We start from the raw sequence: 115,343 nt of genomic DNA, 5'->3' as shown, positions 1-115,343 counted from the left end.
GCTCCCGCCTCCGTCGGCGATCCGTCCGCGCAGTCCGTTTCCTGGGAGGAGGTGCTCGTCGTGGCCGGAAAGGAATGGTGAGGTGAATCCGCAACACGTTCGGACCGGTTCCCGCGCCTTCGCCGGGAGCCGGTCCAGTTCCACATACCGAGGAGTGCCAACGCCAGAACAGCGGCGATCAGCCCCGCACCCGCGACTGCGCGGAAGGAGCCAATCGACTCCGCAGCGAGCCCCGCAAGAACCACGGCGATGCCCTGCGAGCAGTACATACAGGTGGCCATCCGGCCCATCACCCGACCGAGGTGCCGATCCGGAACCACCCCGACGACCATCGTCTGCGTCTGGATGAGGTAGGCAGTGGAGAGTGCCCCCGAGAGTGCCCAGAGTGCTACGGATACTGGAAGCCCAGGCCCGAGGCCGCAGACCACGAGGGCGAGGCCGGCCACAGCCGCGAGCACGATAGCGGCGAACGGTGAAGTCGGAATCCGTATGCGAGTCGTGAGCCAGGCACCGATCGCACTTCCGGCAGGATCGGCCGCCAGGAGAAGACCCACACCCCAAGCGGCGATACCCAGCTCGCTCGCGTACGGAACGGCCAGCCCCTCCGGCACGATGTACAGGCCAAGGAGGCATGCCAGCCCGAAAAGGACGGCGAGTTCGCCACGGTGACCAAGGTCGCCCGAACGATGTTCACCGGCCGCCGATTGCCCCCGAGCGGCCGGCCGCGCACGAACTCCTGCGAGGACCAGGACTGCGCTGCACAGGAACGTCGCCGAGTTCAGAAGCATGCCAACGTGTGGCTCAACGACGACCAACAGCAACCCGCCACCTGCGAAACCAGCGAGCTGAGCAGCCTGGGTAGTGAACTGCCGAAGAGCCACGCCCGCCGCGTACTCGTCATCGCGCGCGAGGATCTGCGGTATCAGCGACATGTGAGCTGCCTTGAATGGGCCTGCCACGACACTCAGCAAACCCACGCATACCCACAACGCGGGCAGCGACATGGTCGGAATCGCCATCAGCGAAGCCAAAACCGCGCGCACGATATCGGCGACAACGATCACTGTCCGACGGGGAAAGCGGTCGGCCAGACCGGAGAGGAGAAACCCGCCCGCGACTGAAGGCACAAAGGTCAGGCCGTACGTCAAAGCGGTCAAAACCGCGGAAGAGGTCTGGGCGAACACCATCAGCGACAGCGCCACGCGAGCGACCTGGTCGCCGACGATCGACACCAACTCGGCTATCCACAGCGAGCGGAACTCACGCACGCGTAGCGGCATTGAAAAGCCAGACTTGCCCTGCTCAGCCATTCCCTCCCCCGCAACCCTCAAAGCAGCGGCCCCCTTACCGCTACCACAGCGAGTATCCCGACAGCTACGGTAGGTGGGAACCGGGAAGAGATCGCTCTTCGCAAGTTAGGTTCACTCGGAAGTACCATGCAGACTACACATGGTTACCGCGACGGCTTGTGGTCGCTAGTTGCGGCCCAGAGTTCTGGGCCGCCGCGGCCGACCAACCCATGCTGCTTCGACGGCGATCCGCCGTAGGATCTGTCCACGTGGCTACCGAACCCAACGGGCACGAACTTACACGCTGGAAGATCCACGGGGAGCGACTCGTCGACGACACGCGTCGCCTACGACTGAGTATCGCTTCCGTCGAACTGCCCGACGGTGTGACGTTCGAGCAGTACGTGTTACGCATTCCCAAGGCGGCCATGATGGCCGTCCTCGACGATCAAGACCGCGTGCTCATGATGTGGCGTCATCGGTTCATCATCGACCGATGGGTGTGGGAGCTGCCCGGCGGCTACGCCGACCCTAACGAAGATCCCGCGAAGACCGCGGCCCGTGAAGTCGAGGAGGAAACGGGCTGGCGGCCACTCGACGTCGAGCCTCTCGGCTCATTGCAACCCATGGTCGGTAGCGCCGACGCCGAGAACCTCCTGTACGTCGCTCGAGGAGCCGAATATGTCGGTGAGCCCGAAGACATCAACGAGGCTGAGCGCGTAGCTTGGATCGAACTCGACTCCATACGCGACCGCATCGCCAAGGGCGAGATCGTCGGCGCGGCGTCCCAGGTCGCGTTACTTCACGTTCTCGCGTTCCATCGTTGACCCTTCATACTGGAGTAGGGACACCTGCCGCGGTCATCTGGGTGTACAGCGATCGCACGCGTCGGTCGCCGCGATGCACTGCAAGGCGACGTCCAACATCGGCGAGATAGGCGCCACCGCGAACCGACCGGACGTCCTCACTCATCTTCACCGCCGTCGCGGCGACCTTGCAGGCTTCGTCAAGACGCCCTTGATCGGCCAACGTTGACGCGAGAAGCGCGGTGTTGAAGAGCCTTCCGCGCTCGTATCCATCGCTCATGCCCAATGACTGCCGGGCAAATCGCTCGGCTTCGACCGGACGCCCGAGGTCACGGAACGTGTGCGCGAACTTGGCCGCTAGGTAGGCGTTGTCGAAATAGGTCAACCACGTCGGTCCCGAGCCCGGCACGAACCGCTCGAAGGCACTTTCCGCATCGCGAAGCGCTGCGAAGCAAGCAGAAGTGTTCGCCTGCAGCGCGTGACCGTGTGCTTCCAGTACCGCGGCCTCGGCTTGCAAGGCCACGAGGCCGGATCGTTTCGCCGTCCTCCTAGCGGCCAACGCCATATCGACGGCGACCCCATGGGCCTGGTTGAACGCAGCGTGATGACTCATCGCCGCCAGCATTTCGGCTTCAAGCGCATCGTCGCCGGCGTCCTGCGCCAACTTCAACGCTTCACGCAGGTATCGCTGGCCTTCTCCTGCGTTGCCGATGTCGTATGCGATCCAGCCGACAACCTGGTGCAGCTCGGCAGCTGCTCCGAACAGTACTTCACGCTCTGCCGCACTCTTACTCGTGTCGTTCAGCATCGGCGTGACGGTGGAAGTCAAGTACCTGGTGGTTGTCGACGTCGCTTTGCTGTGACCGCCGCCGTACCGATTGTCGAGTCGCCGGAACGTCGCCGTCATGTCCCGAACAAGGTCGACGTCGCTACTTCTGGGTTTCGGCGAAACTGACGCCGACGCGGGGGTCACACCGAGAAGGGACGCACCAACGGCTGTCGCGCCTGCGCCCGCAGCCTTGAAGAATTGTCTCCGTTGCACGTCGTCGAGATTAGCTTTCCGCTCCACGTCTGCCGATGCTTCGTGTGTATAGGAAACCTTGAACCACAAGAGCGCGGGTGGGACACGAAGTGCCTCCGCCCACCGTTCGAGGCTATGCAGATTGCCAGGCGGCCGAGCATCTGGCGCCTCGAGCCGGCTCACATGTGCTTGCGCAAGCCCAAGCCATCGGCCGAGCGCCGCTTGCGAGACATGCGGCGTGCACTCCTTGCGATATGCAGCAATGAGCCGACCAAAATGACGCGCCTCAAATGCAGCGCGGATGCCCTCAGCCTGCCAGAAGGACTCCGGCCGCGTCGGCGCTTCGTGAGAGACCAGCCGACGAATGCATGGTCCGCAGTGCTTGCTCACGCGATCGCGAGCCAGGCGCGCACCGCACGCCTCACACTTGCGCACTCCCTCTTGCACGATGGTCACCCCCGTCGATTCTCAACCTCAGTGTATGCGACCCGACACTCAGTGTCATCGGATTCCATACCTTCCATGTATGGAATCCGACGACCATGGCCGTCTACCAGCAGATTCCATACATCTTTGTCGTTTCGCCCCGAAGACCACGGGCAGACACTCAGTACATGCATCGAGTTACTTACGGTAGCAACACTGCTCCGGGCGTCGACCGCCCGATCGACGACCAAGCAGCCGAGAACCGAAGCTACGAGCGGGCACCCTGACCGTCATGACCGCCCTCTCGCGGCACGCCAACCATGTGCGCGTGCGGCAGGCTGAGAGGGACCCCGGCGCCTGCCCCCTCGCCGGGCTTCCTCTCAGCCTGCCGCCCGAAGCCAGGCGGCGGGAGTACGTGCTCATTCCGTTCACTCCTGCCGCCGTTCCACGTCGAATACCAAAGCTTTCCAGCGCCCAGTGATTTCGAAGGCGAAACAGCGATGCTTGAAACCGACTTTCATAACTCGATTACCATGAACTCCGGATTTACTGCCGATGCCGACCTCGTAGCCGCGGTCCGCGCAGGCGACGCCACCGCCTACAGTGCACTCTATACGCGCCACTGGCTCACCGCCCTGCGCTACGCTCGACGTCTCACCAGGTGCGACGCTACCGCGGAAGACGTTGCCGCCGATGCGTTTATCAACATCTACCTAATGTTGCTCGAATGCCGGGGGCCGCGTAACGACTTCGGAAATTATCTGATGGCCACAGTCCGAAACATAGCTATTCATGACTACCGCAATAGCCATCACTTGAAGTTTGTCGACAATATCGACAAATTCACGCAAGACACAGATTTGTCGCCGGCCACGATAATCCAGGAGCGAATCCAGTCACACTTGGAACGCAGTCGAGCGACCCATGCCTTTCTCCGTCTTCCTGAATCCTGGCGCCAGGTCCTCAAACTCACCGTAATCGATGAGCGGCCCATAGCCGACGTGGCCGCGATCATCGGACGGACGCCCAACGCTACCCACGCACTTGCCCTCCGCGCTCGCCGCGGCCTGAGAGCCAGCTACGCCGAGTTACCCGACGCCGCTTGACGTCCGGCGGGTGTGCCGCAGGCCCTGCATCACCAAGGAAGGCAATCGAGACCTAGCCTCCAACAGCTCGGCTGCCACCAACGATCCATTGATCTCCTCTCACCCCGCCCTTTCACCGCACCGAACACCACCCTCAGCCTGAGGAGGGCTGCCGATGCCCACGGGACGTCACGCACACGTTACCTCTCGACTCCTTTCAACCAGTTCAAAACATGGCCACGTCAGCTATCTCGGCTTTTTTCTCTTACTGGTTGGCGGCGGCGTCATCATCGGCAGCGCGTTCGTCCTCGCCTACCTCGCGGGGAGACTCTACTTCGGACTTCCGCTGACGTTGTAAGGCTCACGCCGCCCAACCCCGGTCTCCTGTCCTGATTCACCCTGCATCTACCGCGGCGCAAGATGAGGAATCAAGATGTCCTTTCCTGCACACCAATCGCGTACTGCAAAGTCAGTGCTCGGTTCGAGATGGCCGACGATCGGTCGCCAGATCGCCACATGCCACCACGAGTTGAGCAGCCATGCCGTGGATCCAGACTGGACGAAGAACTCCTCTTTGCTTGGGGATCTCCGGATGTCGACGCACCGAGACGGGCGGCGACCTCACCAAGTCTGGGAAGCCATCGAGCGGCGCGCTCAAGGCTTGCCGATCCGCTTGATCGCCATCCAGCTTGGGCGGTCTCGGAGCACGATCACCCGCTGGCTGCAGCAACGCGAGCATTTCTAACGAAGCCCTGAGGCCAACACTGCCGCGCTTGACCATGCCTGATTGTCGAACCGCCACTCATCCTGAAAAGAGCATGCGATGGATGCCCATCGAAGGCCTGAGTTGCCGCCTATTTCCGATCAAGACCGGCTTCCACACAAAGAGGCCGCGGGCCCTGCCATGAGCCCAGGCGATGACGCACCAGGACCGCGGGTGAGCGCCTACGCCTTGATCGGCCGCCACGAGCAAATCCTGCTCATTGCAAACGACAGCGGAAGCCACGTCCTTCCTGGAGGCCCCGTCCGCAGCGGCGAGCCGATCGAGCACGCACTTCAGCGCCTCATGTTCGATCAACTCGGGACAACCGTGGCCAGCATGGAGTTCTGTTCAGTGATAGAGCACGAGGTCGACAGGAAATCGTCGCAGGACTCGGCATCCGAAGCCGCCTTCCTGTTCGACGTCATACTTCCTGACCTCAGCACCATCTCCGACCGCTTTCCCTGTATGCACTGGTGGGCCAACGAGCCAGATCTCATCCTATTGCGACCAACCGCGATCAGAGATGCGATTCTGACCGGAAACCTGTCGTCGAATATTCCATGGTGGGCATGGTCACCCTGACACATCAGCACACACAGCCAACAAGGCGATCCGTCGCCCTAACCTGAATTCAGAGAGCGTGATACCAACGAACCGAATGCCGACCTGACTAGCATCGCCGTCGCCACGCGGACAGGCAAGGAAACCGATGAATCCGACTAATAGCCAGCACATTTCCCCTGCGGAACCGAGGACCTTCGGACGCCAAACGTTGGCGAATCCAAGGACGAGCCAGACATCTCGGAAGCAACCTAAACTTCATGTTTCCTTCGTCTACCTCATCGGTAAGCCTCCGGCAGGATCACTCGAACTGGGTGACGCTGCACCGAAGGCCTGCCTGCGTATCACTTTCCGGAAGACGGGCGCGCGTTCAATTCACACCTGGGTGGAGCGATGACTAAGGGGTTTGATCAGGATGCGTTCGCTGCCTTCGCCGTGTTCTTCTTCCCCGCACTTGGTGCGCTTGTTTCACTTGCCGGCGCCGGGTTCATTGCACACAGGGCATTGCGCAGGGTTCAAGACGTTCACGAAGACGCCAAGTATTGGCGGGACGAGGCTTTCGAGATGTGGCAGGAGATGTGCGCGCTGGGAACAGAGACCACGCAGCAGATGCCAAGAGTCAGGGGCGACCTCGGGAAGCCATTGGAGATCGCAGATCAGTTCCCTGATCGGACGCAGCCCAAGCCGCAGAAGGTAGTCAGCACCGGCCGTCATCGCCTTCACTCTAGAGCACAAGGCCTTTTTCACGGCCAACTTCCTCACCACAGGACTGACCGGGTCTCACCCCGGTCATCAAGGCCTCCGGCATAGCCAGACAGCCGGAGTTCTGTTAACACACAAGGAAAAGAGAACTGTTGAGAATCAAACTCCTAGCCGCCGCAACCGGTCTCGCGTTCGCCGCTACGGCAGGTGCGGGCGTGGCGAGCGCGGACGTCCAGCCGTACATCGTGGGCGGGCACCCCGCCACGGTTTCCACGCCGTGGATGGCGTCGCTCCAGTACACCGCCCCGGACTACGGAATCGCCGAAGCGCGGCACACGTGCGGAGGCGCCCTGGTCTTCCGGGACTGGGTCGCCACGAACGCGCACTGCGTCACCGACCCGCCCGAAGAAGCGGAGAAGACCAGCAGCAGCCTGCATTTCCGTAACGGCGGCCTACCTATCCCGACCAAGGCCAAGCGCTTCTCCGTGCGCATTGGCTCCCACGACCGTACCCAGGGCGGCGAGACCGCCGTGGTCAAGCGGATCGTGGTGAACCCGGGCTGGGACTGGAACTCTCCGGGCGGACACAAGTGCAAGGTCGCGCTCCCGCAGCCGGATGAACCCGTCACGTGCGACATGGCCATGGTGCAGCTCGACCACGTCGTGAACCTCCAGCCGATCCAGCTCGCACCGCGTGCGGCAAAGCCGGGCGACCGCGTGGAGCTCTTCGGCTGGGGCGACGACACACCGGACCCCACGCCCACCATTCCGACGCAGTTGCAGCAGCTCTCCACCAGGGTGATCCCGCCCTCCCGCTGCGCGGACGCCGGGCAGTCCGCCGGGGAGACCTGCACCGGTAACCCGAATGGCACGGACGGCCCTGGTGCCGGCGATTCCGGCGGCCCCGCTGTGAAGTACGTCGGTGGCGTGCCTCAGCTGGTCGGCGGCGCCAGCCGCGCGGGCTCGCCCTATCCGGGTGCGGCTCCGACCGTCTACACGAGTTCGCCGTACTTCCGTGGCTTCATCTACGACACGGCTCGCGGTCTTCCCATGGGCGCGTAGTTCAACTTGCGCCGCACCCGGCTGGCGGCCGGGTGCGGCGCACCCCGACTGACTGACCGACGAACGGAGGACGAGATGAACGAAAGACCTGCGCTGGAGATGGTCTCCGATGGTACCGACGCGACGACCGCCGAAGCCGAACCTCTGTTCCTCGGCAACTCGATTGCCGTGACCCTCAGCGGAGTCTCGGCTGACCTCCTTGACCGCCACCTACGCGGAAGCGACCAGCCCGACGAGATCGTCGGCGCACTCTACGACGTCCTCGACGCCGTGAAACCGGCCGCGCTGAACGGGGAGCGTCAGAGACAGGCGTTCGTCCACCGGCTGGCCGGGACAACCACCGTGATCGTCAGCGTGGCTCTCCCACCGGCCCTCCACCCGACCTCGTCACCGCACGAGTGAGAAAAGTTCCGCGCCGACTCGCTACAGCAGTCGGCCGGTTGTAATGAGTAATCAATCCACAGAACTGGAGATGATCATCGTGACCGCAACGCTGGACGTCACAGGCTTCTCGGACGATCCGTTGGCGTCGCACAGCCCACGGTTCCCCCTGTCCCGGGGCTCGGTCGCCTCGGAACCCGGCGAGGCTCCGTCCCCGGCGGGTGTCCGCCCGTGGAACCTCCGCCGGATGGCCGAGATCGCCTTCGACGGAACACCCAGCCCTGTCGGCAGCTACGACCCTCTGCGTCAGATCCGTGTCGATGGGGAAGGCCGACCGCTGATCGAGATGGGACCGCCGACCGCGCCCACCACGGGCAGCCAGGACGGTTCCGAAGGGGATCAGTCCGAGGACTACCACAACGACTGACATGTCCATACTCATCTTGGCCGAAGAGCGGGATCCGAGCGCCGACTCGATGGTGCTCGCCCTCCACGACCGCGGAGCCAAGGTGTACAGGCTGAACACCGCCTGGTTCCCCGCGCAGCTGAGCATCACCGCTCAGCTGCGCGGGGGCCGCTGGACCGGCTGCCTGCGCACCGAACACCATGTGGTCGACCTCGAGGAAATCCAGGCGGTCTGGTACCGCTCGCCGAAGGCATACCGTTTCCCGGCCGCGCTCAACACCGCCGAGCGCGAACACGCGAACATCGAAGCCAAGTACGGGATCGGCGGCGTGCTGATGTCCCTGGACGCGTTGTGGGTCAACCACCCGGCGCGGCTGGCGGACTCCGGCTACAAGCCGTATCAGCTCGCGGTCGCAGCCCGGTGCGGCTTGCAGGTTGCCGACACCCTGATCACCAACGACCCGGAGCCCGTCCTCCGCTTCGCAGGGGACGGGAAGACGGTCACCAAGATGCTCGGCGCGGTCTCGATCGTGGAGGGCGGCGTGCGAAGGTTCGCTCACACCCACGTCCTGGACGCAGACGACCTGCCCGATTTGGCCGGTGTCGAGGTCACCGCGCACCAATTCCAGCGGTGGATACCGAAGGCGTACGAGGCGCGCATGTTCGTCATCGGCGAGCACGTCACCACCGCCGCGATCCACTCGCACACCGAGTCAGCCCACGTCGACTGGCGCACCGGATACGGCAGCAACACCTACGAGCTGGTCACGCCACCAGCCGAGGTCATCGACGGCGTCCGCCGCCTGATGACGGAGCTGGGCTTGGTCTACGGCGCTCTCGACTTCGTGATCGGCCCGGACGGCACGTGGACGTTCCTGGAGATCAACGCGGGCGGACAGTACGGGTGGATCGAGCATGAGACCGGCGCACCGCTGACCGACCACCTCGCCGAACTGCTCATGAAAGGGCCTCGATGACAACCGCAGCGAACTGGACCACACACGCCCGAAAGCTCGCTGACCTGATGCGGGAACGCGGCGATATCACGACGCCGGCGTGGCACGCCGCCGTCGCGGACGTTCCTCGCCACGTGTTCGTGCCACACGCGTACGAGCAGGACAACACGGGCCAGTGGACGGGCTGGGACACCGCCGACCGCTGGGACCGTGTCTACGCAACCCGAACGCTGGTCACCGCGCTGGACGATCGCCGCGGCTTTCCCGATCCCGTTTCGTCGAGCACGAATCCCGAGCTGATGGTCCGGATGCTCGAACTACTCGACTTCCACGACGGTCACCGCGTCCTGGAGATCGGCACCGGCACGGGATACAACGCCGCTCTGCTGTCCCATCGCCTCGGTGATGACCGGGTCTTCTCCGTCGACATAGACCCGGACCTGGTCGCGCTGGCGGGCGAGCGGCTGAACAGCATCCGCTTCCGGCCCACCCTCATCGCCGCCGACGGACAGGGCGGCCTACCGCAGCACGCGCCCTACGACCGGATCATCGCCACCTGCGCGGTCCCGGCGGTCCCCGTCTCCTGGGCCGAACAACTAGCGCCCGGTGGCGCGGTCCTCGTTGACCTAAAACTCGCGATCAGCGCCGGGAACCTCGTGCACCTCCACCTCAAAGACGGTGGAACCCTGGAGGGCCGTTTCGCACCCAGGTTTGCCTCGTTCATGGCGATGCGGCACGAAAACGACGAAATCGTCTCAGTGCCCCCGGTCGAGGACGTCGACGGCGAACGGACCTTCACCGCCGCCGCTCCAGTCCCTCCCTGGAACTCGCCGGTCGTCTGGTTCCTCGCGCAACTCAGCGGTCTCCCCCGTGGTGTGCGGTTCGGCATGGTGCTCGATCGCGAAACCCGACAACCCTACGAAGCCACGCTGGCCGCACCGGACGGCTCGTGGACCCGAATCAACCTCGCTGAGCGCACCGTCACCGAAAGCGGGAGAACCGCACTGTGGCGGCCAATCGAGCAGGCGCATCGGCTTTGGCTCGACTCAGGCCGCCCGAACTGGCAACGGCTTGGGTTGACCGTCGACAAGTACGGCCACAACACGGTGTGGCTGGACGAACCCGATAGCGAGCACCGTTGGACTATTACCGACAACTGACTTCGCACTCGGCGGCAAATAGCAACTGCTACATGGCTAGACCCGCCGCCCAGCCGTCGTCTTCCTGTGCACGACATAGCCGGCTTGGATTCGGTGCGGGTTCGAGCGGGCACAACTGCACCCCAGCAGCACCAAGGAATTCACCTTTCACTTTACCGGGCTCAGCTACATCCGGCCCGGCCGACAGCGGGATCATCGTGAGTTCATCCAGGATGGGTCAAAGGCAGTCCGCTCAGGACAGTAGCCGTCCGCTACGGGCGCATCGGCGTCTACACAGTAAGCCCGTCGCGACAATCGCACGTGAAGCCGACGCCAGCAACGCCGAGATACACCGTGCGCTCGGCAGTCATCAAAGGGTCGGGGGTGACCAGTGACGACGGCGAAAGATCCCGACAACGACCCGTCCGACGCAGCGGCGACCGAGCGCAAGCGGCGTGAGGCGTTCACCGAAGCGTGGTTCGACCTAGAGATCAGCGTCTCGGATCTTAAGACGATGTTCGATATGGGCACGGCCAGTCTCTATCGCCACGTCTATGTCTTCGGCCTCCCGAAGCGTCAGCTCTTGCAGGAAACCGGGCGACGGCAGCTCCGCGACATGTTCTGCGGGAAAAGGCTGACGGTAGACGAGATTGCGGATTCTCTTGGCCACAGGAAGATCGCGATCGCCCGGGCGTTGGAGTTTCACGATCTTCTGCGCGAGCGGCAGGGAACGGAATACAGCGAAGAGGCACAGATGAACTCGCTGGCGTCAGCAGATGACTTCCTCAGCGTCCAGAGGGTCCTGGGGCGCGAGCTAAAGAAGCAAAGGCAACAGCGCCGGTGGACCAGGAATGATCTGCTGGAGCGCCTGGACTCCGACGTCTCGGGACAGATGATTGCCACGTACGAGCTTGGCACGCGCAAGATATCAGTGACGCGACTTTTCGAACTATGCCTGGCGATGGACGAGAGTCCATCCGAGATCGTCGCAAGGGTTCAGCGACAGGTACTCGGGGACAGTCCTCGGCGAATCCGCTTAAATCTCCGAAAGGTCGTCGAGAACGAACGTCCAGAGCTGGAGCCTCTTCGCCGCTGGGCCGCAACCCTACTGAACCAGGACAAGCCTGTCACAACGTACTCGTTGGATAAACCGGCGTTGAACTGGCTCGCAGACGTATGCTCGATGTCAGTTCTGGATCTGGAGACCACCCTCAAAGCGATGGCTACCCGCTATGTCTTGTGAAAGGCCCGTACTGACGGGATCGCCATCCTTGGGCCCGCTCGGTGGCGTCCCGGCAAACCTCTTCGCGCCCGCCGGGACGCCACCATCCCTCTACCGCAATTCGATCAGAACACGCTAACGACTTGGCCGTATCAGCAGAGAGAATAGTGCACTGAAGACAATGCCCTGAGCGAAATGGAATCCATCGGCGAAATCAGCACCGCCGCCACACTGACCTGACAGCGGCACGTGACACGTGCCCGGTTCACCACTGCTTCCGCAGCACGACAACGAGGCCCCGATGAAACCAGCCAACAGTCAATACGTTTCCAGCGCGAAAAGGAGGGAGATCGGCGCCGAGTTGCAACGCATCCGAACTCGTGCCGGGTACCTCGTAAAAGACATGAGCCACATGCTGGACTGGCCCACTTCGTCAGTGTCGCGTTTGGAGCACGGCAAGTGGAAGGCACCTGACGGCAAGATCGCGCTCTACCTCGCGCGAGCGAGAGCCACTACTGCGGAGTTCGATCGCCTGCTGACGCTGGACCGCGCCGCCGACGACGGCTATCAGGCGAGGCCACACCCCCGGGAGGTTCCTGACGGCCTTATCCTCGTCTCCTTGCTCGACGCCGAGAGCATGTCCTGCACAACTTACGACCCCCGCGACATTCCCCGTCAGATCCAAACCGAAGCGCACATCCGCCTCACCCTTCGCCGCCACGGCCACCAGGACGGGCCAGAGTTCGAGGCCGGTGTCCAGAACCGCCTTCGATGGCAGCCCCATAACAGCCTTCAACGAGGCCCGTTCACGTTCTATATCCCCGAAAAGGTTCTTCTCGCCCACCCCGGAGGTCTTGCGGTCGCGCGCGACCAGCTGGCGCATTTGGCGGTCCTGGCCGCAGCGCCCCGCTGCCGCATCCACCTCGTACCCGCCGACGCGCCCGTGGATGACATCTCCATCGCGTTCACCGTGTATCAGCACGACGAACACCCGCCCGTTCTCCACCTTCAGCACCCCACGTTCAGTACCTTCCTCGAACAACCACACGACCTCGCCTACTACGAGACACAGACAGCACGTCTGGCGAAATTGTCACTCAGCCACTGGGAAACCACGGAATGGCTCATCCGAACGGTGGCCGACATCGAGCATCGTCTGGAACCCGACCAGGCTCGCATCCCAGACCACCGCGATTCTGCAGCGAGGTTCGGGGCATGAATCTCCCCTACGCACTCGACGACGACCGTGCAGCCATCACCGCCGTCGGCCACGAGATCAACCGGCCGAACCCGGCACGCTGGCGAGCGATGACCACCGACGACGAGCGACTCCGGCAGACCCACCGCGCACTCGGACTGCTGATCAAACAAGTCGAAGTCTCCTTCCTTCAACGCAAAGCCAGCCTGCGCGCTGTCGAAGGCACGTATAAGGACCGCCGGCGAGCAAAAGTCGAGTATGAGGAATGGAAGTCACGCACGATCCATTTCCTGAACCGCGCGTGTGAGCGCCGCGGGAGCATCGCACCCCGCGTCCGCCTGCTCGACGAAACCAACGTCATCGATGACCTGCGAACCGCGCTGGAAACACTCGCCCGGGCCGTCACCGACCACCGCGACGCGATCCGCGCCGGTACCCGGAACGAGACGACCGCGGACCGGATGCTGTGGCTGCAGCTCGACCTCTCGCGCCACACCGTCCTGCGCGCTCGCGCACGCTAGCCCGAACGAACCGGGGTTGGGGTCCGTCGAGTGGCGGGTGTGGACTAGTTGACGGGGCTGCGGCGTTCGAGGAAGACGGTGTCGTGCCAGATGCCGTCGCGTTGGGCGATGCGTTCGCGGATGCCGACGGTGCGGTAGCCGGCGCTGTGGTGCAGGGCGATGCTGGCTCGGTTGTCGGTGAAGATCGAGGTCTGCAGCGTCCAGATTCCGGCGGCGTCGGCTTCGGTGACTTGCTTGAAGAGTAGGGCTTTCCCGACGCCGCGGCCGCGGTGGCTTTCGGCGACGTAGACCGATGTTTCGGCCACTCCCTGGTAGCACTCGCGTTCTGAGACAGGAGTGATGGCGGTCCAGCCGGCGACCTCGCCGTCAGCCTCGGCGACCCACCGATGCCCGGGCAGCCATTTCGCGTCGAGCGCTTTACGGCTGGGGACTTCGGTCTCGAAGGTGGCGACGCCGGTCGCGATGCCCTCAGCGTAGATCCTGCGCACCGCGTTCCAGTCACTGGCGGCCATCGACCTGACGGTGACGTCCTCGGGCAGGTTGTCCGGGCAGCAGGGCCGCGGCGCGAGCAGGCCCATGACGGCGTCGGCTGCGTGCGGCAGGCCGCTGCAGCACGCCTGATTGATCGTCACGACCGTGGCCGTGCCCTCTTTCCGCAGGTGCACGAAACCGACATCGGCCAGTTTCCGCACATGGTGGGAGCACGTGGATTGGCTGGTCCCGAGGATCTCCGTCAGCGCGCCCACGGTCAGACCGCGAGGCGAGGTCGCGACCGCGTGCAGCAGCTTCACCCGCATCGGCTCGGCCAGGCAGGCGAACCAGCCGGCGTAGGTCGCGGCCTCGGTTTCGGGCAGGAGGCCGGCGAGCGGAACAGGCACCACGGTGGTCATGCCGCCCAGTATCGACCAGAATCGATGGTTGCGTCAATCGACACTGGTCGATACAGTCCCCCGCATCGACTCAATCGAGTTGGATCGATGAAAGGTGCATGGGGATGAACGAGCTTCCTGTCGTGGTGATCGGAGCGGGCCCGGTGGGGCTGGCGGCGGCCGCCGAGCTGGTGGAGCGGGGTTTCGAGCCGCTGGTGCTGGAGCGCGGCGCGCACGCCGGCGCCGACGTGGCGGCGTGGAACCACGTGCGGCTGTTCTCGCCGTGGTCCGAACTCGTCGCCCCGGCGGCCGGGCGGCTGCTGGAGACGACCGGCTGGACACGGCCCGACGGCGAGGCGTACCCGACCGGTTCGGACTGGGCCGCGCTGTATCTGCGTCCGCAGGCGGCGGCGCTCGGTGACCGGGTGCGCTTCGGCGCCGAAGTGGTCGGGGTGGCGCGCCGGGGACGGGACCGGGTCGTGGACAGCGGCCGCGAGGACGAGCCGTTCACCGTGCACGTCCGCGCCGCCGACGGGACGGAGGAGCGGATCGCGGCGCGGGCGGTGATCGACGCGTCCGGCACGTGGTCGACCCCGAATCCGCTCGGCGGCGAAGGACTTCCCGCCGTCGGTGAGCGTGCGGCGACCGACCGGATCACGTACCGAGTCCCGGATCTGGGCGACGACACGGTGCGGGCTCGGTACGCGGGCAAGCACGTGGTGGTCGCGGGCAGCGGACATTCGGCGCTGACCGCGCTGGTCGCCTTGTCCGGCCTCGCGAAAGACGCGCCCGGCACGCGGATCAGCTGGGTGCTGCGCCGTGGCGCGGTCGGCAACACCTTCGGCGGCGGCGACGCCGACCAGCTCCCCGCCCGCGGCGCCCTCGGCCTGCGCGCCCGAGCCGCGGTGGAGTCCGGCCTGATCACGGTGGTGACCGGGTTCCGCACCGAGGCGGTCGACCGCGACATCGACGGACGGTTGGCCCTGGTCTCCTCGGGCGGGCAGCGGATCGAGCAGGTCGATGAGGTCGTGACCTTGTCCGGTTTCCGGCCCGATCTGACCTGGCTGTCGGAGATCCGGCTGGAGCTGGATCCGACGTTGCAGGCACCGGTCGCGCTCGCGCCGCTGATCGACCCGAACGTCCACTCGTGCGGAACCGTGTATCCGCACGGTGCGAAGGAACTCGCGCATCCGGAGAAGGACTTCTTCCTTGCCGGGATGAAGAGCTACGGCCGGGCACCGACCTTTCTGGCGATGACCGGTTACGAGCAGGTGCGCAGCATCGCTGCCCAGCTCGCCGGGGACCACGAGGCGGCCGCGCGGGTCGAGCTGCGGATGGCCGAGACCGGAGTCTGCGGCGGCGCCGGCCTGTTCGACGAACCCGACGACGCACCGGCCGCCGGCGGTTGCTGCGCGACCGCGGAGCCGGAAGTCCTCACGTTGTCCGCACCGTCGGCCGCGGCACGCTGACCGCTATGCCGATCGCGACCGCCGCGGCGTCGCCCGGGTTGACCACGTCCGGGCTGCGCCGCGTGCTGGCCGTTCTCTGCGTCACCGAGATCACCAGCTGGGGCATCCTCTTCTACGCCTTCCCTGTGCTGGCACCGGAAATCAGCCAGACCACGGGCTGGTCGACCACCTGGGTGATCGCGGCGTTCTCGGCCGGGCAGATCGTCGCCGCGCTGGCCGGGATCCCTGTCGGGCGGTGGCTCGACCGCAGAGGTCCCCGCTCGGTGATGACGGCCGGATCGGTGCTGGCGGTGCCCGCGGTGGTGGCCGTCGCGCTGGCGCGGAACCTGGTGTGGTTCACCGTGGCGTGGCTGCTGGCCGGGGTCGCGATGGGCGCGGTGCTGTATCCGCCCGCGTTCGCCGCCCTGACCCGCTGGTACGGGCAACGGCGCGTGTTCGCGCTGACCGTGCTCACCCTGGCCGCGGGCTTGGCGAGCACCGTGTTCGCGCCACTGACCGCATTGCTCACCACGCGCCTCGATTGGCGGGACACCTATCTGATCCTCGCCGGAGTGCTGGCCGTCGTCACCATCCCGGCGCACCTGTGGGGTTTACGCGGGCCGTGGCCGCCCCCCGAGCCGCCGCTCAGCGCCCACCTGGAGCAGAGGAACCCGGCACGGATCGCGAGGAGCATCTCGTTCCGGGCCTTGGTGATCGCGTTCAGCCTGGCCGCGTTCGCCGTCTACGCCGGAGTGATCAACCTCGTGCCACTGCTCACCGAACGCGGCGCCAACGGCACCACAGCGGCGATCGCACTCGGTCTCGGCGGCGCCGGGCAGGTGCTGGGACGCCTCGGGTACACCACGCTCACCCGGCTGACGACGGTCCGGACCCGGACGGCGATCGTGTTCGGCGCCGCCGCCGCGACCACGGCCGTACTCGGGCTGCTCACCACCACGGCCGGGCTCATCGTCGCCGCGATCGTGGCCGGGATGGCGCGCGGGGTGTTCACGCTCCTGCAGGCCACCGCGGTGGCCGACCGTGGGGCGCCACCCACTACGGGCGCCTCAACGCGCTGCTGCAAGCGCCACTGACCATCACCGTCGCCCTCGCCCCCTGGGCCGGGGCAGCGATCGCGAGCGGCATCGGCGGCTACTCGCCGACCTTCCTCGCGCTCGCCGCGGTCACCGTGGCCGCCGCGGTCCTCACGCTCGCGAGCACACGCCGACTTCTTCCTGGGAGGACTTCATGAACGACCACGACGCGATCATCGTCGGCGGCGGCCAGGCCGGTCTCGCCGCCGCTCACGCCCTGCGCACCCGGGGCCTGCGCCCGGTGATCCTCGAAGCCGGGGCCGAACCGGTCGGGTCCTGGCCCCGCTACTACGACTCGCTGACCCTCTTCTCCCCCGCCCGCTACAGCAGCCTCCCCGGCCTGCCGTTTTCCGGCGATTCCGAGCGCTACCCGCGCCGCGACGAGGTCGTGGACTATCTCCGCCGCTACGCCTCGTGCCTGGACACCGACATCCGGACCGGCCACCACGTCGAGACCGTCACCCACGACGACGGCGCCTTCGCCGTGTACGCCACCGGCGAGCGCGCTCTCACCGCGCCGATCCTCATCGCCGCGTCCGGTGGATTCTCCCGGCCATACCTTCCAGCACTGTCCGGAATGGACACCTTCACCGGCACCCTCCTGCACAGCAGCGAGTACCGCAGCCCGGAATCCTTCGCCGGGCAGCGCGTGGTCGTCGTCGGCGCAGGCAACTCCGCCGTCCAGATCGCCACCGAACTCGCCACCCACGCCCGCGTCACCCTCGCCACCCGGGCACCGGTGAAGTTCGCGCCGCAGCGTCCGTTCGGGAAGGACGTGCATTTCTGGTCCGCCGCCGTCGGGTTCGACCACCTGCCGATCGGGCACCTGCTGACGAAGCCCCTCACCTCACCGGTCAACGATCCCGGCATCTACACAACCGCGATCCGCCAAGGACGACCGGACCAGCGCCGCATGTTCACCACCATCGACGGCGACACCGTGGCCTGGCCGGACGGAACACGCGAACACGTCGACACCATCCTGCTCGCCACCGGCTTCCGCCCCGGACTGTCCTACCTGGACGGACTCGGCGCACTCGCACCGGATGACCGGCCGCTGCACGACCGCGGCCTGTCCACCACCCACCCCGGGCTGGCCTACGTCGGCCTGGAATGGCAACGCAGCTTCGCCTCCGCCACCCTGCGCGGCGTCGGCCGCGACGCCCACTACGTGAGCGCCCGCCTGACCGGAAGCAGGACACGCACGGGAAAGCGCTGCTGCCAGCCCGTCGGCTGACCGTGCCGGAACACCGCGCGGAGTCAGTCGTGGCGCCAGACCTTGACCGCCGACAGCAGGAGCAACGCGATCAGGACGGGAATCAGCACGACAGCCGGCACGACACCGAGCAGCAGCCCGCCGAGCACCGTGCCGATCACCGAACCCGCAGCCATGACGACCACGAAGGAGGTGTTGGCGCGCAGGACCTGAAAGCTCTGATCGCGGCTGTACCGGGTGAACGCGACGATCATCGTCGGCAGGGAAACAGCCAGCGAGAGCGTTCCGGCGAGTTTGATGTCCACTCCGTACAACAGGACGATGGTCGGGATGAGCAGCTCGCCACCGGCGACACCCATGAGCGCCGCGACGATCCCGAGCGCGACACCGGCTCCAACACCCGCCACCACCCGGATAACGGGTGAGAGCGACACGGCGCTCATCCCACCGATGTGGCTCCACGCCAGCGCGGCGGCGATGAGGACGAGGAGCACGGCGAGGACCCGGTAGAGGGTCGCCGACCGCATCCGGGTCGCCCAGGTCGCACCGATCCACGCCCCCGCCAGGCTGCCGCACAACAGGTTCACCACGATCGGCCACTGCGGCGCGGCCTCGGCATAAGGCACCACGATCAGGCGGGCCGGCAACGCGGTGATCACCACGATCAGGCTCATCGCCTTGTTCAGGATCACCGCCTGCAACGCGACGAACCCGAACACACTGATCAACAGCGGCAGCCGGAACTCGGCACCGCCGAGCCCGATCATCCCGCCCAGCACCCCGATCGCCGCGCCCCACCACAACGCACCCGGCCATGAGCTCCGCGTGACTTGCCCGACCGATGATTCAACCTGACCATCGCCGTGCTTCGGCTGCTGCCGCGAGGAAGACACACGGCACGGTAACGCGTTCCCGCTGCCGCACGGGCACCCAACCGTCGCCGCGCACCGCGACACCTCACCCCTCACGGTCAGGGTTCTGACGCGAAGCCCGGCGTCGCCAGCAAGCCAGACAGCTGCCCCAGCGTCTCGGAGCGCGGCCAGTAGTACACCCAAGTCCCTCGGCGTTCGCTGCCGACCAGTCCCGCCTCGCGCAGGACCTTCAGGTGATGAGAGATCGTCGGCCCGGTCAGGTCGAACGCCGCGGTCAGATCGCACACGCAGCTCTCCCCCTGCGCGGAGGTGATCAGCGACAGCAGCCGCAGCCGCACGGGGTCGCCGAGTGCTTTGAACGCCTTCGCCAGGTCCACCGACTGCTCCGCCGTCAGTGGCTCGGCCACCAGCGGCGCGCAGCAGCCTTGCTCCACCACCGGCAGCAGCTTCACACTCGATTCTGACTTCGACACCTGTCTATATTGACATCCATCTAAGCCGGGAGCAAACTGACTCCACTGTTTCGATAAGCGTCTAGATAGAGGTTCTGATGATCACGCTTCTCCGTCGCCTGTTCACCAGCGCGCCGACCGTCGACTACTGCGACGCGTGCGTGCAGGTGTGCACCGGCCAGTGCCGCGCCGACACCCTGCTCGACGCCGCCCGCGACCGGGCCCTGCAGCTGCCCTCGCGCTTCTGAATCCCTCTAACCACAAGGAGTTCCGTGATGAGCACCAACACGACCGGCGGTTTCACCGGTGACCCGGCCGAGGCGTTCACCCCGCCGGCTTCGAGCGGCTGTTGCGGCACCACCCCGGCCACCACGACCGCCTCGCCGACGGCCACCAGCACTTGCTGCGGAACCGCCGAGGCCGCGGCCGACGCGGGCTCGTGCTGCGCTCCGGCCGCGAAAGCGGACGCGGTCGCCGCCGGTGCGACCTGCTGCTCGTGACCACGACATCCACCGGGCCCAGCGCAGCGGTGTCGGCCGCTCGCCTGGAGCGCGTGATCTCCGCACTGACCGAGAACCGCTTCGCAGGCCGCCGGGTGGGCACACCCGGCGGCCACGCCGCCGGTCTCTGGCTCGCCGCGCGGCTGCGGGAGATCGGCGCGTCGGTCACCACCGACGAGTTCGACGTTCACGATGTCCGCGAGCTGTACCGGACACCGCAGCTGGCGTGGAGGCACGGCTCGGCAGTGCAGGAATTCGTGCACCGCCGGGACTTCGCCGAACATCTCGTCTCCGCGGACCTGCCCCTGCAGCGCGAAGGCGCTGTCGTGACCACCGCGGCCGAGGAGTGGCGTGACCGCTGGGTGCTCGCGCCGGACCTGGGGGTCTCGGCGCGAGCACTGGCCGACAGTGCGGCCGGGCTGCTGCTGCCGCGCAGGGCCGACGCCGAGGGCTGGATGCCGAAGATGATCGCCGGGCCACCCGCGGGCAAGCTGCCGGTCCTCGCCGTTCGCACCGACCTCCACGAGCAGATGTCCACGACCGGCGGGGGCACGGTCAGCGCGTCGATGCCGCTGCGCAGTGTCGACGTGACCGGGTCGAACGTGCACGGCCTTTTCCGGACACCCGGCCCCGGAGGCATCAGCGTGCTGCTGACCGCGCATTTCGACGGGGTGGGCGACGATCCCGGGCAGCGACTTCCCGCAGCAGCGGACAACGCCTCCGGTGTCGCCGTCGTGCTGGAAGCGGCCCGCGTGCTGGTACGGCTGCTGCCCGCATCCGCCGGATTGCGGGTGACGTTCCTGGACGCCGAGGAAGCCGGTGCCCGGGGTTCGGCGCACCACGCGCCGGAGGTCGATCCGGGCACCGTGGTGATCAACATCGACGGCGCCGCCCAGCTCGGCGAGGCAGCCGCGGTCGAAGCGGCCGGGCCCGCGCACGATCTGCTGGCGGCGCTCGACCACGCGGGCCGGGAGACGGGGGTGCCGTTGCGGGCGGGCGCGATGGCGTCGGACAACCGCCGCTACGCCGCCGCCGGGCTCGCCGCTGTCGGAATCGGCATGGGAATGCCCGGGTACCAGACCCCGGCCGAGACCGCGGACCGCGTGGAGAAGGACACGCTCGTCGCGGCGACCCGCCTCGTCGTGGCGACCGTGCGGCGGCTCGCGAGTTAGCGCTTAGCCGGCATCCAGGTAGGCCGTGATGTCGGCGACGGCGGCACGGGAGGTCATGCCGACACCGATGAGCGTGGCCGAGGCCGGGCCGGTCCAGTCTCCGTAGCCGAGCACGTGCAAGCCGGGCTCGGCGACCGCGCGGGTGCCTTCGGTGAAGATCCGGCCGCGAGTGGTCCGCAGCCGCAGCGGCGCGAGATGGCCCAGTGCGGGGCGGAAACCGGTACACCAGATGACCGCGTCCGCATGCCGACGGGTGCCGTCCGTCCACACAGGACCGTCGCCGTCGAGCCGCGCGAACATCTCGCGCGGCCGCAGCAGCCCCGCATCGCGGGCCTCGCGGACCGGTGGAACGGCGACGATGTCGCCCAGCCCGGCGACTCCCGCGGTGTCGGGTTGCCCGGTCTGCAGCGCTTGACGGCGGTGGGTGGCGACGTCGAAGAGGGCTTTGCCGTCGATGTGGTCGGGAAGGTAGCGGGGTGGGCGGCGAGTGGCCCAGGTCAGGTTCGCCGAGCCGGCGAGGTCGGCGGCGATCTGAGCGCCGGAGTTGCCGCCGCCGACCACCACGACGTCCTGGCCCGCGAACTCCTCCGGGCCGCGGTAGTCGACGGTGTGCAGCTGCCGCCCGGTGAACCCGCCGGGCATGAACGGCAGGAAGGGACGCCACCAGGTTCCAGTGGCACTGATCACCGCCTCGGCGAACCAGTTCCCGGTATCGGTGCTCACCTGGAACCGGTCGCCGTCACGGGACACGGCGGTCACCGTCTCGGATCGGCGGATCGGGAGCTCGTAACGTTTCTCGTACGCCGTGAGGTACTCGACGACATGCTCGGCGGTGGGATAGCCGGGGCCCGGGAACGGTGGCATCGGCCAGCCGGGCAGGGAACTGTGCCGCGCCGGAGAGAACAACCGCAGCGAATCCCAGCCGTGAAGCCAGGCACCGCCCGGCTCGGTCTGGGCGTCGAGGACGACGAAGTCCAGCCCGGCGCGGCGCAGGTAGTAGCCCGCGGCCAGACCAGCCTGGCCACCGCCGACGACCACTACCCGCGCGGCTCCCGTCACTCCGCGGGAGCTTTCGCGGTCCAGCGCTTGCGCAGCCAGAGGCTGACGTAGACCAGGGCGACCAGCACGGGCACTTCGATGAGCGGTCCGACGACCCCGGCGAGCGCCTGCCCCGACGTCACGCCGAAGACGCCGATGGCCACGGCGATCGCGAGTTCGAAGTTGTTGCCCGCCGCGGTGAACGCCAGCGTCGTGGTGCGCTCGTAGGACAGCCCGGAGGCCTTGCCCAGGAGATAACCGCCGATCCACATGATCGCGAAGTACACCAGCAGCGGCAACGCGATCCGGGCGACGTCCAGCGGCCGGGAGGTGATGGTGTCGCCCTGCAGAGCGAACAGGATCACGATGGTGAACAACAGACCGTAGAGCGCGACCGGACCGATCTTGGGCAGGAACTTCCCCTCGTACCAGTCCCGTCCCTTGGCCCGTTCCCCGATTCGACGCGAGAGGTAGCCTGCGGCGAGCGGGATGCCGAGGAAGATGATGACGCTGAGCGCGATCTCCCACGGCGAGAAGTCGATGCTCGTGGTGTCGAGACCCAGCCAGCCGGGCAGCAGATCGAGGTAGAACCAGCCGAGTACACCGAACATGATCACCTGGAACACCGAGTTCAGCGCGACCAGCACCGCGGCGGCCTCGCGATCACCGCAGGCGAGGTCGTTCCAGATGATCACCATCGCGATGCACCGGGCGAGACCGACGATGATCAGGCCGGTCCGGTATTCGGGAAGGTCCGGCAGCATCAGCCAGGCGAGCGCGAACATCAGCGCGGGACCGAGAATCCAGTTGAGGACCAGGGACAGCACCATGGTGCGCTTGTCCTTGGTGACGGTGTCGAGCTTGTCGTAGCGGACCTTCGCCAGCACCGGGTACATCATCAGCAGCAGACCGAGCGCGATCGGCAGCGACACCTGCCCGATCTTCACCGCGTCCAGCACACCCTGCAGACCGGGGATCACGCTGCCCAGCAGCAGCCCGGCGCCCATCGCGACGATGATCCAGACCGGAAGGAACCTGTCCAAAAAGGACAGCTTGTGCAGGACGTCGGTGTCGGCCGGGGTACCGGCCTTGTCGGCGGTTTGAGTCACGGGCTGGCTCCAGAAGTACGGGAAGGCGGGAGGTGAAGGGTCAGGCGTCGAGGATTTCGGCGACCAGGCCACGGACGCGGCGGTCGATCTCGTCGCGGATGGGGCGCACGGCGTCCACGCCCTGCCCGGCAGGGTCCTCCAGCGGCCAGTCGAGGTACCGCTTGCCGGGGAACACCGGGCACGTGTCACCACAGCCCATGGTGATCACCACATCGGAGGCCTCGACGTCCTCGGTGGACAGCTTGCTCGGCACCTCGGCGGTGATGTCCAGGCCCCATTCGGCGAGCGCGGCCGCGGCGGCCGGGTTGACCTTCTCGGCGGGCTCCGATCCCGCCGAGCGGACGGCGATCCGGCCGAGCGAGTAGTGCCGCAACAACGCGGCGGCCATCTGGGAGCGGCCAGCGTTGTGGACACAGACGAACAGCACTTCCGGCGTGCGGGCCATGACCCGGTTTCCTTTCCTTGCAGGGATGTCAGTCGATGAGTTCGTCGAGCAGGTGCCGCACGCGGCGGCCGATGTCGTCGCGGATGCCGCGGACCACGCTCAGCGGCTGTCCCATCGGGTCGGCCACGTCCCAGTCCAGGTACCGCTTGCCGGGAAAGATCGGGCAGGCGTCTCCGCAGCCCATCGTGACCACGACGTCCGCGGCGCGGACGACCTCGTCGGTCAGCGGCTTCGGGAAGGCCCCCGCGAGCTGAATGTCCAGCTCCCCCAGCGCCTCGGTGATCACCGGCGGGATCTCGCCCTGGGGCTGTGATCCGGCGGAGCGGACCATCACATGCCCGAAGGCGTGGTGGTTGAGCAGCGCCGCGGCCAGCTGGGAACGGCCGACGTTGTGCACGCACACGAACAGCACCTGCGGCGCGGTCACCAGCGTGAGCCCGTCGACCTTGGCAAGGTCGACCAGCCGCTCCCGGGCGAAATGAGCGGTCAGCGTCGGCAGGTAGATCTTGACCGTCGCCGAGCGATCCAGCAGCCGGAAGGTCTCCTCGACGAAGTGCTCGACCGTCTCCCGGCCGAACGTTCCATGGAACCGGTCGGTCAGCTCGTCGGTGATCCGGTCGAGCTGGTCCAGCACCTCACGGCCGGGCAGGCCATCCGTGGCGTGGGTCATGGCATCTCCTCTGGACAGGACGGCTGGATCGAAGTCTGCCGATGCAATTGAATAGCGTGGATCGAGGTTTGTCAATTCAGCGGTATGCTCGGCCCCGCAGCCACCCGGCGCGAAGGAGGGACACATGGCGAACGAGAACGGCCGCACCCGAAAGCCGGTCCCGGTGACCCTGCTGATGGCCGAGCCTGCCGCGGTCGTCGACCCCGCCGACGCCGAGACGGCCGCGAAGCTGTTCAAGGCCCTCTCAGATCCGGTGCGGATCCGCCTGTTGTCGCTGGTGCGGTACTCCCCCGGCGGCGAGGCGTGCTTCTGCGACCTGGCCGAAGAGTTCGACATGCCGCAACCGTCGCTGAGCCATCACCTGCGCGTCCTGGTGTCTGCGGGCATCCTCGAGCGGGAACGGCGCGGCACCTGGAGCTGGTACACCGTCGTCCCCGAACCGCTCGAGACCTTGGAAACCCTGCTGCGTCCCGGCGGGCCGCTCGCCGACCGGTCCGCCCGTTTGTCCAAGGCAGACAACACGTCGCGGTGCTGAACACCTAGCGGAACGGAATCCGCCGGGCGCACACTGGGACCATGGACCGGCAGGCGGTTCACCAGGACTGGGAACGCGTTCGCCTCACCTTCGAGCGGCTTCTCGCCGAGGCGAGCGACGACGATCTGCGCCGCCAGTCGAACGGCACCCGCTGGACCAACCGGCAACTGCTGTTCCACATGCTTCTCGGCTTTCTCATCATGCGCGCCCTGCTGAATCTCGTCGGCCTGCTTGGCCGCCTCCCACCAGCAATCAGCCACGGTTACGCCCGCCTGCTCAACGCCGGTACCCGGCCCTTCGACGCCGTCAACTACCTCAGCTCTCGGTTCGCCGGGAACACGCTCAGCCGCCGAGCCATGAAACATCTCTGCGACCGGACCGTCGCCCGGCTCCACCTGCGCCTCGACACCGAAACCGAGGCCGCTCTGGCCCGGGGCATGTACTACCCCGAACGCTGGGATCCCTTTTTCACCGAGTACATGACCCTCGCCGATGTCTACCGCTTCCCGGCACAGCATTTCGAGTTTCACCTCACCCAACTCACTATGGCCAACCGGAATGGCGAGATCGAGCCGATCTAGGCGGTTAGCAAGAGGCGGTGGGAACCCGCTCGACGCCGCCCGCCGCTCCGGCACGCACGCCCTTGCAACGTGGCTTGAACAACGCGGCGGGTCGCCGTCACGGCTGGCCTGACCCGGTTCTTCCTGGATTCTCAGCGGGTGAAGATGCCGCAGACGGTGGTGCTGGTGCAGGAGGCGGATCTGTAGGTGCTGGCTCGTGCTTTGAGCTGGTGCAGGTCCTGCTCGGTCGTGCGCAGGTCGGCGATGCGGCGGCGGACGTTGCTGAGGTGGCGGTCGATGAGTTCGCCGACGTGGTCGCACGGGGCTTGACCGGTGTCTCGGATAGCGAGGATGTCCCGGATCTCGGTCAGGGAGAGTCCTGCGGCCTGGGCGGTGCGGATGAACTCGAGCCGGTGCGCGGTATCGGGGTCGTAGTCGCGATAGCCGCTGGAGGTGCGAGGCGGTTCAGGCAGCAGGCCGGCCTGCTCGTAATACCGGATCGTCTTGGTGCTGACCGCTGCGGTCCGGGCGAGTTCGCCGATGCGCATGGTGCCGACTCTACGCCTTGACCTTCCAGTCGAGGGGAAGGTTTACGGTCGTCATCGAGTTCACCGCACGTGCAGGGCAACAGAGGACGGGTGTCATGGAATTGGTCGTACTGTCGGTTCCGGGCTGCCCAAATGTTGCACTCATGGACGACTTGCTGCGGATCGTGCTCGCCGATCGCCAAGGCGTCAGGGTGATTCACCGCGAGGTCCTCGACCTGGGGCAGGCCGAACGTGAGGGAATGCGTGGGTCGCCGACCCTGCTGGTGAACGGGATCGACCCGTTCGCCGAGCAGGGTTCACAGCCGAGTGTGTCGTGTCGGCTGTTCCGTGGCGAGGACGGCCAGGCGCGGCCTGCGCCATCGAAGGCAGCCTTGGTCGCCGCGCTCGTCCAGGCGGGTGCGAGCCTGTCACCGCGGCTGCGCGAGGTCTTGGGTGTCGACGGGCAGCGACGCCTAGCCCCTGAAGAACGGGGACAGCGGGCGATTCAGCAGGCGGTTATGCGTTCCTTCGCCGCGACGGGGCGTCCGCCGACGACGGACGAGTTGGCTCGGGTGGCCGCGGAGTCCTCGACCACCGTCTCGCAGGTGCTGGCCGCGTTGCATAGCGGCGACTTTCTCCGGTTGGACGAGGCCGGGTGCATCATGGCCGCTTATCCGTTTTCGGCACTCCCGACCCGGCATCGGGTCACACCGGCGGGTGGTGTGCCGGTGTTCGCGATGTGCGCGGTCGACGCTCTCGGGATCCCGGCGATGCTGGCCACGGACGCGGAAATCGTCTCGACCACACCCGACGGCGCCGAAGTCGTCGTCACGGTACGCGGCGGATGTCCCGGGGCCGAGCCGTCGACGGCGGTGGTCTTCGTCGGCGCTGGCTGTGACGCGGGGCCGGCCGCGGAGGTGTGCTGCGACCACCTGAACTTCTTCACCAGTCACGCTGACGCCGCGAACTGGGCCGCGGCACATCCCGACGTTCAGGGGTCGATTCTCGGCGTGGTCGAGGCGGGCCGGCTGGGGCGTGCGATCTTCGGCTCGCTGCTGGCCTGAACCGGGCTCGGTCAGCGGTGCGAACGGGTTTCGCGGCAAGATGCGTACTGCGCCTGTTCGCGCGGGCGTGAGATGGGTGTGGTGAGCGGACCAGGGTAAGACTGGTCCGCTCACCACACGTTCATCCGTCCGCGGTCATCGCGGACGCCAGCGTCTATTCGGGCTTGCAGATGCAGTCACCGTCCACGCTGCTCGCGCATACCTGCGCGCCCTGGCCGCCCTGGATCTCGTCGAGTTCGGTCTCGGTGAGTTCCTGCGGCGGGGCAGTCGTGATCTCCATGTGTGTCACCTCCTGTCGCGTGCTGATGCGGTCTCAGCGCCGGGTGTGGCGTGAGCGTCGAGAACCCGCGACAGGCCGGTGGCCCCCCGCTCGTGCGCCGGGCATCCGGCGTACAACGGTTACGCGGCCGATCGGGTTTCACGGCAGGATGACTGTTGCGCCCGCTGTGGTGGCGGGCGTGAGATGGCCGGGTGGTGGGCGGGCCAGGGTACGACTGGCCCGCCCACCACCCGGTTCTCCTCAACGGGTCAGCAGCCGCAGCCGCCGTCCGCGGTCAGGACGCAGCACGGGCCGCCGTTGTGGCCGCCCTGAATCTCCTCGAGTTCGGCTTCGGTGAGTTCGGGCGTGACGATGGTGTCTTCCATGGTGGTTCACCTCCTTCCGGTATCTGGTGGTGTGTGGTTCTCGCCGCCAGCAGGAGCGGTGAGCTGGGAAACCGGAGTGACCGGTTCGACGGTGACGCCGGTGCCACGGCCGTTGGGTGCCTGGTCGATCTGGGCGGCGACAAGCCGGGCGTAGTGCTCGCCGTGAGCGAGCAAGTCGGTGTGGGTGCCGTGTTCGGCGATGCGGCCGTGGTGCAGGACGAGGATCTGATCGGCGTCGCGGACGGTGCTGAGCCGATGGGCGATGACGATCTGCACGCAGCGCAGTCCGGCGAGGTTGTGGTGGATGCTTGCTTCGGTGGCCGCGTCGAGATGGCTGGTGGCCTCGTCCAGCAGCAGGATCCGCGGTTCGCGCACGAGGGCGCGGGCGAGAGCGAGTCGTTGCCGTTGTCCGCCCGAGAGTCCGCTGCCGCGTTGGGCGAGCTGGGTGCGGTAGCCCATCGGCATCGCGGCGATCTCCTCGTGCAGGCACGCCAGCCGTGCCGCGCGTTCGATCTCCTCGGTGGGAACGGTGGTGTCGCGCAAGGTGATGTTGTCGGCGATGGTGCCGGCGAACACGAACGGTTCCTGCGGCACGACACCGATCTGCGCGCGCAGCGCGCGGGGATCGAGATCAGCGGCGCCGATGCCGTCGAAGCTGATGTGGCCGCTGGTGGGGCTGTAGAGGCCGAGCAGCACCATGCCGAGGGTGGTCTTGCCCGAGCCGGTGGCACCGACGACGGCGACCTTCTCACCGGGCTGGACACGGACGCTGATGTCGTGCAGGACGGGCGGGCTGTAGAGGTCGTAGCGGAAGCCGACCTGTTCGAGGTCGATCCGGCCGTCGAGCCGGTGGCCCGCGGCGGCGGGGTCGCTGCGCTCGGGTGGGCTGTCCAGGACGTCGGCGAGTCGTTGCAGCTGGGCACCGGCCAGTTGCAGGCGTTGCCCGTTGGCCACCACGGTCGCCAGCGGGGACACGATGGCCGAGGCGAGCCAGGCGACCGCCAGCATGGTGCCGGGTGTCATGGTGCCGGCGAGAACGCGGGTCGCGCACAGCCACAGCACCAGCAGCGGTGTCAGCACCCGCAGCGCCGTGGTGACGGCGTCGACGACCGCGGCGAGGTAGGTCCGGCCCAAGGTGGCGCTCATCCAGCCGGACAGCAGGTGTCCCAGGCGGCCCAGCGCGCGGTCTTCGGCCGCCGCGGCCTTGTAGGTGGCGATCCCTTCCAGGGACTCGACGAGATACCCCTGGGTCTCGGCTTGGGTGGCCAGGTCCGCGGCCATCCGTTCCCGGACCGAGCGGGTCGTGGCGATCAGCAGCACCACCACGGCGGCCAGCACCCCGAGCACCGCTAGCGCGACCGGCAGGTCGAGGGCGGCCAGCACACCGAGGTAGCCCAGAACCAGCACGGCGTCCAGCAAGGATCCGAGGGTCTGGCCGGTCATCAGGTCGCGCAGCATCGCGATGCTGCCGAAGCGGGTGACCAGGTCGCCGGTGCTGCGCTGTTCGAAGAACCGCAGCGGCAACCGGAACAGGTGCGCGCTGAACCCGAGCAGCGCGGCGGTGTCGAGGCGGCCTTGCAGATGAACCAGCAGCGACGATCTGAGCAAGGTGGTGATCAGCTGCGCCACGGCGACCACCGCGATACCGATGCCCATCAGCGGTAACAGCTCGGTGGACCGCAACGCCGGCAGATCGTCGACGACGGTGCGGGTGGCCAGCGGCATCGCCACCACCAGCGCCTGAGCGACGATGCTGACCGCGAGCACCTGCAACAGCAGCGCCACCGTGCCGGGCAGTTGCCACAGCGACCGCGCGTAGGTGCGCCAGAACGGCTCCCCGGGCGCCGATCGCGGTGCGAACTCGTCGCCGGGCCCAGCGCTGAGCACCGCCCGTCCCAGCCCGTTACGGAACTCCTCAGACGTCAGGCGCCGACGTCCGCGGCGAGGGTCCACGATGTCGACCCGTCGTGGTGACAACCGTTCCACGACAACGAAATGGTTGCCCTCCCAGTGCGCGATCGCGGGCAGCCCGACGGTCCCGAATGCCTCGGGTGAGGCGGCGTACCCCTTCATCCGCAGCCCGCAGGCTCGGCCGGCGCGCAGCAGCCCGCCCGCACTGACTCCGTCTCTCCCCGGGGCGCTCAGCTCGCGCAGTTCCCGCACCGGAGTGGGCCGCCGGTGATAGCCCAGGATCATCGACAAGCACGCGAGACCGCATTCGGCGTTGCTGGACTGCAGCACCAGCGGTACCCGGCTGCGCGGCCGGGTAAGGGATCCCGTGCGTGTCACAGCAGCCGCCCGATCAGGATCGCCAGAACTCCGAGGCAGGCCGCGGCGACCATCAGCAACACCCACAGCGACCGCAGCGCCCTCGTCCGCACGGCGGGCGGGAGGATGTCGCGTTCACGACCCGTGAGCACCCGGGCGCCTTCATCGGTGAACACGGTGCGTTTCTTGTTCTCCCCCAACGGTTCCCTCCCCAGCACTGCCAAGATCGTTCAGGCTCTTGGGGCGGCCGTATCCGCCGTGTCGAGTTCGTTCCGCTGCGGTGCGACATCCAGGTCGATCACCGCGGACAAGTGCGCCGTGGCTGCGTGGTCGACCGAGTAGTAGGCCCAGATCCCGCGTTGCTCCCGGCGCAGCAGCCCGGCCGAGACGAGTTGCTTGAGGTGGTGGCTCACGGTGGATTGCGCGAGGTCCATCGCGATGGTGATGTCGTAGACGCATACTGGAGTGCTTTGGCGGGCCAGCAGGTTTATCAGCTGCACCCGATGCGGGTGCCCGAGGGCCTTGAACAGCACGGAGATCTGCTTGGCCTCATCGACGGGCAGCCGCGGCGTCGTCAAGGGAACGCTGCACAGCGGCACTCCCGACGGTGGGATCGGGGCACACTCGGCCTCGGACGGGGTGACCACCACGGTCCGCTCCCTTTGAGTCACATCAGCCCCCTACATCGAGTGACCTCGATGTACTAGATCCAGGTTCTTCGATGTGTTCGACCGTACGAGGCCCGTGGTTCAGCACACAACCCCTGCCACCGGAATGGTCCAACCACCGGCGGCAGGGGCTGTCGCGACGCACATCACCAAGGAACGGTCAGGCTCACAGGAAGCTGGCCTTCGCGGTCTCGTAGAACTTCTTCATCTCGGCGTTGGCGGTCACCGTGGTCTCCAGCGCCACCACGAACTCCTCCGCCTTGCCGCCGGGCAGCACGGCGAGGATGCGGTCATCGGCGATGTCGGTGAACGTCCGCATGCCGATACAGCCCAGAGCCATCCGCGGTGTCTGGTTCTTCAGCGCCAGCGGCAGCGCCGCACAACCGGGCCGGCCCGAGACGTCCATCGGGGACGCGGTCCACTTGGCGTTTCCTGCGGCCTCGTTGTAGATCATCGCCTGCGCCGGCGTCAGCCACAGCAGGATCAGGTCGGGTTCGACGGGAAACTCCGCCAGCGGGCCGTACACGATCCCCGTGCTCTTCTTTCCCACCGAGGGGATGTTGGCCGCCTCGTCAGGATCCAGATACCGGGCGTCGCACATCGACTGCACGAGGCCGCCGAGCTGCTCCCCTGTTGCCTCGGGCAGCTCGAAACCCATCACCATCGCCCCGACCGGGCAGTTGAAGTGCCGCTCGGCGGAGGCGTAAAATACCCCCTTCTCCGCGACCCGCCAGAAGTTACAACTCGAGGGAACGGCTTCCGCCGACACCGCGACACCGTCTGGTGGACCGTCGGTGAACGTCAACGCCACCGGCGGCAGATCCGCCGAAAGCAGTTCCGTAATTCGTGCAGCAGCGTGAGCATGCTCCATTATGGGCCTTTCACTGGTCATCTGATGGTGGCGGAACCCGACCACCAGGCCGACGTCTCTCCTTCTGCGCGATATGACGGCAGCCCAGCAATACAGTGTTCCCAGATTTCCTTCGTGCCGGCCGAGAAATAGTGCGCAGACTCGCCTTCGACGAGACGAGAAAAGGAGCGTTCGACATACGTCGTTGCGGTACGAGCCACGACTTAGTCACCCCACCCCTCGAACTGTGCACTACCAACCCCGGACCTCGGGCCGCGATGATCAAGAAAAGAATCCACGGACCGGGTAGCCGATAAATGGTGCCCCCCGTTGAGCCGACACCGCGTCGTCCACTCGGGTGCAACGTTGATCCAGTCGACCAGCCCGCTCGATACCGCCTGATTAAGGCGACTCCGGCGGATCTCTACGAATACTGCGCCCTTTACCCTCGCATACTGCGGATGTTTGAGGCAGATTGAATCATGACAACCGGAAGCACACACCCACTCGCCGCGAACGCCTGCCTGCTCGGACCGTCATACCGGACGTTCAACCACTTACTCAAGGTCGCGGCCTTGCCGCCCTCGCCCCGTCTAGGCGGTGACCAGTGATCCGGTGAGGAACATCGTCGGAAGACCTACTGCGACGCCGCCGACAGTGGCGGGTTCGAGCAGACGCCCGTCCTTGTCGCGCAGGGAGGGCACGATCTGGATGACGACCTGGGCGATAGCGCCGACACCGACGGCAAGCAAGAAGGCCGACAATTCGGTGTTGGTACGCAGGCCGAACGCGGTCAGCGGGCACAGCAGTGACAAACCCAGCGCGAGCGGCCATGTTCGCGGATCCCTACTCGTCTCAGGGATCGTGTTCGGGTCGGGGTGCCGTCAGGTGTCGCGCCGGGCGGGTGGTCGTAGGTCGAGCAGGTTGGGGCGTCTTGCGGGGACGATCGGCGGTTCGGCGCAGCAGGAGCAGCCGTCTTCCCCCGCTTGCGGGACAGCGGGGATTCGTTGCACGACAACGGGTTCCGGTGCGGGCGCGCCGCGCAGTGCGCGCAGGCGGCCGGCGCGGACGCCGTTGCCGATGACGAAGACTTCGGCGACTTCGTGGATGAACACGACGGTGGCGAGGCCGAGGATCCCGAACGCGGCGAGCGGAACGAGGGTGAGGACGATCAGCGCGGAGAGCCCGATGTTCTGCAGCATGATCGTCCGCGCGCGGCGGGCGTGACGCAGGGCCTGAGGCAGGTGCCGCAGGTCGGTGCCCATGAACGCGACGTCGGCGGTCTCGATGGCGACGTCGCTTCCCATGGCGCCCATGGCGATGCCGACGTCGGCAGTGGCGAGCGCGGGGGCGTCGTTGACGCCGTCGCCGATCATCGCCACCCCACCACGGTTGCTTGCTTGGAGGCGGGTGATGAGGGCGGCTTTGTCTGTGGGTTTGAGTTCGGCGTGGACATCCGCGATCCCGGCCTGAGCGGCCAGTGCGGCGGCGGTCCGGGTGTTGTCGCCGGTGAGCATCGCGACCTCGATGCCCGCGTCGCGCAGCTCGGCGACGATCTCCGGGGCCTCTGGGCGGAGTTCGTCGCGGATGCCGATCAGACCGAGGACAACGCCGTCGTGCTCGATGACGGCCACGGTGGTGCCGTTCTCCTGCAGCCGCGTGATGTCGGCGTCGAGGGCGGGCGCGGTGATCCAGCCGGGTTTGCCGAGCCGGGCCGGGGTGCCGTTGACGAGGCCTTCCACCCCGGCGCCGGGGACGGTGGTGACCGCGTCGGCCGGGACGGGTGCGGGGGCGGCGGCGAGGATCGCGGCGGCGAGCGGGTGTTCGCTGTGTGCTTCCAGCGCGGCCGCGACCCGCAACACCCGCTCGGAGGTGACGCCGTCGACGGGGATGATCTCGGTGACGGCCGGGTTGTTGCGGGTGAGGGTGCCGGTCTTGTCGAGCGCGACGACGCGGACCGCGCCGAGGGTTTCCAGCGCGGCACCGCCCTTGACCAAAAGCCCGAGGCGGCTGGCGGCGCCGACCGCGGAGATCACGGTGACCGGTACGGAGATCGCGAGCGCGCACGGTGCGGCGGCGACGAGCACCACGAGCGCGCGCTCGATCCAGGTCGCGGGCTCGTCGAGCAGGGCGCCGAGACCGGCGATCGCGGTGGCGAGCACCATGACCGCGGGCACCAGCGGCCGGGCTATCCGGTCGGCGAGCCGCTGCCGGGCGCCCTTGCGCTGCTGGGCGTCCTCGACGACCCGCACGACCTTGGCCAGCGAGTTGTCCGCGACCGTGGCCGTGGCCTCGACGGTGAGGACACCGGTGCCGTTGATCGCGCCGGCGAACACCTCGCCGCCGGGTCCGACCTCGACCGGCACGGATTCGCCGGTGATGGCCGAGGTGTCCACACTGGACCGGCCGTCACGGACCACGCCGTCGCTGGGGATCCGTTCCCCTGCGCGCACCAGCATCCGGTCCCCGACGCGCAAATTCTCCGGGCTGATCGCGGACTGGATCCCGGCCCGGACCACGGTGACGGTGTCCGGAACGAGGGCCAGCAGCGCACGCAGTCCGCGGCGGGTGCGGGCCAGGGAGTGGTCCTCCAGCGCCTCGCTGATGGAGAACAGGAACGCCAGCATCGCCGCCTCGGCGAACTGGCCCAGGATCAACGCCCCGGCCAGGGCGATGGTCATCAGGGTCCCGACCCCGATCCGCCTGCGCCACAGCGCTTTCAGCGTTCCGGGGACGAACGTCCAGCCCCCGACCGCGGCCGCGGCCAGATGCAGCGCGATACCCCCGGACACGGAGCCCAGCCAGCCGGCGAGGAACCCGGCGACCAGGAACACGGCGGCGAGACCAGCGAGCTGGATCTCGCGGACCCGCCACAACCGTTGCGGCGCCTCGTGTTCGTCGTCGTGGCCGTGCTCGTCGCCGGGGCCGCAGCAGATGTCACTCATGCCGGGTACACCTGCGCCTCCAGGCTCCTAACGGCGGCCAGCAGCCCAGAGCCATCGGCGCTGAGCCGGTACATGACCAGCTTCCCCTCACGGCGCGAGGCGACCAGCCCCGCCGCTCGCAGCAGCCTCAGATGATGGGACACCAGGCCCTTCGACGCCCCGACGATCCACGCCAGGTCGCACACGCACAGCTCGTCACCGACATGCAGCGCGTGCGCGATCCGCAGCCGGGTCGGCTCCCCCAGCGCCCGCAGCCGCTCGGCCCGGCGGGCGAGCAGGTCCTCGTCCGGCAGCGCGGTCCGCAGGGACTCAGCGTGGTCGAAGTCGATACAGAGCAGTTCGCAGGCATCGTCACTCACTCTCTCAATCTAACGCCCGTTGATATGTTCGGGCAAGCATGCCGTTTCGCGAAAGACATCAGCGGAGCAGCGGTCACCTGCCCGCACGCAGCCGTACGCAACCGCCGCCTGAGCCATATCGGCATGACGAGCGGTGGCGAGCTGCAGCCTGACCCGCACCGGCTGCCTGCTTCAGCCACGACTTCCGATCACCACCACTTCATCCATCGCGCCTCGGCGGGAACCACTTTCGCCTCGACCTGGTGCGTGCACGGATGCGGACTCGCCGGACCGACCGCTCCGACCCGGGCCCAGAACGCCACAGCGACCGGGTCGCGCCCGATGGGCAGCATCGACCAGTCGAACCTGGCGCCCCGCTCCCTGGCGGCGCTCACCAGCGCTCGGCCCGCCCCACGCCTACGGTGCTTCTCCTCGACCTCGACATGGACGAGGATCGCGCGCCGGTCGACCGGACACAGCGATAGCCGCACTTCACCGAAGACCGTGTGCCCTAAGCGAAGCTGGATGACGCCGATCCCGGCGGACACCGGTGGCGGCAGGACGACCAGGCGCAGGCCGTACTCGTCCACCCCGGTTTCCATAACCTGCCGCTCGACGGCGGTGTCGATCACCGCCCAGACTCCGCCGACACCGGTCAATGCGTGGCAGGCCTCGCATAGCCATTCCGGCGCCCGGTAGTCCTGCGACCAGCCCTGCCGCACACCACCGACCGCGAGCTCATGGCCCCACGGACATCGTTTCGGGGTGCCCGTGCCCGGCCGGATCGGGACTTCCAGCGTTCGCCATTCCCGGTTCGCTCCGGTCACCGGAAGTCACGCGACTTTGACGCCAGGCCTTGCAGGTCCAACGGCTGCACCTGGTCCGCGACCACCGTGCACGTTCCCTCGGTCACCTGAGCGATTCCGCGGATCAACAACGCGTTGGTCGCCAGCAATACCTTCCTGCTCCGGTGAAACAGTCCCGGGGAGACGAGGATATTGGCCATGCCGGTCTCGTCCTCGAGGTTGAAGAAGGTGATCCCGCCGGCGGTCGCGGGGCGTTGCCGGTGGGTGACTGCTCCCCCGATCCACACCCGTGCCCCGTCTTCGGCCTGGCCGAGCTGGGCGGCGCTGATGGCGCCGTGTTCGGTGAGCCAGGTCCGGAGGTATTCGACGGGGTGGGAGCCGGGTGAGATGCCGGTGGCCCACAGGTCGGCGGCGGTGACCTCGAACCGCGTCATCCCCGGCAGCGCCGGGGCGTCCAGGCCGGGCGCGAGACCGGGGAGGTGTTCGGGCCGGGTGGTGGCCGCAGCACCGGCGGCCCAGAGTGCTTGGCGTCGCTCGGGGCCGAGGCTGGTGAACGCACCGGCGGTGGCCAGCGCCTCGATCGCGGGCTTCTTCAGCCGCACGCGTTCGGTCAATTCACCGATGCTGGTGTACGGGCCGTTGGCTTGGCGTTCGGTGACGATCGCTTCGGCGGCGTTGTCGCCGACGTTCCTGATCGCGGCGAGGCCGAGGCGGATGGCGTGGCCGCCTGTGCTTTCGAGTTCGGGTTCGAGGGTGGCGTGGGTGAGGCTGGCGTTGATGTCCGGCTCGCGCACGATGACGCCGTGGCGGCGGGCGTCGGCGACCAGCGATTGCGGTGAGTAGAACCCCATCGGCTGCGCCCGCAGCAGGCCCGCGCAGAACGCCGCCGGCCAGTAGTACTTGAGATGCGCGGAGGCGTAGACGAGCAGGGCGAAGGACATGGAGTGGGCTTCGGGGAAGCCGTAGCCGGAGAAGGCGTGGATCTGCTCGAACACGGACACGGCGGTGTCGCGGTCGACGCTGTTCGCCGCGGCACCGTCGAAGAACCTTTTGGCGAGTTTCTGCATTTTGGCGCTGGAGCGTTTCGATCCCATCGCCCGCCGCAACAGATCCGCCTCGGCCGGGGTGAAGCTCGCGACGTCGACGGCCATCTGCATGACCTGCTCCTGGAACAACGGCACCCCGAGTGTCCTATCGAGACTCCGCGCCAGCAGAGGATGCTTGTGTTTCCAGGTTTCCTCGCCGCGGCGACGCGCGATGTAGGGGTGGACGGAACCGCCCTGGATCGGGCCGGGCCGGATCAGGGCGACTTCGACGACGAGGTCGTAGAACTTCCGCGGCCGCAACCGCGGCAGCGTCGCCAGCTGCGCCCGGGACTCCACTTGGAATACCCCGATCGCATCGGCGGCGCACAGCATGTCGTAGACCTTGGGGTCGGCGAGGTCGAGCGTGCCGATGTCGACCGTCTCCCCGTGGTGTTCGGCGATGAGGTCGATCATGTAGTGCAGCGCCGAGAGCATGCCGAGGCCGAGCAGGTCGAACTTCACCAGCCCGACGGCGGCGCAGTCGTCCTTGTCCCACTGCAACACCGACCGGCCGGGCATGCGGGCCCACTCGACCGGCACCACCTCCGACACCGGCTCCTTCGAGATCACCATCCCACCGGAGTGGATCCCCAGGTGCCGGGGGAAGTCTTCGAGGGCGTCGGCGAGCTCGAGGATCTCCGGCGGGATCTCCCCCGCGGCCTCCTCGCTGGTTTTCTTCACTCCGGCCCAGCGGTTGACGATCTTGCTGTAGGCGTCCTGCTGGCCGGGGCTGAAACCTAAGGCTTTGGCGGCGTCCCGGATCGCCGACGGCGCCCGGTAGGTGATCACGTTCGCCACCTGCGCCGCATGGAAGCGGCCGTGTTTGTCGTAGACGTACTGGATCGCCTCTTCGCGGCGGTCGGACTCGATGTCGATGTCGATGTCCGGCGGCCCGTCCCGCTCCGGCGCCAGGAACCGCTCGAACAGCAGCCCCCACTTCACCGGGTCGGCATGGCAGATCTCCAGCGCGTAGCAGACCGCGGAGTTCGCCGCCGATCCCCGGCCCTGGCACAAGATGTTGGCGTCGCGGCAGAACCGGACGATGTCCCACACCACCAGGAAATACCCCGGAAACCCGAGCTTCTCGATGATGTTCAGTTCGTGGTCGAGCTGGGCGTAGGCCTTCGGATAGTCCTCGCGGTGCCCGTAGCGTTTCGCCGCACCCGCCCAGGTCAGCTCCCGCAGGAACGACATCTCGTCATGCCCGGCCGGGACCGGGAACGGCGGCAAGTCGGGTGCGACGAGGTTGAGGTCGAAGGCGCATTCGACGCCGAGCAGGGCGGCGCGGGTGACCGCGCCGGGATACCGGGCGAAGAACTCGGCCTGCTCGGCGCCCGAGCGCACGAACGCCATGTGCGCTGCCGACAGCCAGCCCTCCATGTCATCGAGCGACCGGCGGGCGCGGACCGCGGCCACGGCGTCGCCGAGCGGGCCCCGGCCGGGGTGGGCGTAGTGGACGTTGTTCGTCGCCACCGTCACCACGCCGACCGCTTCCGCCATCGAGGCCAGGGTGTCGTTGTAGGTGGAGTCGAGCGGCAGGCTGTGATCGATCAGTTCCACCGCCACGTTGTGGCGTCCGAACTTGTCCGCCAGGGACATCAGCTCCGACATCGCGGTGATCTTGTCGTCGGCGGCGAGGGCGCGGCGGATCCTGCCTTTTCGGCAGCCGGTCAGCACCAGCACGTGCCCCGCCAGGTCATCGACCAGCGCGGTCTCGTCGTAGACCGGGCGGCCCTTCTCCCCGCCCGCGAGCTGCGCGCGGGAGATCACCCGGCATAAGCGGCGGTAGCCCTCGAGGCCGCGGGCCAGCACCAGCAGGTGCGCGCCGCTCGGGTCCGCGACGCCGTTTTGCGGTGCGGGCAGATCCAGCGACAGCTCCGCGCCGAACCCGACGCGGACCCCGAGCTCGCGGGCGGCCTCGTTGAACCGCACTGCCCCGTACATGCCGTCGTGATCGGTCAGGAAGATCGCGTCCAGGCCCTGGCGGGCGGCCTCCTCGACCAGCTCTTCGGGGTGGCTGGCGCCGTCGAGGAAGCTGAAGTTCGAATGCGCGTGCAACTCCGCGTACGGAACTCGCGGCACCGCGCCGCCGTCGTCGTCTCCCTCGCGGACCCGTAGATCCACCGGCGGCCCCGCGTAACCCTCTCGCTTACGCGACCACGCCGGCGAATCGTTCCCGTCACCCTCCACACGAGGACGACCGGACGCGACCCGCTGGATCTCACGCCACGGGACAGCAGGATTGTTGAACGCCACACCAGCTCCACACCACACGCTCTGCCGTGGGGGGGAAGCCAGCGACAAACACTCGAACATACGCACGAACTCTGTCGACGATCCTGAACGCCGAACTTGCTCCCGTCAAGCCCTGTGCTTGACATAACACCAGGTAGTGGACCCGACACCACCCCGACCAGTGAACCATGTGCAGGGACTGGCATGGTTGACTCGACTTGATAACACGCTAGGCCGTAAGAGTGACCTGGGAGGCACGGTGGACGAACCCGACCTGACCGGCGCGACCGTGTACGAAGCCGCCGACAAGCCCACCCTCGGCGGTGGCCGCTGGTACGTCCTGCCCGACGACACCACCTACTACCAGCCCTTCGACGGCACCCCCCGCCCCGCCCTCGTCGCAGCCTCGACATTGCGCAGCATGCCCACCTGGATTGAAGTGGTGAGTTAGCCCTCGCTCCGCGAGGAGATCTACCAAGTAGCGCAAGCTGATCTGTGCCACGTCGACCAGCCTCGCTAAGTTCGCGACTCCAGCTCGGGCGACCACGGGCTCCGTTTGCGCGTCCTTGAGACGTTCTCACCTGAGTACGCAACGATGAAGGTCATGACCGACGATGCGCGGCAGGGAGCCGCCAGCCCCCCGACACCGCCGAGTCCGACCCCTTCGTCGGTAAAGCGGCTGCCCGAGCTGACCCGGGCCGCGATGTGGTGGACCGCGTTGGTGATCGGGGTCCTGACCGCGGGTGCGGTGACTGTGCTGTGGTGGCCGGCCACCGCCGGGCTCACCGGCGCCGATCTGGTGAAGGCCCGCCTCGATGCTCTGAAAATCGGGCTTAGCATCGGCGTCGGCAGCGGCGGCGTGGTCGCCCTCTACCTCGCTTGGCGCCGCCAGCACTCCACCGAAGCCGACCTCGACAACCGCGAACGCGCCCTCGCCCAGCAATACGAAGTCCTCGCACACCAGCAAGCCGACGCCGCCGCCAACCGAGCACATCAGGAACGGGTCGCCGACGATGCTCGCTCAGACGCGACCGCGCGCCGGATCACCGACCTCTACCTCAAAGCCGCCGAGCTACTCGGCTCCGAGAAAGCCCCGGTGCGGCTCAGCGGCCTTTACGCACTCGAACGCCTCGCCCAGGACAACGAGACCCAGCGCCAGACCATCGTCAACGTCCTCTGCGCCTACCTGCGCATGCCGTACGAACCTCCGGTCGAGGCGGAGCCTGACGACCGTGGCGGCATCAATGACGTCGACAACTACCGCGAGCGCACGCAGGAACGCGAAGTCCGGCTTACCGCCCAACGCCTCCTCAAAGACCATCTCAACCCCCGCCGCAGCTCCAGCTACTGGGGCGAACTCGACCTTGACCTCACGGGCGCCCAACTCATCGACTTCACCTTGACCGGCGCTCGGGCCGGAACCAGCACATTCCGTAAAGCGACCTTCACCGGAACCGCCAGCTTCGACCACGCGACCTTCACCGGCGCCACCCTGTTCACCAAGGCAACCTTCACACGCAACGCCCGGTTCGAGGGGACGACTTTCACCGGCGGCGCGTGGTTCGACGAGGCGACCTTCAGCCTCAACGGCTGGTTCAACAAGACGACCTTCCGTCGCGGCGTCATGTTCGACAGGGCGACCTTCCACGGCGATGCCAGGTTCGTCAGGGCGACCTTCGCCGGCAAGGCCGTGTTCTACAAGACGGCCTTCAACACCTACACCAGGTTCGAAGAAGCGACATTTACCGGTCCCGCGCAGTTCGACCAGGCGGTCTTCAACAGGTTCGTCAAGTTCGACAAGGTCACCTTCACTGACAAGGCATGGTTCACCAAGGCAGCCTTCACCAGCGATGCCAGTTTCGACCTAGCGACCTTCGCCGACGACGTCTTGTACGACGGGGCAACTTTCGGCAGCGGCGCCTGGTTCCGTGAGGCACGCTTCACCGGCGCACCCCAGTTCAACGCGGTGACCTTCAACGGTAAAAGCTCGTTCGACAAGGCAACGGTGGACGGCACGCAATTTCACCCCACTGCCCTCCTTCCCCACAAGAACGACGACCCCACCAACTAGGGCTGACTCCACAGTGTTCGGACAGCGATGGTCGGCCGACCACAGGGTTCGTTCAGTCGCTCTGACCAGTTGACGGCAACGCTGTCCGTCCCGGACGGTCGAGCACTACGGGAGAGCTGCTCGTGTGGCGTCGAGGTTGCCGAGGAGGTCTCCGTGTTCGTCGACGCGGTCGAGGACGTCGTCGGCGGTGAACACCAGCTGTGCTGGGCGGCGGCAGGCGCGGACTTCGTCCCAGGTGATCGGGGTGGAGACGGTGGGGTGGTCGCGGCCGCGCAGCGAGTACGGGGCGACGGTGGTCTTGGCGGGGTTGTTCTGGGACCAGTCGATGAACACCCGCCCGGTCCGCTGGGCTTTGGCCATCACCGCGGTCACCCGGTCCGGTGTCTCTCGGGCCAGGCGTTGGGCGAGTTTCTTCGCGTACGCCGACGGGGCGGCAGGGGCGTCGGTGGTGATGGCGCAGTAGAGCTGCATGCCTTTCGAGCCGGACGTCTTCGCCCACGCGGTCAACCCGTCGTCTGTCAGGGCGTCGTGCAGTCGTTCGGCGACGCGGCAGCAGTGCACGATCGAGGTTCCCGGCCCGGGGTCGAGGTCGAACACCAGCCGGTCCGGCGGGCGGCGCGTGCCGTCGCTGTCGACGGTCCATTGTGGAACATGGAGTTCGAGCGCGGCCATGTTCGCCGCCCACACCACGGCGGCGAGTTCGTCCAGTAACGCGTACGTGATCGGCTCTGTCGAGCCCCGGCTGCCGCTGCGGGCGATCCGGACGGTCGGCAGCCACGACGGCGCGCTGTGCGGGACGTTCTTCTCGAAGAACTGTTCACCGCCGACACCGTCCGGGAAGCGGATGAACGTCACCGGACGCCCGGCCAGATGCGGCAGCAGCACCGGGACGATACGCGAGTAGTAGTTGATCACCTCGCCTTTGGTGAATCCGTCCGGATACAAGGGTTTGTCCAAATTGGACAGAACGAGTCTCCGGTCACCGGCTTGGACGGTGACCTTCGCCCCCGGTGAAGCCGTGGGCCGTTCCTCGGCCACCGGTTCACCTTGCGCATGCTCACGCGTGGTCTTTCGGGCAGAGGCGGGCTCGCGTCGTTGCGGGGCCAGGACGTCGGCGGGCTTCTTGTCGTCGCGCAGTCCGCGCCACGCGGTGTGCCGCAGGCGGCCGGCGCCGCGGGTGAACTGCCGGAACACCACCTCGCCCACCAACTCCGGCTCCACCCACTGCGCCCTCGCGGTGTCGGCCCTGGGTGGTGTCTCGGCGAAGGGATGCCGCTTCCGCTCGAGGACGTCGAGCCGGGCCTGCAAGCGGGCTCGTTCGGCTTCGGTGAAGCCGGTGCCGACGTCACCGATGTAGACCAGGTCGCCGCTATCCGGGTCGTGGGCACCGAGCAGGAGCCCGCCCATCAGCCCGTCCAGCCGTCCCTGCCCGGGTGCTGGTAGGGCGCCATGTCAGAACGCGTCGAATGCACCTACACCTACCGTCGAGGTGTCAGGTCGTGCAGCTTGTGCGGATAGGAGACGGCATGTCGGGCGGGCTGTCTGTTCGGACGATCGCTGGTCAGCTCAAGCCCTGCGACACCGTGGACTCGAGCACAAGAATGCATCACGCAACGTAGCCGCCCACAATCGTCGCTCTACCAGCTGGCGGTCACTCCTGAGTGGCATTTGTAAGGTCGCCGACGCACCGCGAGAGGCTCAGCCATGCTTCCCTGTCCCTGTCCAGCCGATCTCGCGCGCTTGAGAAGGCGGCCATTTCCAGTATTCGTGTGCAGATAGCCTGATCAGCAGCAGCGGGGAGGATTCGGTCGTGATCGCGGAAGGTCGCGTCAAGATATCACCGAGTGTTAGTTCTTGACCACGCAAGGCGACAAGGTTTGGGTGTCGCCGCAAGGAGCGATTGTGTCATTGACCCACCGATGCCATCCACACGTCTAGAGTTGTCTAGCTCAGATGTCCAGTTCCATCCACCTCCCACTGACTGGCGAGATTTCGTGACTCAACTTCCCGAGATCAACTGGCGGCAACTCCGCGGCAAGTCGCCGTCGGGCTCGCAACGTGATGGGTTCGAGGAACTCGTCAACCAGTTGATGATCTTTGGCGGACTCGTGGCCTGGCCGCCTGGCACTACCTTCAGCGTGTTCGGGAACCCAGATGGTGGCAGGGAAGGGCGTGGTGAACTTCCCGGTGGGGCGGTGTGGGCGTGGCAGGCAAAATGCCTGTTTGAGCTCGACACTGATGAGTTCGGGCAGATCACCAAGTCGGTACGCCGGGTCCTAGAGACCGAGCCCATGCTTGAACGCTATTTCGTACTGCTGCCCCTCAATCTGCCAGCGGGCGACACGCCCAAGACGAAGAGTGCGTGGACCAAGTGGAACGAGTACGTCGCGAAGTGGCAGGTCATGGCCGAAGCGGCAGGTCGAACCGTGACGTTCGAATATGTTGGTGAAACGCAGCTCAACAGTTGTCTGCTTCAGCAGTCTCAGGTGGGCCGACTGCGTTACTGGTTCGATCTGGACACGTTCTCGGAAGATCGATTCCGGACGATCGCGGCCCGGGCGGAGGCCGACGCGGGAGGCCGGTACACCCCTAAACTGAACGTCAAGGTACCGATCGCCGCTGCCTTCGACGGCCTCGCCCGAACGCCTGCGTTCGAGCACGTCATCCGATTAGCACTTGCGGCACTTCGCAACGCCCGAGGCACATACGGCCTACCTACACCTACAGAACAGCCTGAGCTGTTCGAACCCGCGATCGCGACGCTCAACGAGTGCCTCGACCACCTCGAGGAAGCAGTCACCGGGGCAATCACCCAGGCCTGTCACCCCAAAGGCACGCTTCCCGACGTCATATCTGCCATCGACGCGACCAACGACCCCGTTGACAGCGTTGCCGAGCTGCTCCGGCAGCACTGTTTGCGGGATCGCCACTACACCGGAAACGCAGCCAGCCTCTACCACCAGATTTCGAGCATCGAAGCGGCAATCTTCGGGTTGCGGGAGCTGCGTACCGGTCGAGCTTGGCAAAGCTACGACCAGACCGCCATTCTGATGACCGGCACCGGCGGATCCGGAAAGACCCATCTGCTCTGCGACCTCGCCAGGACCCGCACGGCGAACAACCTGCCGACGATCATCGTGCTCGGCGAGCAGTTCGAACGGGGGCCGATCGAGACAGATCTCGGCAGGATCATCGGATTCAGCAGTCCAGCTGGGCAACTGCTCGCCACCTTTGAGGCCGCCTGCCAGAACGCGGGTACAGTCGGGCTGATCATCATCGACGGGCTGAACGAACCTGCCGACCGAAGCGTGTGGAATAAGTACCTGCACAGCTTCCTCAACGAGACTGCCGAGTACCGGCATATCCGGGTCGTGCTCTCGTGCCGGACCGAGTTCCTCGCCGACACGTTGTCCGATCCTCTGCGTCAGCGCCTCCATACGGTCAAGCACACAGGTTTTGCCGAGGTCTCCCGGGACGCGGTGCGCCAGTTTCTCGACTGGTACGGCATCGAGCGACCATCGTTTCCGCTGCTGGACCCGGAGTTCACTAATCCGCTGTTCCTCAAACTGCTCTGCACCACCCTGCAGACGCGAGGCGAACACCGATTCCCGCGCACTGGCTTCGGAGCCTCGTGGATCTATGACAGTTTCCTCGACGCGATCAACGACCGCCTCGCGGCTCCGGAGCGCTGTGACTACGACCGCAGCAGCGCGCTGGTCCGTCGAGCCGTCGAGCAGATCGCCACTGCGATTCAGACTCACGAACGCCGACTGCCCAGGGCCGAGGTCGAAAATCTCACCGCGTCGCTCCTGCCGGGTCGCGGATGGAGCCGGAGTCTGCTCAACGGCTTGCTGAAGGAAGCGATCCTCGCTGACCTCCTTATCGATGGTGTCAGCTACATCAGATTCGGATATGAGCGCCTCGGCGACATCGCATGGGCCAAGCTCATCGCAGCCGACGACCTCGCCACCGTGGCCGAGCGGACCGCCTCCATGGCGCAGCGGTGGTACCGCAACGCCGGCGTTCTTCAAGCACTCGCTTCCGTACTGCCCGAGACGCACGGCATCGAGTTGATTGACGTCCTCTCGATCCCAACTGGCGAGTATCACCCAGACACCCACACTGATTTCTTACTCAGCATCGCGTGGCGTAAACCAGACGCTCTGACCGCTCGGACCGAGGCGATCCTCGTCGAACTGCAGTCCAACCCTGACGTCGCCGATGCTGCCAACAGCGCGTTGCTGCAGGTGGCCACCGTTCCAGGCCACCGGTTGAACGCGGAGTGGCTCCACGGCCAGCTCCGCCGCTTGACGCTGCCGGACCGAGACGTGACCTGGTCCCACTTTTGCGACTGGCAGCATGACAGTGCCGGTCACCTGCCGAACCTCATTAGCTGGGCATGGTCGGATGCCAGTGCCACGGCCACTGAGGACACCCGTCATCTAGCGGCACTCACCCTCAGCTGGGCCCTCGGTGCTTCGCATCGGCCGACCCGCGACAACGCCACCAAAGCAATCATCGCGTTGCTGGAACCAGCGCCCCACTTGTTCGGGCCGATCCTGCAACGTTTCGTGGACTGTGGTGATGACGCCATCGAGGAACGCCTTCTGGCAGTCGCCTGCGGCATCGCTCAACGGACCTGTGACGCCTCCACCGCCGCCGCTATCGCCGTAGCGGTGCGTGACCACACCATTGGCCGCGGCTACTGGCCCCAGAATTACCTTAGCCGCGATTACGCACGCCGGACAGTCGACGTTGCACTGGACCACGGCTGGCAACCCGACCCCAGCAACATCGCCGTTCGCGTACGCCCCCCGTACACGACGGACTGGATTACGCCGGAACGGTCGCCAGAAGAGATCGAAGAGCTCTCGGGGCCGCCTGCCTACCGGTACAGCGCCGTCAAAGGACCTGCCTTGTCGGACTTCGACGACTTCCATAAGCACGTCATAGCTTCGCTGACGCGGGACTTCCGGCTCGAGGGCAATGTTGACACAGATTATCTCGGGAGGATCGTTTTCGACCAGGCGTTGCATCTGGGGTGGACGCCCGAACTGTTCGGCTCCATCGACCGGCACCTCCGGCGCGCCGGAGGTGCGGACGAGAAACAGCACGAGGGATACGCCCGCAAGTACATCTGGACAGCGTTCAAGCAGCTGGTCGGGCGCATGACCGACCGGTTCGCCCTCGATCCGGCCTACAGAGACGACAGCAGAACCGACTACCAGACGCCACTAGACGTCTACGGGCATGACATCGACCCGACAACGTTGCTGCGGCGGATTGAAAATCGGGTCTACGCGGACACCCCGCGCACTTGGTTCGCACCAGCTGCCGCGACGTTCCCAGTCGTGCTCGACCCAACTTGGGCGACCCACGATAGACACGCCCCACCCATCGACCGCTTACTCGCATGCACCAACACAGCCGGAGATCGGTGGCTGGTGCTCGAAGGCCACTACCAGTGGTCGCAACCGCAGACCCCGGACGAAGCCGCCGCCGGAATACCTCACCACAAGACCTGGGCACAGATTCGCTCCTACCTCGTCAACTCCGTCGACGTCGACGCCTGGGAGGCGTGGGCGCAAGGTCAAGACTGGAACGGCAGGTGGATGCCCGAGTCAGGGAGCCCGACGGGACTGATACTCGCCGACCATCCATACAAGTCAGACTGGCCCAACCTGCAGGGGCGCGACCGAACCGCCTACCGGGAATCGCCGCCTGGGACCCTTATAGTCACGACAACCCGGTATGGTGGCGTCGCGAACGACTGGGACCAATCCGACAGCAAACACCTGTACACGTTCATGCCCTCGACCACCTTCTGCAAGACGATGGATCTCCAACGAGTCGGCGACTTCCAATGGGGGCGCGCGGGAATATCTCTGGCAGAGAGCTTCGCAGCCCGCGAACCAGGCCCCGACACAGTCCACGTCTCCGCAGAACTCCTCCGTAGCGCCCTGGCCAGCAACGGTCAATGTTTACTGTGGACAATCCTAGCCGAAAAGGACACGGTCACTCCCGACCACCATTGGCCCAAGGATGGTGAACCGGTTTCACGTAGCTACTCAGCGACGTACCTGTTCGACGGAGCCGAAATGCGACTCCTGGACGCCAACGCCCACACAATGCGCGCGGGCGGGGACGCATCGCACGCTACTACCTGGAGTCTTCCCTCAAACGTTCCCATCTGACAGCCTGACAGGTCGCACAATGCTGGCAGGTCGCAATATCAGAACTCGTCGAATGCCCGGCTATCCGCTGTCACGTCGGTGCAGAACCAATCGGCCAGCGGCGACTTCACCTGAGTATGTGCGGGGCCAGGGTGAGTGTTCCAGAGGCGCTCCAAAGTTGTCCCACCTGGCATTCCGCACGTCGGTCGCACTCAGGCGGTCAGCGGCATGAGAGTGCGTTCGCGCAGAGCGATCGGATATGTAACGGTGTAGGAGTTCGAGGCGACTACTCACACGCCGAAGCTGAGGGTGGAGCTCGCAGGCATGATCGACGAACCATGACACGGGAACTCAAAGGCTTCATGCACCGCCGGGGCGAACGGATGCTGAACCGAGTAACCCACCTCGAAGGTAGCCGACTCCGAGGTACGAAGCTAGTATAGTAAGAAGAATGACCACCGAGCCTGCACCACATCGACGCCTGAAGTTCTTTGGTCCAGCGGACCTCGGAAAATATTTCCAGGCGGGACGCGCAACTGAGGTTCTTAGTCGGTTCGACGCATCAGTCACGACGTACACTGCTTCCGACGTTCTCGAACTGTATAATTCCCGACTCTTCGTGGAGAACGGGTACTTTCCTGCTTCCTCTTCCGAGGAGCAGCGCGCGGCATTTAAGGCGCTCATTCCCGGATTGCATGAAGTCGAGTCCAAATTCTTTGGCTCTCTCACCGACGAAACGCTGAGTTGCCGGATCGCAGGGGTCAGCCATGAGTATCACGCGGACTTGCTGGAACTCCTGTCACGACACAAGGTCTACAGCCGTTGCTCCGCCGCGACTGTGCTGGCAGTCCTAGACAGCCTGCACGTCAGTACAGGCACGATGCTCTCGTGTGGAAGCCTTGTGCGGGTTTACGATGAAGAGATACGTACGCGTCTTGTTTCGAACGTGGCCAACGCTGAGCATTTGATTCGACTATATCTCAGCGGTGATGATCGCTCGCAGCTGTACTTGCCGCAGAGCTTGAAGAGTTCAGACAAGCGCGCACTACTTGACGCGTACATAGATAGCGAGGAGGCGCATCCGAATCTTCTCGAGCTGATCTCCGTCGCGCGCGTCAACGCAGCTGCTGGAATCGACGAGAAGATGAAGCTCAAAGCGAAGCGCAAGCATGAACGATGGACGAAGGAGTTCTTTGAGTCTAACGGTGGCGGAATGGTGATCGGCTGCGACGTTACTGTTACCAAGGGGCAAGATGAGCCCGTGAAGGCATCAAGGGACGGGCTCGTCACGAAGTACTCCTACAGTCGCGAGTGGTTCGATGAGAACCTCGATTACCCTACGATCCTCAACAACTTTCTCTATGTGTTTGAGTTCGCAGATCGTCACATGCTGTTGACGCTGCCCTCGTATCAGGCGGAAGTCGGAGCGATTGAGCGTGCGATGGGAACCTCAGGAAAGGATGCTTATCCAGCGGGTTTCGCCTTTCGCCTTAAGGAGCAGAGTTCCTTCCTGCAGGTCTCCATGTATGAGCGGCTTCTCAGACACAAAGATGTTGAGCTTGAGTCGGTAATCGTGTGGTTCTTCGCGGACTACTTGAGAGATAGTTTTGGTGTGGCAAATCTACGGTTCGCGCCTTCAAGTAGGACTGCAACATACCTTGAGAAGAGTCGGCATCTGTTCGCCGAGATGGAAAGTATCGTCATGCAGTTCTCGCTCTACGTGGAGAACGGCGAGTTTGACCCTGAGCTACTGGCTATGATGTCGGCCCAGGTCAAGTACCGAGACGTGCCGAGCTGCTTGGTCGGCAAATATGTCTATGTAGGCGAGAGTCCAAACATCCACAACGTCATGCGCCTACTCTTCTCGGATCAGTCCGGCTTGGGGTACATAAATGATAGCCTCAGGGCCGACAACGGTGCTCGACTACTCATCGAGCACGATGTTTATTATGGTGACTTCCATGACTACCAGAAGGATCAAGTCGACTACTTAATCGCGCACGGCGTGGTCGAGAACGCTGGAGGCCATATCCGGATAGCAAGTGCCGACCAGTTCGTGGTGCTGCGCGATCTCTACGAGTTGGAAGCGGCAAGTTACTACCACCACCGCAAAGGTGCGCGCGAAGCAATCGATGAGATGGTCACAAAGGGTTGGCTTGTGCGGGCCGAGTCGCTGTTGTCTAAGCCTGAAGCAGGCTACTTCAACTACTGCCTCAATCATCAGGACTTCAGCGATGGCCTGAACCTGCGCAACAGGTACCTGCATGGCGCAATCCTTGATGTCGCGGATGAAGAGGAGCACTACCGTACCTACATCACCGCGCTCAAACTACTGGTTTCGCTTGTGATTAAGATGAACGATGATCTCTGGCTGCGCGAGAGTGAGGAGCTCGCTAACGGAACCGAGGCGACTCCGTCTGAGCAGGACTGTTAGCCCGGATCTTTCGCGTGGGTGACGGCCTGGCTTGAGACTGTGGTTGTTGCGTGTCGGCCCACGGCGCCTGCCGTCGCGGACACACCGGCTTGACCGGGTACGATATGCATGCCCCGCCTGCCATCGCAGCACTCGGTCGTCTACGACGTCGAACCTCCGCGTGCCGCCAATGCGAACAGCACGACCGCGACGGCCAACAGCACGCCAATCTGCCCACGCCCCGACCCGCTCCGCGAAAACGTCGTTCAGGCAGGTGCCCACACCACCACCACGAGCACCCGCCGCCCGACAAAGCTCGAACCGCCCACTCGTCGCAGCTGGACAGCTTCAGCGATCTTCAGCGCGCGGTCATCGGCATGAGCGGACATCTGGACCTTGCAGATTTAGTCCTAGGATCGGATAGCCGTAAGAGCAATGATGGGGAATCGCGTGCTGGTGGCCGACATGTCAGAAGCAGCGAATGTCAGCCGCGATCGGCCAGCCCTTCGTCGTCTGGCTCCGCCAGCATCACCAGTAGCACGCTGAGCATTTCGATTTCACCGTCGCCACCAGGACACCCAGCGGGAACATTGCTATCGACTGGCTGCGCGCTATGACCGTGACCCGCGGCCGTCCTCACCTCTGCGTGAGGCGCCGAACTGCTCACCGTCACACGAGAATCGTTCGACCTACAGGTTCCGGATGGGGTCAGAATGCTATCTGCGGCCTGTGTCCCAGCTGACGACTCAGGACACTTTTGTGTGCTGGGCAGGGTGAGTACGGCCAGGAGTCGCTGTCGGCGAGCACGTCCCGGGTCCAGTGGTGTGGAAGTGAGGCCGAGGTGCGCCGATCGGTCCTACTCGCAGGGACTGTGACAGGATGCCGCATCACTATCATCTGCGTCCGCTGTCGCACGGCGGGTGATCGTGGCGGCGTAGTCGTCGCCGCTGGGGTGTGCCAGCTTGATCCAGCGTTGCGCGCCGACGATCGACAGGCCGAGCAGGCTCGACAGGGCCTTGGCCGGCACGGAGGCCGCGTTGCCCATGAGCGCGCTGTTGCGGCTGATGCGGCTGTGGACGTCCAGTGTGGCGAGCCGCCGGGCGAGGGTGGCGGTGTGCAGGGGCTGGCCAGGCAGGCGGCCGGGAAACAGCCAGCGGTGTTGCTCGTCGGTGCGGCCGCCGAGGGAGACGTGTCCACGGCGGGTGTCGGCGAGAGTGAGCACGAGTTCGGCGATCGGGCGGGGCAGGGCGAGTGGCTGTGGCCCGAGGCACAGGTGGACCTCGCCGCGGAAGTGCGTGATGTCGTCGGCCGTGAGAGTGGTGATCCGAGAGGGTGTTTGGCCGTAGAGGAGGACAAGCAGGCCCGCGACACGGTCAGGCACGGCGATGGTGGTGTCATGCAGGAGACGCCGGGCGATGATCCAGCGTGTGTCTTCTCCGGGCAAGGTGTCGCGGCGTCCATGGTCTCCTCGTGCTCGAATGTCCAGATCGCGGGTATGCCCGCTCGCCGTGCACCAGGTGATGAACGACCGGGCCTTGTGGGCGGGTCGTCCGATCGCCAGGCACCAAGTGTCGAGGTCGGTCTGTGTGCAGGTGCTGAGGTTCCGCCCGCGCGAGCTGAGCCATTCCAGCAGCCGGATCGCGACGCTGACTTCGTTGCGGACGGAGTACGCGGCACCGGGCGTGACGGGTGTGCGCCGCCGCCGCAGCCGTCGTAGGTGTGTCCAGGTGACGTAGTGGCGCAGGACGCGGCGGTGGTCCGGATCGTCGATGTCGCCCAGGGTTTGGTCGATCCAGCGTTGAAGCGCCGCGAGGTGCCGGTCACGGGTCGGGAGGACGTGGTGCGCGATCAGGACGTGCCGAAGGTGATGAGCAGCCGCGACCGGTGTCAGGTCGTCGAGTGTCGCGTGGGTCAGCGGGCCCTGCGCGGCGGCCAGGTGCGCGAGCATAGATCGTGATGACGTGCGGCTCAGCCATTCCAGCAGGGGCGCGGGTTCGGTGCGGCCGAGCGCGTCCAGCGCGGGATGGAGTTCGTCCCGGACGGTGCCGTCCGCGCCGGCGAGCAGGGTACGAAGAACTTTCGGTGCGGCGCACCTGGCGCACAGTCCGAAGTGGTGCGTGCGCCCGATGACGCCGCAGTCCGCGCAAGCACGGAAGTAGGCGGGTTCGGTCTCGATGCAGGTCCAGCACAGCGGCCCGTCCTGTACTCGTCCGACGACCGGCCGCACTCGCCGGCACCGGCAGCAAGCCTCGCGCCGAACGGCGCACGGTCGGCAGAGCGGCGCACGGTCGGGGTCGCGCCCGGCGATCTGCCGGAGCTTGCCGCAGCGCGCGCAGACAGCGGTACGGGCCGCTCTGCAGCACGGGAGACACCGCGGTGCCGAGGAGTTGGCGCGGTAGCAGGGCCTGTCCCGGCCGCACACCGAACACACCGCCGTCGGGAGCCGGTAGCAGCCGACGCACACCGGCGCGCCGTCGGCCTGGCCGCCGATGACGCCGCGCTGCCCGCACAGCGAGCACGTCCGCTGGTTGTACGAGACCAGCGGACGGCAGGAGGAACACAGCGGCCCGCCGTCGGGGGTTCGCGCCACCACCGATCGCACGATGCCGCAGCGGGAGCACGCGGTGGCCCGGGCCCTCTGGTAGCAGGTGTTGCACGAGATCGTGCCGTCCTGGTGGCGGATGACCGGCTGGTGCTTGCCACAACCCGGGCAGGTCGCGGGTGCCATGCCTTCGACGCCGTGGTCGGCCAAAGCCGCAGCCAGCCGGCGGACCGCGAGTGTCCCCTCGGCAGCGGCACCGGTCAGCAACTCCGGCCGGTCCTGCAGTTCCCAGGCCACCTGCCGCTGCCGGGCCGGTTGTACCACCACGCCGAGGATCACGGTGCGCAGCCAGCCACGATCCAGGCCCGGCGCCGCGGCGACGATCACGTCGCTGATCACCTCGACGTGATCGACACCGGGCTCGGGCGGGCAGCGAACGCACAAGGGCCGACCTTCGCGGTCGCGGTGGCGGGCACGGGTCACCGTGCCGCACGCCGAACACGGGCGGGGCTCGAAGATCCCCGAGCCGCGGTTACGGCAGCCAGTGCAGACGCGCCGGCCCTGCTGGTCGCGATGACTCATCCGCGCGGCGGCTCGACCGCAATCCGGGCAGCGTGGCTGCACGACCTGGCTGGCTCCCGCCGCGAGCAGGTGGCGGATGAAACGGTCGACCAACGGCGGCCCGTCCGTCCGGCCCGACAGCAGCACGCCCGGGTCGGTCTCGAGAATGCGGGCCAACTGCCGATGCCCGGTCCGCGACGTCGCGACCGCTCTCACCGCCTCCTCGACCACATCGGAACTCAGATCGGGTTCGACCGTGCCGACGATCGCGAGGACGACCCCGACCGGGTCCGTCAGCGACCGGGGCGACTCGGGGTCGGTCACGAGCGATCCGGGGCGATTCTGGCCCGCTTGGGCCGGAAGTCACCGACCCCGGCGTCGTCATCCGCTCCGACCGCTGTGCTGCGTCGGAGGGACGGCGCGGCGACGGTCGGCTCGATCAGATCCTCCATCCCGCAGCCGAGGATGTCGACCAACGCCACCAGCGTCTTCAGACTCAGCCGTTCGGGCTTGTCCGCGACCAGCCGATAGACCTGGCTGTCGGAGAGGACGATGCCCCGTTCCGCGAGCTTCGGCCGCAGGTGGGTGGTCTGGAACATTCCCTGCCGTGCCATCAGCTCACGCAGATTCCACGTGTAGTCCAGCTTCGCGCTCACCATGCGTTCGTCTCCTCCGCGCTTAAGGCCTTGCCGATCGCGTTCGTCATCATCGTGTTCATGAAGTCGCCACTGACTCCCGTGTAGATCGCGGTGGTCGACGCGTAGCGGTGACCTACCTGCTGCTGCACGAACACCGGATCCACGCCGTCCTCGATCTGGTGCGTCACATGCGAATGCCGCAGACAATGCGGGACCAGTGTCTCGTCCAGACCCAGCGCCCTGCGGTAGTCGGCGAACCGCTGCTCGATATGCCGGGATCCGATCCGGCCGCCCCGTTCGGTCAGCCACACCGCCGGATGATCCGGAAACCCGTACCGCGGCCGGATGTTCGTCAGCCAATCGTCGACGACCTCGACGATCCACGGCATGACCGTGTGCACCGTGCGCCGCCGCGGCGGGCTTCCTCTCGACGCCTTTCCCCACCGCACTTCGAGATTCCCGAACCGCCCCAGCTCCGGAGCCTGGGGATTGCGGTACCAGTCCATAGTGTCCAAACGCGACGACTCCCGTGGCACGCAGCCCATAGGCGTAGATCACCTTGAACAGCGTCGCGTCCCGATAGGCCGCGAGCGCCCCTTTCCGCCCCAGCCGCACCGCGCGGTCCACCTGGTCGTCGGCGTAGTCGAAGAACCGCTGCAGCTCCTCCCGCGTCATCGGCCGCCGCTCGGGCGCACCCTCGTAGGCGACCAGATGCCCCAGGGTGTTCCACTCGAAGCAGACCTGCACCGGATGCGTACCGAAACGCTGCTCGCACTCGGAAACCCAGCCATACTCCGGGCGCACCAGATAGTCGCAGAACCCGCGCACAGCGTCCTGATAGTTCCGCAGTGTCGACTTCGCACGGTCGCTGTCGCTGACCAGGTCCGTCATCCACTCATCGACGTGCGCCGCTGACCAATGCCACGGAAACTCGTTGGTATAGGCCAGAAAACGCCGAACAACACCGAGACGGTCACGCACCGTCGAGTCCCGCAGTCCACGCCCGCCAATCTGCTGCGCCCGCCAGCCGCTCAGCATCGCCTGCACCACGGCATCCTCCGGTCGCAGCAAAGCAACCCCGTCGGCCAACTCCAGCCGCGCGGACCCCGGAAGCTTCCCGTCAGCAGACACTCCGCACCGCCTTCATAAGACGGGTGAATCATGCATCAGATGCACGTTTCAGGCAAGGTCTGCTGGTCAGGGTGGGGACCCACTGCCCCAGGAGGTAAGCTCTCCACCGCGGCTCTACGAGGCTGAAGCGGGATTTTCCTGCAGTAGCTGCAATTCATCGCCGTTAACGCCACCCGCACACCACGACCTCGATGGTCTGGATCAAAGGGTGTTTGATCCACTCAGGAGACCGGCGCCCAGGGACGTACGTCGACTGGATCGCCTTCACTACCAGGCCTTCGAGGCCGCGGTCCTTCGCGACGTCGAGCAGATCAGCCGGGGACATGCCGGATGCCGAGAGGTCGGCGTGGCTGTAGGACGGGGTGATCGCGACGAGGTTCTTGTCCGGCACCTCGATCCCCTCCAACACCGCCCGCCGCCGCTCATACGGTTCGTCCAGCAGCCGCTGACCGCCGAGCAGCAGAACGTCGAAGACGAAGTACGCCACAGACACATCGTCGCTGGTGGCGTAGTTCTGCAGCAGACCGAAATCCGGGCGGCCGTGGTCGTCCAGCGCGACGATCTCGCCGTCGAGCACCGCCTGGCGGCCCTCCAGCGCGTCGCCCATAGCATCGCCGAGGATCGGGAGTCTGCCGGTGAAGTCCTTGTCGTTGCGGCTGGTCAGCCTCATCGTCCCGTCGGTGGCGACCCTCATTACCGCCTGGTAGCCGTCCCACTTCCACTCGGAGGCGTACCGCGGATCGTCCGGAAGCTCCTTCCGCGCCTGGCTCGCGAGCATAGGCTCGATGAACGCCGGCACCCGCGAACGCTCACTCCTTGCGGCGTCTCGTGCCATGACGGCCTCCCGAGCAGCCGGGTACCTGCGGACCGCGCTCTCACGTGCGCGATTCACCGTACCCCGAATGGCGCACTCTCGCCGGATTCCGTCATGACGCATCCCAGGTGACCACGGTTTTCGCCGCCGGGCGGGGACACCGCCTGTTACATGCGCCGCTTGACAGACGACTTAGCGAAACGAGACCGACTAGGAGGAGCTGCGCCGAATACGGAACGAACGGCATATCCAGCTGCGCTGGAAACCCAGGACCGTTGGTTGTCGAAGACCCGTGCGATCTCGCGGAGACCATGACCTATGCCGGTATCACGGTCACCCGCCGCCAGTGCGGGCGCGTCGTCGACCAACTCTAGCTTCCGGTCGGAGAAGCCGAACCCACTATCGCCGACGAAGAAGCCCTGATCGCTGCGTTGTGTACCCGCGTGGCGCCGGAGCACTTCAGCCGCGTGCAGGTCGAACCGGCGAACCGGCCGATACTCGTCGAAACGCGAGTCAATCCCAAAGTCAAGCTAAGCCCTAGTAATCCACTCCTTCGAGTGAAACGTCCGACTAGGCAGAACGAAGACATCCACTGTTTGTCGGCCAGAAACGACCGCTCGTCGCACAGGTTGATGGGCGAGTGGACGCGTCCGACGACACTCCGGCACGGTCATATGCACGTGCATGACGCAAGTGCGGCGATGAAGGAGCAGGTAAGAGTGCTACGCAACGATGGCGGCCAGCAACCGGTAGCTGAGCCAGGTCCTGGCGTCGGCTTGCCGCTCCGCGACTGCGTGCCGAGCCAGTTCGAGCTCTTCCCGCTTCGAGGAGCTGCAGACCGGCGCGAGGGCTCGCCGGATTTGCCCACCTACCTTACGCGCGACGTCGACGCCGAACTCCGTGCCGCGGTTGCCCGTGCTGCGGCAGGGTCAAGTGTCATGGTGACCCTGGTGAGTGACCTTGTCGCAGGGAAGAAGCGAGCAGCGTGGGAGTGTCTCTGGCAGTCGAAAGACGAGAACGGGAGACTGCTGATGCGGGACTGGGCAATATGGCCGGCGGTCAGCCCGAGCAGCGCCGAGGCTCTGATTGAGGCAGCCAGGTCGGCACGGCCCCGAACGGTTTACTTCCTGCCAGGACTCGACCGATATTTTGGCGGCCCGGACCTAGCGGTCGGCGATACGGTCGCTCGGGTATTGCGGGAGACGCTCAACGATCCCTCACGTGTGCCAATCTTGGTACTCGCAACAATTCGTATGGGACCTTTACGGGACCTGAAGTCGGCCTGCGTCAAGTTTCCACATGCCAAGCTGCTTGTTGAAAGCAGCGAGATCAAGGTGCCCGACGAGTTCAACCCTGAGGAAATGGCTCGGGCGTTGAGCTCAGAAGACCCCCGGGTCGCGGACAGTGCGATACTGGCGGAAGCAGATCGGTACGTCGTTCAACACATGGTGGACGTTCACGATCTCCAGACCCGTTTCGAGAAGGCCGACATCTTAGAAGAAACGATCTTGAAGTGTGCTATCAAACTTAGGCGTTTCGGCAATGATGTCTGGCTGACGCGTGGCTTGCTGGAAAAATGCGCGGGCGCACTTCTGCATGATAAGGTTCAGCATTTCGCGGGGGATGACCGGTTCGATAAGGCGTTCGCGGAACTGGAGCGCCGGGGCCGCGGGGAAGCGAGCATGATCATAAAATGTGACGAAACCGTCAGCCGGGACGATCTTGCCACCCGATATCGACTTGATAGCTACCTTGAACGAAGGCATGTTCTCGACGCGACCGATCCGGTTACGGTGGAACCGCAACTGTTCCCTATCCTGGTTGACGAAGCCGACACAACAAGCCGCGTGCCACTGGCTCGGGAGTGTCGCAAGCGTGGCCTACTGTACTGGGCGATGCGCTTCTACCTCCGCGCATCGGACGACGGCGACCGGTCTGCCCGCTTGGAGTTGGCGGACATGCTTCGCCAGGCGGATCGTATCAATGACGCACTTGAACAGTACCAGCCTTTGATAGATGGAGGCGACCGTGACGCGATAACCCTCTCGGCGGAAATGCTCATTGCAGCGGATCGAAATCTGGACGCCATCGATCTACTAAAAGGTCTGACGAAGAATGGAAATCGCAAGGCGACGGTGCTGACCGCAAGGGCCAGGGAGCACCTGAAGCAACGCAGCGAGATGCTGCGCCTATACCGCAAACTTGCCGAAGATGGTCACGCCGAAGAAGCAGCTATGGTGGCAGACATGACGGTCGGCGCAGCCACGGACTCTGAGCGATCGAAAGTCATCGATGATACCGTTGAATGGCTGATGGGACTTGCCGATAAATGCGGGCCGAAGATTGTCGAACACGCGATTGAACTACTTGTGGATGGCAAGCAGGTAGAGGTCGCTATGGACCGACTCGAACGCTATGCGAGGACGGGAAAGAACTACGCCTGGCTGATCGGGGCCGAGATTTTGTTCTCGCACGGTCGAGTCGAAGATGCTCTGGACTGGTGTAGGGAAGCTGTAAAGTGCAAGGCATCTCACGCTTCCAAGTTCGCGGCGAATATCAATGCCCAGCTCGGATTCTCCGAGGCGGCTATGAGACACGCGTTAGCGGCGGTCGAAGCGGGGAGTCCAGAAGCTCTCACAAAACTAGGAAACGTCCACGCCGCTAAGGGATTGACCAAACATGCCCTTGACTGCTATGAGAATGCCGCCAAGGCAGGGGATAGGCAAGCACTGGCCAGGGCGGCCGAGCTGGCTGCAATGAAGGGCTGGAGCGACAGAGCATTCGACTACCATCGTCAGGCGCAGCGAAAGAACTGTGCTCCACCGCCTTCGACGATCGCAGTTGCCTTATGCGAGGCCGGTCAAATCTCCGACGCGTTCGCGTGGTACTTCAAAACATTGCCTGACGTTTCGAATCCGGACATCATAATCCCACTTTCGGACGTATTTCTTGCAAGGGAAAATGAAGCCTCACTTTGCTGGGACACTGTGGACCTTGCTTTGTCGAATTATGTCAAACTGGTCTCAATGTCGCGACCTCAGGCAATCTCCTGGCTCGCCGAAGGAATCCTGCGCGCAGGCGAGGAAGAGGTCCACGCCTCGGCGAACCAGTATGACGGAGCGATCGGGGCAAACGCAGTGTCATCCCGAAAGCTCCTCGTCGCCGCAGACCTCCTTAACGATGCGGCTATACACGGAGACCCTGCGGCGCGAACGAAACTGGTAAAATTGCTATTTCGACTCAATCGACATGCTGAAGCATATCGACATCTCGACACCCTGAGAAGGACAACCAAAACTAACGTCGATGTTGACATGGCAATTGCTCTTGCTGGACAAGGGAAGTCCAACGAAGCAATAGCCGAGCTGTGGAGCCTGTTGAAAAAAGCAGATTTTAATGCAGTTACTCCGGTCGCAAGGTCGTTGATGCGTTACGGCCATAAGGAGGAGGCTATCGACTTCCTCGAGAAAGGTGTAGAGCATGGCGATATCGAGTCTCACATTAGCCTCGGCGACCATAAGCGCCTACAGCGCCGCTACGTCGACGCGCTCGATCTATACCTGTTCGCTCTTCTGCATGCGCATCCAGAAGCGACAGCTAGAATCGACACATTGTTCGCGTTTAACAGAGATCATCACGCCCAGCGCGATCTGCAGCGGTACGGTATCACGCTCGCGGCACAGATCGCGGATCCATGGTCGGTCGACGCTGACGCGCCCAAATCCCGGCAACCCTAGCCCGAACCTTGGAGAAGGTTGCCGTCAACGTCAGTTTGTGGAACGGCGAGACGACGTCCCGAGCAAGCCCCCGAACACTTCGGGTATTCGGGGGTACTTCTCCTGAGGTGATCACGATGCCGAGCGGCGGAACGAATCATCAAGCCTCCGGCGGAGACCGTGGTCTATCCCGACATCGAGGCCGCTCTGCGTCTGTGCGGGCACGTCGCCGACGAGCTCTGGCTTCGGTCGGCGAGGCCGAGCCCACCGTCTCCGACGACGAAGTCCTGATCGCCGCCATGCGGGACGCGTGGCGCTGGAGCACCTCAGCCGTCTGACGAACGGCTTCCCAAGCCATCCCAGCTCGACATGGCGGCGTGCCGGATCCGCCGGCGCCGGGCTGTGGCTGCACTTCACCGAGTACTCGCTGTATGTCAACTACCTGTTCGCATCGAGGCGACCCGCCGGCTGGCAGGCCCCGGTGGTCGAGGCACCGGTGAAGGTGCTGGTCGTCACCACGTTCAACGTCGACGAGTACGTGTACGAGGCACTTCGCGCCGGCGCCAGCGGGTTCCCTCAAAGACACGCCACCGGCGCAGCTGGTCGACGGCGTCCGCACGATCGCCCGCGGCGAGTCCCTACTGGCCCCTGCGGTCACCCGAAGCCTGATCGGCCACTTCGCCGAACGGCTCCGCCCCACCGACACCTCCCGCCCCACACGAGACAACGTTGTGCGGACGCTGACGCCCTGCGAGCTGGAAGTGCTCGAACACCTCGCCGCCGGGCATTATGTCCACTGTGGAGCCGCCACTGCTTCCTGTTGTCGCCGATGCTGGCCACGCGCGGCGAGCCGCCGAGGCGCGATGACTGGTGGCCCTTCCTTGATAATGGCTCGGGCAACGGGCTGTGGCAGACAGCGAATCTATACCGCTGGACTACGGTGGCAATTCGAGCCGCTGCCGATCAGGCCCAGGTCTGTACTTGCTCGCTTCCGCCAAAGCGTAGGAATCACGGTGCCACAGGCACGTTTTTACCCCGATGCCTCAACTCCCACCCCTTCTTCAAGTTGCATGAACGGCATCGTGGCCGCCTACGGCTCTGCGCTGCCACCTCCCATCGGTGGCCACACTCACCGCACTGCCACAAACATAAAAACTTCGATCCTGGTGTTAGCGTGTGCTTCGTCAGTTTCGGTCGATCGATGCAAGCGACGAACTCGGCCGCGATCTCAGGGCGCGCATCAGCGAGACTCTCTTTAGAACTGGCCTGACGTCTCCGCTCCCACCCCGCCTTCGAATTGCACGACTCGCACCATGGTTGCTTGCGAGCCGCCGCTCTCGCTTCCCACGTGTCGTCACACTTGCCGCATCGCCACGAGCACAAGTACTTCGAGTGTGGTTTGAGCGTGTGCTTTGTCAGTTCCGGCTGATCGATGCAGGCGACGAACTCGGTTGCGATCTCAGGGCGCACATCGGCAAGTGCTTCTCCGGGCTTCGCGAGACCGCGGTTCTTCCACCTCTCATCCTGGTGGCAGTCGGGACATCCTGTGCCGTTGGGTTTTGACCTGTTGTTGGCCAGTGCTTTCCATCTGTGGCCGCGGGCACACTTCCACAAACACAGCAGCTCCGCAGCAGGCTTCATCGTCTGCTCCGTCAACTCTGGACGGTCCAGACACGCAACGAACTCGGCCACCAGATCAGGACGCCGGTCGGCGAGCGACTCGCCCGGCGCTGCGATGGCCCTCTCACGAGCGAAGTGAGCCCGCCTTGCGCGGTCGCAGTCGGGACACCCGGTGCCCTTTGGCTTCGTGCGGTCCCTGACCTTCGTATCCCATTCATGCTGTTGTTCGCACCGCCACCGGCACTTGTCCTTGGCGCCTGGGGAGAGCATGTCGAGCCCAATACCTGGACGATCTTTGTTGACGACGAACTCGTCGGCCAGATGAGGTGCGGCGTCGAGTGCCGATACCTTCGGCCGGGATCCGGGGAGCTGAAACCAACGAAGCGTGGCCCGGTGGACCGCTTCGGCCTGCTCCGCATCGGTGAGGTCCCGCCACGACAGCCCGCGGTCCTTCACTTGGTGCCCAAGAGCCCGAGCCCACTCCCACGGTCGCTCCCAGGGCTCGCTTTCGGCGACCACGATCGACCGGGGGATGCGAGGCACGTTCGTCGACCTGATGCGCACGTAGTCAACATCCGCCATTCTCTCGTTCTTGCGCAGATCGGCCGCGAGCCTGCCGGGTCCGTGCGTGAAGTCGGGATCCAAGTCGATGAATAAGTCGATCGCCGGGATATGCAGGTCGATACGCAGCTTGTTGCCCTTCGCCACAGCACGCCGAGCGTCGACTTCGACCTCTGCCCCGGTCGCCGCGATGAGCAACTCAGCGATCTTCAGTTCCAGCAGGGACGTCCCAGCCGTGCCACATCCCGGACAGCCGTTCCTGGCACGGCTCTTGACGACGATTTCGCGCTCGTGGTGAAGCGGGCACCGCCACACGCACCTGTCGTTCGACCCGTAACTCAGCCGGTCCGGCCTGCTGCCGGGGCTGGTGAGATTGCGAACGAACTGTTCGACCAGATGCAGGTGGGTATCAGCGAGCGACCTGCCGGGCTTAGGTTCGCGCCGAGCCATCCCCGCGCGCGCAGCTCCGCATTGGGGGCAGCCAGACTCAGATTCCTTAGCACGGGCATGGAGCCGCATCGGATAGTCAGGATGCCCAACGGGGCAGCGCCATAGGCACATCAGCTCAGACCCAGAAGGAGTGTTGTGCAAGGTGCGGCCAGGTTTCCCGACGAACTCGATGAACTCAAATACCAAGTGTGGACGGGCGTCGGCGAACGAGACCTGTCCTCGGCAGGAGAGAGTCGGACACACGCGCCCGCGCCCCTTCGTCCGCTCTTCCGGCCGGGCATTCCACGGCTTCTCGCACGTCGGGCACAGCCAGATGCATTCGAGGCCGGAATTCGGACTGAGCTGGGCCGGCATTAAGTCGGGGTACTTCACACACCGGACGAACTCGGATACCAGACCTGGGAAGAGCGCGGCAATCGACTTCTCGTAGGGGACGAACGCGAGCGCGTGCGCCACCTTCCTGCGATCGCCCTTCGGTTCTGAGGGCATGGCCAGGAACCATAGCGACGGGCACCGACAAAATCGCTCGCCCGAGACGCCGGAGGGGCCACCACCCCTTCGCAGTAACGAGATGCCGACTATGTGCCAGGACTGGGTCCGGGTTCCTTGTCCGCTTCCCCAGAGGCCAGACGTCGGTCAGCAGTCTCGATCAACAGCTTGAAACCGTGTCCAGAAGTCGAGCTTGTACTCGTACGCCCACTCCGACCCTCCCGCAGCCGGCCGCCCTCCGCCTGGCTGCGCACCGCCCTCCGCGCCATCGCGAGCTCCCGTCACCCCGCACACCGATGTCCACGTGCGCGCCGTTCATAGTTCGACGGTAACCCACTTGACCTAAGAATGCCGAGTATGCGCAGGTCAAGTCCCTAGGACAGGTGGTCTTCGAGGTACCACCGCAGGTTCACCGGCACCCCGGGAGCGCTCGGGATTGTCTCCACAACCGGTACGACTAACAGTCAGGCATCTGGTTCGCCAGCGTCGGATTTCGAAGGGCTTCAGCGCCATGGCTACGAGTTCCGTTGACTTTGCTTGCAAGCTCTCTGTTACATGTGCGGCCCTTGGAACGACACTATGATCGACAACCAACTGGGGCGGAGGGCAAGCACAGCGTGACCACGGGTGAGCAGCAGGTCGACCGGCGCATCGCCGTCAGCGCCATGCCCACGCCCGCCGACTCGACCCTGTCGGTGGCCTTGGACGGGCCTCCCGTCCCACCTATGGCGCGCATCATGTCGTACTCGCCTGACGACTGGGAAGAGTTCATCCGCGAGTGGGCCACTGCCCTGAACGAAGACTACTTCCAGATCAAGCGCCTCGGCGGAGCGGGCGACAAGGGCGCGGACATCGCCGCGTTCAAGACCCACGAGCAGTTCGAGGGGCCGTGGGATTGCTTCCAGGCCAAGCACTACGACAAGCCGCTTAGCTTCGGTGACGCTGCGAAGGAGATCCTCAAGGTCTTCGTGTCCACTTTGGAGGGGGCATACACCCTTCCCCGCAGCTACCAGTTCCTGGCGCCGAGGGGGCTGTCCACTCAGCTCAACATGCTGGTCAGCAAGCCGACTGCCCTGCGCGCGAAGTTCTTGGACCGGCTCGTCGACGGCGACGCTCTGGTGAAAGGGCTGGACGAAGACGCAATCGAAGCGGTGCGGACGTTGGTGACAGGCACCGCCTTCAGCATGTTCAGGTCGGTGGAGGTGCAAGAGGCGCTGACCACTCACTCCCAGACCCGATGGCATGCCTCCCGGTTCGGCACGTCACTTCCCGAACGCGCTAGCAGCGAGAGCCCGCCGGAGGACTACTCGCCGGACGAGACGCGCTACCTGCAGCAGCTTCTGGCGGTATACGCCGAACGCCACCCAGGCACGATCACCACCTTGGAATCCGTGACCGCCGTCCCGAAGATGGCCAAGAACCTGCAGCGGCAACGGGTGCGATTCTTCAAGGCCGAGTCGCTCAAGGCTTACTCCGCAGGAGCGGTGCCGCCGGGCACCTTCGAGAAGCTTCAAGAGGACATCCACGCAGGGGTGGTCGACGTCGCCGATGCCGACCACCCGAACGGCTTCGCGAAGCTGAACCAGGTGATGACGCACGTGGGCAGCCTCGACCTCAGCCGGCACAAGCTCATCAACGTGACCGAGATCGAAGACCGCCAGGGCGTCTGCCACCAGCTGGCCAACGATGACCGTCTGACGTGGGTGGACGAGTCATGAGAAGCTCCCTCAACGGTCCGCTCGAATACGGGCTCCGCGTCCTCGTGATGCTGACCGAGGCCTATCCGCAACAGCTGGACATCAATCACCTGGTCCTGCTCGACCACACCGTGCTCCATACCGCCGAACTCGGAGGGCCACCCTCCATCCATCCTGACCATCCCCTGCACGCCGGTGAGCTCGGCGTCCGGCGGGCCAACGTCGAAGAAGGGCTACGAGTCATGCTGCGCGCCGGGCTCATCGACATGCAGGCGCCAAACACCGGCATCCGATACCAAGCCGGAGATGAGGCATACAGCTTCGTCAGCGGACTCGCCTCCAGCTACATCACCGAACTGCGCAACCGCACCCGGTGGGTGGTCGAGCGGTTCGCGACAATGTCCGACGAGGAGATCCGCCAGCAGACTACGGTGATCTTCCGCAGACGCCCCGCTGACACAGGCTTCACCAGCAGCGAGAGGCAGGCAGAGCCATGGAACGGCTGAGGCTGCTGCACCTGACCTTCATAGGCGCGTCGGTCGACCCCGCCACCGTGGAATTCGGCCCCAAGCTCACCCTCGTCCGCGGACCGTCAGACACGGGGAAGTCCCACATCGCCGACTCCCTCGACTTCATGCTGGGCGGCTCGAAACTCGAGGAACTCCCCGAACACGACGGCTACGACCAAGTGCTGCTCGGCGTGCAGCTGCCCGACGGGACCCCGGTGACACTGGCCCGGAGCCCGCACGGTGGCAAGTTCAGCCTCTTCCAGGGGGATCATCGCGCCTACCCGTTGCCCGTCGACCGCAGGTCATTATCGGCGAAACACAGTGCCAGGAGCACCGAGAATCTCTCGCGCTATCTCCTGGGCAAGCTCGGCCTCGATAACAAGGTCATTCGCAAAGACAGAGCCGGGAACACTGTCTCGTTCTCCGTTCGAACCCTGGCTCCCTTGGTCCTCGTGAACGAAATTAAGATCCAGGCCAAGACCTCACCGATCTCATCGGGGCAGGTGACAGACGAGACCAAAGAGATCTCTGCCTTTCGGCTGCTGTTGCAGGGCGATGACGACTCCGCGCTCACGCCACGCGAATCGGAGAAGGACCAGAGCAGGTCCAAGGCAGCCAAGAGCGAAGTCATCGACACGTTGATTTCCGAGCTGCGCGAACAACTCCGCAGCAACGAGACCCTTCAACAGATCAACGAACAACTCCAGCGCCTACAAGGGACGATTGCCACATCGACGGCGAGCATCGAGCAGGCCGCCGAAGCGAGGCAGCAGTGGGGGCACGCCCTGTCCAACAACGAGCGGCTTGCCACCGCCGCACGGCGAAGCCTGGCCGAACTGGAGACACTCGAGGCGCGCTTCACACTGCTGCATAAGCAGTACACCTCTGACCTAGACCGGCTGGACGCCGTAGCTGAAGCCGGGACACTGCTCGGCTACTTCAGCCCAGGACGTTGTGTGTTCTGCGGCGCCGACCCCGAACACCAGCACCTCAACGAGGACTGCGCCGACGACACAACTGCGCTCGCCGAATCCGTACGCGAAGAACAGCTCAAGACGACCGCGCTCCGCGGGGACCTGGTTGAAGCCATCGCCGGCCTGCGCGCCGAACGCGACGAGAAGGTTCAGAGGCTCCAGGCCTTCACCGACCAAGCAGCCCAAGCACGGACAGAGATCGCGCGGCTGGACAACCTGCTCAATCCCCAGGAAACCGAGCTCCGCGACCTGCTCACTAAATCATCTCAACTGGAACGCGACGCCGACGCCATCAAACGCATTCAGCGCCTCGAAAGACTCCGCACCGAGATCGAAGAGGCGCCGAAGCCTGACAAAATGGAGCAAACAGCGGGTCTGCAACGCACCGCGGTCGCCAACCTCTCCCGCATGATCGCGGCAAGGCTAAGGGCCTGGGGCTACCAGGAAGCCGACACCACCAGCTACAACTTCGACAAAAAAGACATCATGTCCGGCAACCAGCTGCGCTCCGCCCACGGCAAAGGCGTCCGGGCCATCCTGCACGCCGCCTTCACCATCTCGCTCGCCCAATACTGCTTCGACAACGACCTCCCCCACCCCGGCTTCGTCATACTCGACTCCCCCCTCGTCGTCTACCGGCCACCGGACCCGAACGACGAACCCGACAACAGCGGCGACATCCTCGACACCACCAGCCTCTCAGCCCGGTTCTTCGCCGATATCCAGACGAACTTCTCCGGCCAAATCATCATCCTGGAAAACCAGAACCCACCGGACCACCTAGAGTCCGAGACACGGGACATCTCCTTCACCAAAAACGCAGACCACGGTCGCTACGGCTTGTTCCCCCATCATCGATCCTAGGCGCGCGCCGAACCCCACGTGCTAGCTGCGGCTGCTGCGTAGTCGACATCGAGCCGGGCTTTGAGTTCGGCGCCGCGTTCAGGCGTGCAGGCTTGCCCGGGCAGGCGTGTCAATATCGCAGTGAAACTTGATCAACCGGGAACAGATCGCCTCTGCTGTGCGACCGTGCTGCTCGGTAAGTTCGTCGTGCAGCTTCGTCGGGCAGCGCGGTCGACGCCGCGGTGGGATCAGCGGCGAGCCGCTGCTCGCGCGACGCGGCTTCAAGTTCAGACGTTCACAAAGCATGCGAGCGCGCAGGACCGCCCGGTCTGGGTGGCAGGACCTGGTGGACGGGTGCCGCGGCGGTCTTAGGCAGCAATGGCCAAGACTTTCTGGCGGCTCGGGTGTCAGCGATTTTCCGCTGAAGCCGCTCTATACGAGCGACGCCGTTGCGCGGAACCCCTCGCTCCTGCTCGATCCCGTCACCCAGGTGGACAGCAGATATTTTGTCCGCCGCTTGATCAGCAAGCCAACCTGCTACTTCTGCCGCGCCGCCTACCCAGTGCGGTCGCCGGAAGCCGGTGGGTTGTCGAGGAAAACCTCCAGTTCGCGAAGAATAAGACTGGCCCTGCACAGGCCACTACCAGGCTCGCAGATAGCACGCCTGGCGTCCAGGATCAGTTGAGATGAGAAGCATGCATTAAATTTGACTGGCGGCCCAGCCAAAGTGATTACCCCCAAAATGCAGCCCCCCGCGTGGTCATCCGCCTGCCTAAATCGGCAACGCGGTGTTCGGCATGGACGGCCGGCGCCGTGAGTGGTCACATCGGTACGTTTAGGTGAATTCCGTTAGTCTGCGTGTGCGGAGCCTCGGGTGGCCACCACGGTCCCTCGGTTGTGATCAAGTTTCGCGCTACACAGGAGGGGGCCGGTTGTGCCGCAGGTCGTCAAGTTGCCGCTGGACAGTGGGGACGTCGTCTTGGTCGAGGTGGCGGATGTCGATGGCGCCGGGCTGGACCGCGTCGGTCGAACCGCGGCGGTGGCCCACGCGACGAGCGAGACGTTGCAGGACGCGCTGCGGCGAACGCAGTCGGCGATCGAGGCCGTCGTGAAGCAGATGCGTGGGCTGGTCGAGCCCCCGGACAAGATCACGCTGAAGTTTGGAATCAAGGTCACTGCGGCGGCTGGTGTGGTCGTCGCAAAGGCGAGTAGCGAGGCCAACTTCGAGCTCAGCGTGGAGTGGGTCAAACCACCTGTCGCGTAAGGGGGTCCGCATGTTCGAGTCTGCGGTAGTGCGCTTGCTCCGCCCAGACGGCCAGATCCAGGGAACGGGGTTTCTCCTGGGCAGGCGGCTGGTATGCACGTGCGCTCATGTCGTGGCCAATGCGTTCGGCGTGGATGCCCGTGGGGGACCACCCACAAACGCCATCACCGTAGATTTTCCGCTGCTCGACGGACCGGCGTGTACCGGTCGGGTCCTGGTCTGGGATCCGATCCATCCCGATGGCACGGGTGACCTCGCGATCCTCGAACTGGATTCCCTGCCGAACGATGCGCGCCCTCCGCGACTCGCACCCGCCGGCGGGGCGTGGAACGACGACCTACGCATGCTCGGGTTTCCCGAGGGACGGGACTCGGGGATCTGGGTTGCGGGGAAGCTGCGCGCTGGGCAAGCCACCGGATGGTTGCAGATCGAGGTGCCCCGTGGGCCACAGATAGCCCGCGGTTTCTCCGGAGGGCCGGTATGGAATCCGCAGGCCGGCGGTGTCATCGGGGTCGTCGTCGCCGCCGAACACGCCACAACCACCGCGTACATGATCCCGCTTCAGGCTGTGCTCGACTTACAACCGGTGGTCATGCACGCCGCGATACCGCCTTCGCCGTATCGCGGTCTTGAACCATTCCGTGAACACGATGCCGCGTTCTTTCACGGCAGGACCCGCGAGGCGGCCCTGCTGGCCGAGTATGCCGCCCACCGCCCGCTGGTCGTGGTCACCGGAGGTTCCGGCAGCGGCAAATCCTCCCTGGTACGGGCCTCGCTCGTACCGAAGTTGAAAGCGGAAGGCAGCCGTGTGGTGGACTTCCAGGCCAAGGCTGCCGTCAGTCCCTCCGCGCAGTTGACCGAGGCACTGACCCCACTGCGGGAAGAAGAACGGGTCGTGGTTTTCCTCGACCAGTTCGAGGAGATCGTGGCTACCGAACCCGGCACTGCCCGAGCCTTGTTCGAGACCGTGGCCCAGCGCGTCCACGCCGTACCACAAGCACCAGGCCGTCCCCCACGATTGCAGGCAATCCTCACCCTCCGCTCGGCCGATCTGGACGGGGTGTTGACTTCCGAGCACGCCGAGATTCTGCGCGACGGCGCCGTACACCTGCTGCCGATGGGCCGCAGCGATCTGCGCGACACGGTGGTGGAGCCGGTACGCGCGGCTGGGATGATGCGATTCGATCCCGGCCTCGCCGAGGTGATCGTGCAAGATGCTGTGGACGCGCCCGGCCAACTGCCCCTGGTGGAGTTCGCTCTCACCATGCTCTGGGAGCGCCACCACCACGGGGTTCTCACCCACGAGGCCTACACGAAACTGGGACGCGTCAGCGGAGCCCTCGCCGGCTACGCCGACACCGTCTACCGACACCAACTGCCCACCCAACAGGAACGGGATTTCGCGCGACGGCTTCTGCTACAACTGGTGCGCCCCACTGAGGACGGCGGGTTCACCCTGCATCGCATCCCCGTTGACGGTATCGACCCCCAGCTGCACGGGATGGTCGAGATACTGAGTCGCCACCGCCTGGTCGTGACGCGCGACGGCCTGCTCGCACTGGCCCACGAGGCGTTGATCCGGCAATGGCCGACCCTGGCCGGGTGGCTCAACGAGGATCGCGACTATCTGGTGTGGCGTGACCGCCTGGATACTACCTTCCGCCTCTGGCGTGAGGCTGGGAAAGACCCCGGTCGCTTGTTGCGAGGCCGAGATCTCGCGATCGCTGAAGGGCGCGCCGCGGAAAGACCGACCGAACTGACCGAAGACCAGCGCGAATTCCTCACCGCCAGCCAAGCCGGTCGACGCCGAGGGAAACGACGATGGCAGGCGGCAACCGCGGTGATCACCGTACTGGCGGTGGTGGCTGGCAGCTTCGCCGTCCTCGCTCAACGCCGCAACACCGAGCTGACCGCGCTGCTACGCAAACAAGCCGCCACAGCGCTGGCCGAGGAGGCACAACGACGCGCCGACACGGCACCATTGGCGTCGTTGCAGTTCGCTCAGGCTGCCTGGCAACACGACCCAGGCAGCCCCGCCGCGACGGCAGCGATGCTCATCCAGCAGGCCCGGTTCGGCACCGCGCAGCGCGTGCAGACCGGGCTCTGGTCTCAAGAGATCACCGCGCTGGTCACAAGTGCGGACAGCCAGGTAATCGCCGTACAAGAATCCGACGGCGCGATGACGGTCTGGTTCGGTCTGGGCACACCGACACCCACGTCGTGGAAGGTCAACTCTGGGCGCATCAAGGCCGGGGAGGTGGAACTCAGCGACGATGGCAGCAGGCTGGCGATGCGCACCGACTACAGCGGGATCGAGGTGTGGAACGTCAAGGACCGCACCGGACCCATCCGCCTACGCGAACCGAATCCTCCGACCGACCCTCTGCGCGACGACGTCACCAGCCTCACCCTGTCACCCGATGGCCGTCGGCTCGCGGCCACTGTGACGACGCAAACCCCTGCCGGGTCTAACCAGTATCCGCTACAGATCTTTGACGTGGATACCGGACAACGGTTGCCCAGTAACATCCCGTCGGACGGTCTCAGAGGTCGTGCCGTCAAGCGGGTCGATACCGCCGGTACGGTGTGGATGAGCGAGTCTTCGATGACCGAGACCGAGGGGCACAACGTCATTCGAGACTGGACCACAGGTCGGATTGTCCACGATTTACACAAGGGAAACCTCAACAGGGCCGGCGTCGCCATAGAATGTGATCTCGAAACAAACGAAGCAGTCTTGCGCGCGGGGGCAAACTCCGAAGAGATACTACGAACTGCGACATCCGATTGCACCAAAGCAGAGTTCGACGGGACACATAATTTCTTGCTCGACCCAACCGGGCAACAGGCTGACTCCTTTCAAATGATACACGTCCTCGACGTGCATACCAGGAAAACTTACCAAATACAAACCATAGTCCCACCCTCTGGCCCGCAAAAGCAGCTGATGAACGTAGTCCACGGACCTGGCGGGCCGGAAATACTGATCGTCAATTCAAGCGGCGTGGTACGCACAAGGCCCCTCCAAGCGAAGGAAGCTCCACAGCTCTTCCGGGGCAGCGAATTGTTTGGGGCGAAACAGATGTCCGACGGCACGACACTTGCCATGACGACAGGTGGCTTCGACCGCCCTACCAGGTTGGAAGTGGTGGACCGCACGACACATCGACAGATCGGCGGTGAAGCGCTCGCAACGATCGACGTGGATTATACATTCTCACCCATCTTTACCACGGACGAACGATTCTTACTCGTCAAAAGCAGGTTGAAATCTGACCTGATAGTGATATCGACACTAGATTTCAGGGTACGTCGTACCATTTCCTTTCCGCAAAGTCAAAAGGGAACGACGTGGAACCTTTCCGCAATCCCAGCCAACGGGGACGAAATTGCGGTATTGAACGGTGGGATATTTACCCGATGGCGCGTCAGCACCGGCGAACAACTCAGCGAACCGCTGCCACTCCAAGAACAGACCGAGATCGCCCGCGCTCACGCGCCGCAAGCATATGCCGTACCACGGCAGGGCCACCCTGACCAAGTCATCGTCATCACCGATAACGAACTTCAACTATGGGACGTTACCAATCGGCACCGCATCCGTACCTTCCGCGCCTCAGGGAATTCGAACTTCAGCGAAGTCGCTACGCAAGGTCACTCCGCAGAAGTCGCGGTCCACACCACAAACGGAACCTTGGAAACCTGGAATCCTGAGCACGACGGCAGCTCACGCCCACCCGCAGCCATGGCGGCCGACCGTGAACTAACGACGTTCGCTCCCGGGGGCAGTCTCATAGTCCGCAACCGGATGACCTCCAAAGAACTGGAGTTCTGGGATATCACCCAGGGCCGGAGCGTCGCCCGCCTCTCACTTCCAACATCGAGCAGCGAATGGCGCACCACCAACTCTGGACTGTTGATCGGCCTCGTCCGCACTGGCGCATTCAAGATCGATCTCAACCAAGAAAACTGGCTGCTGCACCTCTGCGCCATCAACGACCGCGACTATGTCGACACCGAACGCGACATCATCACTCGCATCCCAGGTGCCGACTCCACTTCCCCCTGCCGCATCGAACACTGACGAAACGACCGCACAACTCTTGCGAAGCCGAGGGGAATCGCTTGGCCTCAGAGGGCGCGGGGGATGTCGTATATCTCGTCGAGCCCCTACGCGCCAGTCGATACCAGCACGGCCAGCAAATTGTGAAGTGTGGGCGCGTGATCACAATCAACATGAGGAAGCAGCACACCGCGTTGGCCGCGCACCCCACACGCTCGGCGACAAGGCGCTGACCGAGCAGCTGATTGCCGACGTCGCAGCCGAGCTCCGCGCCGTCGAACAGGCCGAACGCGGCGACCTTTCCGAACGAGCGAAACAAGCGATGCTCCTCACCCGCACCGACGCCTCCCCACTCCAGGTGAACGCGGCCAGCGACCTCTTCCGCGAACACCCACTCGGCTCAGAGAAACTTCTCCACGAAGTCGACCCCAACAAGCAGCGACTATCGCCGCGGCGCACTGGCCCCAAGCCGCCGCCGACATCGCCGAGTGCGTTCCCGCAGACGTCGTTGTCGCAGCCGACGACATCGAAGCCCTCGCCGTCGAAACACCCAACCCGGGTCCCCTGGAACGACTCGGAGCCGGCCAGTTGTGGCGATAAAAGATATTATCGCCACAACAGGACGCATCAAGGCCTGCTATGCGGGCAGGGTTCGACCCTAGGTTGTTTCGTCACGGTGACGTTTTATGTGATGCAGCGTGCATAGGTTTTTCCGGATTTGCTCAAACCGTGTGAGGTCTCTACGGTGTGCCCGATGAACAACAGCGAAGGACCCACGCTCACCGCGGCACAGCGGAACGAGCTGGCCGAAGTGGCAGCCGCCTCCAAGGAAGTCGAGGACGCGAACGCCAAGTTCGGAAAGGCGTTGCTCAAAGCGGCGCGGCTCGGCCTCAGCCAGCGCGCCATCGAGCCCCACGCGCACATCACCCAGGCCACCATCTCGCGCACCCTCGGCAAACTCGGCTGGACCCCGCCGTCGACGTGACGTCGACGACGGCGCGGCTTCCCCTTGGGCTTGCCTCGCGCCGGAAAAGTTTCAAGATCTTTCGCCGGAACCGGTTCTTTTGCACTGCTCGGTTCGGTATGGGAGCAGGAAGGGAGGCCAACATGGACACAGGCCCCGCCAGCTCCCCTGATACAGACTGCATCATGATCCCCCGCCCCCGCTCGGTGATCCGGGCGATGATGGACGTCTTCACCCTGCGCACCAAGCGCTCCATGGCCCGCGACCGTCATGACGCCCTCGTTGACGCCGCGCAGGTCCTCAGCGACTCCGGCCGCGCCGCCCACGTGATCAGCCGCGACCCGGCCGGTGGCGAATGGGCCGTTACTCTCGGCCCGGCCGTACCGGCGACCTCGGAGTCCGCATGACGGGCGCCCAACGCCCCCCGAGCGGGGATCATGAGAGCCCCGATCCCGACTCGGATCCCGGCGAGTACGAGCATCAGCCGCGGATCCGGTACGACCGGGACGAGGTGCTCCGCGTCCGCGACGCCGGCGTGCCCGGAGCGATCGCCTTCGCGTCGAAGCGCTTCCTCGGTGACCACTCGGCCGCCGAGGAGGTCGTGGCCACCGCTTTTCAGGAACTCGTGCAGCGGTGGCAGGAAAAGGGATCGCTGCGCGAGCCCCGGAAGCTTTTGATCCAGATCGTTGAGCTGAGGGTCAAGGACGAGCTCCGCAGGCAGAAGCGGCGTCCGATCCCGAGCACCGAAGAGGACATTTCGGCGGCCCTGCACTGCGATGCGGTGATGACCAGGTGCGCGGTCGAAGACGCGGCGATCCTGCGAGCCACGGCGGCGAACGTCAAGGACGACCCCGATTTCGCGAACGGGCTGTTCACCGACGAACTTCTCGTGAAAGCGCTCCGAACGCTGCCCACCCGGCAACGTCAGGTGCTGATACGGCTCTACGGCTACGGGGACAGCCTCGACGAGGTCGCGGCGCTTCTCGTAGCGACGAAGCCCAGCGTCAAGGCGCTCCGTCAGCGGGGCCTCGCCGAGCTCAAGGCCTCCCCTCTGCTTGCGCACTACCGCAGTCCTGCCTCGGAGGTTCAGCGATGACCGCAGCTCCTGCGCCCGACGATCTCCGGTTCGACGTCGACCACGTCATGGACCGCGCCGAGGCGGCCAACGACATCGACATGGCCGCGTACGGCCGCGTGATGCCCACCATGGCCCACGTCGCCGAGATCGCTTACCAGGCCTTCGAGATCGGTATGCAGATGATGGCCACCGAGCGGTTCGCCGACGCGATCCCGTGGCTTTCCACTGCGGTGGAGTACGGCATCGACGACGCCGAACCAATGTTGGCGATCTGTGTAGCGAGTACCGTTCCAGTCCCGCAGCGGCGCGAGGCGCACGCCGACGAGCAAGAGGCGAGCTTGGCCAGCCAACTCGCGGAGGACACATCCCCTGCGGAGGACCGGGCCGACGCGGAGACGCCGATCTTCGATCAAGTCGTCGCCGCACAGCAGAACACCAGCCTCAACGAACGCGAGCCTGCCGAACTGGTGTCGGACTGGAGTTGGAAACTGATGCCTCCTTCGGACTGGAGCGGGAGAGTAGCCCTACAACATCACGGCGGCTTCCAGACAAAGCTATGGTCGAAGGGGATGCTCGATGACCTGGTTGTAGGGCATGGTCGGATCACTCCACCCGATGGCGGGTGGGACGTCATCACTCAGATGAAGCGCTGGATTATCGAGGTCAAGTTGGCCCCCTGCATGGATCCCATCGACGGGAACACCCGCGTTGCCAGCGCTTTCGACGTACTCAAGCGTGCAGAGGACACATCCAGCTCTCCGACTCGACGAATGTCCATAAAGGACCTCAGTAGGTTGGTGATGGACGCCAAGGGTGGTCACCCGCTCGCGATCCGCGCCCTACTCGAAGTCATTCGGCCCGCGGTCGTCAGGTACTGCCGCGCCCGGATGAACGGGCAAACGATCTCGTCCCTGACAGCGGACGACGTCGCCGAGGAGGTGTGTGTCACGGTCCTCACTGCCCTGCCCCGGTATCACGGCACTGGTGACTCGTTCCTGCGCTTCGTCTACGCGATCGCGAACAACAAGGTCACCGACGGACGTCGCGCAGCTCAGCGAGATATCCGAACCGGACTTGCGCGGCTGCAGGAGCCAGCCGGTATCGAGTTGTGCTCACACCACGCCCGTGACCTTCAAAGCCGTCTCTCCGGTTCGCTCGGTGCGCTTACCAAGACTCAGCAAGAAGTCATCACCTTGCGGATGATGGTCGGCCTATCGGGCAGAGAAACCGCCGAAGCTCTGGGCCTCGCGCCTGGTGCCGTACGGGTCATACAGCACCAGGCGATCGCCCGGATGCGCCAACAACTCGACCGGGGAGAGTCAACGCCGATGACGCTGATCGAGATCGTATAGGCCGCGGACGAGTGGCCGACGACCTTGCGCCGCGCACCTCGGCTGATAGGTGATCCAGACTTGCATCACCTATCAGCCGAGGTGAGTGGTCACGGTGATGGAGGGGTTACGACATCGCCGGCGAGATGGGGTTGGGACCAGGAAGCGGTACTTCACGCCCTGTCGAAAAACGTACACGACCCCACAGGATGCAACTATCGCCATGCTCAGGCAGGCGGAAGATCAGTTAGAGCCGCAGAACGGTTCGTTCTAGGCAACCGACTCTTCAGGTAGTTCCGACGATCCGCGCCATTCCGCACGCACCACACGCGTCAGAGCGCGAGAGCGCTCGGCCCCCACGCCCAGAGCTTTACGAAGCGCTTCGGCTGAGATCGGCCGCTGGTGTAACTCCCGATGCTGAGCGTCCATCAGCTTCGCACGCTCAACCAAGCCGTCTTCGAGCCCTGCTGGAGTCACAATCGATCTATCCGACGAGCCTTCCTGCGCCGAGTTCATCGACGTAGCGACGACAGGGGGTCGAACATCCTTCCGAAGGTCAGCGAGCGCCTGAAGCAAGCCCGGTCCGACCTCGGACCAGCCGATCAGCAACAACGGCCCTACCACGTCGAACAGCGCCTTGCCGATCTCGCCAGCAATCAGGGGCTCTGCCACGTTCAACGCCAACGTCACCGAACTCGAGAGCACAAGGAGCCGTCGCGCCGAGCGCTGCACCTCAGGGGCTGCTCCATGCGCCGAGAGGCGGCGGATCGCTACCAACAACGCCACGACCGTCAGGTCCACCGCGGGCGCAACCAAGGGCGCCACCCATACAGGGACGCCGAGCCGGAGTGCGAGCGCAAAGACATTGCCGAACCCGAAGAGGAACGTCAAGCCGACCACGATCCCCACCATCGTGCTCACGGCCGACACAACCGGATCGCGCCGCTCCTCCACCATCACCGACCACACCACCCAGTGACGCGATCCTTCCGGACGGCTGGACCAAGCGGCAGAACCCGACATCCACGAGCCCGAGACGCGCCCGAGAGGTCCGAAACAGTCCGACACCAGGCGACACACCCCGACACTGCCGATGCACGGTGACCAGACGAAAAGGTCTTGTTCGGCATCACTCGACACCATCCGACATAGAGAGCAGCTCACTCTTAACCAGCGGGTTCGGGGTTCGAGTCCCTGATGGCGCACAGTTCCAAAGCCCACCAGCGATTATCTCTTGATTCAGGGATGTCGTCGGTGGGCTTTGTTGTTGTGCGAGCCTGAGGTGGGGCCACCGTGAGCTCCGCCAAGGGCCCCTCCACGATGAATGAGCCGCGGACCTCGGCCGCCGCCCTGACCTCGTTGTTGTCGACCACGAGTGGCGCGCGACCTGCGGATTTTCTGACCCCGTTCGTAGCCGGCCCGACGAACCAGGCTCGCGGTCGCTTCGGCGCTCGCATGGGCGAGGGACGGGAGCACGCTGGTGTAGGTGTCGGCCGTCAGGACGATGCTTACGTGGCCCAGCAGTGCTTGCACCGTCTTCAGGTCGCTCCCCGCGGCCAGCGACAACGTCGCCGCGCCGTGCCGGAGGTCGTGGAACCGTACCGGCGGCAACCCAGACTTGGTGACCAACCGTCTGAACGCTGGATCTTCGCGCATGAGAATGGGCAGCACTGGAGCCCGCGTTACGTATCGAACGGCTTCGCGAACCCGGGGACACAGCGAAGACGTCCAAACCATCCCCGGTGTCAGCCGCATCGCGCACTGTCACGATGACCAGGACATCCCGTTCAGCCTCTACGAGCCGGCGACCTAGGGCTGAGGATGACCGTGTAACACACTCTCACGAAGCCGCGACTTCTGCCGTGATCAGGATCAGCGGAGGGTAGTGGTATGGGGTATAGATTCAATCCGCCACCGAACTGGCCGGCTGTCCCCGCCGGATGGACGCCTCCGCCGGGCTGGCAGCCACCAGCCGACTGGCCCGCGCCACCGAAGTTCTGGCAACTGTGGACCCATGATCCCGAGCCGCAGCCGCAAATGGCACCCTTCCAAGCAGGGCCTGGTTCCGCAGCATCGGGCAAGCCTGGGTTGTTCGGCGCTCGGAAACGGGTTCGAGAACTCGAAGCCGAGCTCGGCACGGAAACAACCAAGTTCCTACAAGCGGCATCTCAGCTTCGGGAAGTCAACGCACACAACGCTACGTTGAGTGCGCAACTAGTAGATCTCAAGGCCAAGTACACCGAGCTCAGAGGCAAAGACGCGCTGGAAGCTGAGCGAGAAATCCGGCAGATGCGCCAGACTATCGCCGAACTTGGGCTAGAGGCGCGGCAACACCAAGACGCACAGGCGCAGAGCCTTAAGGACGCCGAGGCACAACTGGCCACGGTTCGACGGCAGATCGATGAAGCAGCCGCGAAGCTCAAGTCACTGCACGACCAAGTGGTCGAGACTGAAGAGATCACGCTGCTCCAGGAGGCCGGAATCTACGAGTTCCGGCACAGGCTGGCCGACGCCGTCGCCTACAAGGCTGCCCTGCAGCGTCTCAAGGATTCCATTAAGATCTCGGCAAAGAATAACCATGCGATCACCGCTACCACAGACTGGACTGTGAACGGTTCCACAGTCGAAGGCCAGCGCATGGTGAGAGACTTTTCCAAGCTCATGCTTCGCGCCTACAACGCCGAGGCGGACAACTGCGTGAGGTCCATGCGCCCCTATCGCCTTGAATCGGCCAAAGATCGACTGACCAAGACCCGTGAGGTCATCTCTCGCCTCGGCAAAACCATGAACATCAACATCTCCCCCAGCTACCACAGGCTGCGCCTCGAAGAACTTGAACTAACCGCCGACCATCTCGCGAAGGTCGAAGAGGACAAGGAACGCATCCGAGCCGAACGGGAGCGGCAACGGGACGAGCAGCAAGCTCAACGAGAGTTCGAACGCGAGAAAGCCAGGCTGGCCAAGGAAGAAGCACACTGGCGGAACGCCCTGCAAAAGTGGGCCGCATCTGGCGACGAGCAGCAAGCCGCGGCTGCACAGGCAAAGCTGGACGAGATCGGAGACGCAATCAGAGGCGTCGAGGAGCGCGAAGCGAACATCCGCACTGGATGGGTCTACGTGATCTCCAATGTCGGATCCTTCGGCGACAGCATCGTCAAAGTCGGATTGACCCGGCGGCTCGACCCACTCGAACGCGTTCGTGAACTCGGCGACGCCTCGGTTCCATTCAGGTTCGACGTCCACGCCAAGATTTTCGACGCCGATGCCGTGAGCCTGGAGACGCGATTACACCAGCATCTCGCCGACCGGCGCGTCAACCGGGTCAATCTCAGGCGCGAGTTCTTCTACGCCACTCCAGCCGAGATCCTCACGATCCTCGAAGACATGGGCCTGAAGGACAATCTCCTCGACTACGTCGAAGAGCCGGAAGCACAGGAATGGCGCTCCAGCCAGCAGTTGGCCCACGGCACATAAGCCTGGACACTCGCTGCAGAAACGGATTTGAGGTGGACCAGTGGACCTCATGGACTACGACGGGGCCATCGCCTGGCTGAGCGAACCGACAAACTCCAAGGGCAGAGCGTCGCCTATCCGACTGATACTGGGAAACGGGTTCAGCATCGCCTTCGACCCCGCCAGGTTCTCATACTCGGCTTTGCGATCCCATGCCGAGGCGCAAGGCATGCTCAGCGCTACTGCCCAGCACCTCTTCCAGAAGTTGGACACTCAGGACTTCGAGATTGTCATCAAGACGCTCGAGGACGCCGCTATCGGGCTCTACGCGCTCGATGCAACGAAGTACGCGGCAGAAGCCACGACACTTAACGAGGAAGCCTCGAAGCTCAAGGACGCACTGGCTCACATCCTCGCGGCGCTTCACCCTGAACGGCCGTACGAGATCGACGCCGAAGCCTACTTACGAGTCCGCAGGTTCCTGGAAAAGTTCGACCGTATCTACACCGCGAACTACGACCTCTTGCTCTACTGGACTTTCATGCAAGACTTTCCCGAGGAAAACCTGCAGGCAAGGCAGGCGGACGACGGCTTTCGAGATCCTGGAGAGGCTACCGACTACGTCGTGTGGAACCACCTGGATCCCCATTCACAGAACGTATTTTACCTCCACGGAGCCCTTCACCTGTACCGCAGCGAGGGTGGTTTGAAGAAGCTGACGTGGCGCCGGACCAACGAACCGCTGATCGACCAGATCCGCGCCCAGCTCGAAGCGGACTCATTCCCTCTATACGTGGCAGAAGGGACGAGCAGCGAGAAGCTGACCCGTATCGGCACCAGTGACTACCTCGGTCGCGCACTTCGGTCACTCGCAGCGATCAGCGGCGGTTTGCTGTCGTACGGGATGTCGTTCAGCAAGAACGACGCACACATCATGGACGCCATCGTCCACTCGAAGATCACCCGACTGGTCGTATCCCTCTTCGGCGACGTCACCTCGCCGTCAAACGAAGCGACGATTAAGGCCGTACAGGACATGCAATCACGTCGAGCGACGGCGTACGCGAAGGTCGGCTTGGAGATCGCCTTCTTCGACGCACAATCCGTCCGGCTGTGGAACTGAGCTGCCGTCCTACAAGGAACTCACCCGGGTCGGCAGCATCACTGGGCCGAACGAGTGGCGTGGAAGGCAGCTGAGCGGAACGTTTCCGCTGTTCACCAAAGAAGGCATACACAGCGTCAACTGTCCTGCGCGGATCGTCATCCTTCAGGCGGCAGACAAACTCCGGGAAATCCGGTGAGTTGGAAAGCGGTGCATCACGGCGGACGCACGAGGGGACGGGGAGACCATGGAGCTCAGAGACGCGCTGGAGAAGCTCTTGCAGAGCTCTCATGTGGCGATTCACTCCACCGCAGAGCTGTCCGGAGCCGTAACCCGCTACATCGCGAAACAAGACGAGAAGCGTTCCAAAGACGAAAAACCGGAGGTGCTGCGCAAGCCTGAAATCGGGCCCGTCCCTCCGGCCGAACATCGAAACGGCTTCACGATCACGCCGTGGGAGTTACTTCAGACGTTCGGCCGCGCGACCACGCTGTCTGGGCAGAACCCGTCGCGCGGCCTCTCCCAGCATTGGAACTGCTTGCGCTACCTCACCACGCTGGAAGCTCATCGTGGCCGGCTGGCACTCTCACCCGACGGACATGACCCGAGGTATCACCGCAAGGGCGTGCAAGCGCAGGAACTCGGTGCAGCGTTCGCGCTGACTGCGGCGCGAGAGATCTTGCAGCGAAGGCATCCTGGGTACCGCTTCGAGCCCGTCGACGTGGACCTCGCACTCGACGCAGGCTGGGCACTACGGGGTCAAGGTGCGGAGGCGAAGGGCACACGACGGAGCAGACCTGGGCATTTTCTCGTTGGCAGGAAAGGCGGTGAGCCCTTGCGCATCGCGCTGGTCGACGGACGCGGGTCACACGGTCAGCCCAGCGCGCAGCACAGTCAGCTGATGGCCTCGGCCGAGCGGGTCCAAGTGATCGCACTCGGCGATGGGCGCGGCAGTGCCGATCCGCTGCCGAGCCTGCTGATGTCGACGGCGTTCGTCGCGGAAGGCGGGATCGAGATACGCCTGCTCGATCCCGTGGGCGGCGGTGTACTCGCCGAACCAGGCAAGCCCCCTCCCGACCCGTACGGCCCGGTGCAAGAAGAGAACTTCTTCCCGGACATCCAGACCGTCGACGCACAGGGCCAGACCTCGAGCCGTCCCGGTTTCCACATCACATCGGATAGGTTCGAGTGGTTCTCTCGGGTGTTGGTCCGCGCAAGCGCTGCAGCGCTCCTGACTTTCGTCGGTGATCGCGACAACGCGTACAAGTACCTGACCGTGCGACAGCAACGGCGACTAGGCGCCGATCACTCTCCGCAGGCAGTCAACGCGGAATGTGACGTTCGCATCGAACTCGGCGGGATCGCATTCGTCGGAACCGACCACGTCTTCCGGTTCGCACGTGAGCGAGTCGAGGTCTTCTCGGCGATGCCGAAAGAACTGCACGAGATCCTCAAGACGGGTGACGGCGCCCAAGCCTACGCGGAGACGATGCCGGAGGTGGTCGCCGAGTGCAAGAGGCGCTGGGCGGCGGTACAGCGAGACTGGACGGGAATCATAACCATGGATGGCGATGGAGCGGTCATGGCGCTCCGCGTATTGAAGAGCGAAGGGCGACCGCTCGAAGCGATCCCCGAACCGCAGGAAGGACCCGCATGAAGCGCAAAGGCCACCTCTCGAGAGTGGATACCCGCAAGGCGGCCTTCATCAGCCTCACTACTTACCGCGATCACCAGAGATCCGAAACGTCGCACCTGTCCGCACCACGGCATCATGCGGCAAACGCCTCACCGCGGGGCAAATACACGCGCACGGAGCACGCCCTCATCGGCGTGCCAGGGAACTGACCGAACGCGTGCTCAGCCTACCTATTAATAACACTGGTCGGCAGGGTGCTGTTCAGCTCCCACGCGGCAGAACTGTGGTTGCAGGGCACCAACGGGATCAGCTGGATCCCCGCAGTATTCTTCTGCGTGCTCGCGATCCCCTGTGCGCATCTCAGCCTGAGCTGGGCTGCGGGCGTCGCCGCAGTGTTGGGTTGCCCCAGTTTCGGCGCGGCGCTGCCGATCTGGTTCGTCCTGGCACTGATCGCCTTTCTGCGCAACGACTCGCGTCTGCGCATCCTGATTCCCGGCGCCGTCGGTGTTCTCGTTGTCGTGTCATGGTTTCTGACCAAACCTCCCGGCCGTCAATCGCTGGCGACCTCCGCGTTCGCGCCCGACGGCAGGCTGTCCGTCTTCGCTGCCGTGCTCGGCGGACTGTGGTCAGCCGACGTCGCGGCGATCGCCGGCGGGATTACCATCGCAGCACTGATCTATATTGTCCGCGATGCGAATCCGCAGGTATCCGGTTGGATCGCACTCGCCTACGCCGTTCTGCTGGCAGGCATGCTCGCGATGGGCAGAGCGACCGACCAGGTGCCCGGCGGCAACGCCGGGCTGATCAGCCGGAACGTCGTCATCGGCGCGCTCGCCACCAGTGCCCTGCTGGCTTTGGTGACCATCAACCGTCCACGATCGGGAAGGATGGTCATACGATGAGAATTAGTCGACCGCCCTGACAGCTGCTGCCGAACGACGAGACCCTTGTCGCATCGCGTGTATAAATGGCACGAGAATAAACGGGGCAATGAGAAGCGATGCAGCCCCGAGGCTCGGTTCCAGGTCGGCGAGAAAGTTGGGTGCCAGCCCTGCAGTACCCGTGAACAGCGCGATCATGAGCGAGCGGTCTTCGTAAGCGGCGACAAGTCCGTTCAAACGCACGTAGAGGAAGTGCGGCAACGTTCCCGTGGTCCGATCACTTCTGCGCCGCGCAGCCGCCCTTCTCGCGCGCAGGTCTTCGTCATTTTTGGGCTTCCCCAGGCACCTTCGTCGATGCCTGACCCATTCGAACTGAAGCCTGATGGCCTCAGGCGTGGCGTTCACAGAGAGGTAGTCCACCCGAAATTTTTCTGCCCTGCCAGGAATCCTGAGAACGAAGTCCCAACCGAACCATGCAAGCGCGCTCATCATCACCGCAGTCGCCACCCACGCCCACGGACTGGTAAATCCGCCCTTGAAATACGAGTAAAAGCCCCATGAGCCGCTGAGAACGAAGAAGATGATCCCACACAGGTCGGGCAGGCTGATCGACCTCGGGGCAACCTTGGGCCGGTGCCGCTGTGCCATCGAAAGCCAGAAGAGTATCCCGATCAAATATATGAACGGCACGATCAGCGATGCCATCGATGCGCTGACGATATTCGCCACCACTCCTGCGAGAAGCCACATCGTCAGCGATGCCCAGATGATCAGCACGGCCGCGATAGTTCTCAACAGTTTCTTCCGGTCATTCCGTCTACGCCGCACGAGTGGACACTGGCAGCTCATCCGCATCGTCCCTTCGATATGGCGTTACATAGTGACTCTTGCAGTGTCACGTAACGCGGGGCCAGCTGTCGACAAGATTACCAACGTGTCCACCAAGGGGGTGCCGACGTGCTGGCAGTTCCTCCTCAAGCTGCTCGACTACTACGAGGACACTCAGAACCATTCGTACATGCACCCCGAGCTGGTGCGCCAGGTGGTCATCAACTGGCCGCGTCTGGTCGTCGACGCGTTGGAGGAGCGAATCGACCCCCAAGGCTTCCCGCGGTGGCCTTGCTGGGGCAACGGTCCCACGAAGCATTGCAGGACATACCATCCCGAGCTCAGCTACGAAGCGGACTCCGAGTTCACATCCAACGGATCGCGCCATTCCGACCGGACCAGGCGCGTGAGGGATCGGGAACGCTCCGCTCCGACGCCCAAAGCCTTATGAAGCCCTTCGGCCGAGATCGGTCGCTGGCGCAACTCACGATGCCGGGCATCCATATACTTCGCCCGCTCGACCAAATCGCCGTCCAAGCCAGTGTCGACCACGTTCGACATCTCCGATTCACATTCTGCCATCGCGGTCAGCGGTACCGAATCGGCGGGAGGTTCCACACTCTGACGAAGATCGGCGAGCGCTTGCAGCAGGCCCGGACCGACTTCAGACCAGCCGATCAGCAACAGCGGCCCCACCGCGGCGAACGACGCCTTGCCGACCTCACCAGCGATCAGCGGCTCAGCCACGTTCAACGCCAGCGTCACCGCGCTCGCAAGGACAAGGAGCCGTCGCGCCGAGCGCTGCACCTCAGGAGCCGCTCCGTGCTCCGAGAGGCGGCGGATCGCCACAAGCAACGCCACCACCGTCAGGTCCACCGCGGGCGCGACCAAGGGCACGACCCACACCCGGATACCGAGCCGGAGAGCGAGTGTAAACACATTGCCGAACCCGAAGCCGACCACGGCCCCCACCATCGTGCTCACAGCCGACACAACCGGATCGCGCCTGTCCCCCACCGTCACCATCCACACCAACCGGCAACGCGGCCGCCCAAGGCGTCTGGACCAAGCGACAGAACCCGGCATTCGCGAGCCCGAGACGCGCCCGAGAGGCCCGAAACAGTCCGACACCAGGCGACACACCCCGACACAGCGACTGCCCCGCGACCAGACGAAAAGGTCTTGTCCGGCATCACTCGACACCGTCCGAAACGCCCAGGTGTCGACTCTTAACCAGCGGGTTCGGGGTTCGAGTCCCTGATGGCGCACAGTTCCAAACGAAGCCCACCAACGGTTTGCCCCGGTTTTCCGGGTACCGTCGGTGGGCTTTGTTGCTGTACGAGCCCGAGGCGGGACAGCCAGCGAGGCGCCGGCCGCGGTCTGCTCAGCCGTCCATGTCGCCCGCCGCCCTCGTCGCCGCTGAATTCGTCCCCTTCGGCGGGCGCGATGAACTCGGGGGCGAGCCGCTCGGCAGCCATGCCCGCCTTCGCGGACAAGTGGCGGCGTGAGCGGACGACAGTTCCTCAACCGCGCTTAAGCTCGCCGCGCGGCGATCACTGTCCGCGTCGAGGCGGACTCCTGAGGGGAAATGAGTTGTCCGGAGATTTCCTCGTGGCCCCGCCGGGGCGCGTTCAGCCACCGCAGATGTTGTCATGGATGCCTTCACGGGGGCTGCTCCGCGTGGTCGAGTTTGTCGCCGGCGAAGTCGCGGACGATCAACTCCCCGAAGGGCTGCACCACTTCACTGAAGGTTATTTCTTCCTTAGTATGTATACCGAATCGTACCCGGGCGACGACGAAGCCTACGACTTCGCAACAGAGTTGGTCGATCTCGTGAAGCAGGCGCAAGAGCTCGAGCCGATCAAGTGAACGACCGATGAGCGACGGCGGCTCCTTCCATGACTCAACGAGAAGGAGCCACCGTCGCCGGCCAACGGCGATACCGGTTCGGTCTAAGCCTTAGCGGTTGTACTGCCATCCGCTCCGGTAGCAGGTGTCCCAACCCGCGTCATCCACGCAGGTCACGACGCGGACCCTGCTCAGCTTGGTGCCCGAGTTGTACTTCAGGTTGCTCCAGTAGCTCGTGGTGCCGCATCCGCTCTCGTTCCAGCGGTACGGCGTCGGGTCGATGGTCCCCATGCCGAGATCGGCCTCGAAGAACACGTAGACCGGGTTGCCGTCGCATTTCGTGTCCCGCACGGCCATGTTGATGCCGGTCATGCCGCTGAACGTCCAGGTCCAGTTGGCCGAGCCGTACACCTCGCTCCCGGACGCGGTGGCCGCGCCGGTCGCGGCCGAGGCGGTGCCTGTGAAAGCCAGTGTCGCCGCCGACGCCACGGCGATCGCCGTGGCCGCCCGCCGCAGGTTCCTGCTCAGAATCCCCTTCATGTTCCCCTCCAGTGTGATAAATGAATGACGACTCCATGGGGGAGGCGTCATGCTTCGTATTCACTTCACCGACCGTGACCTGGCCCGTGTCCGCGTCGCGGCCGCACCGGATCCGCTGTGGGAAACGGTTTTGGCCATGCAGAAGCTCACGCTCGACGGCATTCCCGCCTTCGCGCGCTGGCGGCGCCGGGTGCGGGAAGGCCTGCGGGAGCGTGACGCCAGGACCGCGGTCCGGTTCCTGCAGACGATCGCGCCGCCTGCCCGGTACTTCCCGGACTTCCTCACCCCCGCCGAGTCCGCGTGCGGGCTGAAGGCGGGGCTGTCCGCCCTTCGTGGGACGCCGGCGGATCGGCTCGGGCGCGAAGTCGCGCTGATGGCGAAGCACCACCGCCTGCCCGGTTGGACACAGGGGCTGGCGGCGGGGGCGAGCGCGGCGCTCGATCAGGTCGCCGGGGCGCTCCGGATCGCCCACGACACCCTGGTCGCTCCACAATGGACGAACGTGCGGACCCAGGTCGACATCGACCGGGCCTTGCGGTCACGTCTCGCCGGAGAAAGCGGAACCCTCGGCCTTCTCGAATCGCTCCGGCCCGCTTTCCGTTGGGAGGCGCCGGTCCTGACCGTGCGCTACCCCGTCGACCGCGACCTCCGTCTCGACGGTCGCGGTATCCGGCTCGTCCCGTCCTACTTCTGCTGGGACACCCCCGTCGCCCTCGCCGACGACGACCTTCCACCGGTCCTCGTCTTCCCGGTGTCCCACGAGCACGAGCCCGCTCCCCTGCCGAAACACCTGGCCACCCTGCTCGGCCGGACCCGCGCCGCCGTCCTGTACGCGGTCGCGGGCTGCCCCACCAGCGGCGAACTCGCCGACCGGCTCGGCATTTCGGCGGCCGCGGTTTCGCGGCACACCACGGTGCTCCGCGAAGCCGGGCTCATCGCCAGCCGGCGCCACGGAGCCGTGGTGCTGCACAACCTCACGCCGATGGGTGCCGCGCTGCTGGGCTGAGCCCTCAGCGCACGATCCGCCACAGCGAGCAACTGTCGTCTCCCGCGTCGTCCTCGCAGATCCGGAAGGACGTCACGTCCGGGATCGTGGCGTTGCCGCAGCCGACCTTCGAACCATTGCTGTCGCCGATGGTCAGCTTCGTCCCGTTCTTCTGGTTGTACTCGGCGTAGACGCCGTTGCCGTCCTGCTCCTCGTCGCACACCGCGGCGGCATCGCGGACGGTGTCGTACTGCGCGTAGTCCTTTCCCTGCCAGATGGTGTAGCCGGTCGCCGCCTCCGCGGTCGAGGTCCCCAGTACCAGCGCCGAGATCATCGCGCCGCCGACGAGCATCATTTTCCGGATCATCGTTCCCCTCCCCTTGGCCCTTCACGGGCATGGGAACAGCTTGCCGCCCGCCTCGCCGGCCGGTCGAGACTCTTGCGCCAGGGCGGAAAACCGCAGACCGGGCAGGCCGTCCTGGCCAAGGAGCCACCGAGAGGCCATGATCATCGGACATGGTGGTTCCGGGAGGGGGACGACGGCCATGTCCAGACCATCGAACGCCGGGACGGCGGTCGCCATCGGGGTGACCGCGTTGTGCGCGCTGGTCACTGTGGGAACCGAGTACGCGGGCGCGCTGGAACTACGGATCGGCTCGTTCGCGCTCGTCCTGCTTCCGCTTTTCTTCGCCTTCGTGATCACGGTCGCCCTCAACCTGTCGCTGTCCTGGCGACGTCCGGAGGCGGCCGCACCGATCTGGTCCTGCGCGGGGCAACTCCTGCAACTGCTGACGGTGGTCTTCGTGGTGCGAGCCGGAGTCGTGCTCGGTACGGCGCTCCCCACGATCGTCGAGGCCGGACCGGCGATCCTCGTACAGAGCCTCGGAAAGGCAGGGACGGCGCTGCTGGCTTTCCCTGCGGCCTTACTGCTCGGCTTCGGCCGCGCGAGTATCGGCGCCACGTTCTCCATCGGCCGCGAACCCAGCATCGCCCTGGTGACCGAGCGATACGGCATCTCCGGCCCGGAGGGTTCCGGCGTTCTCGCCACTTACATCAGCGGCACGCTCTTCGGGTCCTTGTTCTTCTCCGCGCTCGCGGGCATCGGCTCGGCGATTCCGCTGTTCAGTTCCACGGCGCTGGCGATGGCCTGCGGGGTCGGCAGCGGGGGCATGACGATCTCTTGTGCGGGTTCGCTCGCGCACGGTTCCCGCGACCTGCCCCAGGACGACATCGTCGCGCTGGCGACGGCCAGTGATGTGCTGACCTACATCACCACCGTGCTGCTGGGTGCTTTCATCGTCCTTCCGGTGCTGGAAAGGCTGTACCGTTCCCCCACCGCGGTACGGAATCGGCTGGTCTCCGGGGACTCCGCCGAGCCGGCGGCGACGGTCGTGCCCTCTCGGCTGGTGACCGGTTTGGCCGTGACCGTGCTCCTGCTCGTCACCGCGGGATGGCATGCGGTGCCGGGAATGCTCTTGCTGTTGGCCCTCGCCTTCGGAGTGCGGATGCTCGGCGACCGGACCGGCCGGTTCGTGCCGACCGTGCTGTGGGCGGCGCTCGTCGGTGCCGCGCTGACCGTTCCGGGACTGCCGTGGTCGGCGACCATGGTGCGCGTCCTGTCCGCCGTCGACCTGCTGACGCTGGCGACCGCCGTGCTCAGCTGCGTCGGTCTGTGCGTGACCGTCCGGCAGTTGAGGATCCTGCGGACCCTGAGCTGGCGCGCGGTCGTCGTGACGCTTCTCGTTTTCGCCGGTTCCTTCTTCACCTCGGCTTTGCTGGCCCAGGTCGTTCTCGGGTTCACCGGATGAAAGGAAGGCCTATGAAGATCCTGGTAACAGGCGGAAGCGGCTTCATCGGACAGCACGTCGTGCGCGAACTGCTGGCACGCGGGCACGACGTCACGGTGCTGGTCCGCACGCCGTCCACGCACCTTCCCGACGCGGTGACAGTTCACCTCGGGGACCTCACCGACCTGTCCGAGGAACGACTCGAGGCGATCGTCGCCGGTCATCAGGGCATCGTCGTCGCATCGGCCGCCGCCGTCGCCGCACCGCGCGGCGCCGACATCGCCGCGTTCTTCCACGATGCCAATGTCGCACCGGTCGCCAGGTTGCTCGCCGCCGGCTGCCGTGCGCAGACCGACCGCGCCGTCATCCTCGGTAGTTTCTACGCCACCCTCCAGCGCGAACAGCCGAAACTCCGGTTGGCCGAACGCAGTCCGTACATCTCGAGCAGAATCGACCAAGCCGAGCGCGCCCGCGCCGCCGTCACCGCGGAAACCTCGGTGGCGATTCTCGAACTTCCGTACGTGGCGGGCACGACTCCGGGCAGGCAATCACCTCTCGAACCCATGCTGCGCAGCATGGCCGTCGGTGATAAGGACATCCTCGCCTACCCCGGCACCACCGCGGTCGTCACCGTCACCCAGACCGCGCGAGCGGCAGTCGCCGCATTGGAACGTCGCGCGAACGGGAACTACCCGCTCGTCACGGCGAATCTCCCTTGGGCCGATCTCTTCACGCGTCTCGCGACCGCGAGCGGCCGTTCTCCGAAACGCATCTGGAAACTGCATCGGATCGCCGTCGAACTGCTGCTCCGCTGGGCAGTGATCCGCCAACGCCGTCTAGGATTCACTCTCGGTTTCGACCCTGCGCAATGGAGCCAACTGCACGCCACCGCCATGGTCCTCGATCCGGACATCGCCCGCGCCGAACTCGGCGTCGAGCCGGACGACCTCGATAAAGCACTTCGCACATAATCTTCGAGTGCACACCTTTCGAGAATGTCCCTGATCTTTCGGACAATTCGGAGAAACCATTCCAAAGCATGGATCAATGGCCATCCGAACTCTCTGATCCAGACCGTGAACATTCCGGGCTTTCCATCGCGAAAGCCCGCCAATGGCGGAAATGGGGAGGCAGGCCGGGGTTCCGCACGCCTGGTTCCGGCCGGAACGATCCGCGACTTTCGTCTTACTACCTAGGAAGGTATTCCGGCTCTCCCGTCGTCGGAAACATTTGGGCGGCCGGCATCGCCCTTGTTCCTCCCCGACCACCAGGCGGCTCGGCCGCCCGAAGGTGAGCAACCATGCGGAAAATCGCTTCAATCGCTCTCGGGTTCCTGGCTGCGGCACTCGCGGTGTCCACGCCCGGGATCGCCCAAGCCCAAACGGATTCGGGTGTCCAGCCCTCGATCATCGGCGGGGGCACCGCCACGGAGACCTACAGTTTCATGGTCTCGCTCAACAACGGTTGCGGCGGCAGCCTCGTCGCGCCCCAATGGATCGTGACGGCCACCCACTGCGGCGGCGCGTCGCAGGGCCGGATCGGCTCGACGAACAAGTACTCCGGCGGCGAAGTCGGCAGGATCGACCGCCGCGTCAACAAGCCGGGTACCGACCTCACCCTCATGCACCTGTCCACGGCCGTCCGCGCCACTCCGGTCGCGATGGCCACGAGCAACCCGGCGCCGAACACCACCGCGCGCCTTCTCGGCTGGGGATGCACCAGCTGGCCGAGCTGCAGCACCCCGACCACACTGCGCCAGATCGATCTCCGGGTGCTTCCCAGCAGCTCCTGCTACGGCGGCGGTGGCGGCTCCGGCGACGTCTGCATCTCCGGTGACCGCGGGCATTCCGCCTGCCACGGCGATTCCGGCGGACCGGCGGTCGTCGGCACCACCGGACGCTGGACGCTGGTCGGCGAGACCCACGGCCCCGGCGACAACGGCGGCGAATGCGCCACCAGCACCCTCTACACCGGCATCGCCCAGCACCTGAGCTGGATCAGGCAGCAGACCGGCTCCTGATCACCGGGCACCGGCACGCCTCGTTCTCGAGGCGTGCCGGTTCTGCCCGCAGACAGCGGACCAGGGCACTACGTCGGACTTGAAGGTGTTACAGAGAAGGAAATACTCGACGCTTCACCCTTTACGATCGTTCACCGGGCCGATCCGCGGCCAACGTGACCGCAGGGATCGAATTTACTTCCGAATACTATTCAAGATAGCTCGCACCCGAGGCGCCCTGAAGCCTCGAAGTTCGCCGCGGCGAAGGCCTTGCCGAGACGACATCACTCAGGCAGGATTCACGATCCGGACATGGGACGGCGCAATCCGGCACTGACCAGTATTCACGCCAAGCCAAGCCACAAGTGGGACCGGACACCCATGGGCAAAAAGTGGACAAAACCTGGTCAAAAGCATGACAACACACGACATCGTCGAGCCGGTCAGCGATCCTGACTGTTGCGATCTGTCTATCGACCTAGGCGAGTCGCCGAAGGGGCCCCGGTTGCAGCCGGCGGCCCCTTCAGCCTTGCAACCATGATCTGACGCTCCGTAGTCACTCTTCCGATCATGAACACTCTGCGCAAGACTCAAGCCGTCCACGTGGCAGGGCTGCAACCTTCGCCACATGTCTGTGGATGTGCAGCCTAGGTCGATACAGAGAGGATTTCACAGAACAATGGCACCGGCACACAAGGATCGCCCCTGCACGCCCGATCCATTTCCTGGAGCTCCAGCACGCCATCTCCGCGAAGCAGTCGTCATCGTGATCCTGATCCAGGCCTTCACAGGATTCTTGATCACCCGTGGCTACACACTGGAAGTGGCTCTCGCCGCTTCAGGTGCTACTTGCTTGGCCGCAGGACAGCTCGGGCGAAGGCTCAGCAGGCTTCGCCCCGGGTGGGCAGTGTGAGCGCGGCCGCGCGGGGGCTGCTTTCGACGGTCCCTGAGTACAGCACGACAGGAGTCGACTCCCGTGCGGCCGCTCTCAGTTCGAAGATTTCCGCGTACGTGAAAATCCCGAAATGACGGTCAGCGTGGCCGATCTGAGCGGCGAGCTCAGATCGCTTCGCCGGGGCAGAGGCGTCGCCGCACCACAGCTCCGCGAACGCGCCGGGCCTGCCTTGCAAACCACATTCCGGATCTCCGAAGGCGACGATAACTCGGAGGTCAGACGCAAAATCACAGAAGGCCTGCTGACGCTAGCGAGGACGTTGCCGAACGACCTACGTCTCGCGGTGCTGGCCGCCCTCGCGATGCACGAAGAGGCTGGACATCCTTTCTATCAGGATCGAGTGAGGTGGCTGGCCCATACCTTGGATCGCGACGACCGCACCGCCCGCCGCCGCATCGATGAGGGGATGGACCAGCTTGCGGTCCTGGCCTTGGGCGGCGTTCGTTCCCCAGAGCCTGAACAGCCAGGCAGGCTCTGGCACACCGAGGAACTCCGGGTGATGGTCGCACTCGATCAACCGACACCCGAGACGTTTGAGTTTCGCCGAATCGTCGCCGACACCGACCACACTTCTGAGCTTGACCTCGCGTTGACGCTAGGCGCCCACGGGCGCGGTGGCCGCAGCAGTGGGAGTGATCTGAGGGTAGACGTGTTCTACGGTGGAGTGCTGACCGCCCGTGCCATGGAATCGAGCGAACGGGTCGGGCTCGGCCTACGTCTTCCTAGGCAGCTCTCTCGCGGCGAACGACATGAATTTGCTCTGCGGTTCCGCGCCCCCTTCAGGTACTCGCATTTCGTGTGCGTACCCCGGCATCCGGTCGACTTGTTCATCCTCCACCTCCGATTCGCCAGTCCTGCGCCGGTTCGCGTCTCGCGCCTTGAGCGTGTGTTCCAAGACGATGCCAGGGACACCGAGGTGATGGGTACGCAACTGACGCCGGACGCTTCCGGTGAGGTGCAGGCCGAGTTCCGGCATCTCACCCCGGGATTCGCTTACGGGATCCGGTGGAGTGCCACAAGCTCCACGGGAGCCCAGACCCACTAGCGGACCTCCTTGATCAGCAAGCCCGGGCCCGGCTCTGTTCGGGGTGGCGCGCTCCCACTGCGCCACCCACGTTCGATGAGCCAGCGGGATGTCAGCGCCGGGTGAGGACCCGCTTGCCCAGCCATCCGGCGTAGACGGCCAGCCCGGCGACGCCCGCCTTCCGCGTAGGTCGGGCCGCGATCGCCAGGCCGATGGCGAGTTCGGTGGCGCCGTTGCGGTAGGTCCAGTTGCGGACGTCGTCGGCGAAGGCCATCTTCGTCACGGGTTCGAAAGCGGCCGGAGCGGCGAAGTGGGCGAGCCCGGTCGCGGCGATGCCGAGGCCGAGGAGCTTGCCGGTGCGTGCGGACATGGAGTTGCCTTCCTTTTCGTTCAGTCGAGGACGCCGGCTCGGCGCCAGAGCCGTCGGCTCGGGCCGCCGATGAGGCCGATCTCGGTGAAGTAGTCGACGGCCTTGGCCGCCCACGCCGCCTTGGTCCGGCGCCAGTGCGGGTTCGCGGTGGCGGCCTGGCGGGCTTCGCGCGGGTCGAGACCGACGGAGGTGTATGCCTTGGGGTGCAACAACTCCGACGTCGCGACGTAGGCCATTCCGGCGATCGCCCAGCGGATCAGCTCGCGGCCGACGCGACCGTGACGGGCCCAGGCCCGGCCCAGTTCGTCCTTGGCGAAGCTGATGTGGCGTGCCTCTTCGATGACGTGGATGCGGGAGATCATCCGGATCATCGGCTGCAGGCTGTCGTCACGCATCATCTCGCGCTGCATGCCGTCGGCGAGTTCTTCGACGTAGATGGCGCCGGCGAACAGCAACGCCGGACCGCAGACCGCGCCGAAGATCTTGCCCGAGCGGTGCGCCGTGCGGCTCGGACGCCGGACGACACCGCCGCTCTTCTCGATCGAGCGGGCGAACATGGTGCTGTGACGGCATTCGTCGGCGATCTCGGTGAGCGCGTACTGCGCGTTGTGGGTCGTCGGGTCGCTGTTGTAGACGTGACGGACGAGGCCCTGCATGAGGATCAGCTCGAACCAGATGCCCGACGCGGCGGCGGCCGCGGCCTCCTGACGGCTCAGTTCGGCGCGCTGCCCATCGTCGAGCCGGTCCCACAATGCGGTGCCGTACAAGGAACAGCGCTCCGGCGCCTTGCCGTACGCGCCGTCGACCAACGGTGCCTGCCAGTCGACGTCGACGTCCGGGTCGTAGGAGTGTCGCGCGGAGGAGCGCTGCAGACGCTCGGCGACCCGTTCGCTTTCGGTGTTCGCGGTCATGACGACCTCCTTGGATCCGTGTGCTCCGGCAGCGGTCCGCCGCCGTCCGGGATGACCTGTCCGGAATCCCGGTAGGCCACCGCCTCGTGGAAACCATCGCGTTCGGCGAACTCGCGGAACCAGCGGCCTTCCGGGCTGTGCCGGGTGATGCCGTCGAACAGCGTCGCGAGTGTTTGGGTGCCGGAAAGGCCCATGTTGTCGTAGGCCTGATTGATCATCAGCTTCTGCATCACCAGCTGGTTCGTCGGCACACCGGCCATCCGGTCGGCCAGTTCCTCGACGGCGGCTTCGAGCCTTTCGGGTTCCACCGCCTCGAGCGCGAGTCCCCATTCCGCCGCGGTGGCGCCGTCGATGGTGTCGCCGGTGAGCAGCATCCGCTTCGCGCGTTGGGCCCCGGCGCGGTAGACCCACATCGCGGTCGTCGGGCAACCCCAGACCCGGGCGGGCGGATAGCCGAGACGCGCGTCGGTCGCCATGATCAGCACGTCGCACGACAGCGCGATGTCGCTGCCGCCGGCGATCGCGTGCCCTTGCACCTGGCAGATTGTGGGTTTCAGCGACCGCCACAGGCTGAAGAAGTCGTCGGTGTTGCGTTTCATCACCCGGTAGTCCTTGATCGGATCCCAGACCGGGCCCTGGTTCCAGCGGCCTTCGGTGTCGCCCTCGGCGAACTGCTTGAGGTCGTAACCGGCGCAGAACGACCGGCCTTCGCCGCGCACCACGATCACCCGGACGGCGTCGTCCTCGTTCGCCAGCTCCACGGCCTGCCGGATCTCGCCGGGCATGACGTCGTTGATCGCGTTGAGCCGCTCGGGGCGGTTCAGGGTCAGGTAAGCCTTCCGGTCTTGGACGCGGTACGTGAGCGTCTCAAACGCCATCGGTGCCCCCCAGCGCGCGAAGGGTGAAGGTGACCAGGTGCGGGATGGTGTCCGGTCCGCTCTCGCCGGCCAACGGGCCGACCAGCATCTCCGCGCCCGCGCCGACCAGTGCCGCGGCGGTCGCTTCCGCGTCCTGCGCAGGCAGCAGCCCCCGCTTCACGCCGTCGGCGATGTTCCTGGCGATGACCTCGCGGAACGCGCGACGGAAGACCAGGCGCTCGGCCTCCACCACGGCGTCGACCGGCTCGGCCAGCAACGCGTACGCCAGCCTCGGCGCCTTCAACGCCCGCCCGGCGAAGGTCTCGATCACGGCGACCACCCGCTCGCGGACGTCGCCTTGGGAAGCGGCGGCCTCGACGGCGTCGACCTCCCGCGAGACGACCTCGCGGAAGACCTCGACGACGAGGTCGGCCTTGGACGGGAACTGCCGGTACACGCTGCCGGTGCCCACCCCCGCCTGAGTGGCGACCGCGGCCATGGAGCAGCCCGCGTAGCCGGTCTCGGCCAGGAGTGCGATGGCCGCGGCCAGGATCTCGCCTCGCTGCGAGTCCAGTCTGGCCTGCGTCTTCGGAGTCCGTCGGTACGGCATGGCAAGGAGTGAAGCACGGATTCCGCACTTCAGCAACGGGCGGTTCCGCCGGTTGCGCGTGAAGGCCTCCTTCCCTCGGCTGAGCCGAGGGAAGGAGGCCTTCACGCGCTGGGGCACTCAGCTGCGGTTGATGGTGAACGTGCTCGTCGTGTTCCGGATGTCTTCGGCGTTGTCGCTCAGGGTGAGCCCGGAGAACGTCGCCGAACCGACAGCCGGGCCCTGACCCGGTTCCGGCAGCTCGTTGGCCCAGATCCCGATCCCGGACTTCGCGTCGAACTCGTCACCGCTGCGGTGCGCTCCGGTGATCGACACGTTCGTCAGCACCGTGTCCTCGACCGGGTTCTCCGGACGGCTTCCGGAGTACTTGGTCTGGAACATGATGCCGCTGTACGTCGGACTCTGGATGTCCACATCGGACACCCGGATCCCCCGGAACTCCTTGGAGGCGGAGAACATCCAGATCGCGGGGAACGTCTGCTGTCCCCAGAAATGTCCGCCGGTGCGGACCAGTGAGACGTTCTGGACGGTCGTCGGCTGCGGGCCGAAGCCGAGGAACGGATAGCCGAAGTCGAGCGAACTGATCGTGATCCCCGAGTACGTCAACGTGTCCGCGATGTACAGGTTCCGGAAAGTGTTGCTGTACCCGCCGTACACCGCCAGCCCGGCCGCGCGCCACGGAAGCAGCACGGTCAGATTCTCGAACACGTTGTCGTACTGGTTGCCCGCGTTGAGATCCGTGGCGGCGAACAGCGCGAAACTGTCGTCACCGGTCGAGCGGGCTTCGTTGTTGGTGACCCGGTTTCCCGTGCTGCCGTTGGTGAAGTTGACGCCGTCGGCGAACATGTCGCGGATCCGCGAGTTCTTCACCGTGGTGTTGTCCACATTGGTCGCCCACAGCAGGCACATCTGGTGCTCCACCCAGATGTCGTCGATGGTCATGTTCGTGACGTTCGTGAAGTTGAAGACCTTGCCGGGCCCGTCGATCCGGGACGTGTAGTTCCCGAACACGGCGAACCCGCCGAACGTCGAACCACTCGCGCTCGCCTGCGCGTCGAACCCGATGTCGGTGTTCTCCTGCCCGGCGGGCGCGGTGAACCTCGTGAACCACGGCCCGGCGCCCAGCACCGTGATCGGCTTGCCGTACACGGTGAGCTTGTTCGTCACCGGATACTGCCCCGGCGGCAGGAAGACGCCGGTGAGGTTCGGATCCTGGCGCGCCTTGTCCAGCGCGGCCTGCACATCCTGCTGGCTGAACCCGGCCGGGACGGCGTAGCGCGCCGGGTCGGGGTTCGCGGCCGCCGTGGCCAGCTCGAAGTTCACGAAGTCGATCGCGTAGTTCAAGCCGTTTCCGGCGTCCTTCTGCAGCTTGATCTTGTGCCCGGCGGGAACGGTGGTGCCGAGCAGCATGCTGGCCTCGTCGTAGATGTGCCGCGCGGGACCGGCTCCCGGCGAGTTCTGCGGAGAGGCTTCAGGGCCGTAAAGCCACGCGTGGCGCGAAGTCAGGTCGATGGCCTTCAGGAACGTGCCGTCGACGTAGACGCTCAGCGTCGAGTTCTGCCCGCCGCCACCCGCGGCGTCCGGCATCGAGAACCGGGTCACCAGGGTGTTCGTGGCCGCGCGGGTGGTGAATTCGACCGAGGCCCCGGTCGAATTCAGCGTCACCGCCTTGCGCCCCGACGCCTCCCCCGCGAGATCGCCGATCTTCCGGTTCGGACCGATCACGGACGCGCCGCCCGCGACCACGCCGTCTTCGGCCTCATACATGTCGTAGGGCATGTTCGCGCCACGGCCGACGAACAACGCTTGCGTGCTCGTGTTGTTGCCCTGTTTGGCGGGCAACTCGTTGGCGTCGTTCGCGACGACGGTCTTGACCGTGTACCGGCCGTTCCCGGCGGTCCAGGTGCCGACGTTCACCGGCGGCGCGGTGGCCCCGGCGGCGATCGCGCCGGAGTACGAGCCGCTGAGCGTCTTGACGACGGCGCCGTTCTGATCGGTGATCGTCACCGTGACGCCGTGGGCGCCACCCGCCGAAGCGACCGTGCCCTGGTTGCGCACCGTCGTGGAGAAGGTCACGGCGCCGCCCGCCGTCGGGTTGTTCGGCGACCAGGCGGTGGCCGCGACGAGGTCGGAGCTCTGGACCGGGCTGACGACGAGCGCCGTCGCGCCGGTGTAGGAGTTGTTGGCCTCGTCCTGCTCGACGACGGCGTTGGCCTCGTCGACCTTCGCGGTGACCTGGTGACTACCCGCTTCCCGGGTGCCGATGTCCGCCGAGACCGTCGCCGACGCTCCTGCGGCGAGTGCGCCGACCGGTGCCGTGCCGACCTTCGCCGTGCCCAGGTAGAGGTTCACGTTCGTCGCGCCCGACGCCGCGGTCCCGGCGTTGCGGACGGTCGCCGACACCGTGATCGCGTCGGTCTCCACCGGATTCGCCGGCGACCACGAAACACCCGAAACCGTGAGGTCGGGATTCGGGGCCGGGACACCGAAAACCTGGAATTCCGCGGCCTGACCGCCGGGCGCACCGGAGTTTGCGGTGATCCGCAGCCGGACGTCGGCGGCGCGGCCACTCACCGGGATCGTCACGGTGTTGCCGCTCGACGGGGTGAAGGTGTACGTCTGCGCGGACACCAGCGTGGTGAACGCGGCCGCCCCCTGGTCACGCCCTTCGACCGCGATCGTCTGCGTGCGCTGAGCCCACGCGGGATCCGGGTTGAGCTTGACCACGACACGGTCGAGGTCGGCGTTGGATCCCAGCGCCACGGTCAGCAGGTTCGGATACGCCGCACCCTCCCAATAGGTGGTCACGGAGTCGTCGTTGGCGTTGGCCGCGACGTAGGAATGCTGCACCGAAGACGCCGTGATCGGCTTGCCCAGCGCGAGATTCGTGCCGGCGCGCGTTCCCGTCCTGGTCACCGTGCCGCTGCTCGGCGACTGGTTGCCCGCCGCGTCGCGGGCCCGCACGGAATACGCGACGGTCGCGCTGTCCGGCTGGTCGTCGGTGTAGGTCAGGACGTCACCGCCGACACTGCCTCGCAGCTGCCCGTTGGCGTACACGTCGTAGCCCGCGACTCCCGTGTTGTCGGTCGAGGCCGACCACGTGAGCCGGATCTTGCCGCTCGACGGTTCGGTATAGGCGAGGTTCCCGGGCGCGGACGGCGGCTGCGTGTCCCCGCCCGCCGGGCCGTGCACTTCGAACTCCGAGAGCTGGGCCGCCGGCCAGCCGGTGTTGGCGATGATGTTCAGCCGTACGAACCGGGTGTTCCCGGTGACGTCGAGGGTGACGGTGTTGCCCGTCGCCGGGTCGAACCGGTGGCCCGCCGATGGGACGAGATCGCTGAAGCTCGCGCCGTTCCCGCTGCCCTGCACCGAGAACGTCTGCGTGCGGGCTTCCCAGCCGGAGGGCAGTTTGAGCACGAGCCGGGCGATGTTCGTGGCCGCGCCGAGATCGGCCTGGATCCATTGCGGGAACTGGTTGTTCGTGCTTTCCCAGTAGGTGGCCTGGTTCCCGTCGCCGACGTTCGAAACGGCGTAGCCGGGCAGCTGACTGCTGGCGGTGTACGTCGCGTCGGCCGCTTCGGCGGCCGCGGCAGGAGTCGCGAAAGCCGTCGGGGCTTCGCTCGCGATGACGGGTGGGGCCAGAAGAAGGGACAGGGCGGCGTACGTCAGAAGGCGCCTCGTTCTCATGACATTCCTCTGTTCCGGGAGGGGACTGAGCGGAATCTTCCTGACTCTTGTCATGTTCTTGCGCTGAAATGTTCAAGAATTACAGCCCATGGGGCGCCGCAAGTCAACGGCCGGAGCTAAATCGCGTGACCGGCCGGAAACACGCTGCTAACGTCCGGCCCGACCAGGTGCTTTCCCGGAAAGAAGGAGAACGGCGTGCGCCGAGCTGTCGAGTCCCCGAGCCGTATGGACCTTTCGACAGCCCTGGAGCCGTTCATCCATGGAGTACCTGAACCTCGGAATCCTCGCCCATGTCGACGCCGGTAAGACGAGCCTGACGGAGCGCCTGCTCCATCACACCGGCGCCATCGGTACCCTCGGCCGCGTCGACGCCGGGGACACCCGCACCGACACGATGGAGCTGGAACGCCGTCGCGGCATCACCATCCGCTCGGCCGTCGTGTCCTTCCGCGTCGGCGACCTGCGGGTCAACCTGATCGACACCCCGGGCCATCCGGACTTCATCGCCGAGGTCGAACGCGCGCTGCGCGTACTCGACGGCGTCGTCCTCGTCGTGTCCGCCGTCGAGGGCGTGCAGGCGCAGACCCGGGTGCTCATGCGCGCGCTCAAGCGGTTGCGCGTCCCCGTGCTGATCTTCGTCAACAAGATCGACCGGGCGGGCGCCCGTCACGAAGGCCTCCTCGCCGACCTCGCCGAACGCCTCGGCGTCGCCTGCGTGCCGATGTCGGAGGTCGGCGGCCTCGGCACGGCGACCGCGAAGGTCCGGCCGGTCTCGCCGTCGTCCGGACAGGTCGAGCAGCTCGCCGAGCACAGCGACGCCTTCCTCGCAGCGTATCTAGAAGACGCCGTGACGGCCGACGATTACCGGGCCGAGGTCGTCCGCCAGACCCGGCTCGGCGCGGTCTCCCCGGTCTACTTCGGCTCCGCACGCAGCGGCGAAGGGATCGCCGAACTGACTTCGGGTATCCGTGAATTCCTTGGTGGCGCTGGAAAATCCGCGCCGGACGACCGATTGCGCGCGGCGGTGTTCAAGATCGAACGCGGCCGCGCGCACGAGAAGATCGCCTATGTCCGCGTGTTCTCCGGCGAGATCGGCGCGCGGGACCACGTCCGGTTCCATCGCCCTGGCGGGGCGGTCACGGAGGAGGCGAAGGTGAGCGCGGTGCGCGTCTTCGAACTCGGCGACGAGACCGTCGAGGCCCGCGCGCGGGCCGGGCAGATCGCCAAGATCACCGGGCTCAAGGAGATCCGGATCGGCGACCTCCTCGGCGTCCCCGAAGACGACGGTGTGTCCCCACAGTTTCCGCCGCCCGCCTTGGAAACCGAGGTCGTCCCGGCTGTCCCTGCCGAGACCGCGTCGGTGTTCACCGCGCTGCAGGAGCTGGCGGAACAGGATCCGCTGATCACCGTCCGGCAGGACGACGAGACGCGGCGGATCTCGGTGCGGCTCTACGGCGAAGTGCAGAAGGAGATCATCGCGGAGACACTCGCCACACAGCACGGCCTCGACGTCGGCTTCAGCCTCACCCGGCCGGTGTGCGTCGAGCGGCCGATCGGCACCGGGCACGCGGTGTGGCTCATCACGGAGAAGCGGAATCCGTACTTCGCCACGGTCGGGCTACGGGTCGGCCCGGGCGCCCCCGGATCCGGCCTCACCTTCGGCCTCGACGTCGAACTCGGCTCCCTTCCGCTCGCGTTCCACAAGGCCATCGAGGAGACCGTCGACGCGACACTGCGGCGGGGCCCGTCCGGCCGGGAGGTGATCGACTGCATGGTGACCGTCACCCACACCGGTTACTTCAGCCCGGTCAGCGCGGCGGGCGATTTCCGCAAGGTCACTCCGTTCGTGCTGGAAGAAGCGCTGCGGGACGCGGGGACCGAGATACTCGAACCGGTCAGCCGCGTCGAGGTGGAACTGCCCGCGGACTCGGTGACCGCGACGCTCTCCAGGCTGGTCGAATGCGGCGGGCTCGTCACCGGTTCGGTGGTGCGCGGTGACCGGGCCGAACTGACGGGCGTGCTGCCGCTGGGCGAGGTCGCCCGGTTCGAGCAGCAACTGCCCGGCCTCACCCACGGTGAAGGCCTGATGGCCACCGAACCGGCGGGCCACCGGCCCCGGGTTAGCCCGAATCGGCCAATGCCCGGCTAGCCGGAACGAGTACGTTCTTGGTGGACGGCGAAATCCGCCGTCCGAGGGAAAGGGCCACGATGGATCAGTTTCGCGACACCGCTTCGGCGTTGCGGGAGCTCACGGAGTCGATGCGGCTCGACGAGCCCCGTGACGAGTTGCTGGAACGGGTGGCGAAGAAGGTGGTCGGGCTGCTGCCGGGCGCGGACGCGGCCACGGTGACGTTGTACTCCGACAACGAACCGAGCACCGTCGCCGCCACCGACGAGTCCCTGCTCCCCCTGGACAAGGCGCAGTACAGCGCGGACGAAGGCCCCTGCCTCAAGGCCGCCGAGAGCGGGACGATCGTCAGGACCCTGCTGGACGCCGACGCGGCCGAACGCTGGCCGGATTTCGCCGCCACCGCCGATCTGCTCGGCGTGCGGACCGCGCTGGCCTGCCCGTTGTTCGTCCCGGACGAGTCGCACTTCAGGCGGCGGGCGTCCGAGCCGCTGTCCGGCGCGCTCAACGTCTGGAGCTTCCAGGAGAACGCCTTCGACCCGGTGGAGGCGGCCCTGGTCGCGATGTTCACCTCGGCGATCTCGGCGATCATCCTGACCGCGTCCCGCTGGGCCGCCGCCGAACGCCAGGCGGAGACCCTGGTCGCCGCGTTGGAGACCAGGGACGCCATCGCCACCGCGAAGGGAATCGTGATGGCACGTCTGGAGCTGAACGCCGATGAGGCCTTTCGCTGGCTCACCGAGGCGTCGCAGCACACGAACCGCAAGATCCGGGAGATCTCGGTGCTGATCGCCGAGGACCCGAGCGCGGTCTTCGGGCGTTAGCCCAGCGAGATCCGGCGGCCCTCGCGCGAGGACTCGAGGCCGGCTTCCGCGAGCCTGATGCCGCGCACCCCCGCCATGAAGTCGTAGGGGTGCGGGGCGTCGTCCACGACGTGGCGGACGAACTGCTCCCACTGTGCGCGGAAACCGTTGCCGAAGTCCTCGTTGTCCGGCACTTCCTGCCACTGCGACCGATAGGACTGAGTCTCCGCGAGGTCCGGGTTCCACACCGGCTTCGGCGTGGCTTCCCTCGGCTGGATGACGCATTTGTGCAGACCGGCGACCGCGCTGCCCTTGGTGCCGTCGACCTGGAACTCCACCAGTTCGTCACGGTGGACCCGCACGCACCAGGACGAGTTGAGCTGGGCGATGACCCCGCCTTCGAGCTCGAAGATCGCGTACGCGGAGTCGTCGGCCGTGGCCGCGTACCGGTCGCCCTTCTCGTCGACGCGCTCCGGGATGTGGGTGACGGCCTTGGCGGTCACGGCGTTGACGGCGCCGAAGAGGTTCTCCAGCACGTAGTTCCAGTGGCAGAACATGTCGACGACGATGCCGCCGCCGTCTTCGGCGCGGTAGTTCCAGCTGGGGCGCTGCGCGGCCTGCCAGTCGCCCTCGAAGACCCAGTAGCCGAACTCGCCGCGCACGGAGAGGATCTGGCCGAAGAAACCGCTGTCGATCAGGCGCTTCAGCTTGAGCAGACCGGGCAGGTACAGCTTGTCGTGGACGACGCCGTTCTTGACCCCGGCCGCCTCGGCGTGCCGCGCCAGCGCGAGCGCGCCTTCGACCGATTCGGCCACCGGCTTCTCGGTGTAGATGTGCTTGCCCGCGTCGATGGCACGGACGATCGACTTCTCGCGGACCGCGGTCAGCTGCGCGTCGAAGTAGAGCGGGAGGTCGTCGTCGCCGAGCGCGGCGTCGAGGTCGGTGGTCCAGCGGGTCAGCCCGTGCCGGGTGGCGATCTCTTCGAGCTTGTCCGCGTTGCGCCCCACCAGGACCGGCTCCAGCTGGACCCGCGAACCGTCGGCCAGCTCGACCCCGCCGGCCTCCCTGATCGCCAGGACCGAGCGCACCAGGTGCTGCCGATAGCCCATCCGCCCGGTGACGCCGTTCATCACGACGCCGAGTTTCCGCGTGGTCATCCGTTCTCCTTTGAAAGCGCTTTCCTGACCACATCCTGAAAGCGCTTTCTCACCCTGTCAAGACCGATGCGAGGAAAGTCCCTCCGGCTCAGGAAGCGGGGTCGTAGGCGCGGACGGCGTCGAGGTACTCGGTGATGGCGTCCCGGTTGCGGAGCAGGCATTCGGCCCGCCGGGTCATCCGGTCGCGTTCGGCCTCCAGGGTTTGGAGCATCTCCGCGGTCGCGTCCGGGAAGTAGATCTGCCGGGGTTTGTCCAGGCACGGCAGGATCTGCTTGATGATCCTGGTGGGCAGCCCGGCGTCGAGCAGGCCGCGCACCTGGATGACCCTGTCGACCGACGGCTCGGCGTAGTCGCGGTAGCCGTTCGCCAGCCGTTCCGAGATGATGAGACCCTGCTCCTCGTAGTACCGCAGCAGACGGCGCGACGTCCCCGTCCGCTCCGCCAGCTCCCCGATCCGCATGTGCGCCACCTCACTCCGGCCGACTTGACCTTCACATCTATGTGATGGTTCGAGCATACGGAGCATGACTTCGAAACTCCCGCTCGGCGCGCTGCTCGCGCTGACCACGGCGGCGTTCGTCACCGTCCTGACCGAGGCGTTGCCCGCGGGCGTCCTGCCCGCGATGAGCGCCGGGCTCGGCGTCGGCGAGGCGGCGACCGGGCAGTTGGTGACGGTGTACGCGATCGGCACCGCGCTGACCGCGATCCCCCTGTCCGCCGCGACCGCGGGCTGGCGCCGCAAACGTTTGCTCCTGGCCGGAGTGGCCGGGTTCGCCGTGGCCAACACGGTCACGGCGCTGTCCACGAACTACCCCCTGACCCTCGGCGCGCGGTTCGTCGCCGGGATCGCGGCGGGCGTGGTCTGGGCGCTGCTGGCCGGTTACGCCCGGCGGCTGGCGCCGGAACCGGTGCGGGGCAAGGCGATCGCCATCGTGATGACCGGTATCCCGCTCGCGCTTTCGCTCGGCATCCCCGCCGGCACGTTCCTGGGCGGCGTCTTCGGCTGGCAGGTGACGTTCTCGCTGATGTCGGTGCTCGCGCTCGGCCTGCTGGGCTGGATCGCGGTGGGCGTCCCCGACTTCCCCGGACAGGACAAGGGCGGCAGGCTCCCGGTGCGCAAGACCCTCGCCGTGCCCGGTGTCGCCGCGGTGCTGTTCGTGACGCTGACGTTCGTGCTGGCGCACAACATCCTCTACACCTACATCGCCACCTTCCTCGAACACGTGTCGATGGGCGGCTCGGTCGACCGGATCCTGCTGGTGTTCGGGCTGGCTTCGATGGTGAGCATCTGGCTCGTCGGTGTCCACATCGACCGGCGGCTGCGGGCGCTGACCGTCGCGGGCACCGTCCTCGTGGCGCTCGGTGCGACACTTTTGGCTCTGCTGGGCCGGAATCCGGCCTTGGTCTACATCGCGGCGACCCTGTGGGGGCTCGGCTGGGGCGGTATCCCGACCCTGCTGCAGACCGCCGCCGCACGGGCTGGTGACCAGGGCGGCGCGGCGGACATCGCGCAGGCCATGCTGGTCACCCTGTGGAACGCGGCGATGGCGGGCGGCGGGATCGCCGGCGGCGTCCTCCTCGACGGTTTCGGCGCCGAGTCGTTCCCCTGGAGTGTCCTGGTGTTGCTCGTGCCGACGCTGGCCGTGGTGCTGGTGGCGCGACGGCACGGGTTCACAGCGGCAGTTCCGGATGACTCCGGATCGCCTCGAGAACCAGGTCGACCGCGGCGCGAGGCGCGGACCCGCGCCTGATCGCCGCGGTGATGGAGCGGTCGACCGGCGTCGCGAGCTCGCGGGTGGCGACGCGGTACCGCTTGTCGACGGCGAGGCCGGGCAGGAGCGCGATCGAAAGCCCAGCCTCGACGTGCTGCAAGGTCATCATGTAGTTGCTGAACCGGGCGATCACACGCGGCTCGAAACCGGCTTCGCGGCAGAGCCGGGTCGCGAGGTTCGCCATGTACGACTGGGGGATGTCGAACGCCCAGGGCTCGCTCGCGTAGGCGGCGAGGTCGGCGGGACCCCGGCCCGCGGCCGGATGACCGGGCGGGACGACGAGCACGATCGGGTCGGTCGCGAGCGGCACCAGGTCGATGTCCGGCCCCAGCGGCTGCTCGACGAAGTCCGTGGTCGTGACGATGACGTCGGCGTCGCCGACCCGGAGCGCGGGCATGCTGACATGCGGTTCGAGTTCGAGCAGTTCGATCTGGAGGCTCGGATGCGAACGCGCCAGCCGGTTCACCGCGGGGACGGCGATGGTGTGGATCGCGCTCTGGAAGGCACCGAGGCGGACGTGCCCCGCGGGCCCCTCGCCGAGGCCGCGCAACTCGGCCTCGACGGTGTCCATATGGTCGAGGATCGCTCGCGCGCGGCGCGCCAGCATGCGTCCGGCCGGGGTCAGCCGGACGCGGCGGCCGGTGCGTTCCAGCAGCCGCGTGCGGGTCTCGGCCTCGAGGACCGCGAGCTGCTGGGACACGCTCGACGCGCTCAGATTGGCCGCTTTCGCGACCGCGCGGACAGTGCCCAGCGTGTCCAGCCTGCTCAACAGGCTGAGCCTCCAAGGATTGAGCATGGCACCCATTGTTGTACGGATCAGCCGAACAGCACAGCCGGAATCGTGAGCTGGACGTGTCGCTCGGCTCCCACTTACCGTCGGAACATGGCTGCTCCCCTCACCGACCTGTCCACCACCGACCGTTTCTGGGCCGACGCCGACCGGCATCTCGTGCGCTACGCCGGGGCCGGCGACTTCACCCGCGAGATCATCGATCACGCCGCCGGGAGCTACCTGTTCACCGAGTCCGGGCGGCGGATCCTCGACTTCACGTCCGGGCAGATGAGCGCGATCCTCGGGCATTCGCATCCGGAGATCGTCGAGACCGTGCGGCGGCAGATCGGCTCGCTGGACCACCTGTTCAGCGGGATGCTGAGCCGCCCCGTCGTCGACCTCGCGCGACAGCTGGCCGAGACCTTGCCGTCACCGCTGGAAAAGGCGCTGCTGCTGACCACCGGGGCGGAGTCGAACGAGGCCGCGATCCGGATGGCGAAACTGGTGACCGGGAAGCACGAGATCGTGTCGTTCGCCCGGTCGTGGCACGGGATGACGCAAGCGGCGGCGAACGCGACCTACAGCGCGGGCCGCAAGGGCTACGGCCCCACCGCGCCCGGCAACTTCGCCATTCCCTCGCCGAACTCGTATCGGCCGGATTTCGTCGGCCCGGACGGGGAACTGGACTGGAAACGCCAGCTGGACTTCGGATTCGAGATGATCGACGCCCAGTCCGTCGGCAGTCTGGCGGCGTGCATCGTCGAACCGATCCTGAGCTCCGGCGGGATCATCGAGCCGCCGGTGGGCTATTTCGCCGCCCTGCAAGAGAAATGCCGGGAACGCGGAATGCTGCTGATCCTCGACGAGGCGCAGACCGGCTTGTGCCGCACGGGAAACTGGTACGCCTTCGAACGCGACGGCGTCGTCCCCGACATCCTCACGCTGTCCAAGACGCTGGGCGCCGGGCTCCCGCTGGCGGCGGTGATCACCAGCGCGGAAATCGAGCAGGAGGCGCACGACCGCGGCTACCTGTTCTTCACCACGCATGTCGCCGACCCGCTGGTGGCGGCCGTCGGGAACACCGTGCTCGACGTCCTCACCCGCGACCGTCTCGACGAACGCGCCACCGAGCTGGGTGCCTTCCTCCGCCGCGGCCTCGACGACCTCGCCGCCCGCCATTCCGTCGTCGGCGACATCCGGGGACGCGGTCTGCTCGTCGGCGTGGAACTCGTCGTGGACCGTGCCACGAAACGCAGCTCCGACGAATTGGGCGCCCTGGTCACGCGGCGCTGCCTCGAATTGGGGCTGCACATGAACATCGTGCAGTTGCCGGGGATGGGCGGGGTCTTCCGGATCGCTCCGCCGCTGACGGCTACCGAAGACGAACTGGCGGAGGGACTGGCGGTGTTGGATCAGGCGATCGGGGACGCAAGCGCGTAAAAGGCAAGCCGGTCTTGGGGCGCGCTGGTCGTGAGTGGCGTTTCGGGTTAGAACCCGAAACGCCACTCACGACCCCCTGAACTCCTGAAGCAACCGAGCGACCTCGCCAGGCCGCTCCAAGAACGGCGAATGCCCGACGCCTTCGACGACCTCCACCCGCGCCCCGACCGCCGAATACCGCGCGAAAGTCTTGTCACAGTCGTAAAAACGGTCCCGGCGCCCGAGAATCACCAGGCACGGCAACCCCAAGGCCGCCACTTGCGCATCCAGAGGACGAAATGCGAGCAGTCGCGCGCGTTCCACGAGTACCACCCGGGCCATCGCGGGCGAGGTGACCGCGTGATCGGCCAAGTCCTGCAAGGGATCGTCGAACCAGCCCGCTCGGCGAAACCGCGACGCGAACCGCACCCATGGGCGGTGAGCCACGAGCCGCACGAGCGCGCTGACCATCGGCAGCAGCACCGCACTCCCCGGCGGAAAGGACGCGTAGCTGTAATCCGGCGCCTGCCCGATCAGCACCAGGGAACCCACCCGCGGCGAGATTTCGGCCAGCGCCAAGGCGACATCCGCGCCGAAGGAGTGACCGGCGACCAGAACGTCCTCGACGCCCAGCGCATCGAGGACGCCGGCCACCATGCGCGCCTGCGACACCGCGTCGAGCCCGGACGAACCACCGGTGCATCCGTGCCCCAGCAGATCCACCCGGATCACGTGCCGCGTCGCGGACAGGCCGAGGGTGAGCCGGTCGAACCAGTGCACCGACCCGCAATACCCGTGCAGCAACACCACCGGCGGCCCGGCGCCGTCCTGACGCACATGGACGGCGACGCCGTTCACGTCGAGGATGTCGCCGATGGGGGAACGCGCCACGCCCCCAAACTAGCTCACACCGGCGCGCTCTCCCTGCTGCGGGACAACAGGAACGCCGCGATCCCGGCGGGCAGGAACATGAGCACGCCGTAGACCCCGGCCGGCACGGCCATCGCCTTGTCACCGAGCACGGAGAACGCCACGGCGATCGCGAGGGTGGCGTTGTGGACACCGATCTCCATGGCGGACGCGATCGCCTGCCCGCGGTCCACCCGGAACAGGCGTGGCACGTAGTACCCGATCGCGAGGCTGAGCACGGAAAGCGCCAGCGCCACCGGCCCGAGCGTGCCGATGTTGTCCACCAGCGTCCGGAACTCCTGCGCGATCGCGGCCGCGATCACCAGCACGAGCACCACGGCGGAGCCGATCTTGACCGGTTTGCGCATCCGCTCGGCCCAGGCGGTGAACCGGTGCCGCACCGCCATCCCGAGCACGACCGGGATCAGCACGATCGCGAAGACCTGCACGAACTTCGCGGGCTGGAGCCCGACCGAGGCGCCGCCGTCGAGGAATTCGGCCATCGACAGGCCGACCACCAGCGGCAGGGTGAACACGGCCAGTACGGAGTTGATCGCCGTGAGCGTGACGTTGAGGGCGACGTCGCCGCCGGCGAGGTGGCTGAACAGGTTCGCCGACGTGCCGCCGGGCGACGCGACGAGCAGCATCATCCCGACCGCGAGCACGCCTTCCAGCCCGAACAGCACGATCAGGCCCACGCAGATCACGGGCAGCACGATCATCTGGCACACCAGCGCGATGACGGCGGCCTTCGGGTACTTCAGCACGCGCGTGAAGTCGCCGACGGTCAGGGTCAGTCCCAGCCCGAACATGACGAGCGCCAGCGCTATCGGCAGGAGGATCGAAAACATCGCCGTACCCATCGAGGGGCCTCCGTCCGATATGCCCTTTTCAGATCGGCAATCGTGTCAAGCGGCGAGAACCCGGTCAAGCCACCGAAACCCAGACGTGACCCGTAAGAGTTCGGTAACCGCACTCCTCGCCCCGCACGGGGTTGAATGAACGCATGAAACGCAAGCGGGTGCTCGCCGTCGTGGCGGCCGGACTGGTGGTGGCGGTGGCCGCGGGCCTCTACTGGTTCCAGCCGTGGAAGCTCTGGGTGAACGAGACGGTCCAGGAGGCGCTGCCCGTCGCCGAGACCACGGCCCAGCCCACCACCCAAGCCACCGGAAGTGCCACGCCCGCCCCGAAAGAGCCCATGGTCGTGGCGACCGGCACGCTGATCAGCCACGAGCACGCGACCACCGGCGACGTCCGGATCCTGCGCGCGGCCGACGGATCGCTGGTGCTGCGCTTGGAAAACCTCGACACGAGCAACGGCCCGGATCTGCGGGTCTGGCTCACCGACGCGCCGGTACTCCCCGGCAAGGACGGCTGGTCCGTGTTCGACGACGGCGCGTACGTGAGCGCCGGGAAACTCAAGGGCAACAAGGGAAGCCAGAACTACACGCTGCCGGCGGGCACCGATCTGGCGCGCTATTCGAGCGTGACGATCTGGTGCGACCGGTTCAACGTGTCCTTCGGCGCGGCCGAGCTGGCCAAGATCTGACAGCCAGGCGAAGCCTGTCCGTTGAGGGTGGCGGCGGGGCGGGGTCCGGGTTAGGCGAGCCGGTCCACGGCGTACTCCATCTCCGCGCGGACCGCCCGCAAGTCGATACCGCCCGGGTCGATGATCGAGGCCACGGCGATCCCCCGCAGCTGCCCCACCAGCGCCGCCGCGTACGCGTCCGGGTCGCGGACGCCGGTGATCGAACCGTCCGCGAGTCCGGCGGCGACGGTCTGCGCGATGGCGAACCGGTACCGGCGGTCGGCCTCGGTCATCGCCGACCGCACCGCCGGATCGCCGACGGTCGCGTCCGTCCAGAGCACCACGAACGCCCGGTTCAGCGGCGGCATGTCGGTGAGCAGCTCGAAGAAGATGTCCAGGAGGGCACGCAGCATGTCCATCGGGCTGGGCGTCAGCCCGCCGGTCCGCGTGGCGACGGCGGCGCTGAAGACGTCGGCGAACTTCTCCGCGGCGAACTCGACGAGCCGCTGCACCAGCGTCTCCTTCGAGCCGAACAACTGGTAGACGACGCCGCTGGGATAGCCGGTCCTGGCGCAGATCATGCCGATCTTGAGCCGGGCGAAACCTGCCTCGCCGATCAGGCGGGCGGCGGTTTCGAGAATCCGTGTCCGTGCGATCTCCTGCTCACGCTGGACCTGGTGCTCCTCCGCAGACGAGTCCACGCCGAGATCCTCCCATGACTTCGGGTTCGTCACCTGTCGACGCGGCGTTACGATCCGGACATGAGGATCGCCTTCGCCGCCGACGACCGGAACGCCACCACGGACGCCGTCCAGGCGTATCTCGCCGAGGCGGGCCACGAGGTGCTGCGCCCGGCGGCGTCGGACGTCTGGCCGGAACTCGGCGCGGCGGTGGGCCGGGCGGTCGCGGACGGCGAGGCCGATTTCGGCGTGGTGATGTGCTGGACCGGGACGGGCACGGCGATCGCGGCCAACAAGGTGCCCGGGGTCCGCGCGGCGCTGGCCTGGGACACCTGGATCGCCGCGGGCGCGCGCAAGTGGAACGACGCGAACGTGCTGGCACTGAGCCTCAAGCGGCTCGCGCCCGACGTGGCCGTCGAAATCACCGACGTGTTCCTTTCCGGTGTCCTGCCCGACCCCGACGAATCCGCGAATATCGCCCGGCTCGGCGAAATGGACGAATTCCGCCGCTGAAGGGCAGCGGACCAGTGAACGATTAACGCTGTCGAACGTATTAGGCCGTTCGCAGGAAAATCACCACTCTACGTAGTGATGCTTCCCATATTGGTCCAGACCACGTACCGTCTCCCGCAACAAAGCGTTCCGCATGGAGGTGGTCGATGAAGACTCATCCCCGCCTGCCCGGTTTCGGCCGAGGCAACGCGATGTCGCCGATTTCCCTTTGACGAAATCATCTCCAAGATCATTTCCCTGCACCGGGTTGTAAGGAGTGAAATGTCGAGAAAAAGATGGCATCTGGTCGGCCTGTTCACGGCCGTCGCGGCGCTCGCGGTCGGTCTGGTGACCGTCCCGGCGAACGCGGCGGGCGGGGTCGGAGCCACCCTGACCAAGGGCTCGGACTGGGGGTCCGGCTGGGAAGGCAAGTACACGATCACCAACAACTCGGGATCCAGCCTGAGTTCCTGGACCCTCGAGTTCGATCTCGCTGCGGGACACTCGATCGCTTCGCTGTGGGACGGCAGCTACACCGTCTCCGGCCAGCACGTGACCGTCAAGAACACCTGGAACGGCAACCTTTCCAACGGTGGCTCGACCAGCTTCGGCTTCAACGTCAAGTACTCCGGCGCCTACACCGCGCCCGCCAACTGCAAGATCAACGGCGGCTCCTGCGACCCGGGTGGCGGCAACCCGACCACGACGCCGACCACGCCGACCACCACGACGTCCAATCCCCCGACGTCGACCAGCACGAGCAACCCGCCGACCACCACGACTTCGAACCCGAACCCGGGCGCGAAGAAGAACCTCGGCTACTTCGTGCAGTGGGGCGTCTACGGCCGTAACTACCACGTGAAGAACATCCACACTTCCGGTTCTGCGGCCAAGCTGACGCATATCAACTACGCGTTCGGCAACGTCACTAACGGTTCCTGCACGGCGAACGACGACACCTACGCCGACTACGACAAGTTCTACGACGCCGGGTCCAGTGTGGACGGTGTCGCGGACACGTGGGACGCGGGCGCGCTGCGCGGCAACTTCAACCAGCTGCGCAAGCTGAAGAAGATGTACCCGGGCCTGAAGGTGCTGTGGTCGTTCGGTGGCTGGACCTGGTCCGGCGGCTTCGGCCAGGCGTCGAAGAACCCGACCGCCTTCGCGGAATCCTGCTACAAGCTGATCAAGGACCCGCGCTGGGCCGACGTCTTCGACGGCATCGACATCGACTGGGAATACCCGAACGCCTGCGGTCTCACGTGTGACACCAGCGGTCCCGCCGCGATCAAGAACGTGGCACAGGCCCTGCGCACCAAGTTCGGCTCCTCGTTCCTGGTCACCGCCGCGATCACCGCGGACGCCAGCAGCGGCGGCAAGATCGACGCCGCCGACTACGGCCCCGCGTCGGCGTACTTCGACTGGTACAACGTCATGACGTACGACTTCTTCGGCGCTTGGGCGGCGCAGGGCCCGACGGCCCCGCACTCGCCGCTGACGTCCTACCCCGGCATCCCGCAGCAGGGCTTCAACTCCGACGACGCCATCCAGAAGCTCAAGGCCAAGGGTGTCCCGGCGAGCAAACTGTTGCTGGGTATCGGTTTCTACGGCCGAGGCTGGACCGGCGTCACCCAGGACGCCCCGGGCGGCACCGCGACCGGTGCGGCGCCGGGCACGTACGAGGCGGGCATCGAGGACTACAAGATCCTCAAGAACAGCTGCCCGTCGACCGGCACGATCGCGGGCACCGCGTACGCGAAGTGCGGCAACAACTGGTGGAGCTACGACACTCCCGCCACCATCAACGGAAAGATGGGCTGGACCAAGAACCAGGGTCTCGGCGGCGCGTTCTTCTGGGAGCTCAGTGGCGACACCTCGAACGGTGAACTGGTCACGGCCATGCGCAATGGCCTGAACTGAGAGGTTGACTGTGGCTAAGCGGACTTGGATCCAGGCCATCGGCCTGTCCGCCGCTGCCGCAACGGCCGGCGCGGTCCTCGTGATCGCGCCGGCCTCCGCGGCCGGCGGCGTCGGTGCCGCCTTCAGCAAGGGCTCCGACTGGGGCTCCGGCTGGGAGGGCAAGTACACGATCAGCAACAACTCGGGATCGAGCCTTCCCGCCTGGACGGTCGAATTCGACCTCCCGGCCGGGCACTCGATCGCTTCGCTGTGGGACGGCAGCTACTCGGTCTCCGGGCAGCACGTGACGGTGAAGAACACCTGGAACGGCAACCTTTCCAACGGTGGCAGCACCAGTTTCGGGTTCAACGTCAAGTACTCCGGCGGCTACGTCGCCCCGGCGAACTGCAAGATCAACGGTGGCTCGTGCGATCCGGGCGGTGGCGGCCCGACCACGACGCCGACCACGCCCACCAGCACGACCACGACGTCCTCCCCGACGACCACCACGAGCAACCCGCCCCTGCCCGGCGGCCGTGGCGCGCCGTATCTGTACATGGGCTGGGGAAGTCCGCCGAACCCGCAGACGGTCATGAACGCGACCGGGATCAAATGGTTCACGATGGCGTTCATCCTGTCGTCCGGTGGCTGCAACCCGGCTTGGGACGGCAGCCGTCCGCTGCAGGGCGGCGTCGACGCGAACGCGATCGCGCAGATCAAGGCCGCGGGCGGGCAGATCGTGCCGTCCTTCGGCGGGTGGAGCGGCAACAAGCTCGGCCCGAACTGCTCGACGCCCGAAGCGCTCGCCGGCGCTTACCAGAAGGTGATCGACGCCTACGGTCTCAAGGCGATCGACATCGACATCGAGAACACCGACGAATTCGAGAACGCGGCCGTGCAGGACCGCGTGCTGAACGCGCTGAAGATCGTGAAGGCGAACAACCCCGGTATCCAGACCATTCTCACCTTCGGCACGACGACCACCGGCCCGAACTTCTGGGGCCAGCGGCTCATCGACCAGTCGAAGGCGCTGAACGCCGGGATCGACGTCTACACGATCATGCCGTTCGACTTCGGCGGCGGCGCGGACATGTACGGCAACACGATCAACGCCGCGAACGGTCTGCGGGACAAGCTGAAGTCGACCTTCGGGTGGAACGACGCCACGGCGTACGGCCACCTGGGCATCAGCGGGATGAACGGTCTTTCGGACCAGCGGGAACTCACGAGTCTCGACACCTGGACCCGGATCACGAACTGGTCGAAGACCAACAAGATCGCCAGGCTGGCGTTCTGGTCGACCAACCGTGACCGGGGCTGCCCGAACGGCGGGGTCGCCGAGAACTGCAGTGGTATCGCACAGAACGACTGGGACTTCACGCGGATCACCGCGGGCTTCTGACGTCCCTTGCTCCCCGTACTGCGGGCCCGCACCGATGCTGCACGGTGCGGGCTCGCTCCCTTGTTGCCCGCGTTTCGTCCTCTGAATGCGATCGTTGCACGCGCAAGGATCGCATTCAGAGGACGAAATGCGTGGGGTCGCCGGTCCGTGAAGGCCTCCTTGAGGGACTCTGGGTCCCTCAAGGAGGCCTTCACGGAAAGTCCCGACGCCCACAAGCGACGCGTTTAGTCCTCTGGATGCGGATCAGGGCAAAGCGTTCAGGAACGGTTCGTGGGCGTTCTGGAACTCCCACCCGTAGTACCGGTCCCAGTTGATCGACCACGTCATCAGCCCCCGCAACGCCGGCGAAGCACCGCCGCGCAAGGAATACGACCCGCATCCGGAGTTCTTCACCAGGCAGTTCAGCGCCGAATGCACCGCCGCCGGCGCGGTGTGCCCGTTGCCCGCGCTCACCGCGGCGGGCAGGCCGAACGCGATCTGGTCCTCACGCAGCCCCGGGAACCGGAACCCGGTCGACGACACTGTGAAGCCCGCCTTGATCATGTCGGTCATCGCGATGTGGAAATCCGCGCCGCCCATGAAGTGGTACTGGTTGTCCAGGCCCATCACCGGCCCGGAGTTGTAGTCCTGGACGTGCAGCACGGTCAGCGCGTCCCGCATCGCGTGGATCACCGGCAGGTACGAACCCGTCCGGTTGTCGGCGCCGCCGAGGCCGCCGTAGTACTGGTACCCGGTCTGCACGAAGAACGTCTCCGGCGCCATCGTCAGCACGAATCCCGCGCCATAGCGGGCTTTCAGCGTCTTCAACGCCGAAATGAGATTGACGATCACCGGCGTGGTCGGGTTGCGGAAGTCGTTGTCCCCGGAGTTGAGGTACAGCGAGTGTCCCTCGAAGTCGATGTCGAGCCCGTTCAGCCCGTACCGGTCGATGATCGCGGACACCGAGCTGACGAACGCGTCGCGCGCCGCGGTCGTGGTCAGCTGGACCTGGCCGTTCTGGCCGCCGATGGAGATCAGCACCTTCTTGCCCTGCGCCTGCTTCGCGCGGATCGCGGCGATGAAGTCCGCGTCGCTTTCCACGGCCGGGCATTCCGCGACCGGACACCGCGTGAAGCGGATGTCGCCGGAGGTCACCGAGGTCGGCTCACCGAAGGCCAAGTTGATGATGTCCCACGCCGCCGGGACGTCGGCCATCCGCGTGTAGCCGGACCCGTTGGCGAAACTCGCGTGCAGGTAGCCGATCAGCGCGTGCTTCGGCAGGCCGGTGTCCACGCAGCCGGAGGTCGTGGCGCCCGCCTCGGTGGTCTTCGGCGATTCGCCCGCGCTGTTGTACGCGGCCACCGAGTAGTTGTGCGACGAACAGGCCGTCAGCCCCGAAATCGTCGCCGAAGTCCCGGTCACCGTCGCGACCACGGTCCCGCCCTCGTACACGCGATAGCCGGTCACCGTCCCCGCCGAGGCGCCCCACGAGAGCGCGATCGACGAGTTCGTCACCGTGCCGACGGCCGGGTTTCCCGGGGTCGGCGGCGCGCCGGGCGTGCCACCGCCGGGGCCGTCGAGGCTGATGTCGTCCGCGTAGAAGGTGCCCGACCCGTACCAGCCGTGGACGTACACCTCGGCCGTCGTCTGCGTGGCCGACGTCGTGAACGAGAGCGAGAGCTGCGTGTACGAGGTCGCCGCGGTCCAGGTCGACGGCCCGCCCGTGACGCCGAGGTACACCGGATTCCCGTTCACCCAGGCGGAAACCGCGTAGGTTGTGTTCGGCCGGACGGATACCGTCTGTGCGCATTTCCCGATCGTCGAGCCGGGCGTGACCGAAACGGCGTAACCGCCCGAACGGACCGGTGTGCTCACGGCCGCGCCCGCCGCGCAGGACCAGCCGGAGGTCGAACCCGCCTCGAAACCGGGATTGAGGAGCAGGTTGGCCGCGTTCGCGGTGCCGCCGCCCGTGATCAGGCCGGTGAAGGTGAGCACCAAAACGGCCAGAAATGCCATGGATCTGGAACGCCTCATCGCGATTCCTCCGTGAAAGGGCGGCCTGCCGCCGCGCTGGGCTAATTGTC

At 65.7% G+C, this 115,343-nt stretch carries 97 protein-coding genes and 3 pseudogenes (1 of these 100 running past the window's edge); 56 read left to right on the top strand and 44 right to left on the bottom strand.

Features of this window, described 5'->3' with window-relative positions:
* Positions 1–1,310: the 5' portion of an MFS transporter gene (locus tag AJAP_RS07230; RefSeq protein ID WP_038509151.1), read on the bottom strand. Its footprint begins 1,381 nt before the window's first position; 1,310 of the gene's 2,691 nt are visible here — the first part of the coding sequence; its start codon is at positions 1,308–1,310; the stop codon falls past the left edge of the window.
* A 248-nt stretch (positions 1,311–1,558) separates the two neighbouring features.
* On the opposite strand from AJAP_RS07230, the gene AJAP_RS07225 reads away from it, so the two are divergent.
* Positions 1,559–2,116 (top strand): NUDIX hydrolase, encoded by a 558-nt coding sequence (locus tag AJAP_RS07225; protein ID WP_038509150.1) that lies wholly within the window; start codon positions 1,559–1,561, stop codon positions 2,114–2,116.
* A gap of 4 nt (positions 2,117–2,120) precedes the next feature.
* Here the strand turns inward: AJAP_RS07225 and AJAP_RS44720 are convergent, their stop codons facing one another.
* Positions 2,121–2,903, bottom strand: coding sequence for a tetratricopeptide repeat protein (locus AJAP_RS44720; protein ID WP_228695043.1), 783 nt, complete (start codon positions 2,901–2,903; stop codon positions 2,121–2,123).
* 1,139 nt (positions 2,904–4,042) lie between these two features.
* Here AJAP_RS44720 and AJAP_RS07215 point away from each other — a divergent pair.
* From AJAP_RS07215 to AJAP_RS07170, 11 genes are all read left to right on the top strand, one after another.
* A complete protein-coding gene (locus AJAP_RS07215; RefSeq protein WP_038509148.1) occupies positions 4,043–4,648 on the top strand; it encodes an RNA polymerase sigma factor in 606 nt (201 codons plus the stop codon).
* Between the two features lie 412 nt (positions 4,649–5,060).
* On the top strand, positions 5,061–5,372 hold the full coding sequence (locus AJAP_RS45310) for a helix-turn-helix domain-containing protein (RefSeq protein ID WP_148311469.1): 312 nt from the start codon (positions 5,061–5,063) through the stop codon (positions 5,370–5,372).
* A 192-nt stretch (positions 5,373–5,564) separates the two neighbouring features.
* A complete protein-coding gene (locus AJAP_RS07210; protein ID WP_051972372.1) occupies positions 5,565–5,972 on the top strand; it encodes an NUDIX domain-containing protein in 408 nt (135 codons plus the stop codon).
* A gap of 833 nt (positions 5,973–6,805) precedes the next feature.
* A complete protein-coding gene (locus AJAP_RS07205; protein ID WP_228694881.1) occupies positions 6,806–7,714 on the top strand; it encodes a S1 family peptidase in 909 nt (302 codons plus the stop codon).
* 75 nt (positions 7,715–7,789) lie between these two features.
* Entirely contained in the window at positions 7,790–8,116 is a 327-nt protein-coding gene (locus tag AJAP_RS07200) for a hypothetical protein (protein WP_038509144.1), read from the top strand.
* A 79-nt stretch (positions 8,117–8,195) separates the two neighbouring features.
* Positions 8,196–8,522, top strand: a complete 327-nt coding sequence (gene tgmA, locus AJAP_RS07195) for a putative ATP-grasp-modified RiPP (RefSeq protein ID WP_228694880.1) — start codon at positions 8,196–8,198, stop codon at positions 8,520–8,522.
* A gap of 1 nt (position 8,523) precedes the next feature.
* A complete protein-coding gene (gene tgmB, locus AJAP_RS07190; protein WP_038509142.1) occupies positions 8,524–9,477 on the top strand; it encodes an ATP-grasp ribosomal peptide maturase in 954 nt (317 codons plus the stop codon).
* A gap of 47 nt (positions 9,478–9,524) precedes the next feature.
* On the top strand, positions 9,525–10,616 hold the full coding sequence (locus AJAP_RS07185; protein WP_407639398.1) for a methyltransferase domain-containing protein: 1,092 nt from the start codon (positions 9,525–9,527) through the stop codon (positions 10,614–10,616).
* Between the two features lie 370 nt (positions 10,617–10,986).
* Positions 10,987–11,838 carry a helix-turn-helix domain-containing protein gene (locus tag AJAP_RS44250; protein WP_051972370.1) on the top strand — a complete coding sequence of 284 codons (852 nt, stop codon included), beginning with the start codon at positions 10,987–10,989 and terminating at the stop codon, positions 11,836–11,838.
* A gap of 280 nt (positions 11,839–12,118) precedes the next feature.
* Positions 12,119–13,036 (top strand): helix-turn-helix domain-containing protein, encoded by a 918-nt coding sequence (locus AJAP_RS07175; protein ID WP_038509139.1) that lies wholly within the window; start codon positions 12,119–12,121, stop codon positions 13,034–13,036.
* Positions 13,033–13,536, top strand: a complete 504-nt coding sequence (locus tag AJAP_RS07170) for a hypothetical protein (RefSeq protein ID WP_038509137.1) — start codon at positions 13,033–13,035, stop codon at positions 13,534–13,536. The genes AJAP_RS07175 and AJAP_RS07170 overlap by 4 nt, the downstream gene beginning before the upstream one ends.
* 44 nt (positions 13,537–13,580) lie before the next feature.
* Here the strand turns inward: AJAP_RS07170 and AJAP_RS07165 are convergent, their stop codons facing one another.
* Positions 13,581–14,426 (bottom strand): helix-turn-helix domain-containing GNAT family N-acetyltransferase, encoded by an 846-nt coding sequence (locus AJAP_RS07165; RefSeq protein WP_038509136.1) that lies wholly within the window; start codon positions 14,424–14,426, stop codon positions 13,581–13,583.
* A gap of 104 nt (positions 14,427–14,530) precedes the next feature.
* Between AJAP_RS07165 and AJAP_RS07160 the strand changes: the two genes are divergently transcribed.
* The 3 genes and pseudogenes from AJAP_RS07160 to AJAP_RS07150 all read left to right on the top strand — a co-directional run bounded on the left by AJAP_RS07160 (position 14,531) and on the right by AJAP_RS07150 (position 18,184).
* Positions 14,531–15,874 carry an FAD-dependent oxidoreductase gene (locus AJAP_RS07160; protein ID WP_038522564.1) on the top strand — a complete coding sequence of 448 codons (1,344 nt, stop codon included), beginning with the start codon at positions 14,531–14,533 and terminating at the stop codon, positions 15,872–15,874.
* A 5-nt stretch (positions 15,875–15,879) separates the two neighbouring features.
* Positions 15,880–17,105: pseudogene (locus AJAP_RS07155) on the top strand (MFS transporter).
* Positions 17,102–18,184 carry a flavin-containing monooxygenase gene (locus AJAP_RS07150; RefSeq protein WP_051972369.1) on the top strand — a complete coding sequence of 361 codons (1,083 nt, stop codon included), beginning with the start codon at positions 17,102–17,104 and terminating at the stop codon, positions 18,182–18,184. Before AJAP_RS07155 ends, AJAP_RS07150 begins: the two are co-directional and overlap by 4 nt.
* 23 nt (positions 18,185–18,207) lie before the next feature.
* Here AJAP_RS07150 and AJAP_RS07145 read toward each other — a convergent pair whose 3' ends face one another.
* Positions 18,208–19,056 carry a sulfite exporter TauE/SafE family protein gene (locus tag AJAP_RS07145; protein WP_084098060.1) on the bottom strand — a complete coding sequence of 283 codons (849 nt, stop codon included), beginning with the start codon at positions 19,054–19,056 and terminating at the stop codon, positions 18,208–18,210.
* Between the two features lie 77 nt (positions 19,057–19,133).
* On the bottom strand, positions 19,134–19,508 hold the full coding sequence (locus tag AJAP_RS07140) for an ArsR/SmtB family transcription factor (protein WP_063777796.1): 375 nt from the start codon (positions 19,506–19,508) through the stop codon (positions 19,134–19,136).
* Between the two features lie 77 nt (positions 19,509–19,585).
* Between AJAP_RS07140 and AJAP_RS44035 the strand changes: the two genes are divergently transcribed.
* From AJAP_RS44035 to AJAP_RS07130, 3 genes are read left to right on the top strand one after another with little or no spacing between them, the layout of a single operon-like run.
* Positions 19,586–19,735 carry a hypothetical protein gene (locus tag AJAP_RS44035; RefSeq protein ID WP_158509786.1) on the top strand — a complete coding sequence of 50 codons (150 nt, stop codon included), beginning with the start codon at positions 19,586–19,588 and terminating at the stop codon, positions 19,733–19,735.
* A 27-nt stretch (positions 19,736–19,762) separates the two neighbouring features.
* Positions 19,763–19,987 (top strand): hypothetical protein, encoded by a 225-nt coding sequence (locus AJAP_RS07135; RefSeq protein WP_038509131.1) that lies wholly within the window; start codon positions 19,763–19,765, stop codon positions 19,985–19,987.
* Positions 19,984–21,159, top strand: a complete 1,176-nt coding sequence (locus AJAP_RS07130; RefSeq protein ID WP_202965561.1) for a M28 family metallopeptidase — start codon at positions 19,984–19,986, stop codon at positions 21,157–21,159. The genes AJAP_RS07135 and AJAP_RS07130 overlap by 4 nt, the downstream gene beginning before the upstream one ends.
* Positions 21,160–21,162: 3 nt before the next feature.
* On the opposite strand, the gene AJAP_RS07125 is transcribed toward AJAP_RS07130, so the two are convergent.
* From AJAP_RS07125 to AJAP_RS44710, 4 genes are read right to left on the bottom strand one after another with little or no spacing between them, the layout of a single operon-like run.
* On the bottom strand, positions 21,163–22,218 hold the full coding sequence (locus AJAP_RS07125; protein WP_038509129.1) for an ArsO family NAD(P)H-dependent flavin-containing monooxygenase: 1,056 nt from the start codon (positions 22,216–22,218) through the stop codon (positions 21,163–21,165).
* Positions 22,215–23,306 (bottom strand): ACR3 family arsenite efflux transporter, encoded by a 1,092-nt coding sequence (arsB, locus tag AJAP_RS07120; protein ID WP_038509128.1) that lies wholly within the window; start codon positions 23,304–23,306, stop codon positions 22,215–22,217. The genes AJAP_RS07125 and arsB overlap by 4 nt, the downstream gene beginning before the upstream one ends.
* A 40-nt stretch (positions 23,307–23,346) precedes the next feature.
* Complete coding sequence (locus AJAP_RS07115; protein ID WP_038509126.1) at positions 23,347–23,751, bottom strand: arsenate reductase ArsC; 405 nt, start codon at positions 23,749–23,751, stop codon at positions 23,347–23,349.
* Positions 23,752–23,779: 28 nt separating this feature from the next.
* Entirely contained in the window at positions 23,780–24,421 is a 642-nt protein-coding gene (locus tag AJAP_RS44710; protein WP_038509124.1) for an arsenate-mycothiol transferase ArsC, read from the bottom strand.
* Between the two features lie 124 nt (positions 24,422–24,545).
* On the opposite strand from AJAP_RS44710, the gene AJAP_RS07105 reads away from it, so the two are divergent.
* Together AJAP_RS07105 and AJAP_RS07100 are read left to right on the top strand one after the other, a co-directional pair.
* Entirely contained in the window at positions 24,546–24,956 is a 411-nt protein-coding gene (locus AJAP_RS07105) for an ArsR/SmtB family transcription factor (protein WP_063777795.1), read from the top strand.
* A 41-nt stretch (positions 24,957–24,997) separates the two neighbouring features.
* Positions 24,998–25,537 (top strand): DinB family protein, encoded by a 540-nt coding sequence (locus AJAP_RS07100; protein ID WP_038509122.1) that lies wholly within the window; start codon positions 24,998–25,000, stop codon positions 25,535–25,537.
* Between the two features lie 131 nt (positions 25,538–25,668).
* On the opposite strand, the gene AJAP_RS07095 is transcribed toward AJAP_RS07100, so the two are convergent.
* A complete protein-coding gene (locus tag AJAP_RS07095) occupies positions 25,669–26,064 on the bottom strand; it encodes a heavy metal-responsive transcriptional regulator (protein ID WP_038509121.1) in 396 nt (131 codons plus the stop codon).
* Between the two features lie 143 nt (positions 26,065–26,207).
* On the opposite strand from AJAP_RS07095, the gene merB reads away from it, so the two are divergent.
* Entirely contained in the window at positions 26,208–27,107 is a 900-nt protein-coding gene (gene merB, locus AJAP_RS07090; protein ID WP_051972368.1) for an alkylmercury lyase family protein, read from the top strand.
* A 154-nt stretch (positions 27,108–27,261) separates the two neighbouring features.
* Here merB and AJAP_RS43560 read toward each other — a convergent pair whose 3' ends face one another.
* The 10 genes from AJAP_RS43560 to AJAP_RS07045 form a co-directional block, all read right to left on the bottom strand.
* Positions 27,262–27,387, bottom strand: coding sequence for a bacteriocin (locus tag AJAP_RS43560; protein ID WP_125797333.1), 126 nt, complete (start codon positions 27,385–27,387; stop codon positions 27,262–27,264).
* Between the two features lie 371 nt (positions 27,388–27,758).
* Positions 27,759–30,041, bottom strand: a complete 2,283-nt coding sequence (locus AJAP_RS07085; RefSeq protein ID WP_158509785.1) for a peptidase domain-containing ABC transporter — start codon at positions 30,039–30,041, stop codon at positions 27,759–27,761.
* On the bottom strand, positions 30,038–30,220 hold the full coding sequence (locus tag AJAP_RS43555) for a hypothetical protein (protein WP_148311468.1): 183 nt from the start codon (positions 30,218–30,220) through the stop codon (positions 30,038–30,040). The genes AJAP_RS07085 and AJAP_RS43555 overlap by 4 nt, the downstream gene beginning before the upstream one ends.
* A 30-nt stretch (positions 30,221–30,250) precedes the next feature.
* Positions 30,251–30,670, bottom strand: a complete 420-nt coding sequence (locus AJAP_RS07075) for an ArsR/SmtB family transcription factor (RefSeq protein WP_202965560.1) — start codon at positions 30,668–30,670, stop codon at positions 30,251–30,253.
* A gap of 184 nt (positions 30,671–30,854) precedes the next feature.
* A complete protein-coding gene (locus AJAP_RS07070; protein WP_038509116.1) occupies positions 30,855–31,559 on the bottom strand; it encodes a DUF169 domain-containing protein in 705 nt (234 codons plus the stop codon).
* Between the two features lie 572 nt (positions 31,560–32,131).
* Positions 32,132–32,302 (bottom strand): hypothetical protein, encoded by a 171-nt coding sequence (locus AJAP_RS07065; RefSeq protein ID WP_158509784.1) that lies wholly within the window; start codon positions 32,300–32,302, stop codon positions 32,132–32,134.
* 120 nt (positions 32,303–32,422) lie between these two features.
* Positions 32,423–34,483, bottom strand: coding sequence for a heavy metal translocating P-type ATPase (locus AJAP_RS07060; RefSeq protein ID WP_063777794.1), 2,061 nt, complete (start codon positions 34,481–34,483; stop codon positions 32,423–32,425).
* Entirely contained in the window at positions 34,480–34,842 is a 363-nt protein-coding gene (locus AJAP_RS07055; protein WP_038509113.1) for an ArsR/SmtB family transcription factor, read from the bottom strand. Before AJAP_RS07055 ends, AJAP_RS07060 begins: the two co-directional genes overlap by 4 nt.
* Before the next feature lie 188 nt (positions 34,843–35,030).
* On the bottom strand, positions 35,031–35,648 hold the full coding sequence (locus AJAP_RS07050; protein ID WP_038509111.1) for a GNAT family protein: 618 nt from the start codon (positions 35,646–35,648) through the stop codon (positions 35,031–35,033).
* On the bottom strand, positions 35,645–38,968 hold the full coding sequence (locus AJAP_RS07045) for an error-prone DNA polymerase (RefSeq protein ID WP_038509109.1): 3,324 nt from the start codon (positions 38,966–38,968) through the stop codon (positions 35,645–35,647). Before AJAP_RS07045 ends, AJAP_RS07050 begins: the two co-directional genes overlap by 4 nt.
* Positions 38,969–39,206: 238 nt before the next feature.
* Here AJAP_RS07045 and AJAP_RS07040 point away from each other — a divergent pair, with 238 nt between their 5' ends.
* Both AJAP_RS07040 and AJAP_RS07035 read left to right on the top strand, forming a co-directional pair.
* Complete coding sequence (locus tag AJAP_RS07040; RefSeq protein WP_038509108.1) at positions 39,207–39,398, top strand: hypothetical protein; 192 nt, start codon at positions 39,207–39,209, stop codon at positions 39,396–39,398.
* Between the two features lie 153 nt (positions 39,399–39,551).
* Positions 39,552–41,018 (top strand): pentapeptide repeat-containing protein, encoded by a 1,467-nt coding sequence (locus AJAP_RS07035; RefSeq protein ID WP_228694879.1) that lies wholly within the window; start codon positions 39,552–39,554, stop codon positions 41,016–41,018.
* 105 nt (positions 41,019–41,123) lie between these two features.
* Here the strand turns inward: AJAP_RS07035 and ligD are convergent.
* Positions 41,124–42,452 (bottom strand): annotated as a pseudogene (gene ligD / locus AJAP_RS07030) (non-homologous end-joining DNA ligase); the annotation flags it as partial.
* Between the two features lie 560 nt (positions 42,453–43,012).
* Between ligD and AJAP_RS07025 the strand changes: the two are divergent.
* Both AJAP_RS07025 and AJAP_RS07020 read left to right on the top strand, forming a co-directional pair.
* Positions 43,013–47,212 (top strand): NACHT domain-containing protein, encoded by a 4,200-nt coding sequence (locus tag AJAP_RS07025; RefSeq protein ID WP_148311466.1) that lies wholly within the window; start codon positions 43,013–43,015, stop codon positions 47,210–47,212.
* Between the two features lie 430 nt (positions 47,213–47,642).
* Entirely contained in the window at positions 47,643–49,625 is a 1,983-nt protein-coding gene (locus tag AJAP_RS07020) for a hypothetical protein (protein WP_038509106.1), read from the top strand.
* Positions 49,626–50,460: 835 nt separating this feature from the next.
* Here AJAP_RS07020 and AJAP_RS07015 read toward each other — a convergent pair.
* The 4 genes from AJAP_RS07015 to AJAP_RS07000 all read right to left on the bottom strand — a co-directional run bounded on the left by AJAP_RS07015 (position 50,461) and on the right by AJAP_RS07000 (position 55,311).
* Positions 50,461–53,031, bottom strand: a complete 2,571-nt coding sequence (locus AJAP_RS07015) for a hypothetical protein (protein ID WP_038509104.1) — start codon at positions 53,029–53,031, stop codon at positions 50,461–50,463.
* Positions 53,028–53,366 carry a helix-turn-helix domain-containing protein gene (locus AJAP_RS07010; RefSeq protein WP_038509103.1) on the bottom strand — a complete coding sequence of 113 codons (339 nt, stop codon included), beginning with the start codon at positions 53,364–53,366 and terminating at the stop codon, positions 53,028–53,030. Before AJAP_RS07010 ends, AJAP_RS07015 begins: the two co-directional genes overlap by 4 nt.
* On the bottom strand, positions 53,360–53,890 hold the full coding sequence (locus tag AJAP_RS44705; RefSeq protein ID WP_228694878.1) for a site-specific integrase: 531 nt from the start codon (positions 53,888–53,890) through the stop codon (positions 53,360–53,362). Before AJAP_RS44705 ends, AJAP_RS07010 begins: the two co-directional genes overlap by 7 nt.
* Before the next feature lie 749 nt (positions 53,891–54,639).
* Positions 54,640–55,311: an ATP-dependent DNA ligase gene (locus AJAP_RS07000; RefSeq protein ID WP_084098056.1), complete on the bottom strand. Its 672-nt coding sequence runs from the start codon at positions 55,309–55,311 to the stop codon at positions 54,640–54,642.
* A 680-nt stretch (positions 55,312–55,991) separates the two neighbouring features.
* Between AJAP_RS07000 and AJAP_RS43550 the strand changes: the two genes are divergently transcribed.
* From AJAP_RS43550 to AJAP_RS44700, 3 genes and pseudogenes are all read left to right on the top strand, one after another.
* Entirely contained in the window at positions 55,992–59,027 is a 3,036-nt protein-coding gene (locus AJAP_RS43550) for a tetratricopeptide repeat-containing protein kinase family protein (RefSeq protein ID WP_148311465.1), read from the top strand.
* A 194-nt stretch (positions 59,028–59,221) separates the two neighbouring features.
* Entirely contained in the window at positions 59,222–59,344 is a 123-nt protein-coding gene (locus tag AJAP_RS45030) for a hypothetical protein (RefSeq protein WP_267284138.1), read from the top strand.
* Positions 59,345–59,456: 112 nt separating this feature from the next.
* Positions 59,457–59,791: pseudogene (locus AJAP_RS44700) on the top strand (DNA-binding response regulator); the annotation flags it as partial.
* A gap of 223 nt (positions 59,792–60,014) precedes the next feature.
* Here AJAP_RS44700 and AJAP_RS42855 read toward each other — a convergent pair.
* The gene (locus tag AJAP_RS42855; protein ID WP_084098054.1) at positions 60,015–62,126 is read right to left on the bottom strand and encodes a zinc-ribbon domain-containing protein; all 2,112 of its coding nucleotides are present in this window, start codon (positions 62,124–62,126) and stop codon (positions 60,015–60,017) included.
* A gap of 617 nt (positions 62,127–62,743) precedes the next feature.
* Between AJAP_RS42855 and AJAP_RS06985 the strand changes: the two genes are divergently transcribed.
* From AJAP_RS06985 to AJAP_RS44695, 10 genes are all read left to right on the top strand, one after another.
* Positions 62,744–63,844 carry an ABC-three component system protein gene (locus AJAP_RS06985; protein ID WP_051972364.1) on the top strand — a complete coding sequence of 367 codons (1,101 nt, stop codon included), beginning with the start codon at positions 62,744–62,746 and terminating at the stop codon, positions 63,842–63,844.
* Positions 63,841–64,329, top strand: coding sequence for an ABC-three component system middle component 2 (locus AJAP_RS06980; RefSeq protein ID WP_038509098.1), 489 nt, complete (start codon positions 63,841–63,843; stop codon positions 64,327–64,329). Before AJAP_RS06985 ends, AJAP_RS06980 begins: the two co-directional genes overlap by 4 nt.
* Positions 64,317–66,170: an AAA family ATPase gene (locus AJAP_RS06975; protein ID WP_038509096.1), complete on the top strand. Its 1,854-nt coding sequence runs from the start codon at positions 64,317–64,319 to the stop codon at positions 66,168–66,170. Before AJAP_RS06980 ends, AJAP_RS06975 begins: the two co-directional genes overlap by 13 nt.
* Before the next feature lie 913 nt (positions 66,171–67,083).
* On the top strand, positions 67,084–67,413 hold the full coding sequence (locus AJAP_RS06970; protein ID WP_038509095.1) for a CU044_2847 family protein: 330 nt from the start codon (positions 67,084–67,086) through the stop codon (positions 67,411–67,413).
* 10 nt (positions 67,414–67,423) lie between these two features.
* Positions 67,424–71,497, top strand: coding sequence for an nSTAND1 domain-containing NTPase (locus tag AJAP_RS06965; RefSeq protein WP_084098052.1), 4,074 nt, complete (start codon positions 67,424–67,426; stop codon positions 71,495–71,497).
* 127 nt (positions 71,498–71,624) lie between these two features.
* A complete protein-coding gene (locus AJAP_RS42850) occupies positions 71,625–72,182 on the top strand; it encodes a hypothetical protein (protein ID WP_228694877.1) in 558 nt (185 codons plus the stop codon).
* A 48-nt stretch (positions 72,183–72,230) separates the two neighbouring features.
* Positions 72,231–72,461, top strand: coding sequence for a hypothetical protein (locus AJAP_RS06960; protein ID WP_038509092.1), 231 nt, complete (start codon positions 72,231–72,233; stop codon positions 72,459–72,461).
* 164 nt (positions 72,462–72,625) lie between these two features.
* A complete protein-coding gene (locus tag AJAP_RS06955; protein ID WP_148311464.1) occupies positions 72,626–72,847 on the top strand; it encodes a hypothetical protein in 222 nt (73 codons plus the stop codon).
* Positions 72,844–73,536, top strand: coding sequence for an RNA polymerase sigma factor (locus AJAP_RS06950; RefSeq protein WP_038509089.1), 693 nt, complete (start codon positions 72,844–72,846; stop codon positions 73,534–73,536). Before AJAP_RS06955 ends, AJAP_RS06950 begins: the two co-directional genes overlap by 4 nt.
* Positions 73,533–74,870: a sigma-70 family RNA polymerase sigma factor gene (locus AJAP_RS44695; RefSeq protein WP_228694876.1), complete on the top strand. Its 1,338-nt coding sequence runs from the start codon at positions 73,533–73,535 to the stop codon at positions 74,868–74,870. Before AJAP_RS06950 ends, AJAP_RS44695 begins: the two co-directional genes overlap by 4 nt.
* 249 nt (positions 74,871–75,119) lie before the next feature.
* On the opposite strand, the gene AJAP_RS06940 is transcribed toward AJAP_RS44695, so the two are convergent.
* Together AJAP_RS06940 and AJAP_RS42845 are read right to left on the bottom strand one after the other, a co-directional pair.
* Positions 75,120–75,806, bottom strand: a complete 687-nt coding sequence (locus AJAP_RS06940; protein WP_038522528.1) for a hypothetical protein — start codon at positions 75,804–75,806, stop codon at positions 75,120–75,122.
* A 282-nt stretch (positions 75,807–76,088) separates the two neighbouring features.
* Positions 76,089–76,505 carry a tyrosine-type recombinase/integrase gene (locus AJAP_RS42845; protein ID WP_228694997.1) on the bottom strand — a complete coding sequence of 139 codons (417 nt, stop codon included), beginning with the start codon at positions 76,503–76,505 and terminating at the stop codon, positions 76,089–76,091.
* 234 nt (positions 76,506–76,739) lie between these two features.
* Here AJAP_RS42845 and AJAP_RS06935 point away from each other — a divergent pair, with 234 nt between their 5' ends.
* The 4 genes from AJAP_RS06935 to AJAP_RS06920 all read left to right on the top strand — a co-directional run bounded on the left by AJAP_RS06935 (position 76,740) and on the right by AJAP_RS06920 (position 81,942).
* The gene (locus AJAP_RS06935; RefSeq protein WP_228694874.1) at positions 76,740–78,323 is read left to right on the top strand and encodes a DUF4041 domain-containing protein; all 1,584 of its coding nucleotides are present in this window, start codon (positions 76,740–76,742) and stop codon (positions 78,321–78,323) included.
* A gap of 49 nt (positions 78,324–78,372) precedes the next feature.
* A complete protein-coding gene (locus AJAP_RS06930; protein WP_228694996.1) occupies positions 78,373–79,425 on the top strand; it encodes a DUF4917 family protein in 1,053 nt (350 codons plus the stop codon).
* Between the two features lie 226 nt (positions 79,426–79,651).
* Positions 79,652–81,061, top strand: coding sequence for a hypothetical protein (locus AJAP_RS43540; RefSeq protein ID WP_148311462.1), 1,410 nt, complete (start codon positions 79,652–79,654; stop codon positions 81,059–81,061).
* 233 nt (positions 81,062–81,294) lie between these two features.
* On the top strand, positions 81,295–81,942 hold the full coding sequence (locus AJAP_RS06920) for a hypothetical protein (RefSeq protein WP_174492003.1): 648 nt from the start codon (positions 81,295–81,297) through the stop codon (positions 81,940–81,942).
* Between the two features lie 3 nt (positions 81,943–81,945).
* On the opposite strand, the gene AJAP_RS06915 is transcribed toward AJAP_RS06920, so the two are convergent.
* Both AJAP_RS06915 and AJAP_RS06910 read right to left on the bottom strand, forming a co-directional pair.
* Positions 81,946–82,698: a hypothetical protein gene (locus tag AJAP_RS06915; protein ID WP_038509085.1), complete on the bottom strand. Its 753-nt coding sequence runs from the start codon at positions 82,696–82,698 to the stop codon at positions 81,946–81,948.
* Between the two features lie 396 nt (positions 82,699–83,094).
* The gene (locus AJAP_RS06910) at positions 83,095–83,724 is read right to left on the bottom strand and encodes a hypothetical protein (RefSeq protein WP_228694995.1); all 630 of its coding nucleotides are present in this window, start codon (positions 83,722–83,724) and stop codon (positions 83,095–83,097) included.
* A gap of 618 nt (positions 83,725–84,342) precedes the next feature.
* Between AJAP_RS06910 and AJAP_RS06905 the strand changes: the two genes are divergently transcribed.
* The gene (locus AJAP_RS06905) at positions 84,343–84,618 is read left to right on the top strand and encodes a hypothetical protein (protein ID WP_148311460.1); all 276 of its coding nucleotides are present in this window, start codon (positions 84,343–84,345) and stop codon (positions 84,616–84,618) included.
* A gap of 90 nt (positions 84,619–84,708) precedes the next feature.
* On the opposite strand, the gene AJAP_RS06900 is transcribed toward AJAP_RS06905, so the two are convergent.
* Positions 84,709–85,137, bottom strand: coding sequence for a hypothetical protein (locus AJAP_RS06900; protein ID WP_037341677.1), 429 nt, complete (start codon positions 85,135–85,137; stop codon positions 84,709–84,711).
* A gap of 49 nt (positions 85,138–85,186) precedes the next feature.
* On the opposite strand from AJAP_RS06900, the gene AJAP_RS06895 reads away from it, so the two are divergent.
* Positions 85,187–86,143 (top strand): ArsR/SmtB family transcription factor, encoded by a 957-nt coding sequence (locus AJAP_RS06895; RefSeq protein ID WP_038509080.1) that lies wholly within the window; start codon positions 85,187–85,189, stop codon positions 86,141–86,143.
* Positions 86,144–86,147: 4 nt separating this feature from the next.
* Here AJAP_RS06895 and AJAP_RS06890 read toward each other — a convergent pair whose 3' ends face one another.
* Positions 86,148–86,489 (bottom strand): hypothetical protein, encoded by a 342-nt coding sequence (locus AJAP_RS06890; RefSeq protein ID WP_038509079.1) that lies wholly within the window; start codon positions 86,487–86,489, stop codon positions 86,148–86,150.
* Between the two features lie 178 nt (positions 86,490–86,667).
* Between AJAP_RS06890 and AJAP_RS06885 the strand changes: the two genes are divergently transcribed.
* From AJAP_RS06885 to AJAP_RS06870, 4 genes are all read left to right on the top strand, one after another.
* Positions 86,668–87,930 carry a DUF3100 domain-containing protein gene (locus tag AJAP_RS06885; protein ID WP_038509077.1) on the top strand — a complete coding sequence of 421 codons (1,263 nt, stop codon included), beginning with the start codon at positions 86,668–86,670 and terminating at the stop codon, positions 87,928–87,930.
* Between the two features lie 11 nt (positions 87,931–87,941).
* Positions 87,942–88,880 (top strand): NAD-dependent epimerase/dehydratase family protein, encoded by a 939-nt coding sequence (locus tag AJAP_RS06880; RefSeq protein ID WP_051972362.1) that lies wholly within the window; start codon positions 87,942–87,944, stop codon positions 88,878–88,880.
* A gap of 329 nt (positions 88,881–89,209) precedes the next feature.
* Positions 89,210–89,929 (top strand): S1 family peptidase, encoded by a 720-nt coding sequence (locus AJAP_RS06875; protein ID WP_038509075.1) that lies wholly within the window; start codon positions 89,210–89,212, stop codon positions 89,927–89,929.
* 1,004 nt (positions 89,930–90,933) lie between these two features.
* On the top strand, positions 90,934–91,908 hold the full coding sequence (locus tag AJAP_RS06870; protein WP_174492002.1) for a hypothetical protein: 975 nt from the start codon (positions 90,934–90,936) through the stop codon (positions 91,906–91,908).
* A gap of 91 nt (positions 91,909–91,999) precedes the next feature.
* Here the strand turns inward: AJAP_RS06870 and AJAP_RS06865 are convergent, their stop codons facing one another.
* The 5 genes from AJAP_RS06865 to AJAP_RS06845 form a co-directional block, all read right to left on the bottom strand.
* Positions 92,000–92,257, bottom strand: coding sequence for a hypothetical protein (locus tag AJAP_RS06865; protein ID WP_037341666.1), 258 nt, complete (start codon positions 92,255–92,257; stop codon positions 92,000–92,002).
* Positions 92,258–92,277: 20 nt separating this feature from the next.
* On the bottom strand, positions 92,278–93,168 hold the full coding sequence (locus AJAP_RS06860) for an AurF N-oxygenase family protein (protein WP_038509073.1): 891 nt from the start codon (positions 93,166–93,168) through the stop codon (positions 92,278–92,280).
* Complete coding sequence (locus AJAP_RS06855) at positions 93,165–94,046, bottom strand: crotonase/enoyl-CoA hydratase family protein (RefSeq protein WP_038509072.1); 882 nt, start codon at positions 94,044–94,046, stop codon at positions 93,165–93,167. The genes AJAP_RS06860 and AJAP_RS06855 overlap by 4 nt, the downstream gene beginning before the upstream one ends.
* Positions 94,036–94,635, bottom strand: a complete 600-nt coding sequence (locus AJAP_RS06850) for a TetR/AcrR family transcriptional regulator (protein ID WP_038509071.1) — start codon at positions 94,633–94,635, stop codon at positions 94,036–94,038. The genes AJAP_RS06855 and AJAP_RS06850 overlap by 11 nt, the downstream gene beginning before the upstream one ends.
* A gap of 117 nt (positions 94,636–94,752) precedes the next feature.
* Positions 94,753–98,319, bottom strand: coding sequence for a discoidin domain-containing protein (locus AJAP_RS06845; protein ID WP_038509070.1), 3,567 nt, complete (start codon positions 98,317–98,319; stop codon positions 94,753–94,755).
* Between the two features lie 259 nt (positions 98,320–98,578).
* Here AJAP_RS06845 and AJAP_RS06840 point away from each other — a divergent pair, with 259 nt between their 5' ends.
* Together AJAP_RS06840 and AJAP_RS06835 are read left to right on the top strand one after the other, a co-directional pair.
* Positions 98,579–100,468 carry an elongation factor G gene (locus tag AJAP_RS06840; protein ID WP_038509069.1) on the top strand — a complete coding sequence of 630 codons (1,890 nt, stop codon included), beginning with the start codon at positions 98,579–98,581 and terminating at the stop codon, positions 100,466–100,468.
* Positions 100,469–100,527: 59 nt separating this feature from the next.
* Entirely contained in the window at positions 100,528–101,271 is a 744-nt protein-coding gene (locus AJAP_RS06835; RefSeq protein WP_038509068.1) for a GAF and ANTAR domain-containing protein, read from the top strand.
* Here AJAP_RS06835 and AJAP_RS06830 read toward each other — a convergent pair.
* Complete coding sequence (locus tag AJAP_RS06830) at positions 101,268–102,407, bottom strand: Gfo/Idh/MocA family protein (protein WP_038509067.1); 1,140 nt, start codon at positions 102,405–102,407, stop codon at positions 101,268–101,270. The genes AJAP_RS06835 and AJAP_RS06830 overlap by 4 nt on opposite strands.
* 88 nt (positions 102,408–102,495) lie before the next feature.
* A complete protein-coding gene (locus AJAP_RS06825) occupies positions 102,496–102,867 on the bottom strand; it encodes a MerR family transcriptional regulator (RefSeq protein WP_037342533.1) in 372 nt (123 codons plus the stop codon).
* A 64-nt stretch (positions 102,868–102,931) separates the two neighbouring features.
* Between AJAP_RS06825 and AJAP_RS06820 the strand changes: the two genes are divergently transcribed.
* Positions 102,932–104,158 (top strand): MFS transporter, encoded by a 1,227-nt coding sequence (locus AJAP_RS06820; RefSeq protein WP_038509066.1) that lies wholly within the window; start codon positions 102,932–102,934, stop codon positions 104,156–104,158.
* On the opposite strand, the gene AJAP_RS06815 is transcribed toward AJAP_RS06820, so the two are convergent.
* Complete coding sequence (locus tag AJAP_RS06815; protein ID WP_037341651.1) at positions 104,079–104,975, bottom strand: LysR family transcriptional regulator; 897 nt, start codon at positions 104,973–104,975, stop codon at positions 104,079–104,081. The genes AJAP_RS06820 and AJAP_RS06815 overlap by 80 nt on opposite strands.
* A gap of 87 nt (positions 104,976–105,062) precedes the next feature.
* On the opposite strand from AJAP_RS06815, the gene AJAP_RS06810 reads away from it, so the two are divergent.
* Complete coding sequence (locus tag AJAP_RS06810; RefSeq protein ID WP_038509065.1) at positions 105,063–106,391, top strand: aspartate aminotransferase family protein; 1,329 nt, start codon at positions 105,063–105,065, stop codon at positions 106,389–106,391.
* 66 nt (positions 106,392–106,457) lie between these two features.
* On the opposite strand, the gene AJAP_RS06805 is transcribed toward AJAP_RS06810, so the two are convergent.
* Both AJAP_RS06805 and AJAP_RS06800 read right to left on the bottom strand, forming a co-directional pair.
* Entirely contained in the window at positions 106,458–107,261 is an 804-nt protein-coding gene (locus AJAP_RS06805) for an alpha/beta fold hydrolase (protein WP_038509064.1), read from the bottom strand.
* 14 nt (positions 107,262–107,275) lie between these two features.
* Entirely contained in the window at positions 107,276–108,142 is an 867-nt protein-coding gene (locus AJAP_RS06800) for a bile acid:sodium symporter family protein (RefSeq protein ID WP_038509063.1), read from the bottom strand.
* A gap of 143 nt (positions 108,143–108,285) precedes the next feature.
* Between AJAP_RS06800 and AJAP_RS06795 the strand changes: the two genes are divergently transcribed.
* The gene (locus tag AJAP_RS06795) at positions 108,286–108,828 is read left to right on the top strand and encodes a DM13 domain-containing protein (protein WP_038509062.1); all 543 of its coding nucleotides are present in this window, start codon (positions 108,286–108,288) and stop codon (positions 108,826–108,828) included.
* A 50-nt stretch (positions 108,829–108,878) separates the two neighbouring features.
* Here AJAP_RS06795 and AJAP_RS06790 read toward each other — a convergent pair whose 3' ends face one another.
* Positions 108,879–109,508: a TetR/AcrR family transcriptional regulator gene (locus AJAP_RS06790; protein WP_038509061.1), complete on the bottom strand. Its 630-nt coding sequence runs from the start codon at positions 109,506–109,508 to the stop codon at positions 108,879–108,881.
* A 60-nt stretch (positions 109,509–109,568) separates the two neighbouring features.
* Here AJAP_RS06790 and AJAP_RS06785 point away from each other — a divergent pair, with 60 nt between their 5' ends.
* The 3 genes from AJAP_RS06785 to AJAP_RS06775 all read left to right on the top strand — a co-directional run bounded on the left by AJAP_RS06785 (position 109,569) and on the right by AJAP_RS06775 (position 113,280).
* Positions 109,569–110,000, top strand: coding sequence for an RpiB/LacA/LacB family sugar-phosphate isomerase (locus tag AJAP_RS06785; protein ID WP_037341626.1), 432 nt, complete (start codon positions 109,569–109,571; stop codon positions 109,998–110,000).
* A 261-nt stretch (positions 110,001–110,261) separates the two neighbouring features.
* The gene (locus AJAP_RS06780) at positions 110,262–111,899 is read left to right on the top strand and encodes a glycosyl hydrolase family 18 protein (protein ID WP_038509060.1); all 1,638 of its coding nucleotides are present in this window, start codon (positions 110,262–110,264) and stop codon (positions 111,897–111,899) included.
* Positions 111,900–111,936: 37 nt separating this feature from the next.
* Positions 111,937–113,280 (top strand): cellulose binding domain-containing protein, encoded by a 1,344-nt coding sequence (locus AJAP_RS06775; protein WP_378419127.1) that lies wholly within the window; start codon positions 111,937–111,939, stop codon positions 113,278–113,280.
* Between the two features lie 243 nt (positions 113,281–113,523).
* On the opposite strand, the gene AJAP_RS06770 is transcribed toward AJAP_RS06775, so the two are convergent.
* On the bottom strand, positions 113,524–115,275 hold the full coding sequence (locus AJAP_RS06770) for a chitinase (RefSeq protein WP_456061779.1): 1,752 nt from the start codon (positions 115,273–115,275) through the stop codon (positions 113,524–113,526).
* Positions 115,276–115,343: the final 68 nt, after the last annotated feature.

This window comes from Amycolatopsis japonica, assembly GCF_000732925.1.
Classification (GTDB): Bacteria; Actinomycetota; Actinomycetes; order Mycobacteriales; family Pseudonocardiaceae; genus Amycolatopsis; species Amycolatopsis japonica.
This window is presented reverse-complemented; position numbering and strand designations above follow the sequence as displayed.

What these genes read in the sequence shown, in the direction of transcription:
- AJAP_RS43560 (WP_125797333.1), bottom strand. Translation starts at nt 27,387, where the DNA reads ATGGAGATCACGACTGCCCCGCCGCAGGAACTCACCGAGACCGAACTC.
- AJAP_RS07160 (WP_038522564.1), top strand. Translation starts at nt 14,531, where the DNA reads ATGAACGAGCTTCCTGTCGTGGTGATCGGAGCGGGCCCGGTGGGGCTG.
- AJAP_RS42845 (WP_228694997.1), bottom strand. Translation starts at nt 76,505, where the DNA reads ATGCGCGAAGATCCAGCGTTCAGACGGTTGGTCACCAAGTCTGGGTTG.
- AJAP_RS06880 (WP_051972362.1), top strand. Translation starts at nt 87,942, where the DNA reads ATGAAGATCCTGGTAACAGGCGGAAGCGGCTTCATCGGACAGCACGTC.
- AJAP_RS06930 (WP_228694996.1), top strand. Translation starts at nt 78,373, where the DNA reads ATGGACTACGACGGGGCCATCGCCTGGCTGAGCGAACCGACAAACTCC.
- AJAP_RS06840 (WP_038509069.1), top strand. Translation starts at nt 98,579, where the DNA reads ATGGAGTACCTGAACCTCGGAATCCTCGCCCATGTCGACGCCGGTAAG.
- AJAP_RS06820 (WP_038509066.1), top strand. Translation starts at nt 102,932, where the DNA reads ATGACTTCGAAACTCCCGCTCGGCGCGCTGCTCGCGCTGACCACGGCG.
- AJAP_RS06950 (WP_038509089.1), top strand. Translation starts at nt 72,844, where the DNA reads ATGACGGGCGCCCAACGCCCCCCGAGCGGGGATCATGAGAGCCCCGAT.
- AJAP_RS06955 (WP_148311464.1), top strand. Translation starts at nt 72,626, where the DNA reads ATGATCCCCCGCCCCCGCTCGGTGATCCGGGCGATGATGGACGTCTTC.
- AJAP_RS06785 (WP_037341626.1), top strand. Translation starts at nt 109,569, where the DNA reads ATGAGGATCGCCTTCGCCGCCGACGACCGGAACGCCACCACGGACGCC.
- AJAP_RS07200 (WP_038509144.1), top strand. Translation starts at nt 7,790, where the DNA reads ATGAACGAAAGACCTGCGCTGGAGATGGTCTCCGATGGTACCGACGCG.
- AJAP_RS07165 (WP_038509136.1), bottom strand. Translation starts at nt 14,426, where the DNA reads ATGACCACCGTGGTGCCTGTTCCGCTCGCCGGCCTCCTGCCCGAAACC.
- AJAP_RS07185 (WP_407639398.1), top strand. Translation starts at nt 9,525, where the DNA reads ATGCGGGAACGCGGCGATATCACGACGCCGGCGTGGCACGCCGCCGTC.
- merB (WP_051972368.1), top strand. Translation starts at nt 26,208, where the DNA reads ATGGACGACTTGCTGCGGATCGTGCTCGCCGATCGCCAAGGCGTCAGG.
- AJAP_RS06965 (WP_084098052.1), top strand. Translation starts at nt 67,424, where the DNA reads ATGTTCGAGTCTGCGGTAGTGCGCTTGCTCCGCCCAGACGGCCAGATC.
- AJAP_RS07175 (WP_038509139.1), top strand. Translation starts at nt 12,119, where the DNA reads ATGAAACCAGCCAACAGTCAATACGTTTCCAGCGCGAAAAGGAGGGAG.
- AJAP_RS06875 (WP_038509075.1), top strand. Translation starts at nt 89,210, where the DNA reads ATGCGGAAAATCGCTTCAATCGCTCTCGGGTTCCTGGCTGCGGCACTC.
- AJAP_RS06895 (WP_038509080.1), top strand. Translation starts at nt 85,187, where the DNA reads ATGCTTCGTATTCACTTCACCGACCGTGACCTGGCCCGTGTCCGCGTC.
- AJAP_RS06910 (WP_228694995.1), bottom strand. Translation starts at nt 83,724, where the DNA reads ATGGTGGGGGCCGTGGTCGGCTTCGGGTTCGGCAATGTGTTTACACTC.
- AJAP_RS06940 (WP_038522528.1), bottom strand. Translation starts at nt 75,806, where the DNA reads ATGGTGGAGGAGCGGCGCGATCCGGTTGTGTCGGCCGTGAGCACGATG.
- AJAP_RS06825 (WP_037342533.1), bottom strand. Translation starts at nt 102,867, where the DNA reads ATGCGGATCGGGGAGCTGGCGGAGCGGACGGGGACGTCGCGCCGTCTG.
- AJAP_RS06780 (WP_038509060.1), top strand. Translation starts at nt 110,262, where the DNA reads ATGTCGAGAAAAAGATGGCATCTGGTCGGCCTGTTCACGGCCGTCGCG.
- tgmB (WP_038509142.1), top strand. Translation starts at nt 8,524, where the DNA reads ATGTCCATACTCATCTTGGCCGAAGAGCGGGATCCGAGCGCCGACTCG.
- AJAP_RS06865 (WP_037341666.1), bottom strand. Translation starts at nt 92,257, where the DNA reads ATGTCCGCACGCACCGGCAAGCTCCTCGGCCTCGGCATCGCCGCGACC.
- AJAP_RS44720 (WP_228695043.1), bottom strand. Translation starts at nt 2,903, where the DNA reads ATGCTGAACGACACGAGTAAGAGTGCGGCAGAGCGTGAAGTACTGTTC.
- AJAP_RS07170 (WP_038509137.1), top strand. Translation starts at nt 13,033, where the DNA reads ATGAATCTCCCCTACGCACTCGACGACGACCGTGCAGCCATCACCGCC.
- AJAP_RS06975 (WP_038509096.1), top strand. Translation starts at nt 64,317, where the DNA reads ATGGAACGGCTGAGGCTGCTGCACCTGACCTTCATAGGCGCGTCGGTC.
- AJAP_RS07150 (WP_051972369.1), top strand. Translation starts at nt 17,102, where the DNA reads ATGAACGACCACGACGCGATCATCGTCGGCGGCGGCCAGGCCGGTCTC.
- AJAP_RS06850 (WP_038509071.1), bottom strand. Translation starts at nt 94,635, where the DNA reads ATGCCGTACCGACGGACTCCGAAGACGCAGGCCAGACTGGACTCGCAG.
- AJAP_RS06800 (WP_038509063.1), bottom strand. Translation starts at nt 108,142, where the DNA reads ATGGGTACGGCGATGTTTTCGATCCTCCTGCCGATAGCGCTGGCGCTC.
- AJAP_RS06810 (WP_038509065.1), top strand. Translation starts at nt 105,063, where the DNA reads ATGGCTGCTCCCCTCACCGACCTGTCCACCACCGACCGTTTCTGGGCC.
- AJAP_RS42855 (WP_084098054.1), bottom strand. Translation starts at nt 62,126, where the DNA reads ATGCCCTCAGAACCGAAGGGCGATCGCAGGAAGGTGGCGCACGCGCTC.
- AJAP_RS06890 (WP_038509079.1), bottom strand. Translation starts at nt 86,489, where the DNA reads ATGATCCGGAAAATGATGCTCGTCGGCGGCGCGATGATCTCGGCGCTG.
- AJAP_RS07135 (WP_038509131.1), top strand. Translation starts at nt 19,763, where the DNA reads ATGAGCACCAACACGACCGGCGGTTTCACCGGTGACCCGGCCGAGGCG.
- AJAP_RS07010 (WP_038509103.1), bottom strand. Translation starts at nt 53,366, where the DNA reads ATGGTGAGCGCGAAGCTGGACTACACGTGGAATCTGCGTGAGCTGATG.
- AJAP_RS43550 (WP_148311465.1), top strand. Translation starts at nt 55,992, where the DNA reads ATGAAGGAGCAGGTAAGAGTGCTACGCAACGATGGCGGCCAGCAACCG.
- AJAP_RS07095 (WP_038509121.1), bottom strand. Translation starts at nt 26,064, where the DNA reads ATGCGCATCGGCGAACTCGCCCGGACCGCAGCGGTCAGCACCAAGACG.
- AJAP_RS07000 (WP_084098056.1), bottom strand. Translation starts at nt 55,311, where the DNA reads ATGGCACGAGACGCCGCAAGGAGTGAGCGTTCGCGGGTGCCGGCGTTC.
- AJAP_RS44035 (WP_158509786.1), top strand. Translation starts at nt 19,586, where the DNA reads ATGATCACGCTTCTCCGTCGCCTGTTCACCAGCGCGCCGACCGTCGAC.
- AJAP_RS44695 (WP_228694876.1), top strand. Translation starts at nt 73,533, where the DNA reads ATGACCGCAGCTCCTGCGCCCGACGATCTCCGGTTCGACGTCGACCAC.
- AJAP_RS45310 (WP_148311469.1), top strand. Translation starts at nt 5,061, where the DNA reads ATGTCCTTTCCTGCACACCAATCGCGTACTGCAAAGTCAGTGCTCGGT.
- AJAP_RS43540 (WP_148311462.1), top strand. Translation starts at nt 79,652, where the DNA reads ATGGAGCTCAGAGACGCGCTGGAGAAGCTCTTGCAGAGCTCTCATGTG.
- AJAP_RS06845 (WP_038509070.1), bottom strand. Translation starts at nt 98,319, where the DNA reads ATGAGAACGAGGCGCCTTCTGACGTACGCCGCCCTGTCCCTTCTTCTG.
- AJAP_RS06835 (WP_038509068.1), top strand. Translation starts at nt 100,528, where the DNA reads ATGGATCAGTTTCGCGACACCGCTTCGGCGTTGCGGGAGCTCACGGAG.
- AJAP_RS06935 (WP_228694874.1), top strand. Translation starts at nt 76,740, where the DNA reads ATGGGGTATAGATTCAATCCGCCACCGAACTGGCCGGCTGTCCCCGCC.
- AJAP_RS07105 (WP_063777795.1), top strand. Translation starts at nt 24,546, where the DNA reads ATGGCGAACGAGAACGGCCGCACCCGAAAGCCGGTCCCGGTGACCCTG.
- AJAP_RS06900 (WP_037341677.1), bottom strand. Translation starts at nt 85,137, where the DNA reads ATGAAGGGGATTCTGAGCAGGAACCTGCGGCGGGCGGCCACGGCGATC.
- AJAP_RS07100 (WP_038509122.1), top strand. Translation starts at nt 24,998, where the DNA reads ATGGACCGGCAGGCGGTTCACCAGGACTGGGAACGCGTTCGCCTCACC.
- AJAP_RS06960 (WP_038509092.1), top strand. Translation starts at nt 72,231, where the DNA reads ATGAACAACAGCGAAGGACCCACGCTCACCGCGGCACAGCGGAACGAG.
- AJAP_RS06860 (WP_038509073.1), bottom strand. Translation starts at nt 93,168, where the DNA reads ATGACCGCGAACACCGAAAGCGAACGGGTCGCCGAGCGTCTGCAGCGC.
- AJAP_RS06815 (WP_037341651.1), bottom strand. Translation starts at nt 104,975, where the DNA reads ATGCTCAATCCTTGGAGGCTCAGCCTGTTGAGCAGGCTGGACACGCTG.
- AJAP_RS07060 (WP_063777794.1), bottom strand. Translation starts at nt 34,483, where the DNA reads ATGAGTGACATCTGCTGCGGCCCCGGCGACGAGCACGGCCACGACGAC.
- AJAP_RS06830 (WP_038509067.1), bottom strand. Translation starts at nt 102,407, where the DNA reads ATGACCACGCGGAAACTCGGCGTCGTGATGAACGGCGTCACCGGGCGG.
- AJAP_RS44710 (WP_038509124.1), bottom strand. Translation starts at nt 24,421, where the DNA reads ATGACCCACGCCACGGATGGCCTGCCCGGCCGTGAGGTGCTGGACCAG.
- AJAP_RS06870 (WP_174492002.1), top strand. Translation starts at nt 90,934, where the DNA reads ATGACGGTCAGCGTGGCCGATCTGAGCGGCGAGCTCAGATCGCTTCGC.
- AJAP_RS07215 (WP_038509148.1), top strand. Translation starts at nt 4,043, where the DNA reads ATGCTTGAAACCGACTTTCATAACTCGATTACCATGAACTCCGGATTT.
- AJAP_RS06855 (WP_038509072.1), bottom strand. Translation starts at nt 94,046, where the DNA reads ATGGCGTTTGAGACGCTCACGTACCGCGTCCAAGACCGGAAGGCTTAC.
- AJAP_RS06770 (WP_456061779.1), bottom strand. Translation starts at nt 115,275, where the DNA reads ATGGCATTTCTGGCCGTTTTGGTGCTCACCTTCACCGGCCTGATCACG.
- AJAP_RS07035 (WP_228694879.1), top strand. Translation starts at nt 39,552, where the DNA reads ATGACCGACGATGCGCGGCAGGGAGCCGCCAGCCCCCCGACACCGCCG.
- AJAP_RS07070 (WP_038509116.1), bottom strand. Translation starts at nt 31,559, where the DNA reads ATGGAGCATGCTCACGCTGCTGCACGAATTACGGAACTGCTTTCGGCG.
- AJAP_RS06980 (WP_038509098.1), top strand. Translation starts at nt 63,841, where the DNA reads ATGAGAAGCTCCCTCAACGGTCCGCTCGAATACGGGCTCCGCGTCCTC.
- AJAP_RS06795 (WP_038509062.1), top strand. Translation starts at nt 108,286, where the DNA reads ATGAAACGCAAGCGGGTGCTCGCCGTCGTGGCGGCCGGACTGGTGGTG.
- AJAP_RS06885 (WP_038509077.1), top strand. Translation starts at nt 86,668, where the DNA reads ATGTCCAGACCATCGAACGCCGGGACGGCGGTCGCCATCGGGGTGACC.
- AJAP_RS07115 (WP_038509126.1), bottom strand. Translation starts at nt 23,751, where the DNA reads ATGGCCCGCACGCCGGAAGTGCTGTTCGTCTGTGTCCACAACGCTGGC.
- AJAP_RS44705 (WP_228694878.1), bottom strand. Translation starts at nt 53,890, where the DNA reads ATGGGCTGCGTGCCACGGGAGTCGTCGCGTTTGGACACTATGGACTGG.
- AJAP_RS07020 (WP_038509106.1), top strand. Translation starts at nt 47,643, where the DNA reads ATGACCACCGAGCCTGCACCACATCGACGCCTGAAGTTCTTTGGTCCA.